The sequence below is a fragment of the Oscillibacter valericigenes genome (assembly GCF_016902445.1).
Lineage (GTDB): Bacteria > Bacillota > Clostridia > Oscillospirales > Oscillospiraceae > Oscillibacter > Oscillibacter avistercoris.
The window spans coordinates 56,495-151,247 of record NZ_JACSNX010000005.1 but is presented as its reverse complement, the minus strand read 5'-3'; the positions used below and the strand labels follow the sequence as shown (position 1 = coordinate 151,247).

General features: G+C 59.5%; 97 protein-coding genes and 1 tRNA gene (1 of these 98 only partly in view). 53 read left to right on the top strand and 45 right to left on the bottom strand.

Features of this window, described 5'->3' with window-relative positions; translation table 11 throughout:
• The first annotated feature begins 669 nt into the window (after nt 1-669).
• From H9X91_RS06135 to nrdR, 4 genes are all read left to right on the top strand, one after another.
• The gene (locus H9X91_RS06135) at nt 670-1,038 is read left to right on the top strand and encodes a type II toxin-antitoxin system PemK/MazF family toxin (RefSeq protein WP_204803574.1); all 369 of its coding nucleotides are present in this window, start codon (nt 670-672) and stop codon (nt 1,036-1,038) included.
• Nucleotides 1,039-1,213: 175 nt separating this feature from the next.
• A complete protein-coding gene (locus tag H9X91_RS06130) occupies nt 1,214-1,708 on the top strand; it encodes a hypothetical protein (RefSeq protein WP_204803571.1) in 495 nt (164 codons plus the stop codon).
• Nucleotides 1,709-1,780: 72 nt separating this feature from the next.
• Entirely contained in the window at nt 1,781-2,302 is a 522-nt protein-coding gene (locus H9X91_RS06125) for a hypothetical protein (protein WP_204803569.1), read from the top strand.
• Nucleotides 2,303-2,476: 174 nt separating this feature from the next.
• Entirely contained in the window at nt 2,477-2,935 is a 459-nt protein-coding gene (gene nrdR / locus H9X91_RS06120) for a transcriptional regulator NrdR (RefSeq protein WP_204803567.1), read from the top strand.
• A gap of 4 nt (nt 2,936-2,939) precedes the next feature.
• Here the strand turns inward: nrdR and H9X91_RS06115 are convergent, their stop codons facing one another.
• On the bottom strand, nt 2,940-3,320 hold the full coding sequence (locus H9X91_RS06115) for a DUF4363 family protein (protein ID WP_204803565.1): 381 nt from the start codon (nt 3,318-3,320) through the stop codon (nt 2,940-2,942).
• Nucleotides 3,317-4,000, bottom strand: coding sequence for a DUF421 domain-containing protein (locus H9X91_RS06110; protein WP_204803563.1), 684 nt, complete (start codon nt 3,998-4,000; stop codon nt 3,317-3,319). Before H9X91_RS06110 ends, H9X91_RS06115 begins: the two co-directional genes overlap by 4 nt.
• A 353-nt stretch (nt 4,001-4,353) precedes the next feature.
• Between H9X91_RS06110 and glmS the strand changes: the two genes are divergently transcribed.
• The 3 genes from glmS (at nt 4,354) to H9X91_RS06095 (ending at nt 7,968) form a co-directional block, all read left to right on the top strand.
• On the top strand, nt 4,354-6,192 hold the full coding sequence (gene glmS / locus H9X91_RS06105; protein ID WP_204803561.1) for a glutamine--fructose-6-phosphate transaminase (isomerizing): 1,839 nt from the start codon (nt 4,354-4,356) through the stop codon (nt 6,190-6,192).
• 113 nt (nt 6,193-6,305) lie between these two features.
• Nucleotides 6,306-6,653 (top strand): PadR family transcriptional regulator, encoded by a 348-nt coding sequence (locus H9X91_RS06100; protein WP_204803559.1) that lies wholly within the window; start codon nt 6,306-6,308, stop codon nt 6,651-6,653.
• Nucleotides 6,640-7,968 carry a permease prefix domain 1-containing protein gene (locus H9X91_RS06095; RefSeq protein WP_204803557.1) on the top strand — a complete coding sequence of 443 codons (1,329 nt, stop codon included), beginning with the start codon at nt 6,640-6,642 and terminating at the stop codon, nt 7,966-7,968. The genes H9X91_RS06100 and H9X91_RS06095 overlap by 14 nt, the downstream gene beginning before the upstream one ends.
• A 57-nt stretch (nt 7,969-8,025) precedes the next feature.
• On the opposite strand, the gene H9X91_RS06090 is transcribed toward H9X91_RS06095, so the two are convergent.
• Together H9X91_RS06090 and H9X91_RS06085 are read right to left on the bottom strand one after the other, a co-directional pair.
• On the bottom strand, nt 8,026-9,210 hold the full coding sequence (locus tag H9X91_RS06090; protein ID WP_204803556.1) for a hypothetical protein: 1,185 nt from the start codon (nt 9,208-9,210) through the stop codon (nt 8,026-8,028).
• Entirely contained in the window at nt 9,207-9,653 is a 447-nt protein-coding gene (locus H9X91_RS06085) for an RNA polymerase sigma factor (RefSeq protein WP_295690860.1), read from the bottom strand. The genes H9X91_RS06090 and H9X91_RS06085 overlap by 4 nt, the downstream gene beginning before the upstream one ends.
• 252 nt (nt 9,654-9,905) lie before the next feature.
• Here H9X91_RS06085 and H9X91_RS06080 point away from each other — a divergent pair, with 252 nt between their 5' ends.
• The 4 genes from H9X91_RS06080 (at nt 9,906) to rplT (ending at nt 13,153) form a co-directional block, all read left to right on the top strand.
• Nucleotides 9,906-11,537 carry an S-layer homology domain-containing protein gene (locus tag H9X91_RS06080; protein ID WP_204803555.1) on the top strand — a complete coding sequence of 544 codons (1,632 nt, stop codon included), beginning with the start codon at nt 9,906-9,908 and terminating at the stop codon, nt 11,535-11,537.
• A gap of 495 nt (nt 11,538-12,032) precedes the next feature.
• On the top strand, nt 12,033-12,539 hold the full coding sequence (infC, locus tag H9X91_RS06075) for a translation initiation factor IF-3 (protein ID WP_204803554.1): 507 nt from the start codon (nt 12,033-12,035) through the stop codon (nt 12,537-12,539).
• Nucleotides 12,540-12,572: 33 nt separating this feature from the next.
• Nucleotides 12,573-12,770 carry a 50S ribosomal protein L35 gene (gene rpmI, locus H9X91_RS06070; protein ID WP_204803553.1) on the top strand — a complete coding sequence of 66 codons (198 nt, stop codon included), beginning with the start codon at nt 12,573-12,575 and terminating at the stop codon, nt 12,768-12,770.
• Nucleotides 12,771-12,802: 32 nt separating this feature from the next.
• On the top strand, nt 12,803-13,153 hold the full coding sequence (gene rplT, locus H9X91_RS06065; RefSeq protein WP_204803552.1) for a 50S ribosomal protein L20: 351 nt from the start codon (nt 12,803-12,805) through the stop codon (nt 13,151-13,153).
• Between the two features lie 82 nt (nt 13,154-13,235).
• On the opposite strand, the gene H9X91_RS06060 is transcribed toward rplT, so the two are convergent.
• Both H9X91_RS06060 and H9X91_RS06055 read right to left on the bottom strand, forming a co-directional pair.
• Entirely contained in the window at nt 13,236-14,642 is a 1,407-nt protein-coding gene (locus tag H9X91_RS06060) for a DUF2812 domain-containing protein (protein ID WP_204803551.1), read from the bottom strand.
• Nucleotides 14,639-14,965: a helix-turn-helix transcriptional regulator gene (locus tag H9X91_RS06055; RefSeq protein ID WP_204803550.1), complete on the bottom strand. Its 327-nt coding sequence runs from the start codon at nt 14,963-14,965 to the stop codon at nt 14,639-14,641. The genes H9X91_RS06060 and H9X91_RS06055 overlap by 4 nt, the downstream gene beginning before the upstream one ends.
• Nucleotides 14,966-15,165: 200 nt before the next feature.
• Between H9X91_RS06055 and H9X91_RS06050 the strand changes: the two genes are divergently transcribed.
• The 6 genes from H9X91_RS06050 (at nt 15,166) to H9X91_RS06025 (ending at nt 18,975) form a co-directional block, all read left to right on the top strand.
• Nucleotides 15,166-15,426, top strand: a complete 261-nt coding sequence (locus H9X91_RS06050; protein WP_204803548.1) for a TIGR03905 family TSCPD domain-containing protein — start codon at nt 15,166-15,168, stop codon at nt 15,424-15,426.
• A gap of 187 nt (nt 15,427-15,613) precedes the next feature.
• On the top strand, nt 15,614-16,753 hold the full coding sequence (locus H9X91_RS06045; protein ID WP_204803546.1) for a glycosyltransferase: 1,140 nt from the start codon (nt 15,614-15,616) through the stop codon (nt 16,751-16,753).
• A gap of 130 nt (nt 16,754-16,883) precedes the next feature.
• Nucleotides 16,884-17,252, top strand: a complete 369-nt coding sequence (locus tag H9X91_RS06040; RefSeq protein ID WP_204803544.1) for a DUF4180 domain-containing protein — start codon at nt 16,884-16,886, stop codon at nt 17,250-17,252.
• 140 nt (nt 17,253-17,392) lie between these two features.
• On the top strand, nt 17,393-17,833 hold the full coding sequence (locus tag H9X91_RS06035; protein ID WP_204803542.1) for a cell wall hydrolase: 441 nt from the start codon (nt 17,393-17,395) through the stop codon (nt 17,831-17,833).
• Between the two features lie 12 nt (nt 17,834-17,845).
• Nucleotides 17,846-18,391, top strand: coding sequence for a hypothetical protein (locus H9X91_RS06030; protein WP_204803540.1), 546 nt, complete (start codon nt 17,846-17,848; stop codon nt 18,389-18,391).
• A 71-nt stretch (nt 18,392-18,462) separates the two neighbouring features.
• Nucleotides 18,463-18,975, top strand: a complete 513-nt coding sequence (locus H9X91_RS06025) for a nitroreductase family protein (protein WP_204803538.1) — start codon at nt 18,463-18,465, stop codon at nt 18,973-18,975.
• Between the two features lie 207 nt (nt 18,976-19,182).
• On the opposite strand, the gene H9X91_RS06020 is transcribed toward H9X91_RS06025, so the two are convergent.
• On the bottom strand, nt 19,183-20,562 hold the full coding sequence (locus H9X91_RS06020; RefSeq protein WP_204803536.1) for a D-alanyl-D-alanine carboxypeptidase family protein: 1,380 nt from the start codon (nt 20,560-20,562) through the stop codon (nt 19,183-19,185).
• A 130-nt stretch (nt 20,563-20,692) separates the two neighbouring features.
• On the opposite strand from H9X91_RS06020, the gene H9X91_RS06015 reads away from it, so the two are divergent.
• The 4 genes from H9X91_RS06015 to H9X91_RS06000 are packed head-to-tail and all read left to right on the top strand — an operon-like array spanning nt 20,693 to nt 24,074.
• Nucleotides 20,693-21,097, top strand: a complete 405-nt coding sequence (locus H9X91_RS06015) for a ComEA family DNA-binding protein (protein WP_325193789.1) — start codon at nt 20,693-20,695, stop codon at nt 21,095-21,097.
• A complete protein-coding gene (locus H9X91_RS06010; protein WP_204803532.1) occupies nt 21,075-21,752 on the top strand; it encodes a response regulator transcription factor in 678 nt (225 codons plus the stop codon). The genes H9X91_RS06015 and H9X91_RS06010 overlap by 23 nt, the downstream gene beginning before the upstream one ends.
• The gene (locus tag H9X91_RS06005; protein ID WP_243414445.1) at nt 21,730-23,166 is read left to right on the top strand and encodes a sensor histidine kinase; all 1,437 of its coding nucleotides are present in this window, start codon (nt 21,730-21,732) and stop codon (nt 23,164-23,166) included. Before H9X91_RS06010 ends, H9X91_RS06005 begins: the two co-directional genes overlap by 23 nt.
• Nucleotides 23,163-24,074, top strand: a complete 912-nt coding sequence (locus H9X91_RS06000; RefSeq protein ID WP_204803530.1) for a GerMN domain-containing protein — start codon at nt 23,163-23,165, stop codon at nt 24,072-24,074. Before H9X91_RS06005 ends, H9X91_RS06000 begins: the two co-directional genes overlap by 4 nt.
• A 33-nt stretch (nt 24,075-24,107) precedes the next feature.
• On the opposite strand, the gene H9X91_RS05995 is transcribed toward H9X91_RS06000, so the two are convergent.
• A complete protein-coding gene (locus tag H9X91_RS05995; RefSeq protein WP_204803528.1) occupies nt 24,108-24,629 on the bottom strand; it encodes a spore maturation protein in 522 nt (173 codons plus the stop codon).
• Nucleotides 24,626-25,204, bottom strand: coding sequence for a spore maturation protein A (locus tag H9X91_RS05990; RefSeq protein ID WP_243414454.1), 579 nt, complete (start codon nt 25,202-25,204; stop codon nt 24,626-24,628). Before H9X91_RS05990 ends, H9X91_RS05995 begins: the two co-directional genes overlap by 4 nt.
• 208 nt (nt 25,205-25,412) lie before the next feature.
• Between H9X91_RS05990 and H9X91_RS05985 the strand changes: the two genes are divergently transcribed.
• A complete protein-coding gene (locus tag H9X91_RS05985) occupies nt 25,413-25,655 on the top strand; it encodes an AbrB/MazE/SpoVT family DNA-binding domain-containing protein (RefSeq protein WP_204803526.1) in 243 nt (80 codons plus the stop codon).
• 67 nt (nt 25,656-25,722) lie between these two features.
• Here the strand turns inward: H9X91_RS05985 and rsmI are convergent, their stop codons facing one another.
• The 5 genes from rsmI to H9X91_RS05960 form a co-directional block, all read right to left on the bottom strand.
• Nucleotides 25,723-26,556: a 16S rRNA (cytidine(1402)-2'-O)-methyltransferase gene (gene rsmI / locus H9X91_RS05980; protein ID WP_204803525.1), complete on the bottom strand. Its 834-nt coding sequence runs from the start codon at nt 26,554-26,556 to the stop codon at nt 25,723-25,725.
• Nucleotides 26,553-27,287, bottom strand: a complete 735-nt coding sequence (locus H9X91_RS14590; protein ID WP_204803524.1) for a tRNA1(Val) (adenine(37)-N6)-methyltransferase — start codon at nt 27,285-27,287, stop codon at nt 26,553-26,555. Before H9X91_RS14590 ends, rsmI begins: the two co-directional genes overlap by 4 nt.
• 424 nt (nt 27,288-27,711) lie before the next feature.
• A complete protein-coding gene (locus H9X91_RS05970; RefSeq protein ID WP_204803523.1) occupies nt 27,712-28,491 on the bottom strand; it encodes a TraX family protein in 780 nt (259 codons plus the stop codon).
• Nucleotides 28,488-29,756, bottom strand: a complete 1,269-nt coding sequence (locus H9X91_RS05965) for a S41 family peptidase (protein WP_243414444.1) — start codon at nt 29,754-29,756, stop codon at nt 28,488-28,490. Before H9X91_RS05965 ends, H9X91_RS05970 begins: the two co-directional genes overlap by 4 nt.
• A gap of 197 nt (nt 29,757-29,953) precedes the next feature.
• On the bottom strand, nt 29,954-30,127 hold the full coding sequence (locus H9X91_RS05960; protein WP_022290311.1) for a DUF362 domain-containing protein: 174 nt from the start codon (nt 30,125-30,127) through the stop codon (nt 29,954-29,956).
• Nucleotides 30,128-30,429: 302 nt separating this feature from the next.
• Here H9X91_RS05960 and H9X91_RS05955 point away from each other — a divergent pair, with 302 nt between their 5' ends.
• From H9X91_RS05955 to H9X91_RS05940, 4 genes are all read left to right on the top strand, one after another.
• Entirely contained in the window at nt 30,430-30,867 is a 438-nt protein-coding gene (locus tag H9X91_RS05955; protein WP_207752558.1) for a CtsR family transcriptional regulator, read from the top strand.
• Between the two features lie 141 nt (nt 30,868-31,008).
• On the top strand, nt 31,009-31,476 hold the full coding sequence (locus H9X91_RS05950) for a UvrB/UvrC motif-containing protein (RefSeq protein ID WP_295690798.1): 468 nt from the start codon (nt 31,009-31,011) through the stop codon (nt 31,474-31,476).
• Between the two features lie 35 nt (nt 31,477-31,511).
• Nucleotides 31,512-33,974, top strand: a complete 2,463-nt coding sequence (locus tag H9X91_RS05945; protein ID WP_204803518.1) for an ATP-dependent Clp protease ATP-binding subunit — start codon at nt 31,512-31,514, stop codon at nt 33,972-33,974.
• Nucleotides 33,975-34,477: 503 nt separating this feature from the next.
• Nucleotides 34,478-34,553, top strand: a tRNA-Pro gene (locus tag H9X91_RS05940).
• A gap of 476 nt (nt 34,554-35,029) precedes the next feature.
• Here H9X91_RS05940 and H9X91_RS05935 read toward each other — a convergent pair.
• Nucleotides 35,030-35,383: a winged helix-turn-helix transcriptional regulator gene (locus tag H9X91_RS05935; protein ID WP_022190734.1), complete on the bottom strand. Its 354-nt coding sequence runs from the start codon at nt 35,381-35,383 to the stop codon at nt 35,030-35,032.
• A 150-nt stretch (nt 35,384-35,533) separates the two neighbouring features.
• On the opposite strand from H9X91_RS05935, the gene H9X91_RS05930 reads away from it, so the two are divergent.
• From H9X91_RS05930 to H9X91_RS05905, 6 genes are all read left to right on the top strand, one after another.
• Complete coding sequence (locus H9X91_RS05930; protein ID WP_204803517.1) at nt 35,534-36,037, top strand: flavin reductase family protein; 504 nt, start codon at nt 35,534-35,536, stop codon at nt 36,035-36,037.
• 28 nt (nt 36,038-36,065) lie between these two features.
• Complete coding sequence (locus H9X91_RS05925; protein ID WP_204803516.1) at nt 36,066-36,755, top strand: radical SAM mobile pair protein A; 690 nt, start codon at nt 36,066-36,068, stop codon at nt 36,753-36,755.
• Nucleotides 36,743-37,654 carry a radical SAM mobile pair protein B gene (locus H9X91_RS05920; protein WP_204803515.1) on the top strand — a complete coding sequence of 304 codons (912 nt, stop codon included), beginning with the start codon at nt 36,743-36,745 and terminating at the stop codon, nt 37,652-37,654. Before H9X91_RS05925 ends, H9X91_RS05920 begins: the two co-directional genes overlap by 13 nt.
• A gap of 457 nt (nt 37,655-38,111) precedes the next feature.
• Nucleotides 38,112-38,684, top strand: a complete 573-nt coding sequence (locus tag H9X91_RS05915; protein ID WP_204803514.1) for an SGNH/GDSL hydrolase family protein — start codon at nt 38,112-38,114, stop codon at nt 38,682-38,684.
• 1 nt (nt 38,685) lies between these two features.
• On the top strand, nt 38,686-39,246 hold the full coding sequence (locus H9X91_RS05910; RefSeq protein ID WP_195560467.1) for a TetR/AcrR family transcriptional regulator: 561 nt from the start codon (nt 38,686-38,688) through the stop codon (nt 39,244-39,246).
• A 149-nt stretch (nt 39,247-39,395) separates the two neighbouring features.
• Complete coding sequence (locus tag H9X91_RS05905; RefSeq protein ID WP_204803513.1) at nt 39,396-41,366, top strand: oleate hydratase; 1,971 nt, start codon at nt 39,396-39,398, stop codon at nt 41,364-41,366.
• A gap of 174 nt (nt 41,367-41,540) precedes the next feature.
• Here the strand turns inward: H9X91_RS05905 and H9X91_RS05900 are convergent, their stop codons facing one another.
• Nucleotides 41,541-41,684: a hypothetical protein gene (locus H9X91_RS05900; protein WP_172724577.1), complete on the bottom strand. Its 144-nt coding sequence runs from the start codon at nt 41,682-41,684 to the stop codon at nt 41,541-41,543.
• Between the two features lie 101 nt (nt 41,685-41,785).
• Between H9X91_RS05900 and H9X91_RS05895 the strand changes: the two genes are divergently transcribed.
• Complete coding sequence (locus H9X91_RS05895; RefSeq protein WP_204803512.1) at nt 41,786-43,087, top strand: ATP-binding protein; 1,302 nt, start codon at nt 41,786-41,788, stop codon at nt 43,085-43,087.
• A 66-nt stretch (nt 43,088-43,153) separates the two neighbouring features.
• On the opposite strand, the gene H9X91_RS05890 is transcribed toward H9X91_RS05895, so the two are convergent.
• From H9X91_RS05890 to H9X91_RS05845, 10 genes are all read right to left on the bottom strand, one after another.
• Nucleotides 43,154-44,734, bottom strand: a complete 1,581-nt coding sequence (locus tag H9X91_RS05890; protein WP_204803510.1) for a tyrosine-type recombinase/integrase — start codon at nt 44,732-44,734, stop codon at nt 43,154-43,156.
• Nucleotides 44,727-45,935, bottom strand: coding sequence for a tyrosine-type recombinase/integrase (locus tag H9X91_RS05885; RefSeq protein WP_204803508.1), 1,209 nt, complete (start codon nt 45,933-45,935; stop codon nt 44,727-44,729). The genes H9X91_RS05890 and H9X91_RS05885 overlap by 8 nt, the downstream gene beginning before the upstream one ends.
• 3 nt (nt 45,936-45,938) lie before the next feature.
• Complete coding sequence (locus H9X91_RS05880) at nt 45,939-46,241, bottom strand: DUF6809 family protein (RefSeq protein ID WP_009260453.1); 303 nt, start codon at nt 46,239-46,241, stop codon at nt 45,939-45,941.
• A gap of 216 nt (nt 46,242-46,457) precedes the next feature.
• On the bottom strand, nt 46,458-46,793 hold the full coding sequence (locus H9X91_RS05875; RefSeq protein ID WP_204803505.1) for a type II toxin-antitoxin system RelE/ParE family toxin: 336 nt from the start codon (nt 46,791-46,793) through the stop codon (nt 46,458-46,460).
• Complete coding sequence (locus H9X91_RS05870; protein ID WP_195560455.1) at nt 46,786-47,040, bottom strand: type II toxin-antitoxin system prevent-host-death family antitoxin; 255 nt, start codon at nt 47,038-47,040, stop codon at nt 46,786-46,788. The genes H9X91_RS05875 and H9X91_RS05870 overlap by 8 nt, the downstream gene beginning before the upstream one ends.
• A gap of 87 nt (nt 47,041-47,127) precedes the next feature.
• On the bottom strand, nt 47,128-48,933 hold the full coding sequence (gene mobP3 / locus H9X91_RS05865; RefSeq protein ID WP_204803502.1) for a MobP3 family relaxase: 1,806 nt from the start codon (nt 48,931-48,933) through the stop codon (nt 47,128-47,130).
• The gene (locus H9X91_RS05860; protein ID WP_204803500.1) at nt 48,933-49,340 is read right to left on the bottom strand and encodes a hypothetical protein; all 408 of its coding nucleotides are present in this window, start codon (nt 49,338-49,340) and stop codon (nt 48,933-48,935) included. Before H9X91_RS05860 ends, mobP3 begins: the two co-directional genes overlap by 1 nt.
• 350 nt (nt 49,341-49,690) lie before the next feature.
• Nucleotides 49,691-50,062, bottom strand: a complete 372-nt coding sequence (locus tag H9X91_RS05855) for a hypothetical protein (RefSeq protein ID WP_204803498.1) — start codon at nt 50,060-50,062, stop codon at nt 49,691-49,693.
• Entirely contained in the window at nt 50,056-50,496 is a 441-nt protein-coding gene (locus tag H9X91_RS05850) for a helix-turn-helix domain-containing protein (protein ID WP_204803495.1), read from the bottom strand. The genes H9X91_RS05855 and H9X91_RS05850 overlap by 7 nt, the downstream gene beginning before the upstream one ends.
• Nucleotides 50,493-50,702, bottom strand: coding sequence for a helix-turn-helix domain-containing protein (locus tag H9X91_RS05845; protein ID WP_204803493.1), 210 nt, complete (start codon nt 50,700-50,702; stop codon nt 50,493-50,495). Before H9X91_RS05845 ends, H9X91_RS05850 begins: the two co-directional genes overlap by 4 nt.
• 515 nt (nt 50,703-51,217) lie before the next feature.
• On the opposite strand from H9X91_RS05845, the gene H9X91_RS05840 reads away from it, so the two are divergent.
• Nucleotides 51,218-52,195 (top strand): DUF6076 domain-containing protein, encoded by a 978-nt coding sequence (locus tag H9X91_RS05840; RefSeq protein WP_204803490.1) that lies wholly within the window; start codon nt 51,218-51,220, stop codon nt 52,193-52,195.
• A gap of 118 nt (nt 52,196-52,313) precedes the next feature.
• Here H9X91_RS05840 and H9X91_RS05835 read toward each other — a convergent pair whose 3' ends face one another.
• From H9X91_RS05835 to H9X91_RS05800, 8 genes are all read right to left on the bottom strand, one after another.
• Nucleotides 52,314-52,691: a rhodanese-like domain-containing protein gene (locus H9X91_RS05835; RefSeq protein ID WP_204803487.1), complete on the bottom strand. Its 378-nt coding sequence runs from the start codon at nt 52,689-52,691 to the stop codon at nt 52,314-52,316.
• A 294-nt stretch (nt 52,692-52,985) separates the two neighbouring features.
• Entirely contained in the window at nt 52,986-54,692 is a 1,707-nt protein-coding gene (locus tag H9X91_RS05830) for a nuclease-related domain-containing DEAD/DEAH box helicase (RefSeq protein ID WP_204803485.1), read from the bottom strand.
• Nucleotides 54,693-54,694: 2 nt separating this feature from the next.
• Complete coding sequence (gene drmB / locus H9X91_RS05825) at nt 54,695-57,052, bottom strand: DUF1998 domain-containing protein (protein WP_204803482.1); 2,358 nt, start codon at nt 57,050-57,052, stop codon at nt 54,695-54,697.
• A gap of 4 nt (nt 57,053-57,056) precedes the next feature.
• Nucleotides 57,057-60,713, bottom strand: a complete 3,657-nt coding sequence (locus H9X91_RS05820) for a helicase-related protein (protein ID WP_204803480.1) — start codon at nt 60,711-60,713, stop codon at nt 57,057-57,059.
• Between the two features lie 15 nt (nt 60,714-60,728).
• Entirely contained in the window at nt 60,729-63,359 is a 2,631-nt protein-coding gene (locus H9X91_RS05815) for a DrmE family protein (RefSeq protein WP_204803478.1), read from the bottom strand.
• Nucleotides 63,360-63,376: 17 nt separating this feature from the next.
• Complete coding sequence (dcm, locus tag H9X91_RS05810; protein ID WP_204803475.1) at nt 63,377-64,795, bottom strand: DNA (cytosine-5-)-methyltransferase; 1,419 nt, start codon at nt 64,793-64,795, stop codon at nt 63,377-63,379.
• On the bottom strand, nt 64,795-65,211 hold the full coding sequence (locus tag H9X91_RS05805; protein ID WP_204803473.1) for a very short patch repair endonuclease: 417 nt from the start codon (nt 65,209-65,211) through the stop codon (nt 64,795-64,797). The genes dcm and H9X91_RS05805 overlap by 1 nt, the downstream gene beginning before the upstream one ends.
• 261 nt (nt 65,212-65,472) lie before the next feature.
• Nucleotides 65,473-65,625 (bottom strand): hypothetical protein, encoded by a 153-nt coding sequence (locus tag H9X91_RS05800; RefSeq protein ID WP_204803471.1) that lies wholly within the window; start codon nt 65,623-65,625, stop codon nt 65,473-65,475.
• A 178-nt stretch (nt 65,626-65,803) separates the two neighbouring features.
• Here H9X91_RS05800 and H9X91_RS05795 point away from each other — a divergent pair, with 178 nt between their 5' ends.
• The 3 genes from H9X91_RS05795 (at nt 65,804) to H9X91_RS05785 (ending at nt 68,628) form a co-directional block, all read left to right on the top strand.
• A complete protein-coding gene (locus H9X91_RS05795) occupies nt 65,804-66,478 on the top strand; it encodes an alpha/beta hydrolase-fold protein (RefSeq protein WP_204803469.1) in 675 nt (224 codons plus the stop codon).
• A gap of 644 nt (nt 66,479-67,122) precedes the next feature.
• Entirely contained in the window at nt 67,123-67,815 is a 693-nt protein-coding gene (locus H9X91_RS05790) for a DUF5714 domain-containing protein (RefSeq protein ID WP_207752450.1), read from the top strand.
• Nucleotides 67,816-67,992: 177 nt separating this feature from the next.
• Nucleotides 67,993-68,628, top strand: coding sequence for a hypothetical protein (locus H9X91_RS05785; protein ID WP_204803466.1), 636 nt, complete (start codon nt 67,993-67,995; stop codon nt 68,626-68,628).
• A gap of 390 nt (nt 68,629-69,018) precedes the next feature.
• Here H9X91_RS05785 and H9X91_RS14700 read toward each other — a convergent pair whose 3' ends face one another.
• The 3 genes from H9X91_RS14700 to H9X91_RS05770 form a co-directional block, all read right to left on the bottom strand.
• Nucleotides 69,019-69,366 carry a helix-turn-helix domain-containing protein gene (locus tag H9X91_RS14700; RefSeq protein ID WP_338111950.1) on the bottom strand — a complete coding sequence of 116 codons (348 nt, stop codon included), beginning with the start codon at nt 69,364-69,366 and terminating at the stop codon, nt 69,019-69,021.
• Nucleotides 69,367-69,465: 99 nt separating this feature from the next.
• On the bottom strand, nt 69,466-70,635 hold the full coding sequence (locus H9X91_RS05775; protein WP_204803461.1) for a sensor histidine kinase: 1,170 nt from the start codon (nt 70,633-70,635) through the stop codon (nt 69,466-69,468).
• Nucleotides 70,632-71,312, bottom strand: coding sequence for a response regulator transcription factor (locus H9X91_RS05770; RefSeq protein WP_204803459.1), 681 nt, complete (start codon nt 71,310-71,312; stop codon nt 70,632-70,634). The genes H9X91_RS05775 and H9X91_RS05770 overlap by 4 nt, the downstream gene beginning before the upstream one ends.
• A 142-nt stretch (nt 71,313-71,454) precedes the next feature.
• Between H9X91_RS05770 and H9X91_RS05765 the strand changes: the two genes are divergently transcribed.
• Genes H9X91_RS05765 through H9X91_RS05755 form a run of 4 tightly spaced genes read left to right on the top strand, consistent with a single transcriptional unit; the run spans nt 71,455 to nt 73,705 of the window.
• Nucleotides 71,455-72,165: a hypothetical protein gene (locus H9X91_RS05765; protein WP_204803456.1), complete on the top strand. Its 711-nt coding sequence runs from the start codon at nt 71,455-71,457 to the stop codon at nt 72,163-72,165.
• Between the two features lies 1 nt (nt 72,166).
• Nucleotides 72,167-72,298: a CD1871A family CXXC motif-containing protein gene (locus tag H9X91_RS14585; protein ID WP_275552513.1), complete on the top strand. Its 132-nt coding sequence runs from the start codon at nt 72,167-72,169 to the stop codon at nt 72,296-72,298.
• On the top strand, nt 72,291-73,157 hold the full coding sequence (locus H9X91_RS05760; RefSeq protein ID WP_243414443.1) for a 4Fe-4S binding protein: 867 nt from the start codon (nt 72,291-72,293) through the stop codon (nt 73,155-73,157). Before H9X91_RS14585 ends, H9X91_RS05760 begins: the two co-directional genes overlap by 8 nt.
• The gene (locus tag H9X91_RS05755) at nt 73,154-73,705 is read left to right on the top strand and encodes a TlpA family protein disulfide reductase (protein ID WP_204803454.1); all 552 of its coding nucleotides are present in this window, start codon (nt 73,154-73,156) and stop codon (nt 73,703-73,705) included. The genes H9X91_RS05760 and H9X91_RS05755 overlap by 4 nt, the downstream gene beginning before the upstream one ends.
• A 90-nt stretch (nt 73,706-73,795) precedes the next feature.
• Here the strand turns inward: H9X91_RS05755 and H9X91_RS05750 are convergent, their stop codons facing one another.
• Together H9X91_RS05750 and H9X91_RS05745 are read right to left on the bottom strand one after the other, a co-directional pair.
• Nucleotides 73,796-74,470 (bottom strand): dihydrofolate reductase family protein, encoded by a 675-nt coding sequence (locus tag H9X91_RS05750; protein ID WP_204803453.1) that lies wholly within the window; start codon nt 74,468-74,470, stop codon nt 73,796-73,798.
• A gap of 38 nt (nt 74,471-74,508) precedes the next feature.
• On the bottom strand, nt 74,509-75,501 hold the full coding sequence (locus H9X91_RS05745; protein ID WP_338111951.1) for an alpha/beta hydrolase: 993 nt from the start codon (nt 75,499-75,501) through the stop codon (nt 74,509-74,511).
• A gap of 142 nt (nt 75,502-75,643) precedes the next feature.
• On the opposite strand from H9X91_RS05745, the gene H9X91_RS05740 reads away from it, so the two are divergent.
• Both H9X91_RS05740 and H9X91_RS05735 read left to right on the top strand, forming a co-directional pair.
• Nucleotides 75,644-76,117 (top strand): MerR family transcriptional regulator, encoded by a 474-nt coding sequence (locus tag H9X91_RS05740; RefSeq protein ID WP_204803451.1) that lies wholly within the window; start codon nt 75,644-75,646, stop codon nt 76,115-76,117.
• A gap of 238 nt (nt 76,118-76,355) precedes the next feature.
• Nucleotides 76,356-78,041, top strand: coding sequence for a cyclic-di-AMP receptor (locus H9X91_RS05735; protein WP_204803450.1), 1,686 nt, complete (start codon nt 76,356-76,358; stop codon nt 78,039-78,041).
• 127 nt (nt 78,042-78,168) lie between these two features.
• On the opposite strand, the gene H9X91_RS05730 is transcribed toward H9X91_RS05735, so the two are convergent.
• Nucleotides 78,169-78,396 carry a Lar family restriction alleviation protein gene (locus H9X91_RS05730; protein ID WP_204803449.1) on the bottom strand — a complete coding sequence of 76 codons (228 nt, stop codon included), beginning with the start codon at nt 78,394-78,396 and terminating at the stop codon, nt 78,169-78,171.
• Nucleotides 78,397-78,610: 214 nt separating this feature from the next.
• Here H9X91_RS05730 and H9X91_RS05725 point away from each other — a divergent pair, with 214 nt between their 5' ends.
• From H9X91_RS05725 to H9X91_RS05710, 4 genes are all read left to right on the top strand, one after another.
• The gene (locus H9X91_RS05725) at nt 78,611-79,357 is read left to right on the top strand and encodes an EFR1 family ferrodoxin (RefSeq protein WP_204803447.1); all 747 of its coding nucleotides are present in this window, start codon (nt 78,611-78,613) and stop codon (nt 79,355-79,357) included.
• Between the two features lie 198 nt (nt 79,358-79,555).
• The gene (locus tag H9X91_RS05720) at nt 79,556-80,605 is read left to right on the top strand and encodes a Gfo/Idh/MocA family protein (RefSeq protein ID WP_204803445.1); all 1,050 of its coding nucleotides are present in this window, start codon (nt 79,556-79,558) and stop codon (nt 80,603-80,605) included.
• Between the two features lie 15 nt (nt 80,606-80,620).
• Nucleotides 80,621-81,616 (top strand): SIS domain-containing protein, encoded by a 996-nt coding sequence (locus tag H9X91_RS05715; protein ID WP_204803443.1) that lies wholly within the window; start codon nt 80,621-80,623, stop codon nt 81,614-81,616.
• Nucleotides 81,617-81,629: 13 nt separating this feature from the next.
• Nucleotides 81,630-82,484, top strand: a complete 855-nt coding sequence (locus H9X91_RS05710) for a PfkB family carbohydrate kinase (RefSeq protein WP_204803441.1) — start codon at nt 81,630-81,632, stop codon at nt 82,482-82,484.
• A gap of 90 nt (nt 82,485-82,574) precedes the next feature.
• Here the strand turns inward: H9X91_RS05710 and H9X91_RS05705 are convergent, their stop codons facing one another.
• Nucleotides 82,575-82,961: an ArsR/SmtB family transcription factor gene (locus tag H9X91_RS05705; RefSeq protein WP_204803439.1), complete on the bottom strand. Its 387-nt coding sequence runs from the start codon at nt 82,959-82,961 to the stop codon at nt 82,575-82,577.
• Nucleotides 82,962-83,129: 168 nt separating this feature from the next.
• Between H9X91_RS05705 and H9X91_RS05700 the strand changes: the two genes are divergently transcribed.
• The 3 genes from H9X91_RS05700 to H9X91_RS05690 all read left to right on the top strand — a co-directional run bounded on the left by H9X91_RS05700 (nt 83,130) and on the right by H9X91_RS05690 (nt 86,200).
• Nucleotides 83,130-83,543 carry a DUF3788 domain-containing protein gene (locus H9X91_RS05700; RefSeq protein ID WP_204803436.1) on the top strand — a complete coding sequence of 138 codons (414 nt, stop codon included), beginning with the start codon at nt 83,130-83,132 and terminating at the stop codon, nt 83,541-83,543.
• Nucleotides 83,544-83,882: 339 nt separating this feature from the next.
• Nucleotides 83,883-84,101: a cation transporter gene (locus H9X91_RS05695; RefSeq protein WP_204803434.1), complete on the top strand. Its 219-nt coding sequence runs from the start codon at nt 83,883-83,885 to the stop codon at nt 84,099-84,101.
• 98 nt (nt 84,102-84,199) lie between these two features.
• Complete coding sequence (locus H9X91_RS05690) at nt 84,200-86,200, top strand: heavy metal translocating P-type ATPase (protein ID WP_204803432.1); 2,001 nt, start codon at nt 84,200-84,202, stop codon at nt 86,198-86,200.
• Between the two features lie 50 nt (nt 86,201-86,250).
• Here H9X91_RS05690 and H9X91_RS05685 read toward each other — a convergent pair whose 3' ends face one another.
• A complete protein-coding gene (locus tag H9X91_RS05685; protein WP_204803430.1) occupies nt 86,251-86,787 on the bottom strand; it encodes a sporulation initiation factor Spo0A C-terminal domain-containing protein in 537 nt (178 codons plus the stop codon).
• 343 nt (nt 86,788-87,130) lie between these two features.
• On the opposite strand from H9X91_RS05685, the gene H9X91_RS05680 reads away from it, so the two are divergent.
• On the top strand, nt 87,131-89,629 hold the full coding sequence (locus H9X91_RS05680) for an excinuclease ABC subunit UvrA (protein ID WP_204803426.1): 2,499 nt from the start codon (nt 87,131-87,133) through the stop codon (nt 89,627-89,629).
• Nucleotides 89,630-89,708: 79 nt separating this feature from the next.
• Here the strand turns inward: H9X91_RS05680 and H9X91_RS05675 are convergent, their stop codons facing one another.
• The 3 genes from H9X91_RS05675 to H9X91_RS05665 form a co-directional block, all read right to left on the bottom strand.
• Nucleotides 89,709-91,067 (bottom strand): amidohydrolase, encoded by a 1,359-nt coding sequence (locus tag H9X91_RS05675; RefSeq protein ID WP_204803424.1) that lies wholly within the window; start codon nt 91,065-91,067, stop codon nt 89,709-89,711.
• Nucleotides 91,068-91,105: 38 nt separating this feature from the next.
• On the bottom strand, nt 91,106-91,225 hold the full coding sequence (locus H9X91_RS05670; protein ID WP_204803422.1) for an LPXTG cell wall anchor domain-containing protein: 120 nt from the start codon (nt 91,223-91,225) through the stop codon (nt 91,106-91,108).
• Nucleotides 91,226-91,397: 172 nt separating this feature from the next.
• Nucleotides 91,398-92,351 carry a LysR family transcriptional regulator gene (locus tag H9X91_RS05665; protein WP_204803419.1) on the bottom strand — a complete coding sequence of 318 codons (954 nt, stop codon included), beginning with the start codon at nt 92,349-92,351 and terminating at the stop codon, nt 91,398-91,400.
• Nucleotides 92,352-92,621: 270 nt separating this feature from the next.
• On the opposite strand from H9X91_RS05665, the gene H9X91_RS05660 reads away from it, so the two are divergent.
• Both H9X91_RS05660 and H9X91_RS05655 read left to right on the top strand, forming a co-directional pair.
• On the top strand, nt 92,622-94,169 hold the full coding sequence (locus H9X91_RS05660) for an ABC transporter substrate-binding protein (protein ID WP_204803417.1): 1,548 nt from the start codon (nt 92,622-92,624) through the stop codon (nt 94,167-94,169).
• 91 nt (nt 94,170-94,260) lie between these two features.
• Nucleotides 94,261-94,753 carry the 5' portion of an ABC transporter permease gene (locus tag H9X91_RS05655; protein WP_204803414.1) on the top strand. 434 nt of this gene lie beyond the right edge of the window, so only the first 493 of its 927 coding nucleotides appear in the window; the start codon lies at nt 94,261-94,263; the stop codon falls past the right edge of the window.

Sequence of the window (94,753 nt, the reverse complement as noted above, 5' to 3'; positions counted from 1 at the left end):
TTTGCCTGGCCGACCAAGATGAGATGCGGGGTCCCCGCCGCGCTGTGCGCGGTGGGGCCTGACCTGCGCGGTGAGCCGCCGGGTGCCGCGGGTCTATCTGGAGGACGGCAAGATCGTGGAGCGAAGTTTGCACCTGCTGTGAGCGCAGGGCAGCGAGCCGCCGCGGATGCGGCGTCCAAGCGTTTTGCCGCAGACGGCAAAACCTTGGGGAGGCCGGGCTTTGCCTGGTCGACCAAGATGAGATGCGGGGTCCCCGCCGCGCTGTGCGCGGTGGGGCCTGACCTGCGCGGTGAGCCGCCGGGTGCCGCGGGTCTATCTGGAAGATGGAAAGATCGTGGAGCGGAGCCTCTATTTGCTATAAGAGCGGAGAGTTGAGAGTGAGGAGTCGGATGCGGAATGCGCCTGCGGCACATGAAGCGTAGTCTCCCTTCACTCCGCTGCGGCGGACGGGCCCTGCCGACACTCTAGTATTGGCACTCCTCACCCTCCGCTCTTTACTCTTCACTCTTCACACCCTGCCCTGCCCCTGCATAGGATAGTGCGGGGCGTGGACGCCGGAATTTTGCGCCGTTGGCAAAGTATAAATTCCGTGCCTGCGTGGGAGAATGAAAGTGGCCTCACTGAAGGAGCTTCGGTGACGGGTACTTCTTTCGGCGGAGTGTGAACTTTGTGGATACAAGTGTCAAGCGCGGTGATATCTATTATGCCGATCTCTCCCCGGTGGTGGGCAGCGAGCAGGGCGGTGTCCGGCCGGTCCTGATCATTCAGAACGACACGGGCAACCGCTACAGCCCCACTGTGATCGCGGCGGCCATCACTTCCCAGACCGGGAAGGCCAAGCTGCCCACACATATCGATCTTCCGGTGGAGGAGAGCTGCGGCCTGAGCCGGGATTCCGTGGTCCTGCTGGAGCAGGTGCGCACCCTGGACAAAAAGCGCCTGCGGGAAAAGATGGGCCATGTGGAGGAGCGGGTGATGGAGAAGGTGGATCTGGCCATCGCGGTCAGCTTCGGCCTGCCCCATGACCAGCTGGTGTGAGAGATCGTCCTGCACAGACGGTACACAGGCTGAGACGGCCGCGGCGCCGGAGACCGGCGGTCCCCGGCGGCGTGTGATCTGAAACAAGAGGTCCCTCTGAAAAGGGCGGTCCGCCCTTTTCAGAGGCGCCATGTTCTCATACACGACAGATCAAGACACGGAGGTACATAAGAGCATGAAAAAGAACAGATGGTATCTGCGGCTGCTGGCACTGCTGGTGCTGTGCGGAGCACTGAACGTGACGATCACCGCCGCGGCGGAGGCCGGCTCCTCCGACGACCCGCTGGTGACCCTGAGCTACCTGAACGAGACGTTCATGGACTCCATCATGGAGCGGGTGGACCAGAAGATCGCCGCCCGGAACGCCCAGCTGGGCGTCTCCACCGGCAGCGGTGCCAATACAGCGGCCACCTTTACCGTGGTGACCCTCACCAGCGGACAGACCCTCACCGGGGACATCGGCTGCGAGGTGATGCTGCGGGTGGGGACAGCCGCCTGCGTCTCCCCCTCCAGTCCGGGCCTCATCGACGAGACTGCGGCCGCGACGCTGAACAACGGCGGCGCCTTGGTGCAGAACCACCTGTATATGATGACCATTGAGGGCCGGGGCGTCCGGGCCACAGCCGCCACCACCAAGCTGTTGGTCCGGGGCAGCTACACCATCGCCTGATCTGCGCATAAAGAGCTCCGCCTGGGCATAGGATCTCCCAGGCGGAGCTTTTTTCGGAGAGGGGGCTGGGCCATGGACAAGTTTCCGCTGATGCAGGATGGAAGGCCCGTGGGGGAGCTGATCACGGAGCGGGAGGCGCTCTACACCTGGTATGAGGCCCGCTGCCGCCTGCCGGGGGAGGGGCTCTGGTGTGCCTGGGCGGTGGGGGACCGGGGAGAGCTGCGGCTAGGCGTCCTGGAGCCCTGCGGGGACCGGGCCTCTATCCGGCGGCGGTTTTCCGCCCAACTGACGGCTCCGATGGGAAGACTGCTCCAGGGGGAGATCCGCCCCGTCCGGCCGGCCGAGCCCGTGGACTGGGCGCCGCTGGAGCGGCCGGAGGCGCTCTTCCGCTCCCGGTGGCTGCGGGAGCAGCTGTGGGGCCTCTCCGGCCTCCTGACCCGGAGCGGGGACGGCCGGCGGTACGTGGCGGCGCCCTATGATGCTGGCCGGCCCTTTCCGCTGCCGGCACTGTTCTGCTTTGCCCGGGTGGTCCGGATCGGCGGCCGGATGTATGCGGTCTTCGCCTTTGACAAGGGGGAGCAGCCGGTGTTTTGAAAGGCGGCGGCTGCCGGAATTTTTCCCAAAACCGTGCAAATTGTGGATACCATATTCCGGGAGCCTGTGTTATAATAACTCCAAGGCAGTCCCGCCGCTGCGGCGGACTGCCGGGGATTCCAATGGAAAGAGGAACGGCCCCCGGAGCCGGGGACCTGTTTGGGAGGGTCTGGTATGAAGTGCCCCTATTGCGGATACAGTGAGAGCAAGGTCATCGATTCCCGCCCGGCGGACGAAAACAGCAGCATCCGCCGCAGGCGGGAGTGTTTGTCCTGCGGCAAGCGGTTCACCACCTACGAGACGGTGGAGAGCCTGCCCATGGTGGTGGTGAAGAAGGACGGCAGCCGCCAGAGCTTTGACCGGCGGAAGGTCTTGGGCGGCATGATCCGGGCCTGCGAAAAGCGGCCGGTGCCTCTTGCGGAGCTGGAGAAGATCGCCGAGGAGATCGAGCAGGACCTGCAGAACTCCATGGAGCGGGAGATCAGCACCGAGGCCATCGGCGAAAAGGTGATGGAGCGGCTGCGGGATGTGGACCAGGTGGCCTATGTCCGCTTCGCCTCTGTGTACCGCCAGTTCAAGGACATCGACACCTTCATGGCGGAGCTGAATAAGCTGCTGGCCGACAACCGGTGAGGCGCTACAGGACGTTTTTGATGTCCAGCCGCTCCATCTCCGTCAGGAGCCGGAGCTGGTCCCGCAGGTCGGAGAGCTCCGCCCGGAACTCCGTGAGCTCCCGGGTGGCGGCAAAGGCCATGGCGCGGCGGTACATGGCCTCCGCGTCGTCCACGGAGTCGTGCTTCGCCACGATGTGGAGATAGGTCTGGCGCTCCGACCAGTCCTCATAGCTCTCCGCCAGCGCATCCAGGGCCTCTGTCCAGGCCTCCGCCTGGGCCAGGGCGTCCACCTGCTGCAGCTGGTCCCGCCAGCGGTCGGTGCTGTCGGCCATATGGGACCCGTTCCACAGGGCGAAGGCCAGGATCGCCGCCAGAATGGCGATGGGCGTCAGACAGGATCTCATGCTTCCCGCTCCTTCCGGACGCAGAATACCTGCCCTCGCTCATCCAGGGTCAGGAGGAACACCTCCCGGGGGGAGGAGATCTTCTCCCGGGACAGCTGCTTGCGCAGCCAGTTTTCGTCCCGGCCGCAGGCCGTCAGGTTGCGGCGGAGGAGCCGGCCGTCATTGATGAGCACCACCGGCAGCGTCACATCGTCCTCCAGGTCCAGGCCCAGCTGCTCCGCCGTGGGCGGCTGCTGGGCCGCCCAGGGAAAGACGGTCAGCTGGCCGGAGTTCTCCAGCACGGCGTACTTCACGTCCTCCACCCGGCTGATGCCCTGCTCCCGCAGCTCCTCCATCAGCTCGTCGAGGGTGTAGCGGTTGCGCCGCATGGCCGCCTGCTGCAGTACGCCGTTCCGGATCAGGACGGCAGGGGTGCCGCAGATGAGGGCCCGCAGCCGCAGGCTGCGGAGCGACAGCTGGCTTAAAAGCAGCGACAGGGCCAGCAGCGTCAGGATCGGCAGCAGCCCCGAGAGCAGGGGGATGCCGAAGTCCTGCATGGGCACGGCGGCCAGGTCGGAGATCATCATGGTCAGCACCAGCTCACTGGGCTCCAGCTCGGCGATCTGGCGCTTGCCCATCAGCCGCATGCCGGCCATGATGAAGAAGTAGAGTATGATCGTGCGGACAAAGGCGGTCATCATAGCGCATATCCCTCCGTCCCGGTAGTATCTGCCGGAACGGAGCTTTTATCCCGGATCGAACTCCCGCGGGGAGAGGATCATAGAATATTGAACAAATCGCAGATGTGAAAGGAGTTTATGGGCTATTGCCCATCAGAAGCGCCAGCGCCCGCCCATTGGGCGGGACGACGAGGGGAAGGGAGTATCGAGGCTTTCGGCGGATGCCCTTCCGTGCCCACGGGCGCGTACACAGCCGGCAAATATGCGGGCGACCGCAAAACAAAGGGGCTGTGACCGTGGTGAAAGCGGCAAATGACTGCGCATTTGTCCTTTTGAACAGTTCCATCGAGAAATTCAGGAGGATATAACAGAATATGTGCGGAATCATTGGATTTGTAGGAAAAGAACCCGCGGCCCCCATTTTGCTGGAGGGCCTGGAGCGGATGGAGTACCGGGGCTATGACTCCGCCGGCGTGGCGGTGCGGTCCGAGACGGCAGGGCTCCAGATCCGCAAGACCAAGGGACGGCTGAAGGTGCTGTCCGACTTGATCCACGGCGGCGCGGACCTGGAGGGAGAGCTGGGCATCGGCCACACCCGCTGGGCCACCCACGGGGAGCCCAACGACATCAACGCCCACCCCCACGTCAGTGAGAACGGCCGGATCGCCATCGTCCACAATGGCATCATCGAAAACTATCTGGAGCTGAAGGAGCACCTGATGCGCCAGGGCGTGCGGTTCACCTCCGACACGGACACGGAGGTGGTGGCCCAGCTGCTGGAGTTCCACTACAACGAGTGCCGCAACATGCTGGAGGCCGTGGGCCGCTGCCTGCGGCGGATCGAGGGCTCCTATGCCCTGGGCATCATCTGCGCCGACTATCCCAACGCCCTGATCGCCGCCCGGAAGGACAGTCCCCTCATCATCGGGTACGGTCAGAACGGCAACTTCATCGCCTCCGATGTGACGGCCATCATCAAGCACACCCGGGACGTGGTGTACATGGACGACGGGGAGATCGCCGTCCTCACCGCCGACAGCGTGGACGTGTTCGACGACGAGATGCTGCCGGTGGAAAAGACCCACAGCGTCATCGACTGGGATGTGTCCGCAGCGGAGAAGGGCGGCTATGCCCACTTCATGGCCAAGGAGATCATGGAGCAGCCGGAGGCGGTCCGCAAGACCATCTCCCCCCGCATCCGGGACGGCCGGGTGGTGCTGGACGATCTGCACCTGACGGCGGATTATGTCCGCGGTCTCTCCCGGATCTTCATCATCGCCTGCGGCTCCAGCTACCACGTGGGCGTGGTCAGCAAGTACAGCTGGGAGAAGCTGCTGCGCCGGCCGGTGGAGGTGATGCTGGCCTCGGAGTTCCGGTACTGCGACCCTCTGGTGGACGAAAAGACGCTGGTCATCGTCATCAGCCAGTCCGGAGAGACGCTGGACACCATGGCCGCCATGCGGGAGGCCAGGCGCCGTGGCGGCCGGACGCTGGCCATCGTCAATGTGGTGGGCTCTTCCATCGCCCGGGAGGCGGACGACGTGCTGTACACCTGGGCCGGGCCGGAGATCGCCGTGGCCACCACCAAGGCCTACACCACCCAGCTGGTGCTGATGGACCTGGTGGGCCTCTATCTGGCGGACCTGCTGGGCACCGTGGAAAAGCCTGCGTACGAAGCCATCCTCTCCGAGATGCAGCTGCTGCCGGAGAAGATGCAGGGCTTCCTGGCCCACACGGAGGACATCCAGTATTTTGCCTCCCGGTACTTCAACCACGACTCCATCTTCTTCATCGGCCGGAACCTGGACTACGCCATGGGCCTGGAGGGCTCCCTGAAGCTGAAGGAGATCAGCTACATCCACTCGGAGGCCTACGCCTCCGGCGAGCTGAAGCACGGCACCATCTCCCTGATCGAGCCGGGCACCCTGGTGGTGGCCCTGGGGACCTACGCCCCCCTCTTCGACAAGGCCATGAGCAACGTGGTGGAGGTGAAGGCCCGGGGCGCCGAGGTGCTGGCCCTGACCACCGAGCCCTTCCGGGAGAGGATGGAGAAGACCGCCGACGCCACCATCTCCGTGCCGGAGACCCACCCCATGCTCCAGCCCTCCCTGAGCGTGGTGCCCCTGCAGCTGTTCGCCTACTACGTGGCCCTCCAGCGGGGCTGCGACATCGACAAGCCCCGGAACCTGGCCAAGAGCGTCACCGTGGAATAAGAACTTCCGCCCGGACCAATGGCCCGGGCGGTTTTTTGCTTGACATATATCGAAAACCAATATATAATGACGGCATCGCAAATATATAGAATATCTATATAAGGAGGGAGCCTATGGAAGCGGACAAGAGCCTGGTCAGCGGCAGCATGGCCCTGCTGGTTTTGAAGCTGCTGGAGGACGGAGACAAGTACGGCTACCAGATGACCAGCGAGCTGAAAGCCCGGTCGGAGGATGTGTTCCACCTGAAGGCGGGGACCCTGTACCCTCTGCTGCACACGCTGGAGGAGAAGGGCCTGGTCACCGCCTATGAGCGGGAGGCCGCCGCCGGCAAGCCCCGGCGGTACTATCACCTGACCAAGGAGGGCCGGGCGGCCCTGCGGGAGAAGGAGGCGGCGTGGCACACCTACGCCGACGCCGTGGGCCGCGTGCTGAGGGGAGGTGCCTGCTGTGCCGGGGCCTGAGACCATCCGGGACTATCTGGACACAGTGGCCGCCCAGATCCGCTGGAAGCGGGCCCGGGCCGTGGCGGTCCGGGAGCTGGGGACCCACCTGGAGGACCAGCGGAACGAGTTCCAGGCGGAGGGTCACTCCCCGGAGGAGGCGGAGCGCCTGGCAGTGGAGGAGATGGGGGACCCGGTGGCCGTGGGCACGGACCTGGACCGCCTCCACCGGCCGAAATCCCAGTGGAAAATGCTGTGCCTGCTGGCGGCTGCCCTGGGGCTGTGGCTGGTCCTCCGGCTGGCGGAACGCTGGGGCGTCAGCTATTGGAGCGAGTATGTGGTGTCCTTCGGAGGGATCGTCCTGCTGGCCGCCGGCCTGGCGGCGGGGATCTATCTGCTGGACTACACCCTTCTGGCAAAGGCGGCGCTGCCGCTGGCGGTGCTCCTGACCGCCGCGGCCGCCCTGGGCGGAAGGCTCCAGTTTCAGATGGGATGCACCCACGATCTGGGCCAGTACATCATCCTGCTGCTGCCGGTGGCCATGGCGTTGGCGGTCTACGGCCTGCGGTCCCGGGGGACGGGAGGGCTCGCCCTCTGCTGCCTGTTGGGGCTGCTGCCGGCGGTGTGCTATCTGCCGGGGTCGCCGCTGCGATTCCTCTGGGCCCTCTGGGGCGCTCCGCCGGTCCTCTGGGTCAGCCTGTTCGGCGTCACCGGCGTCCTGGCGGCGGGGGTGAGGCTGGGGGCCTTCGGCGCCCAGCAGCGGAACTGGCTGCTGGTGGCGGCCTACGGCACGGCAGTGCTGGTCTGCCTGGCGGCCACCTTCCTGCGGCCCGGCCAGTGGCTGTATATGCCCCAGGAGGAGATGACCTGGGCGCAGGAGATCGTGAGCCACGCAAAGCTGGCCGGGATGGTGGAGCTGGACCCCGCTTTGATGAGAGACGTGCGCCTCGAGCTGGGCTTCCGCAGATATCACGGCTATATGCTGGCGGTCCTGGCCAACTACGGCTGGCTGGGGCTGGCGCTGATCCAGGCCCCGGCGGCAGCGATCCTGATCTTTGGCTGGCGGAAGCTCCGCCGCCAGGCGTCCCTGCTGGGCAGGCTGCTGGGCACGGCGGCGCTGGCGGTGCTGACCTGGCAGGCGGCGGCCGTTCTGGTCCAGGATCTGGCGGGGCTGCGGGGAATGCTCACCTGCTTCCCCTACCCCTTCCTGTCCGACGGCGGCACCGCCCTGGCGGTGGACTGCGCCCTGCTGGGCCTGCTGCTGTCCGTCCTCCGGGAGGAGTCCATCGCCCGGGACGCCCCGGTGCCCCAGACCCCGCAGAAAGAGACCGCTTGACTGGAAAACACAGCGGCGGAGAGGCTTTGCCTCTCCGCCGCTGCTTGCTGTCCACAGTCAGCCCATGGAGCCCGCCTGCTCCGCCAGCGCCGCGGCGCTGGGCTGTGTTTGAAGGATCTCCGTGTCGTCGGGGTTGGCGTGCCAGGTTGGGGACCGCGTGCCGTCCCAGAGGCCCGCCAGAGAGTCCGCCATCTCCTGGACGGCCGCCTCGTAATCCGCTTTCGACAGCGTACCCGCCGCTGCCTCCTGCTCCAGCCGCGCCGTCTCCCGTTCCATGAACGCCTCGTACTCGGCGGCGGCCTGGGCCTGCATGGTGGTGACAAGGCCGTGGCCCGGCACCTCGATCACCTCCACACTGCCGTAGGTCCCCGGGGCGGTGATCCGTGCATCCTCCTGAGCCGTCTCTTCCTCCCGGGCAGCCAGTTCCTCATCGGTGAAGAGCTCCCGGAACAGGCCGGTCTCCTGGAAAAAGGCATCCACCGCCTCCGGGTCCGCCTTGTTCACGTCCAGGGGTAGGGTGAACATGCAGCCCACCACATCCTCCCGCATGGCCAGCGTGCCGTCCTCCGCGGCGGAGAACATGCTGTAGCTGGGGACAAAGCCCTGGTACACCGCCAGGTATACGGTGTGGTCCGCGAACATCTCCACGCTCTGGGTATCCATCAGGTAGTAGGCTTGCCCGTCCTGGAGGAAGGAAGCGCAGCTTCCGTCCAGGGAGAAGATATTCACCGACTGGGGGGGATACCCGGCCACCAGCGGCGTGACGGTGAAGGTGCCGCTGGCGGAGATGTCGTAATTGTCTTCCGTCAGGGGCGTGCCGTCCGTCCGGGACACGGACACCACGGCGTAGGTGCGGGTCTCATCCGCGTCCTCGTACCAGCGGGAGAGGCCCGTTCCGCTGACCAGCCCGCCCAGGGTGACGGTGTAGTCCCCGGCGGTCTGGGTCTCGTTCAGCACAATGGCGTCCTTGCCCTCAAAGGCGGCGGCCAGGGCCGGGTTGTCCAGCTCCTCCGCCACCTGGGCGGGGGTCAGCCACACCACGGCGGCGGATACGGACACGGCCAGCAGGGCCACAGCCGCCGCAATCAGCAGGGCGGTCTTTTTCACTCGATTCATAGGCATGATGATCTGCTCCTTTTCAGATGCCTGCCGCAGGGCCGCCAGCTTCTGAAGGGTCCGCTCTTCAAAATCTGCGGAGAAGTCCACGGCGTCGAACGCGGCGCGGTAGTCCTGGCGATTCATTCCACATCCTCCTTCAAGATCTGGCGCAGCCGCTCCCGCCCCCGGGAGAGCCGGGTCCCCACGGTGGGGACAGGGAGCCGCAGCAGGTTGGCAATTTCTTTGATGGAATAGCCCTCATAGTAATAGAGGTGGATCACAGCGCTGTACTTCGCCGGCAGGGCCTGCACGGCGGAAAGGATGGGGGAGGGCTCCGGCAGCTCTCTGCCCGGCAGGACCTCCGCGTCCTCCAGGGGGAGCGTCCGCCGCTCCGCCATGCGGGCCATGTCACAGGCCCGGTGGAGGGTGGCCCGGATCAGCCACGCCTTCTCGTGCTCATCGTCCCGGAACTGTGGCCGGGCGGTCAGCAGCTTCAAAAAGACGTCCTGGACCACGTCCTCCGCGTCGGCGGGGGACGCCAGCCGGGTCATGGCGATCCGCAGCAGCATCCGGCTGTGGGATTCCACAGCGCGGCGGATGGTTTCGTCGGTACCAAACGAAGTCAGGGTCCTCAGCTCCTTTCACCCATAACACGGGTGTGCCTGCCAAAATTATTCACCGTCGGGAAAATTTTGTAAAGCCCTGGTTTTTGCTCCCCGGTCATTGACAGGAAGGGAATGGCTGTGTTAATATGTAAACCAATTATAGAGATCCCTCCGCGGTGCGGCGGGATTTTTTTGGGACGCGGCATGTCGAAAAAACAGGAAAGGAAGCGGATCATGGGAAAAAAACGGATGTTTGCGGCGCTGCTGGCGCTGCTGATGACGGTGGGCACCCTGGTACTGCCGGCCCAGGCGGCCTTTACCGACACGGCGGGGCACTGGGCGGAGACCGCCATTACAAAGTGGAGTGAGGAGTACAGCATCATCAACGGCTATGAGGACGGGACCTTCCGGCCGGACAACTCCATCACCCGGGGCGCCTTTGCGGGCATCCTGGACCGCTTCCTGAAATTCCAGAGCACCTCTCCTGCCGGGACCTTCTCCGACCTGAGCGGGAACTACTGGGAGGATGCCATCCTGAAGCTCCACGCCTCCGGCGTGTACCTGGGCAACAACGGAGCGGCCCTGGCCGGGGACACCATCACCCGCCAGCAGGCGGTGACCATGATTGCCCGGGCCTTCAACATCTCCGGAGAGAGCACGACGGTCTATTACCTGGATGCGGATCAGGTGGCGGAGTACGCCCGGCCCTACCTTGCGGAGATGTCCGCCCTGGGCTATATCACCGACTCCTCGGACGGCTACTTCCGGCCCACGGAGGCCATTACCCGGGCGGAGATCGTGACGATCCTGGACAACATGATCGAGGTGCTGATCCAGAGCAATGTGGTCTACTCCCAGGATGTGGAGGGCACCGTGATGATCAACGCGGCGGAAGGCGCCGCCCTTCAGGACATGACCATTGCCGGGGACCTGATCCTGGCTCCCGGCGTCACCGGCAGCGTGACACTGGAGAATGTGACCATCCAGGGCACGGTGCGGAACTTCGGCAGCGCCACGGTCACGGATCTCGCCCAGCAGCCGGAAGAGCCGGAGGCCATCCAGCCCAGCGACGTGTACACCCCCTCGGAGACCACGGGGGAGTATCTGACCTACAGCAACCAGCAGATCCCCATCTACACGGGCGTGGAGCGGAACCGCTTCTCCCAGGGGGATTTCGAATGGGACCCGGACCATCCGGACCGGCTGATCTATACGGGCGATGACTACCGGACCCGCTTCGGCATCGACGTGTCCGCCTATCAGAACCGGGCCAGCACCAACAACACCATCGACTGGGAGGCCGCCAAGGCCGACGGCGTGGAGTTCGCCATGGTGCGGATCGGCCTGCGGGGCTACGGCTCCGGCAGCATCATGGAGGATGCCTTCTACGCCCAGAACATCGACGGGGCCATGGCGGCCGGCATTGAAACCGGCGTCTACTTCTTCGCCCAGGCCATCACCGTGGAGGAGGCCATCGAGGAGGCGGACTTTGTCATTGAACTGCTGAAGGACCACGAGATCGACGGCCCCGTGGCCTACGACTGGGAGATGCACGACAGCACCTACCGGGTCTACGGCACCACGCCGGAGATGGCCACCGCCTGCGCCGTGGCCTTCTGCCAGCGCATCGAGGAGGCCGGCTACGACGCCATGGTCTACGCCGGACAGTATGTCAGCTACATCAAATACGATCAGGGGGCCCTGGAGCCCTATCTCTCCTGGTACCCGGAGTACAAGAGCACCAGCTCTGAACAGCTGTATCCCACGCTGTACTACCACAGAGACTACTGGCAGTATTCCAGCTCCTGCACGGTGGCCGGCATCGGCGGCAATGTGGATGTGAACCTGCAGTTCATCCCCCGCTGAGACGCCGCGGGAGCACATCGCAGAACAGAGAAATCCGGCGGGGCATCTGCCCCGCCGGATGGCGATTCCACGGAAGTTTACTTGCAGTTCTCCTTCTGGGCCTTCTTCTGCTGGCTGTTCTCGCGGTTTTCCTTCTGCTGGGTCTGGCCGGCATCGCGCTTGTTCTGGTTGTCGCGGTTGCTCATCAGGACACCTCCTTTCGCCTGCTTGAGTACATGGCATAGTCTCACCGCCGCCGCTGGGAATTATACACCGCCGCTGGAAAAAACCGCTTTCCCATCAAAAATGGGATTGACAAACACAGGAAGGGGTGCTATACTAATTCCGCAAAACAAAGAAGGCTGACTGCATCCGCCTCACCTCCAGCGTCTCAGCAAAGAGGTCAACACTGCTGTGATCAGACCACCGTCCGGTGGTTTGTTGTTGCGCGGATGCCTGCATGGTATCCGCGTTTTGTGATTTTGAGATGGAGGTGCTTCGACCATTAGTAAACTAGTGCATGAACTGAATGAGGAGATCAGCGACAAGGAGATCCGCCTGATCGGTTCCGAGGGCGAGCAGCTCGGCATCATGGCCCCTGCGGAGGCTCTGAAGATCGCCGATGAACAGGGCCTGGACCTGGTCAAGATCTCGCCGCAGGCCACTCCCCCCGTCTGCAAGCTGATGAACTACGGCAAGTTCCGGTTCGAGCAGAGCAAGCGGGAAAAAGAGGCCAGAAAGAACCAGCACGTGGTGGAGATCAAAGAGATCCGCATGTCTCCGGGCATTGACATTGGGGACTTCAACACGAAGCTCAAGAATGCACAGAAGTTCATCGCTGACGGCAACCGCGTCAAGGTCTCGGTCCGCTTCCGCGGCCGGGAGATGGCCCACACCGACATCGGCAGGGACCTGCTGGACCGTTTTGCCGCACAATGCGCCGAGACCGCCAATCTGGATAAGCCCGCCAAGCTGGAGGGCCGGATGATGTCCATCTTCCTCTCCCCCAAATCCGGCAAGTAATCTGATTTCAACGATACGGAAGGAGCAACCATTATGCCGAAGCTGAAGACCCACAGTGGTGCAAAGAAGAGATTCAACCTGACCAAGACCGGAAAGGTCAAGCGCGCCAAAGCGTTCAAGAGCCACATCCTGACCAAGAAGGATACCAAGCGCACTCGTCGTCTGCGTGCCGGCGGCTATGCGGATACCACCAATGTGGATGCGATCCGCAAGATGATCCCCTACAAGTAAGACACGAGACGTTCAAATAGGAGGTTTTTCAAATGGCTAGAGTTAAGGGCGCAATGATGACGCGCAAGAGAAGAAATAAGATCCTGAAGATGGCGAAGGGCTACTGGGGCTCCAAGTCCAAGCACTTCCGCGTGGCCAACCAGGCCGTGATGAAGTCCCTGAGCTATGCCTACACCGGCCGCCGGCTGAAGAAGCGTGATTTCCGCTCCCTGTGGATCACCCGTATCTCCGCCGCCTGCAAGCTGAACGGCATGAACTACTCCACCTTCATGCATGGTCTGAAGGTCGCCGGCATCGAGATCAACCGGAAGATGCTGGCGGAGATGGCCGTCAACGACGCCGCCGCCTTCACCCAGCTGACCGAGATCGCCAAGAAGGCGTAAGGCAAGCGGATCGAAGTATTGAACAGCGCCCTCCCGTATGGGAGGGCGCTGTTTTTGCGTATTCGCCGGAAGCGTGTGCCGGTCACGCCTCCCGGAGCGTTTCGCCGATGAGGGCCATCTGGCCAGCCGTTAGGTCCCAGTCCCAGGGGAGATCGACCTCTGCCATCCGGCCGGGCCAGCACAGCAGGAACTGGTTTACCGGTTCTCCGGAGCGGTATCGCTGCAGAACTTCCTCCGCGCCCCAGGGGGCGGGGTCCACGGGCTGGTAGACGTCCCAGTCTTCCTCGGGCAGCTGATCATTGTCCCGCTCCACCCACTGGATGAAGTCCCATTTGCACAGGTCATAGAGGAAGGAATTTTGGACCGTGACGATCTCATAGCGCAGCTCCGGCAGGTCCCCATCACCCAGACGGGCGTCCTGGCGGTACTCCCCGTGGGCAGCCAGGGGAGACCGGTCCACGTCCGCCTCCGTGGACCAGCGGTCGTAGTCCACCTCCACCAGATCCTCCACCCGCAGGGGGATGGGGTCGTGGTAGACGGACCAGGTCATGCCGTGATAGGTGTAGGTCTCCGCCGGCGGGCGGTCCTCCAGCCAGCCGGTGCCGGCATTGTGCATCACCAGGGCGAACAGCCCCGCCATGCCGCCCACGAACATGGCAACGCAGATCCCTGCCATCACCAGCACGTTGGCCCAGGGCGGGCACCGCAGGTGCTGGAGCGATTTCCGGGCAGTGTCGGCCAAGAAACAGGTCAGGGCCAGAAACAGCAGCATCCCCATGGTCAGCAGCACCATCCCGGCGGACCGGCTGAGGGAGGCGAACACCCCCACGATCAGCAGCACCGACCAGACGATCACCAGGACGCTGAGCCCCCGGGCGCTCCGCAGGTCCGGCAGGGGCAGTCCCGCCTCGGCGGCGGCGCTGGCCCTTCGGAGCCAGCGGCGGTAAGAGACCAGGCTCGCCAAGATCAGCACCAGCAGGGGCAGGTAGGCCGTGTATGACAGGAGACCGTTGGCGTTGGCCAGGGTGTCCACCGGGTCCCGCAGGAGCTGCCAGCACTGCTGCGCTACTTCCAGCAGGCAGATCAGCAGCAGTGCCAGATAGCTCCGGACCATCGGCTTTCCAACGCTCCGGCGGATGTTCTCCAGCTCCGCCGCCGGGTCTGTCTCGATGGGCACGGCGTCGGGGTCTTCGTTGTAAAACACCTGCACCTGGTCCAAGCTGGCCGCCGTGTGCCACCCGGCCTGGGCGCAGTAGTCCTGGAAGGTGTCCAGCCCCTCCGCCGGGGTGGGGGAGAACCGTCCGGCCCCGGCGAAGAAGGTGACGGCGAATCGGAGCCGCTTCGGCTCCGTCCGCCGGTATCGCCAGGACCAGCTGCTCAGATGGTCCAGCATCCAGCCCCCGGCGGCCATGTCCGACAGGTGGTCCGTCACCCGCTTCCGGTCCAGAAAGCCGTACAGGGGCATCCACTCCCGCTTCGTGTTCCTCATAGGGCGCCTCCTTCCGTCTCCGCCAGCCGTTCATAATCCGCCGCCAGCGTCCGCAGCCGCCGGACCTCTGCCTCCAATGCATCCTGCCCGGCGGAAGTGATGACATATCTCCGCTTCCGGCCCTCCACCTTCGTCTCCCGGATGTACCCGGCCTGCAGAAACTGCTCCAGCAGGTTGTAGAGGGTCCCCGGCCCCACCGCCACCCGCTGATGCGTGGTCTCGCTGATCCAGGCCATCACGTCCGCACCGCACCGTTCCTGCCGCAGGCATAGCAGGATGTAGAACATCTGCTCCGTCAGGGTCTGGAATTTCTCCCGGGCCACAGGGCGTCACCTCCTCATACTCGAATATCGATATTCTTCTGAGAACAGAGTATCATCGAATATCGATATTGTCAAGAGGAAAATGCACCGGCCTGAAACGGCAGGCTCCGGCGCCCGGCCGGGAGGGATCCCCCTTGTCATTTGCGGCGGGGTGTGGTATGCTAAGCCCGTAATCCCATGGAAAAAAGGAGAGAAAGACCATGACGTATACATTTCGGCCCCAGGGCGTCTGCTCCCGGGAGATGCGTGTAGAGCTGGATGACCAGGGCGTCATTCAGAAGATGGAGGCACTGGGCGGCTGCAGCGGCAACCTCCAGGGGATCTCTGCCCTGGTGGTTGGCATGACTGCGGAGGAGGCGGTCCACCGTCTGAAGGGCATCCGCTGCGGTGCCAAGAGCACCTCCTGCCCGGATCAGCTGGCCTGCGGGCTGGAGGCCTGGCTGAACCAGCAGAAGCAGTGAGAGTTTGTGCGCCGCACGGCAAATGCCGTGCGGCGCGGTTTCGTTTCGGAATCGTTCAGGAACGCGTCCGCCGCCGGCAGGGGGACAGAAAATCCCTGGACAAGCCGGAAAAAACATGGTACACTAATAAATCGCCGGCAGCCGGGGAAAGCTGCCGCCAAACCAAAGAAAGACGGTTCAGACGTTTATGAAGATCGTTTTGGTCATCGACCAGTTTGACGACGCCAACAACGGCACCACCATCAGCGCGCGGCGCTTTGCCCAGGCCCTGAAGGCCAGCGGCAACGAGGTGCGGGTCATCGCCACCGGCAAGCCCGCTGACTACAAATACGCCGTGCGGCAGATGAAGTTTTTCCCGGTGGTGGAGCATCTCATCACCAGCCAGGGCATGCGGCTGGCCATTCCCAACAAGCACGTCTTTGAAAAGGCGGCGGCCTGGGCGGACGTGGTGCACTTCATGATGCCCTCGCCCCTGGGCATCATGGGCCTGAAGCATGTGGAGAAGCTGGGCATCCCCCACACGGCGGCCTTCCACTGCCAGCCGGAGAACATCACCTTCACCCTGCACCTGGGCAACAGCAGGCGGGTCAACGACTTTGTGTACAACCGGTTCCGGGATACGTTCTTCAACCGCTTCACCCACATCCACTGCCCCAGCAACATGATCGCGGACCAGCTGCGCTCCCACGGGTACACCGCCCAGCTCCACGTGATCTCCAACGGCATCAGCCCGGAGTACACCTACGGCAAGCAGGAGAAGGAGCCCTGGATGCAGGGGTTCTTCAACGTGCTGATGGTGGGCCGCTATGCCGGGGAAAAACGCCAGGACGAGCTGATCGAGGCCTGCGCCAAGTCCCGCCACGCCCAGGAGATCCAGGTGATCCTGGCGGGGAAGGGGCCCCTGGAGAAGAAGTACCGGCGTCTGGCGGAGAAGCTCCCCAACCCCATCGTCATGAGCTTCTACGAGCCCGCCCGCCTGCTGGAGATCCTCCACATGGCGGACCTGTACGTCCATACCTCCGACGCGGAGATCGAGGCCATGAGCTGCATGGAGGCCTTCGCCTGCGGCCTGGTGCCGGTGATCGCCGATTCCCCCCGGTCCGCCACCCCCCAGTTCGCCCTGGACGGGCGGAGCCTGTTCCCCGCCGGGGATACGGACGCCCTGGCGGAGCGGATCGACTGGTGGATCGAGCACCCGGCGGAGCGGCAGGAGATGGAGCGCCGCTATGCCGAGCACGCCAAGCAGTACTCCCTGGCGGAGTCCATCCGCAGGACGGAGGAGATGTTCCGCCAGGCCATCGCCGAGCAGCGGGGGACCCGGGCGTAAACACAGAACACACAACGGGCGGCAGCGGCTTCGCTGCCGCCGTTTTGCGATGCGGACGCATCGCATGAAGGGCAACACCTCTGTCCGGAAGAGGTGCTGCCAAGATCTGATCAGAACAGGAGGTGATCCAATGCCCTATGAGATCGTGGAACGGGACGGGACGCGCATCGCCGTGATCTCCGGCGGCGCGGCGCAGATCCGGGACGCGTCCTCCGCCCTGGACCTGGCCATGTCCATCCGGTATGAGACGGGGATCTCCCGGCTGGCCATCGACAAAGAGGTACTGTGCGGGGATTTCTTTATCCTCAGCACCGGCGTTGCGGGGGAGATCCTGCAGAAGTTCATCAACTACCGGTTCAAAGCGGCCATCTACGGCGACTATACCGGATACACCAGCAAGCCGCTGCAGGACTTTATCCGGGAGTCCAACCGGGGCCGGGACTTCTTCTTCGTCTCCACGCAGGAGGCGGCCCTTCAAAAACTGCGGGACGCCGGGTGACGGACCGGCCGCCCGCGCCCACAGCGCCGTCACGCGCCGCCGCTGGCACCAGCGGCGGCGCTTTCGCATACCCTGATGGTGAAACGCCCTGACCGGCGTTTGGTACGTATGGCAGGCCCCGACCAAGGAGTGATCGAGCAATGGCATATTCCGACCGGGAGCTGCTGGCGCGCCTGATCCAGTGCGAGGCGGGCGGAGAGGGAGAGAACGGCATGAAAGCGGTGGCCGGCGTGGTGATGAACCGGGTCCACGCCAAAGGCGGGGAGTACGCCCGGGTCGGGCAGGGCAGCATCCGCAACATCATCTTCCAGCCCTATCAGTTCGTCTGCGCCAGCGAGACGGAGGGCGGCGCCTACAACCCCCAGAACATCTACAACATGAGACCGGAACAGATCCACTATGACATCGCCGACTGGGCCATCGCGGGCAACCGGCTGCCGGATGTGGCGGAATCCCTATGGTTTTACAACCCCTTCGGCCCCACCTGTCGGTCCTTCTTCCCCTCGGAGGTGGGATACTGGCAGACCCGGATCGGCGACCACTGTTTCTATAACCCAACCGATGCGTATTATCAGACTTGAGAGGTGTTGGATATGGCACACTATCAAAATTCGTACAATGGCCGGGCCATGACACCGCCTGCGGTCCCGGCCGCGCCCGGCCCCGTGGACTGGTCCGGTGAGATCGCCCCCCTGACGGGGGAATCTGCCGCTCTGCCGGCGCCCGGCCGCTCTGTCACCGGCGCCGGGCGGCCCATGGACCGGCTGACCACCGCGGAAGAGCGGGGGCCTCAGCAGCTGGGCTCCTTGGATCTGCGGAACGGCCTGCCCAGTGAAGTCGTCACAGACCCCATTTCCACGGAGGAGGCCTACCGGGGCTCTCTGAAGGCCATGCTGCAGAAATATGTGGGCAACTACGTGGTGGCCACCTTCCTGGTGGGCACCCAGAACACCACCTCCTGGGAGGGCATCCTGTACGACGTGGGCAATGACTACATGACCATCTACCAGGAGGGCCGGGACCGCTATATCGTCTCGGACATCTACTCCCTGAAATTCGTTGAGTTTTATGACACCCGCTGCCGGGACATCTGCGACGAGGTCCTCCGCAGCGGCTGGACGCCGGATCGGCGGACATGAGAAAACAGTTGCGGCGGCCGCGGGGATGTGCTAGAATCCAGATATCTCTACATCAGAAAGGAAGCATCCCCATGGATTTTGCAAAGCTCGCCGCGGAGCGGTACTCTCTGCGGAAATTCAGCGACCGCCCCGTGGAGGCGGAGAAGCTGTCCGCCGTGCTGGAGAGCGGCCGCAACGCCCCCACCGCCCACAACTTTCAGCCCCAGCGGATCCTCGTGCTCCAGAGTCCCGAGGCCCTGGAGAAGGTGGACGGCTGCACCGGCGCCCACTTCCACCCGCCTGTGATGCTGGTTGTGGCCTATGATCCCGCCGTTTCCTGGAAGCGGGAGACCGACGGAAAGGACCACGGCGAGATCGACGCTGCCATCGCCGCCACCCAGATGATGCTCCAGGCCGCGGACCTGGGACTTGGCACCACCTATGTGGGGATGTTTGAGCCGGAGAAGCTCCGCGCCGCCTTCCCGGAGCTGGAAGGCCTGGTGCCCATCGCCCTGCTGCCCCTGGGCTACCCGGCGGAGGGGGCCCATCCCTCCCGCCTGCACGCAGACCGCAAGCCCATGGAGGAGCTGGTGAAATACCTGTAAAAAGAGGAAACAGGGGCAAGCGCCCCTGTTCCCTCTTTTTACAGAGATAAAAGATATGAGATATGAGATAGGAGTTGTGGTGTCCGGCGGAGCCGGACGAATTGAAATCGTTCCGCCGGCGGCGGAACACCGCAGCTCCTATCTCCTCGTTCCAAACTCTTATCTGCAAACAAGGACCTGGGGCAGCGCCCCAGGTCCTTGCTTGCCTTATCTCCGTCTCCGGCCCCGATAGCCGCCTCCGCCGCTGCGGCGGGTGACGCTGCGGCCGTAACGGTAGCGCCGGCGGCCCACCGTCAGCTTCCAGAGCACCAGTGCCGCCGCCAGCACCAGCAGCACGATGCCGACCACCTTCACGGCGGTGGAGCTGAAGAAGTTCTGCACGTTCCGGCCGAACACCAGCAGGCCGGAGGCCTCCACGTCATGGGAGGCCAGCAGATCCACTGTGGCCACTACCTCGTCGTTCAGAGAGAGGGTGAGGGTGCCCAGCACCTGCCCCTCTGTGATCGGGGCGTCCAGGGGGCTCTCCAGGTCCAGCGTCCGCTTCAGAGAGGCGGGATCCGTGCCGTTGGGCAGCAGCACCTCCACATCCGATGCCGGGTGGACCGACACGTGATCCACCTTGGACAGCGCCACGCTGACCTCCTTCACCAGCTCCGTCTCCTCCAGCACCGTCTGATAGGAGAAGTTCTGGAAGGCCCATTTGAACATCTCGCGGGTATCGAAAAAGCTGTAGGTGCGGATCTCGCCGTCCGCCAGCGTCTCCCGGGGACCGCCCAGCGCCACGCTGATGAAGGACAGGCTGCCCTCGGTGGCGGAGGACACCAGACAATGGCCCGCCTCGTCGGTGGAGCCGGTCTTGATGCCGTGAGCATTGGAGTAGATATAGCCCAGGGAGCGCCATGTATCAATGAGATAGTTGGTGGTGTACAGGTTCCGCTCCTCGCTGAGGTTGGTTGCGGGGATGGTGGCCCGGGCGGTGTCGCAGATCCGCATGAAGTCCTCATGCTTCATGGCCTCCTTGGTGATGAGATACAGGTCCCAGGCGGTGGTATAGTGCTGGCTGTCATGGAGACCGGTGGCATTGACAAAGTGAGTGCCCTCACACCCCAGAGCTTCTGCCTTGGCATTCATGGCATCCACGAAGGCATCCACGCTGCCGCTGACCTGCTCCGCCAGGATATTGCACGCCTCGTTGGCGGAGACGATCAGCATGCACTGCAGCAGCTGCTCCACCGTCAGGATCTCCCCGGCCTGGATGCCGGCAGTGCTGCCGTCCGCCGCAAGCCCCTCCATGGCGCTCTCCGTGGCGGTGATCTGCTGGTCCAGGGACAGCTGCCCGCTGTCCACTGCCTCCAGCACCAGCAGGGCAGTCATGATCTTGGTAAGGCTGGCGGGGTACATCTGCTCATGCTCGTTTTTGCCGTACACCATCCGCCCGGTGTTGGCATCCACCAGCAGCATCGCCTCACAGTGCAGCTCCGGGGGCGTGACGCCGCTTTCCTCGTCCGCGGCGGACGCAGGGGTAAGGACCAGGCTGGCCATCAGGACCAGCAGGAAAAAAAGAGAGAAAAAGCGGCGTGTTTTCATATCAAACTCCTGTGATCTATGTTATAATAGAATGTATCGTGAAGCGTATCCGTTTCAAAGCGGCGGCAAAAAACGCCGCGATTCGACAGTTCAACTCTTAGTATACCAAAAAACAGGTGGGAGTTCAACAGTGAGTAGATGGGGAAAGCCGACGAAAAGTGAGATCATTCTGCTGGGCCTGACGGCGGCATTTTTGTGCACGCTGGCGGTTTTGTCCGCCCAGGACCGGCAGGAGCGGATCCCCGGCGCCGTCATCGAGACGGAGGTGGAGGTCCCCCGGGAGGAGATCGCCCCGGACTTCCCGCCGGTGGATCTCAACACTGCCACGGCGGAGGAGCTGGACACGCTGCCCGGCATCGGAGAGAGCCTGGCCGGGCGGATCATCGCGTACCGGGAGGCCAACGGCCCCTTCCGGACCATTGAACAGATCATGGAGGTGAGCGGCATCGGCGAGGCGAAGTTCGCAGAGCTGAAGGACCGCATCACCGTGGACAACGAAGGAGACATGACAAATGAGGATTCTGGTGGTCGATGACGAAAAGCTGCTGGTCAAGGGCGTGAAATTCAATCTGGAGAACGAGGGATACGAGGTGGAGTGCGCCTATGACGGGGCCACCGCCGTGGAGATGGCCCGGAACGGCCGCTACGACCTGATCATTCTGGATGTGATGATGCCGGAGCTGGACGGGCAGGAGGCCTGCCTGCGGATCCGGGAGTTCTCCAACGTGCCCATCATCATGCTCACTGCCAAAAGCGAGGACGCGGACAAGCTGATGGGCTTTGAGTGCGGAGCGGATGACTATGTCACCAAGCCCTTCAACATCCTGGAGCTGAAGGCCAGGGTCCGGGCGCTGCTGCGGCGGGCCGCCGGGGCCCAGCGGAGCCGGGGGACCGTCCTGACGGCGGGGGACCTGTCCCTGAACACGGAGGAGCGGGTGGCTGTCCGGGACGGGAAGGTAGTGGATCTGACCGCCAAGGAATACGACCTGATCGAGCTGCTGATGCGCAACCCCCGCCGGGTGTACAGCCGGGAGAACCTGATGAACGTGGTGTGGGGCTATACCTACGCTGGGGATTACCGGACGGTGGACGTCCACATCCGCCGCCTGCGGGAAAAGCTGGAAAAAAACCCGGCGGAGCCGGAGTATATCATGACCAAGTGGGGAGTTGGGTACTATTTCAAAGGATAAGGGCAGGCTCTGGAGCAGCCTGCAGGTCAAATTCAGCCTGAGCTACATCCTGATCATGGCGGCGGTGCTGGTCCTGCTGAACACGTATCCCATCCTGGTGTCCGAAGACCTGGTGTTCCGGGCCAAGGAGACGTCCCTGCAGAACAGCGTGTCCGTCATGGTCTACTCCCTCTCCGGCCTGGACCGGCTCAATGAGGAGAACGTGGCCCAGGCCATGGCGGTGGTGGAGGAGACAGGCCTCAGCCGCATCCTGGTGACGGACAGCGCCGGCAAGGTCCTCTACGACACCCGGGAGACCAATGACGCTCTGGGGGAGTACAGCTTTTACACGGAGATCGTCCAGGCCCTGCTGGGGAACGACATGTTCTCCAGCAGCTATCAGAGCGGCGCGTTCCGCAGCCGGGCAGCCTCGCCGGTGCTGTACCAGAACCAGATCATCGGCGCCGTCTACGCCTATGAGTACGATACGGAGCAGGCCGCCCTGCTGGAGGGGCTGCAGAGCAATCTGCTGCGGCTCTCCGCCGGCATCGCCGTGGTGATGCTGGGTCTCAGCGGCCTGCTGTCCCGGGCCATGACCCGGAAGATCGGCCGGCTGCTCACCGCCATCCGCCAGGTGCGGGAGGGCGCCTACAGCCACCGGGCGGAGGTCCGGGGCCATGACGAGATCGCCCAGCTGGCCCAGGAGTTCAACAGCCTGACCGACCGTCTCCAGACCACGGAGAACGCCCGGCGGCGCTTCGTGTCGGACGCCTCCCACGAGCTGAAGACGCCTCTGGCGGCCATCCGCCTTCTGACGGACTCCATTCTGCAGACGGACAACATCGACCCGGAGACCACACGGGAATTCGTCACGGACATCGGGCAGGAGGCGGAGCGCCTCTCCCGCATCACCGAGGACCTGCTGCGGCTGACCCGGCTGGACAGCGGCGTGCTGGACCCGCCGGCGGTGGTGGATGTGCTGCCGGTGCTGGAGCAGGTGATGCGGATGATGAGCCTGGTGGCCCAGGAGAAGGGAACGGAGCTGACCTACCGGTCCGAGGGGACCTGCACCGTGCTCTCCAGCCGGGACGAGATCCACCAGATCATCTACAATCTGACGGACAACGCCGTGAAATACAGCCCGTCCGGCAGCACGGTCCAGGTCTCTCTGTTCCGGGAGGCAGGCCAGGTGGTGCTGACGGTGGAAGACAATGGCGCCGGGATCCCGGAGGAGGATCTGCCCCGGCTGTTTGAGCGGTTCTACCGTGTGGACAAGGCCCGCTCCCGTGCCGCCGGCGGCACGGGCCTGGGACTTGCCATCGTCAGCGATACAGTGGAGCGGCGGGGCGGAACGGTAACGGCGGCCAACCGGCCGTCCGGCGGCGCGGTCTTTACCGTCCGCTGGCCCTGGCGGGAAGGGGGGACCCAGCCATGAAAAAGCGCCTGATCGCAGTGCTGCTGTGTGCGGCTTTTCTGGCGGCCCTCAGCTGGGGCAGCCCATACGGCGCGGACCGGGGCGAGACCTATGATCTGTATTTCCGGGAAGCGGACTTGTCCGCGGCCCCCGGCGGGGATGCGCTGCGGGCTGAAGAGCTGCATCTGGAGGCGGAGGAGACGCAGAGCGCCCTGTCCGTGGCGGAACGGCTGATGGACGCGCTGCTGGCGGGACCGGAGGACCCAACCCTGGTCCGCGTGATCCCGGAAGATACCACGCTGTTGTCTCTGGAGCTGGACGGCGGCAGGGCCAAGGTGGACCTGTCCTCCCGTTACCGGAATCTCTCCGGCGTGTCGCTGGCTCTGGCGGATTACTCCATCACCCTGACACTGACCCAGCTGCCGGAGGTCTCCGCCGTCAGCATCACCGTCCATGGACAGCAGCTGTCCTACCGGGACCGGCAGATCTTTGCCGCGAGGGACGTGCTGTTTTCCAGCAACGAGGACGTGGTCGGCCCCCTGCCGGCCACCCTGTATCTGCTGGATGAGAGCGGACGGCTGGTCCCGCAGGAGATGACGCTGGATCTGTATGAGGGAGATACCCAGGTGGGCGCCGTGGTCAAGGCGCTGCTGAACAGCACAGAGGACCAGGAGCTCCGCTCCGCCCTGCCGGAGGGGTTCCAGGTGACCTCGGTCCGGCAGGAGGAGAACACCTGCTATGTGGACCTGCCCACTGCGGCACTGCCGGGGATGTCGGAGGACGCAGATCTGGGCCTGGCGCTCCGGGCACTGGCGGAATCTCTGCTGTCCCTGCGCTCCGTGGCAGAGGTGCGCTATCTGGTAGACGGCGAATACGCGGCTGTCTATGGCGGCGTTTCCGTGATGGAACCCTACACGGCCTCGAACTGAATCAGAGCGGGACGGACCGCCGTCCCGCTCCTTTTATGCCCCGAAGAACAGCCGCACCGCAAGGGCCGAGGCCAGAAATCCCGTCAGATCCGCAGCCAGGGCCGCCGGGACCGTGTGGCGGGTGCGGATGATCCCGGCGGAGCCGAAGTACACGGCGATGGTGTAGAACGTGGTCTCGGTGCTGCCCAGCATTACAGCGGCCACCCGGCCGATGTAGCTGTCGGGGCCGTAGGTGGTGATGAGGTCGGTGCCCACAGCCAGGGCTCCGCTGCCGGAGACGGGGCGCACCAGCATCAGCGGCGTGGCCTCCGGCGGGATGCCCAGGAATTCCAGCACCGGGGCGCACAGGCCCGTGAACCACTCCAGGGCGCCGGAGGCCCGAAACATGGCCACAGCGGTCAGCAGGCCCACCAGGGCGGGCAGGACCTTCAGCAGCACTGTGAGCCCCTCTTCCGCGCCGTGGGTCAGGGCGCCGTAGACGTCCACCCGCCGCCCCATACCGTAGACGGCCACCCCTGCCAGCAGCACCGGGATCACCAGAGAGCTGAGATTCATCGCCGGCACCTCCCGGCGGCGGCCAGCAGCTTGGCGGCCGTGACACCCACAAGGACCGACAGGGCAGAGGCCAGCCACACCGCAGGCAGGATGTCAAAGGGCGTTTCGCACCCGCTGGCACTGCGGACGGAGGCGATGGTGGCCGGCAGCAGCTGAATGGAGGCAGTGTTCAGCACCACCAGCAGACACAGCTCGTCGCTGGCAACGCCGCCGCAGCCCCGGGCCATCCGCCGGGCTGCCTGGATGCCCAGGGGCGTGGCGGCGTTGCCAAGGCCCAGCAGGTTTGCGGACACGTTGGCGGAGATAGCCGCCAGCGTTTTCTCATCCCGGCTGGCCCGGGGCATCAGCCGCCGCAGGATGGGACGGAAGGTCCGGGCCAGTCCGGCGGACAGGCCGCAGACGTTCATGATCTCCATGACGCCGCTCCACAGACACAGCACGCCGGCCATGGAGACGCTGAGCTCCACGGCAGAGGCGGCGCCGTCCATGGCGGCATCCGCCACTGCGTCCAGGCGGCCGGTCAGAAGGCCAAAGACCAGGGACAGCACCACCATCCCGGTCCAGATCCAAGTCATTGCCACGGTCATTCCTCCTGCCTGCAGCGTTCCTGCCGGCGCGGGCGCAGGTGCGCCCAGCCGGGCCGGAAACAGATTGGGACTTGAGACACAATACGGTAAATTGTAAAATTATTTTTATTTCCAGTTTTGAATTGACAAAATATGACGGGCTGTGTTATGTTCATATAAATGGACCAAAGGCCAACGCTGAAAAAGGAGTTAAATTGTGAAATCAACAGGAATCGTCAGAAAGGTGGATGAACTGGGTCGAATTGTGCTTCCGATCGAAATGCGCCGGACCTTGGATATCGAAGAGAAGGACGCATTGGAAATTTATGTGGAGGGCTCGTCCGTCATTCTGAAAAAGTACAAGCCCAGCTGCATTTTCTGTGACACGACCAAGGACATTGTGGTATTCAAGGGAAAGAACATCTGCCCCAAGTGCCTGAAAGAACTGAAGGAACTCTGAGAGCCCCTGCTCCAGCGAAAAAACGCCCTGCGGAATTTTCCGCAAGGCGTCTTTTGATTCTCCGGCCTCACCGCCGGTCCAGGGCGGCGGCGTACAGCTCATTTTTGGAAAGGCCCGTGTGCTCCGCCACCTCCCGGGCGGCATCTTTCAGCCGGGCTCCCTGGTCCACCAGCCGCAGGACCTGCTCCACGGCCTCCTCCGCCGTGAGGGCGGCAGTCTCCCGGGGCGGGCAGCCCGCCACCACCAGCACGTACTCCCCCTTGGGGTCGTGGTCCCGGTAGTAGTCCGCCGCCTCCCCCAGGGTGGTGCGGCGGGTCTCCTCATGGAGCTTCGTCAGCTCCCGGCACAGGGCGACCTTCCGGTCCGGGCCGAAGGTGTCCCGCAGGTCCCCCAGGGTGGCCCGCAGCTTGTGGGGCGCCTCGTGAAAGACCATGGTCCGCTCCTCGTTCTTCAGGGACTCCAGCCGCTCCCGGCGGCTTTTTTTGTTGACCGTCAGAAATCCCTCAAAGGTGAACCGCCCCGTGGGCAGGCCGCTGACCGCCAGGGCGTTCACCGCCGCGCAGCAGCCGGGGATGGAGAGGACCTCCACGCCGTTTTCTGCGCACAGCCGCACCAGGTCCTCTCCCGGGTCGGAGATGGCCGGGGTGCCGGCGTCCGTCACCAGGGCGCAGGACTCCCCCGCCAGCAGCCGCTGGAGGATGGCCTGCCCGGCGGTGACGTGGTTGTGCTCGTGATAGCTCACCAGGGGCTTTTTGATCTGGAAGTGGTTCAGCAGCTTCACGGAGACCCGGGTGTCCTCCGCGGCGATGAAGTCCACGGTCTCCAAGGTCTCCACCGCCCGGGGGGAGAAGTCCCCCAGGTTGCCGATGGGGGTGGCCACCAGATACAGCGTTCCGCTCATGGGTCAGTCTCCTTTGTTCGGAAATAGATGGCGTCCAGCTCCGCCGTGGGGCGGCCCGCGCCGTCCTCCAGGCAGAGGGGGGCGGCGATGTCCAGCCCCGGCCGCCCGCCCCGGCGGGTCTCCAACAGCAGCAGGGAGGGGGCGTCCCCCGCCCGGCGGCAGACGAGGCGCAGCCGCTTGGGCTCCAGCCCCCGGGCCCGGAGGGCGCAGCACAGGTCCGCCAGCCGCTCCGGCTTGTGGACCAGGCAGAAGCTGCCGCCCCACCGCAGCAGATACGCGGCGGCGGCGCAGACGTCCTCCAGCGTGCAGCCGGTCTCGGACCGGGCGGCGCGGAGGGCCTCCGCCTCCGGCAGCCGGCCGGACCCGGCGGGGTAGTAGGGGGGATTGCACACCGCCAGGCCGAAGCTCCCGGCGGGCAGCAGCGCCCGGATGTCCCGCAGGTCCCCCTGGCAAAAGGTCAGCCGGTCCGTCAATCCGTTCCGGGCGGCGGCCTGCTCCGCCAGTTGGACGGCCTCAGGCAGCAGCTCCACGCCGGTGACGGACAGCTCCCGCTGGCGCTGGAGCAGCAGAAGGCCCAGCAGGCCGGTGCCGCTGCCCAGGTCACAGACCCGGAGGCCCGGCCGCAGCCGGGGGAAGCCGCCCAGCAGGAAGGAGTCGGTGCCGGGGCGGAACAGGCGGTCGTCGCAGACGAAGGACAGCCCGCCCGGGCAGAGGGGTTCCCAGTGGTGCAAGTTGATCCCTCCATGGATGATATCCATACTATTATAATGGAAGAACGGCGTTCTTGCAATGGGGGGATGGGGGTGCGTCCCATTGGACGCGGGAATGACAGCCATGGGGATGGCTGGGCAGATGCGCCCCCCATTCTCTTTTTGTTCTTGACAAAAAGAGAATGCGCCGCGCCCGGTGGAAGAGAAAAAGGCGCCTGGCGCGCTTCGGTGCAGTGGCCCTCCGCGCGCGACGGGGGTCGGCGTATTGGTGCCTGCTCCGATTTTGCCTGGCCTTCGGGCACGCTATGGCCTTCTGCGAGGTCGATACTGCCGTCCCGTGGCGGATGGTGCGGAGGGCGTCGGGGTGCAAGGACGCATTTGAGCTGCTTTTCTTTCCGCGCGTTCCGCTTCGCTACGCGCTGGCCTGGCGATCGTGGGGCGCTGCTTACAGCACGACTTGGAGCCAGCCCAGGACCAGCAGGTGGAGGGGGTAGAACCCATAAAAGAACCATTTGGAGAAGCCGCCCTGGGTGCCGTGCCGGCCTGTGTAGCGGGAGAGGAGCAGCAGCGGCAGGAATGCCCCTACGGACTCGATGGAATAGGCGTAGAGCTCCCAGCCGATGGCAAAGACGTGGTCGTAGAACAGGCCGAAGAAGGGGGCGGTCAGCAGGGAGAGGACCCCCATGTCTAGCAGGACCACCAGGCTGTAGGCGAAGGCCTGATTCCGCCAGCTGCCGTGATAGTAGTCGAAGGTCAGGATGATGACCACCCCCGTGCAGCCCCAGTCGGCCGGAACCGCCAGGATGAGCAGCGGCAGGATCAGCAGGACCTTCCACACAGCGCCAAGGCGCCGGCTCCTGCGGACGCGGATTGCCAGGACCCCCAGGAGGATGGTGAAGATCACGTTGGGCCGCATCAGCTGGATGGCCGACAGGTCCCCGCCGGCGCGGAAGTACAGGAAGGGGAACCAGCTGACCAGGGCGAACGCCGCCAGCCGCAGCAGATACCGGTCCAGATTGCGGGTATGGTGATAGCCCTCCACGGCGGCGAAGAACATGGTGGGGCCGGTGATCCTGCCCACGGTGTGCAGCAGGATCGCGGGCAGCGTCCCGTCGGGGACGAAGGCATAGGCGATGTGGTCCAGCACCATGGCCGCCACCGCCGCGGCCTTCAGCTGGTTGAGGGACAGCCCGCCCAGGGGGCGTTTCAGACAGAGACCGGTCATGTCTCCCCCTCCATGGCCCGCAGGGCCGTCACCAGAGCCGGCTCCCCGGCGGGAGAGAGGATGTCCGGCGTGGTGCCCGCCTCCTCACTGCTGGAGCCGTCGGAATTCAGGCCGAACATCATGGTGAACTGCACCAGGATGCCGCTGTTGGGCAGCTGCAGAAACACCGGGTCCAGCGCCCCAATGCCGTCGCCGCCGGTGGGGCTGCCCACCAGGGTGGCAAAGCCCGTCTCCTGACAGAACACGGCGAAGGACTCACTGGCGGAGTACACCGCCGGCCCCACCAGCACCCAGATGCGGCCATGGAAGGGGGCCCGCTCCGCCGCCGGCTCCACAGAGAGGGTGCTCTCCACAAAGTGGGTGGCGGCCTGGATGCCGTCCCGCTCCAGCTCCGGCAGGTCCGGCAGCTGGGCGATGGGGTGCAGCTCCTCCGGGGAGAACGCATCCTCGATGTAGGGGTGGTTGTTGGCGCTGTCCGCCAGCAGGGTGTAGTGGGTGCAGGAGAGGGGGCGGTCCGTCAGGGGCGCCGCCAGCAGCTGCTGCCAGTAGACCTCGCTGCCGCCGGAGTTGTCCGTCAGGTCGATGATGAGGTCCGTGCAGTCCGCCGCCTGCTGGTAAAACGCCCACAGCGCCGCCCGGTCCGCCTCGTATGCATCCTCGTGCTCCGCCGGGAAGCGGTCGATCTTCACATACCCCACGTCCCCGCCAGGCAGGATCAGGGTGTGGAGATTGGCGGCGGGTTCCCCTGAATCGTCCGGAGCGGCGCTGGAGTCCGTAGCCCCCATGGTGTCCAGCAGGGCCTGGAGCTTCTCATAGCCCTGAACGGTCCCCGGGTCCGTCAGCACCTCCCGCCAGTGGGCCCGATCGGCCGGACTGTCGTCCTCGTAAGCCTGGCGGCAGGACCGGTACGCGTCCGGCTCCACGATCTGCAGGTGGCCGTAGGTCCCCAGCCGGAACAGAGCGCTGTACACGGCGGAGTAGAACATCTCGTCGCTGTCGCTCTCCTGGATCAGCTCCCGGTACTCCTGAAAGATGTCCGTCGACAGGTCGCCGGTGTTGTCCCGGTCCCGGACGCCCATGCAGAGGTAGCTGTCTGCCAGGGTCCGCACCAGGTAGTCGTAGTCCTCCAGCCGCTGTTCCTGGGTCAGGCCCAGCAGGCGGTCCGCGGAGCTGCCGGACTCCGCCGGCGTCTCCGGGGCGCCGCACCCCGCCAGCAGGCAGGGCAGCAGGGCGGCGGAGAGCAGATGTTTCCAAAGCTGTTTCATCGTGTGTCTCCTTTCAAGTCGGCTGTCCCCCATAGAACGGGAGGGAAGGGCGCTTTTCTTTACCCCCGGGGGAACACAGCCAGGATAACACGGAACTCTTACAGCTTTGCGGATAAATTCCTTACAGATCTCTTACAGTTTCCGGGAAACAAAAAGGTCCGCGAGCTTTGGCTCGCGGACCTTTTATGTATCCTCGATTATTCCTCGGGGACGATGGCGCCGTTGGGGCAGGTGTCGCTGCAGGAACCGCAGTCCAGGCAAGCGGCAGCATCGATGACATACTGGTCATCGCCCTGGCTGATAGCACCGGCGGGGCAAACGTCCGCGCAGGAGCCGCAGCTCACGCAGGCAGAAGTGATTTTGTAAGCCATGGGAAGCACCTCCATCAGAATTGTATCCCTATTGTAGCATACAAATGAAAAAATGCAAGTGCCTGCCGTTAAAATCGTGACGTTAAATTTTCAAAAAATACGGAAAAAATTCCAAAAGTGTAGTTTGTCAACGCTAACTGTTCACAAAATGTTTTCCAAATAGTCAAAGAAAGTCAAAAAATACCCATTGACATTCTGACGGTTCGTGGTATACTAAGTCCAGAACAAAAGGTTAAAGAAAGTCAAAGTCAAACGATGGCGGCTTTTCAGAAAGGACGGGACAACAAGTGGGGATTTCCGATTTGATCGCAAGCTTCCTGCAGGAGAGTCTGGAGGAGGCGGATGACGGCGTGCTGGAGGTCCAGCGCAGCGATCTGGCCCAGCGGTTCAACTGCGTGCCCAGCCAGATCAACTACGTCATGTCCACCCGCTTTTCCCCGGAGCGAGGCTATATCGTGGAGAGCAGGCGGGGCGGCAACGGCTACATCCGGATCACCCGGGTGCGGGTGGACCGCCAGACGCTGCTGATGCAGGTCATCAACACCCTGGGCAGCCAGGTGGACCTGGCCTCCGCCCGGGCCATCCTGAGCAATCTGGTCCAGGCCGGCGCGCTGGAGCAGAACGCGGGCCGGAGCCTGCTGGCCGCCGTCAGCGACAAGGCCCTGGCCGCAGTCCCGCGGGAGACCCGGGACACCGTCCGGGCGGACATCATGAAGCAGGTGCTGATCCTGCAGGTGTAGCGCCGGATGACATCACGCCCCGCCGAATGGGGCAGAATCAGACAGAACACACCGGCTGACCCCAGCCGGACACACATTCCATTGGATTGGAGGAATTGATTTATGAAATGTGAAAATTGTGGTAAGAATGAGGTTACCTTTGTGTATCGCAGCAATGTGAACGGCCATGTGGAGGAAAAGCACCTGTGCAGCGACTGCGCGGAGAAGCTGGGCTACACCCAGCGGATCAACGCCGGCAGCCGGATGATGCAGAACTTCTTCGGAAACAGCCTGTTCGGCAACAGCTTCTTCGATGATTTCTTCTCTCCCATGCCCAGCCTGTTCGGCAGGATGAACCGGATGCTGGACGATCCCTTCGACGACTTCTTCGCAGAGATGCCGGCCCTGAGCGCGGCCCCCGCCCAGCAGCAGGAGCCCCAGCAGGAGAAGAAGGACGATCTGGTGGGCCAGGAGGACCAGAGCCGGTTCTCCTACATGCGCCAGATGAACGCCCTGCGGATGGAGCTGAAAAAGGCCGTCCACCAGGAGAACTTCGAGCGGGCGGCGGAGCTGCGGGACCAGATCAGGTCCCTGGAGGCTGCCCACAAGGAACAGAAGAACAACAAGTGACCGGGACTTTCCCACAGAAAGGAAGGCAGAAGCATATGAATGAAAACAAATTCTCGCCCAGGGCGGAAGAGGCCCTGCGGCTCTCTCAGGAGGCAGCCGGTGAGCTGGGCCACGGCTACGTGGGCACGGAGCACCTGCTGCTGGGCCTGATCCGGGAAGAGGAAGGCGTGGCCCACACCGTTCTGACGGAGGCGGGCCTCACTGACGACATGATCGTGGAGATCATCAAGCGCAGCGTAGGCGCGGGGCTCCCCGGCGGCAATCCAGCCCAGGGCCTCACGCCCCGTGCCAAGCGGGTGGTGGAGCTGGCCATGGAGGACTCCATGCGGGGCGGCTACAATTACGTGGGCACGGAACATCTGCTGGCAGGCATCCTGCGGGAGGGCAACAACATGGCCGTCCGCATTCTGCGCACTGCCGGCGTGGACGCCCGGCAGCTGTACACGGCCCTGATGCGGAAACTCAATGAGACGCCCCGGAGCCAGGCCGCCGGCGGCCGGTCCGGCGCTGCCTCCGCCAAGGAGGACAACAGCGGCAGAAACAAGACCCTGAAGGAGTTCACCCGGGACCTGACCGCCGATGCCCGGGCCGGCAGGCTGGACCCGGTCATCGGCCGGGACGAGGAGATCCAGCGGGTCATCCAGATCCTGTCCCGCCGCACCAAGAACAACCCCTGCCTGATCGGCGAGCCCGGCGTGGGCAAGACCGCCATCGCCGAGGGGCTGGCCCGGAAGATCGTCCTGGGCGATGTGCCGGAGGATCTGCTGGACAAGCGCCTGCTGTCCCTGGACCTCTCCGGCATGGTGGCCGGCACCAAGTACCGGGGCGAGTTCGAGGAGCGGATCAAGAAGCTGATGGAGGAGATCAAGAAGTCCGGCGACGTGATCCTGTTCATCGATGAGCTCCACACCATCGTGGGCGCCGGCAGCGCCGAGGGCGCCGTGGACGCCGCCAACATCATCAAGCCGGCCCTGGGCCGGGGCGAGATCCAGGTGATCGGCGCCACCACGCTGAACGAGTATCGGAAGTATATCGAGAAGGACGCCGCCCTGGAGCGCCGGTTCCAGCCGGTGCAGGTGGGTGAGCCCAGCCAGGAGGCGTCCCTGGAGATCCTGAAGGGCCTGCGGGAGAAGTACGAGAAGCACCACAACCTGCAGATCACCGACGAGGCCCTGGAGGCCGCCGTGAAGCTGTCCGCCCGGTATATCAACGACCGCTTCCTGCCGGACAAGGCCATCGACCTGATGGACGAGGCCGCCAGCCGGGTGCGGATGGAGACGGAGGAGATCTCGCCCGAGCTGAAGAGCCTGGAGGAGAAGATCGCCGCTCTGGCCAAGGACAAGGAGGCCGCCATCGAGAAGCAGGACTATGAGACTGCCGCCAAGCTCCGGGACATCGAGAAGGACTATCAGGAGCAGGTGGACATGGAGCGGGAGAAGCGCCGCAGGAACAACACCCAGCACCGCCCGGTGACGGCCGACGACATCGCCGCCGTGGTGGCCGGCTGGACCGGCATCCCCGTCACCCGTCTGACGGAGGACGAGGGCACCCGACTGCTGCACATGGAGGACACCCTGCATGAGCGGGTGGTGGGCCAGGACGAGGCCGTGAAGGCCGTGGCCCGGGCCATCCGCCGGGGCCGTGTGGGATTGAAGGACCCCAAGCGCCCCATCGGCTCCTTCCTGTTCCTGGGCCCCACGGGCGTGGGCAAGACAGAGCTGTGCAAGTCCCTGGCCGAGGCCATGTTCGGCGATGAGAACGCCATGATCCGCATCGATATGTCCGAGTACATGGAGCGGCACACGGTGTCCCGCCTGATCGGCTCCCCGCCGGGCTATGTAGGCCACGATGAGGGCGGCCAGCTGACGGAGAAGGTGCGGCGCAAGCCCTACTCCGTGGTGCTGTTCGACGAGATCGAGAAGGCCCACGAGGACGTGTGGAACATCCTGCTACAGATCCTGGACGACGGCCGGATCACCGACTCCCAGGGCCGGACGGTGGACTTCAAGAACACCGTCATCGTCATGACCAGCAACATCGGCGCCCGGAGCCTGACGGCCATGGGCGGCAAGCTGGGCTTCTCCGCCGAGGAGCGGGAGTCCGACCCGGACGCCGAGAAGAAGTTCCAGTCCGCCCGGGAGCAGGTGATGGCAGAGCTGCGCCAGACCTTCCGCCCCGAGTTCCTGAACCGGATCGACGACATCATCGTGTTCCGCCCGCTCAGCGAGGAGGACATCCGCGAGGTGGCCCGCCGGATGCTGAAGACGGTGTCCGCCCGGATGGAGACCATGGGCATCCACCTGGACGCCAGCGACGAGGCGCTGGCGGAGCTGGCCAAGGAGGGTTTTGACCCCAAGTACGGCGCCCGTCCTCTGCGCCGGGCCATCCAGAGCAAGGTGGAGGACGCCGTGGCGGAGAAGATGCTGGACGGCACCCTGAAGGCCGGCGACACCGCCAGGCTGACGGTGGAGGATGACCACCTCTGCGTCACGAAATGACCCGATACCGAACCGGCCGGAGGCCCCGCCTCCGGCCGGTTTTTTCCAAAGGGGCAAAGAAAGCCGCAGGAATAGACTTGACTTTGCGCGGGAAACCGGTAAAATAGAACAAGACACTTCCGCCAGTCGGCAGAGAGCAGGGGAGACCTCGCCCAGCAGTACCCGGCCCGTTTGGGAGCGCGCGGTTCTCATCCATGATGTGAAAAACGCAACCCCTCAACCCGCTGGGACACTATCAGAAGCAGGATACTTCTCATTAGAAAAAGAGGTCAAAAACCGGCGCTGACCCCATATTTGACCACAATCAGAAAACTTTATAACCGGGTGTAGCGCAGTTGGTAGCGCGCTTGCTTTGGGAGCGTGAGGCCGGAGTTCGAGCCACACTTCTCCAAAATCCCGGAAAGCTCTGGGACGCTAAGGCCGACGGAGTTTTACCCCTCGCCGGGAACTGGTCAAAAACCGGCGCTGACCCCATATTTGACCACAGTTGGAAAATTTCATAACCGGGTGTAGCGCAGTTGGTAGCGCGCTTGCTTTGGGAGCAAGATGCCGGGAGTTCGAGTCTCCCCACTCGGACCAAAAGTTCGTTATTCAAACCCTGCCCAAAAAAATTTGAGTAGGATTTGAGTAACTTGTCGATAAAATCAGCGTCTGTTTCGGCAGACGCTGATTTTATGTTCTGATTGATCAAATCTCTCTCAATAGGGCCGACGATATTCTTATAGATATCCGTAAATTCTGTGGTTACTGTTCCATCCTCGTGTATCCAGATTCTATTAAATATAGCCTGGCACATGAGCTTTTTAATGTTGTCGTTCGCCTTGCGATAAGTCCTTCCACAGTCCTCGAGGAGATCGAATGCAAGAGATAAGTTCTTGAGAATACGGAGAGTCCCTCACGGAGTTTGATGACCGGCTTTGGCTCACGGTCATCGACATTGTCACCGTCCACCGGGATGGGCGGCTTACATTCAAATTCCAGACGGGGCATGAGATGCTTGAATAAGAATCAATTTTATTAAAAAAGGGGGCGGAAGGTTTCCGTCCCCTTTACTATTATGGAATGTATTTCATCCCCCACTGTGAAATAGCATAAAACACTGGCAATAAGTCCTGCCCTTTCTCTGTGAGGGAATACTCCACCCGCAGCGGCATCTCATTATATTGAATGCGCTGCACCAGTTCATCCTTTTCCAATTCTTTGAGCGCATTGGTTAGCGCCGTATTGGTGATGGGCTTGAGCAGCTTTTTGAGTTCGCCAAACCGCATGGGAGACTTGATGCACAGCTCATAGAGGATCTGGAGCTTCCACTTACCCTGCAGCATCTGCACCACCGGCATAACAGGGCAATTGCCACTCTCCGTAAGAATGACGTCGCTTACCTTTTCTTTGAATTCCTCGTAAGTCATTGTTGATTCCCCACTTTAGACAGGTATTGTTTTTGATACCAGGTACAAACAATTTGCGTACTTGATTTATTATGACAATCAAGTATAATAATTGTACCAGTAGAAGCTGGATATGTCAATCTCCAAATCACTCTGAAAGGATGAAACACGATGAGAGAACTGAACATTATGGAGGCCACTGTCTATTCTTCCCCCAATCCGCTGACTTTGATCTGTTCTTTGAATGAAGATGGCACCACCAACCTGGCCCCCATCTGCTTTGTCTCCTATCTCTCTTTCAACCCGCCGATGGTGGGATTCGCCGCCGGAAAGCAGTCCCACACCGGCAAGCGTGTGCGGGAGACTGGAAAAGTCATCGTCACGGTCCCCGGTGAAAGTCTGGCTGGCGCAGTGATGGCCTGCGGCACCTCCACCGGCGCCAAGTTAAACAAGGTGGCCGAAAATCACATCGAAATGAAGTCGGTGGACGGCAGCGACATTCAGATTCCAGCGGACACCCGGCTGGCTATGGCGGCGACCCTGCAGCAGTCCGTGGAGGTGGGCGACCACATCCTGCACATCTGCCAGGTGGACAAGTTCCTGGGCGATGAGGACAAGAAGGGCCTGTATGCCTGGAACGGCTTTGGAAAGGTTGCGCCTGCGACAGAAGGCTGAATCTTAAAGCAGGAAGGAGGCGTCTGCGGTGGCCGTCTGCATCAAGGACTGTATTCAGAACATGAATTTGGTGATTGGCTGTCCCATTGGCTGCAGCTACTGCTACGCCAGAAACAATGTCCGTCGGTTCCACATGATCGATGACTTTGAAAAACCGGAGTTCTTCCCAGGTAAGTTGCGGCTGATGGAGAAGAAGCGTCCTCAAAATTTCCTGCTCACCGGCATGAGCGATTTTGCCCACTGGCAGACAGAGTGGCGGGATCAGGTATTTTCCAAAATGGCTGAAAACCCACAGCACCAGTATCTGTTCTTGACCAAGAGGCCGGAGGACATCGTCTTTTCCACCCTATTAGACAATGCCTGGTTTGGCGTGACGGTCACCTCCAGCAGGGAGAAAGGCCGCATCCAGACTTTGCGGGAGCACATCAGCGGTGGACGTTACCATGTAACCTTTGAACCCATGTTTGATGATATTGGCATGGTGGATCTCGCCGGGATTGATTGGATCGTCATCGGTACCGAGACCGGACACAGGAAAGGCAAAGCCGTATCAAAGCCGGAATGGGTGTGGAACCTGACCCACCAGGCCCATGCACTGGGTATCCCCGTATTCATGAAAGAGGATCTGCTTTCCATCATAGGCGAGGAACAGATGGTACAGGAGCTGCCCCCGGCCTTCTGCCGGGTATTGGAGGAACAGAAAACATGGCAGAAGTGAACAACAGCGGCATCTTGATCCGAGATGTGGAGACGAAAAACATCATGACCAAATCCACCCTGCCGGTAGGCGGGTACTCGATGAACCCCTATGTAGGCTGCACCCACGGCTGTAAGTACTGCTACGCCTCGTTTATGAAGCGATTTACCGGGCATACCGAACCATGGGGCACCTTTCTGGATGTGAAACACTGGCCTGCCATTAAAAATCCCCGGAAGTATGCCGGGCAGCGTGTGGTCATCGGCTCGGTGACAGACGGATACCTGCCTCAGGAGGAGCAGTTCGGCAATACCCGCAGGCTGTTGGAGCAACTGAAAGGAAGCGGCGCGGAGATTCTGATCTGTACCAAATCCGACCTGGTGGTGCGGGACATCGACTTGCTGAAAGAGATGGGAAAGGTCACCGTCTCCTGGTCGATCAACACACTGGATGAGGGTTTCAAAAACGATATGGACAATGCCGTCAGCATTAAGCGGCGGTTGAACGCCATGAAACAGGTCTATGACGCAGGCATCCGCACCGTCTGCTTTATCGCTCCGGTTTTTCCTGGCATCACGGATTTTGAGGCCATCTTCCACCGGGTGAAAGACCAGTGCGACTTGGTTTGGCTGGAAAATCTGAACCTGCGGGGCGGCTTCAAAAAAGACATCTTGGACTATATTCAGGAGAAATACCCTGACCTCATGCCGCTGTACGACGCCATCTACAACAAGGGAGACAGAATCTACTTCCGTGGCCTGGAAGAGCAGGCGGAGCGCCTCGCGAGAGAATATGGTTGTCCCTTTGTGGACAACGAACTGCCCTACGGCCGGGCGGAGCCGGGGCATCCGGTCATTGTGGATTATTTTTATCACGAGGAAGTGCGCGGCTCGGAGAACACCGGCCTCAGGAATCGGTGAACCCCCTTGGCGCAAAGTGAACCCCCTGACGCCCAAAGGGGGTTCATTTGTATCACAATTAGGGTCATTTGCCAAAAACCGCCTCAAAACATCGGTTTTGAGGCGGTTTTTATAACTTTTCAGGCAATAATTTATCTGGCGTTTTATATAAATAGAGTCTCAAATGTGGGCAAAGCACTTCTGCTGATTTGTTTTGCATTTTCTCCGTAAAGGAATTTTTGGGCCATCAATCACCATTATTTATTCAAAAAAGAGGCAAAGGAAAACTGCACACTTTTTGAAATATGGGGTCATGACCACCTATTCACGATCAGTTCACGCGGCCGTAGTCTTATCTTTGTTTCTTGCGTCGCAAAATCTGATGGGCCAGTCTGCGCCTCCCAGCCTTGTTCCTCTCAGCGGAGCCGTGTATAATGGCAGTGGAAAACAGTGAAAAAAACGAGTAAGGAGCAGTGCCATGCGAATCCTCATGCTGGGCAACAGCTTTATCTCCACCAATCATATGCCTCAGATGCTGGCCAACCTGACCGGAGCGGAGGTGGTCCACCACACCCGGGGCGGGGCGCGGCTGTCGGAACAGCTGAACCCCAGCACCAAGCTGGGCAGTCAGACCCAGGCGGCGCTCCAAAAGGAGAAGTGGGACTATGTGGTGCTCCAGGAGATGAGCCACGGCCCTATCACCGCCCCGAGGAGCTTCTTCTCCAGCGTGGAGCGGCTTTGCCGGCAGATCCGGGCAAACGGAGCGGTCCCCATTTTGTTTGCTACATGGGCCTATCAGAGGGGCGGAGCCAAGCTGACGGGCAAGGGCTGGGATTACGACGAGATGGCCCAGAAGCTGTCCGAGGCTTACCACAGGGCGGCACAGGAAAATAACGCCCTGATCGCCGATGTGGGCCGGCGGTTTTATGAGTTGTCCGACACCCAGAATCTCTACGCCACTGACGGCGTCCACCCCAGTGAGCTGGGCTCTCATATTGCGGCGGAGACCATTGCGGCAGTGATCCGGCAGCACGAAAAGGAGGCGCAGTAATATGCCAAACACCACAAAGCAGGCTCTGGAGGAATCCCTGAAGCATATGCTGCTGAAAAAGCCCCTGGACAAGATTACCATCCGGGACATCACCGAGGACTGCGGCATCAGCCGCATGGCCTTCTACTACCACTTCCAGGACATCTACGACCTGGTGGAGTGGGCCTGCATCGAGGACGCGTCCAAGGCCCTCCAGGGGAAGAAGACCTACGAGACCTGGCAGGAGGGGCTTTTGCAGATCTTTGAGGCGGTGCTGGAAAACAAGCCCTTCATCCTCAACGCCTACCGCTGTATCAGCCGGGAGCAGATGGAGCGGTTCCTCTACCAGCTGACCTATGGCCTGATCCGGGGCGTGGTGGAAGAGCAGAGCCGGGGGACGGCCATCTCTGAGGAGGATAAGTCCTTTATTGCGGAATTTTACAAGTACAGTTTTGTAGGGGTTATGCTGGACTGGATTCGCCAAGGAATGACCGACGATCCCCAGGTGTTGACGGGAAAGATCAGCGCCGCCATGCGGGGCAGTATCGCCAACGCCATCCGAAATTTTTCGGAAACAGAATAAGAGCCGCTTTACAATCCGGGCCCGATGATTAGTTTTTGATCATCGGGCCCGGATTGTAAATAGAAGAAATGCTTTGCAGGGAGTAAAATCAAGCCATCAAAATGAATCCGGCCCGCAGAAGCGGCAGGATCGGAAAGGCGGTATCTGACATGGATAAGAAATTGGGAGCACTGACTGCAGCGGCGGCTGTAGCTGGAGCGGGCGCGGCGGTAGTCCTGGCAAAGAAGGGGGCGGGCGGCCAAAAGGCGGTGGAGAAGTCCGGGCCTGAAACCTGCGCTTCGGCCTCCTATCGGAATACGGAGCTGGGGAAACATGAGAAAAACCGCAAGGGCATCTATTATACCAACGGCAACTATGAGGCCTTTGCCCGGCCGGAGAAGCCGGAGGGCGTGGAGAACAAGAGCGCCTACATTGTGGGCAGCGGCCTGGCGGCCCTGGCGGCGGCCTGCTTCCTGGTGCGGGACGGGCAGATGCCCGGGGACCACATCCACATCCTGGAGGCCATGGACGTGGCCGGCGGTGCCTGCGACGGCATCTTCGACCCCAGCCGGGGCTATGTGATGCGGGGCGGCCGGGAGATGGAGGACCACTTCGAGTGCCTGTGGGACCTGTTCCGCTCCATCCCCTCTTTGGAGAAGCCGGGGGCCTCGGTGTTGGATGAGTTCTACTGGCTCAACAAGCACGACCCCAACTACTCCCTGTGCCGGGCAACGGTGGACCGGGGCCGGGACGCCCGCACCGACGGGAAGTTCAACCTGAGCCAGAAGGGCTGCATGGAGATCATGAAGCTCTTCATGACCCCGGACGAGGACCTGTACGACAAGACCATCGAGGACGTCTTTGACGACGAGGTGTTCTCCTCCACCTTCTGGCTGTACTGGCGGACCATGTTCGCCTTTGAGAACTGGCACAGCGCCCTGGAGATGAAGCTCTACTTCCAGCGCTTCATTCACCACATCGCAGGGCTCCCCGACTTCAGCGCCCTGAAGTTCACCCGATACAACCAGTACGAGTCCCTGATCCTGCCCATGCAGAAGTACCTGGAGGAGGCCGGGGTGGACTTCCGTTTCGGCACCGAGGTCACCAACGTGATCTTCGACATCCGGGACGGCAGAAAGACGGCCACCGCCATCGAGTGCCGGGTCAACGGCGCGGAGCAGGGCATTGTCCTCACGGAGAACGACCTGGTGTTTGTCACCAACGGCTCCTGCACCGAGGGGACCATCTACGGCGACCAGGACCACGCCCCCAACGGGGACGCGGAGGTGCGCACCAGCGGCTGCTGGAGCTTGTGGAAGAACATCGCCAAGCAGGATTCCGCCTTTGGACGGCCGGAGAAGTTCTGCTCCGACATCTCCAAGACCAACTGGGAGTCGGCCACCATCACCACTTTGGACGACAAGATCCTCCCCTATATCACCAACATCTGCAAGCGGGACCCCCGCACCGGGAAGGTGGTCACCGGCGGTATCGTCAGCTGTCAGGACTCCAAGTGGCTGCTGAGCTGGACCATCAACCGCCAGGGGCAGTTCAAGGAGCAGGAGCCGGAGAAGGTGTGCGTCTGGGTGTACGGCCTCTTTACCGACGTACCCGGCGACTATGTGAAAAAGCCCATGAAGGAGTGTACCGGAAAGGAGATCACCCAGGAGTGGCTCTACCACATCGGCGTGCCGGTGGAGCAGATCCCGGACCTGGCTGCCCACAGCGCCGTGTGCGTGCCCACCATGATGCCCTACATCACCGCCTTTTTCATGCCCCGGACCAGGGGAGACCGGCCCGATGTGATCCCCGACGGCTGCGTGAACTTCGCCTTCCTGGGCCAGTTCGCCGACACCCCCCGGGACACCGTGTTCACCACCGAGTACTCCGTGCGCACCGCCATGGAGGCCGTCTACGGCCTGCTGGGGGTGGACCGGGGGGTGCCCGAGGTGTGGGGCAGCGTGTACGACATCCGGGAGCTGCTGCACAGCACCGTCTGCCTGATGGACGGCAGGTCCCCGCTGGAGGTCTCGTTGCCCGGTCCTCTGGAGCTGCTGAAAAAGCCCCTGCTGAAGGCGGTCCGGGGGACCGTCATCGAAAAGGTCCTGCGGGATCAGGACGTGCTTCGGGACGGCATGTGACCGTTGGGTTCTGCCATTCTGCGTCCTGAAAACCGAGGAGACGACCGTTACCCAGAATACTTTCATCCCTAACCGGGGCCTCCTTCTCAAAGATTATCGCCCGTCATGAGATTGAAAACATTGATATAATGACAAATGAAAGAGGATCGTATCGAGTTATGATACGATCCTCCTCTATTTCAGATTCCCCACCCCCAGTATCCCCCGCATCATCTCATACCACTTGGCCGCTGTGTGCCTTGTCACCCCGGCGCCTCGGGCGATGGCCCGGAAGCTGGTCACGTCGGGGTGGAACTTCATGTACGTCCCAAATTGCAAACCTCCGCACAAATCACTTGCCACAGCGCGCAAGCAGTTGTATAATTTTCATTGAAAAGTAGTATGATAAATCTGTAAAGTTTTCAGTGAGGTGTGGCGCTATGGAGATCAAACGGGACCGCTATCTGAACAAGCTCATATCCTTCATGTGGGATGGACAAGTGAAGGTCATCACCGGCATCCGCCGCTGCGGAAAGTCCTACCTCCTCCGCAATCTGTTCCGCACTTATCTGCTGGGGGAGGGCGTTCCGGCAGATCACATTCTCTCCTTTGAGTTGGATCTGACCCGTGATATCCGGTATCGGAACCCGCTGGAGCTTGCAAATCGTGTCCGGGAGATCGTTGAAAATCAGAGGGAGCAATTCTATCTTTTCGTAGACGAGATCCAGATGTCGGACGAAGTGCCGAATCCCTATAACCCGGACGGGAAGAAGATCACCTTCTACGATACGCTCAACGATTTGAAGTCCCTGTCCAATCTGGACATCTATGTGACCGGAAGCAACTCCTGGATGCTCTCCTCAGATATCCTCACCGAGTTCCGGGGGCGCAGCGACGAGATCCGGGTGCATCCGCTCAGCTTTGCGGAGTATTACTCCGCTGTGGGCGGGGACAAGGAGGACGCATTTGAAAATTACGCCTTCTACGGCGGAATGCCGCTGATCTTGTCCCGCCCCACTGACGCGGCGAAAATGCAGTACCTGAGTTCGCTGTTCTCCGAAGTTTATTTGAAGGACATTGTGGAGCGCAAGAAGGTCAAACGGGAGGATGTGCTCTCGGATATTCTGGACCTGCTCTGCTCCTCAGTGGGATCACTGACCAACCCCACCAGGGTGACGGACACCATCAACTCCAAGCAGAAGCGGAGCGGCGAGAATACGGTTTCCCTCAACACTGTGAAAGCGTATATGGATCATTTGGCAGACGCATTCCTTTTTACTGAGTGCAAGCGCTGGGATGTCAAGGGGAAAAGCTATTTCGATTACCCCAACAAATATTACTGTGAGGACATCGGCCTGCGGAATACCCGCATCGGCTTCCGCCAGCAGGAGATGACCCACATCATGGAGAACATCCTTTTCAATGAGCTGATGGTGCGGGAGTGCGCAGTGGACATTGGGATCGTGTACAGCAATGAGCGAAACGCCAAAGGAAAACTGACCCCGGTAGCACGGGAGATCGACTTCATTGCTGCTTCCGGCGGAAAAAAGACTTATATCCAGTCCGCCTACGCTCTTGGGACGGAGGAACAGTCTGTCACGGAAAACAAACCGCTCTCCCTGACGGGGGACTCTTTTCCGAAGATCATCGTCCGGCACGACATCCGGAAACGTTGGTACGATGACAACGGCGTTCTGAATATTGGAGTCTTGGACTTCCTGCTGGACGATACATTGGTCTGAGCAGCGGATCATCTGGATCACAGGAAGAGGCTGGTATCAAAGTGTGATGCCAGCCTCTTCCACATTTTACGCCGCCCGCCCCAGCATCCCCCGCATCATCTCATACCATTTCGCCGCCGTGTGTCGGGTCACTCCGGCGCCTCTGGCGATGGCTCGGAAGCTGGTCACCTCCGGGTGGAATTTCATGTACGTCCAGATTTTCTTCTGGATCTTGGTGAGCTTATCCGGCGGAGTGATGCCCCGTGCTTGGTCCCGCAGGGCCTGCCGCTCTTTGTTCATCTGCTGGATCAGCACCCTTAGCTTTGCCTCGCACTCCTCCCGGGTGTGGGCGTAGACGCATTTGGAGTGCTTGGTGCCGTCCGGCCAGGTGGGGGAGTAGCGGCCCTCAAACAGGTGGTCGTTGATCTGTGTGATGCACCCGGTTCCGGGCTTCCGGGTCTTTCTCAGCACCGGCTGGAAGTCTGCGGCCGGGTTTTGCTCTGCCTGAACGGATTCCTCCCGCACCTCGTTGCCCAGCCCCCGGTCGATCTTGGCCGCCGCCTCGGTCTGCATATCCCCGGTGACGTGGGTGTAGATGTCCAGGGTAGTGGCCGCAGACACATGGCCCAGCATGGCGGAGAGGGTCTTCACATCCATGCCGTTTTCCAGGGATAATGTGGCAAAAGTATGCCGTAAATCATGAAATCTGATTCTCTTACACCCGGCCCGCTCCAGAATGATCTGGAGCCGCCGGCGCACCGCTCCCGGTGTCATGGGCATGTCCTCTTTGACCGGCGAGGGAAACATCCACCGGGAGTCCACCGTCTCCCGATACGCCCGCAGCACCTCCACCACGCCGGACGGCAGGACCAGCCTGCGGATGGAGGCGCGGGTCTTTGGAACGCTCACCTGGAGCCGCCCCTTCACCTCGTAGACCTGCTTGTTCACGGTCAGGGTCCCGGTCTTGAAGTCCAGGTCGTCCCACTGGAGGGCCAGCAGTTCGCCCCGCCGCAGGCCGGTACATAAGTCCAGAAGAAACAGTTCGAAATAACCGTCTGCCTGGGCCTGGATGAGGAACCGCTGGAGCTCCTCCCGGCCCAGCACCTGCATCTCCCGGCCCCGCTTGGGCGGCAGCTTGCAGCCCACCGCCGGGTTGGTGCGGATCAGATCCTCCTGCACGGCCTTCTCCAGAGCGGACCGGCAGGCGGCGTGGAGGCCGCGCACCATGGAGTCGGAGAGGCCCTTGCCGAACTGCTCTGTGCGGATGAGCCGCCCGCCCGTTTTCATCCGGGCATAGAACTGCTGGAGGTCCTTCTGGGCCAGCTGGTTCAGGGGGATCTTCCCCAGCTCCGGGATGATGTGCTGATAGATCTTCGCCTCGTAGTTAGCCTGGGTGGTGGGGCGGATCTGGGGCTTCACATAGTTCTGGTACCAGAAGTCCAGCCACTCTCCAAAGGGCATCTCCGACCGGACCTTCTCCGTCTTGGAGCCGGTCACCGTCTCCCGGAGCTGCTTCAGCTTCTCCTGGCACTCCCGTTTCGTCTTAGCCAGGACGTTCTTTGTTCTGGGCAGGCCCTTCTCGTCGTAGCCGATGACCACCCGGCCCTCCCAGCGGCCATCTTTCCGCTGGCGGACGGAGCCCTCGCCCTTTTTCCGCCGCTTAGCCATGGCGTGCACCTCCCTCCGGCCTGCCTCTCTGCCACGGTTTCAGGTCTTCCCCCAGGAGATCTTCCAGAAAGCCGCCCACGATGTGGCTGGCCTCCTGCTGCATGTCCGGCGTCACATGGGTGTAGGTGTCCAGGGTGAAGCTGGCGTTGGTGTGGCCCAGAATGCCGGACAGGGTCTTGGCGTCCACGCCGCTGGTGAGGGCATGGGTGGCAAAGGTATGCCTTAAATCGTGGAACCTGATCGCAGGCAGCCCCGCCTCTCTCAAAATTCGTTTCATCCAGTAGTAGGCGGCGCTGGGGCGCACCGGTTTCTCCGGAGCCAGAGGTTCCGGGAAGATCCACTGGCTGACGGTGTGCTGTTTCCGCTCCCGCAGACGCTGGACGGTGCTGGGCGGCAGGCGGATGGTCCGCCGGCCCTGGCTGGTCTTTGTCTCACCGATCTCCAGCTCTCCGGCCTTGGGGACATTCACGGACCGAAGAATCTTCAGCGTCCCGGCCTTCTCATCGAAGTCCTGCCACATGAGGCCGCAGATCTCGCCCCGGCGCAGGCCGGTGGTCAGCTCCGTGTAGAAGAAATCCCGCCAGATCTCGTTGCGCTCCACTGCAGCCAGAAATGTCTCCATCTGCTCCTTCGTGAGGATCTGCTTGGGACGATGGTTGGCCTTGGGCACCGCAGCTCCATCGGTGGGGTTCCGGGCGATCACATGGGCCGCCTCCGCGTCCTTCAGGCACCGGTGGAGCATGGCGTGGATGCGGAGCACCATGGTGTCCGACAGCTCATGCCCGTGTTCCGGGTGCTCGCGGACACGGCCCTCGTGTTTCAGTTTTCGGTACAGCTTCTGGATGTCCATGCGGGTCACCCGGGAGACGATTTTATCCCCCAGATAGGGCTTGATGTAGCACCGGATGAACTGCTCGTAGCTGCGCAGGGTGTTGGGCCGCAGGGTGGCCGCGCCGTAGTCCTCCATCCACCGGTCCAGCCACTCCCCCAGGGTCATGCGGCTGTCCTCGGTGAGCTCCACGTCCTGAAAGGCCTCCAGGTCCCGGTGGAGCTTGTCCAGCAGTTCCTTCTGGGTTTTGGCCAGGACATACCGGAAGATGGGCTCGCCGTTTTGCTTGTGGCCCACCACGATGCGGCCCTCCCAGCGGCCGTCCTCCCGCTTCCGTACCATGCCGTCGCCGGACGGCCTGCGTTTTGCCATAGGCTATCCCTCCTTGTTTGGGTCGAGCAGACTGCCGTCATCCTCGTCCAGGGCCTCCAGGATCATGCGCACTCCCAGCCGGAAACCCAGGATGAAGTTCTCCAGGGCCATGGTGCTGCCGATCTCATTCTCTGCGTTGATGAGCCGGAGCAGCAGCGCTTTTTCTTTGTCCTCCAGCAGGGCGGTGAGTTTCTCCTCGCACTCTGCTGACTGTTCCATAGCCTTTTTCAGGGCAGTCCCCGATTTGACGATCTGATCGTTGGGGGTGATATTTCCAAAGTATAGATTTTCCAGTGTGTCTCGCATGTGTGCCGCCTCCTTTGCCAGCAACACACAATACCCGAACTTTCTCCAAATAGCCACCCCCAACCGCAACTATTTTCAGAAAGTTATCATCTGCGGGCAGGATTTTATCTTTGTATTGCGGTCCAGATTTTGATATGCCTGCCATAGAAAAAACCGCCTGCATCTCTGCAGACGGTTCCGGTGACAAATCGTTTCTCCCTATGGAGAAGATTGTCTCTATTCGTTTGTTTCGTCGTCCTGCACATCTCCAAAGAGGATGCGAAGATAATCCCGGCGGCCGTAGAGCACACGATCCACATAGACATCGTTGTCAAGAACTCGGTAAAAAGTGAGGTAACTGCCGGTCACCAGGAAACGATAGTCACTCTCGACATCGGCAATCGAGGACAGGGACGCGCCAATCAGACTGTGCTCCCGCAATCTGCGGATGTCCTTTGTGATGTTCCGTACCGTGGAGATCGCTACGCTGGGATTTTCCAAATTCTTTGCGATATAGGACTTGATCCCGGCCAAATCAGCCTGCGCCTCGTCGGATAAATGCAGGTTATTCATCTGCGATTCCGAGATGTTCCTCTACGGCCTCCAGCGTCAACCAGCCCTTCTCTTCCCCGGACTTGCGGCCCTTGGCCAGCTCGTTCATCAGCCGGAGGGTGGCCTGTGTCCGCTCATAGTCCTGCATGTCCACGATGGCGTAGCGGCCCCGGCCATTCTTCGTCAGAAAAACCGGTGCGCCCACTGCCACGTCACGCAGGACCTCCGTGTAATTACGCAGATCGGAGATGGGTTTGATGTTCGGCATGGTATTCAGCCCCTTTCTTGCCCTTAGTATACCTCGATCTGCTGTAAAATTCAACGGCATTTTTTACTGCGGTTTCGTTGGTGATTGCTACCACCCCATGGTCATGCCGCCCATATCCTGCCGGGGAGCTTCCTCATGGTCATCCGGCTTGTGACCCATGGCGATCTTCTTTTTCTGGATTTTCCGCCGCAGCTTTCGGTCCACCCGCTGTCCCACCGGGGCGGCGGGCGGCACCGAGTTGTCACGAAAGATCTGACTCAGATGGTGGAGCAGCCGGGTGGCCGCCAGGAACACATTGGGCCTGCCCGCCTGGTCGAAGTGTTCCAGAAAGAAGTCGGCGTACTCATTTCCCTGTTCCGCCGATTCATAGAAATACGCCCAGGCCCGCTCCCGGTCCTGTTTGACATCCTGTCCGGTGAGGTACAGCTTTCCCAGAGCGTACTGGGCGTACTGGTTGCCCTGTTCGGCGGAGAACGTCAGGTAGTCTACCGCTTTGGGCACGTCTTTCGGGACATCTTTTCCTTCCAGATACAGTTTTCCCAGGCGGTAGGCGGCGCAGGAGTTCCCCTGCGCCGCCGCTTTTCCATACCAGGATACCGCCTCATCCGTTCTCTTTTGGCTTTGCAGGAACTTTCCCAGTGCGTACTGAGCAAAGTCATATCCCGCGTCCGCCGCCCGCCGGAACCACAGTTCCGCCTGCTCATCATCGGGGAGAACGCCCCGCCCGTCCCGCCAGCACTTGCCCAGCTGATAGGCGGCCAGGGTGAAACCTCTCTGCCAGAGCTGCTCCAGCACCCGCACCTGCTCCGCTTTTTCCTCCTCTGGATTTTCGTACTCCTCCAGCACTTCCTTGGCACTCTGGTAGATTTCGGCCATCTGCCAGTCGGAGTCCCAGGCGAAGTACACCGCATCCTGGTCCTCATCCACTTCGTCTCTCATGCGGGCATCCTCAAAGGTAAACGTACCCAGCCGGAGCCGCTCCGCCTCCCGGATGACCATGTTCTTGATGGCTTTGAACTCCTTCTGTTGGGAGAGGGGCAGGTGCTCTCTGGGGGAGTCTTTATAGTAACGCTCCAGTTCGTCCCGGAGCCGGTTCCACTGTTCGTAGCACTCTGCCACCTCCGGGACCTTGGCCAGTTCATCCACGATGGCGTCCACCTGCGCCTTTGCCGGTTTTTTCAGGTAGCCGTAGACCTTTTTGCCCTTGTGGTCCTCCAGCATCCCGGCCAGCGTCTCCATCTGCTCCATGATGATAGGGCTGTGACACAGACCTGTCTCCATCTCCCGGATGAGCCGCCCCATGGCCTCCGTTGCCGCGTCCCGCACTTGGCTGTAGGATAGATCTTTCTTCTGGTAGAGAGACAGCAGCTCGTCCCGGAAGATCTCATTGGACAGCTGGGAGCGCATCTTTTCGATGCCCTTTTCTGTGAGATACCCCTGCTTGGGGTCTGCCGACCAGACCATCATGTGGATGTGTGGGTGGTGTTTTTCATCGTGGAAGGCGGCACACCAACGAAAACTGCTTGGCGGAATTCTCATCGCTGTCGCCAATTCTGTTTGATGAGCCAGCAATAATCTGCGCCAACTCTCACTGTTCTCGTAGCCCAGCCTGTGGGCATCCTCCCGCTTCAAAGAGTAGACGAAGGTCCACACCGGCCCGGTATGCCCGTTGATCTCCTCCATGGTTTTCTCCAGATCGGCGGGACCGTCAGCGGAGAACAGGCCGTGGGAGCGAGGGCGCTGGGCCATATACTCCAGGTAGCCGCCGCCGTCGTGGGAGGGGGATGGAGCCTCGATCAGCTCCACACCCTCCCGGGTGGCGATGTACTCGGCATAGTGTCCGCCGCCGTTTCCCGGCTTGATGTAGCCTGACTTCTGGATCAGTCCCGGCATTACTCAGCCCCCTTTTGGTAACGAACCGTGTCTTCGAAGCTGATCTCACCGTTGGTCTCCTTGACCTCTTTGACACAGCGGACGCGAGCTTTCCGCAGCTCATCCGGGTCGATCTCTATGTCGGCAGCCAGGATATTCCCCATGAGGTTTTGATCTACCGACAGCTTGAACAGCAGGTGTCCCATCCGGTTTCCCAGGGCCCCCAGCTTGCCCTCCAGCACATCGGCCAGGACCCGGGGCAGGTAAGCATCGGCAGATTCCGTATCCAGGTAGCCGGAGTAGAACCGAATGGCCTTTGCGATAAATTCGTTTCTTTTCGCACAGTTGTCCTTCTGGTAGTGTGACTCCACCTGATCCCACACATCGTCATCTATCCAAACGGTGTGTCTGTGTCTATTTTCATCCATTGTCAAATCCCTCCAAACTCTATCGTAGCGTCAGCGAGTATCCCTCAACGGCGGGGATATTCGCCGGTTTTTCCGAAAATAGCGTCAATCGCAGTTTTGGCGACCCGGAAAAGCGTCAGCCCCCGTCCCCGGAAACCGCCCGCACTGCGGGCGGAAGTGACTGCCCAGGCGCCATAAAAGCGCCAAGGCTTTCTCCTGCTTTTCCTTTCGTCCTCCGTAAATCAGTTACGGGGCGGCAAATTCCCCGGATAGGCCCCCTCCACAGCGGTGGAACAACGGGCCAAATCCGCCCCGAAACCGCCGGGAGGGGCAGGGTCTCTGTCCCTCCCGAAATCGAGGCACACAGCGGCTCACAGGCCGTTACACGGGGAGAGCTGCTTGCTGCAGGGAACGGCGTACTGCGGCAGAAAAATCCGGCAGTATTCCTCCGGTCCGGACACCAGATGCCGGCGCATCATCTCGCCGCACTGAAACATCTGGAACACCGTATTTCGATAGCAGGCCGTTATCTCTTCACGGCACTCCTTCGCAAATATTCTTTGTTCATCTGTCAGGTTTCCACGGCTCTCATCGCAGAGGAACAGGGCTACCGCATCTTCGTCGGTAGACTCCTCATGCGTACTGTTCCACCGGTTGACGATGTACCGCCGCATGTCTATGGTGCGCCGTGCTGACAGAGACGGGTTCTGCTCAATCACGCAGTCGATCATCTGCATCAGCATCCGGATGCACACTCCTTTCTCTTCAGCGCCGCCATGCGCTGTTCCGCTCTCTGCCGTTCCAGTGCCAGGTCAGCCGCGTGGAGCTGCCGCTCATAGAACTGTTCGATGGACATCTGGATGGGCAGGATGTAGTAACGCAGACAGCCGTTGAGGGTGCGGCCGTCCCGGGTGGTGACGGTGGTGCGCTCCGTCCGGACCAGGCCACGATCCTCCAGCTCGGCCACATACTTGCGTACTGTGTTGACGCTCATCCCCACCGCCTCTCCGATGGTCCGGTAGCTGGCCACGCACTGGTAGGTCTTTCGGTCCTCCCGATGGAGGAGAAATCCGTAGACTGCGATCGCCCCGGCAGACAGTCCCAGGGAGAAGATCTCGTTGGGGAGGGGGAAGTAGTTCTTGATAGGGTCCCGCTTGGGCCAGTGCTGTTTTCTCATTTCGCACCTCCCGACTGTCCCTCCGCCCACCGGATGAACCTCTCTTTCGGGACCACTATGCGGCTCCCCACACGCAGCGTGGGGAAGCCGGGTTCGTTGAGCAGCTCGTAGGCGGTGGAGATGGACACGCCCAGTACCTGCGCTACCATCTTGGCGTTGAGGAACAGGGGCAGGTCGTCGTAGGATTTGTAGACAGACAGTTTCAATGCTCAGTACCTCCGGTGTTTCAAATTCAGAGAAAAAATTCTTGCGTTTCGGAGGTCTCTCTGTTAAACTGGGACACAGATCAGGCTGTGTTTTCCGAAACGCGGCAGGCCGCTGAACTGTTGCAGCAGTTCAGCGGTTTTTTTACAGGGTCTGTCTTTTTCTTTTCTGGGTTTCAGGGTTTGGCCATGCACCATACCGGTTCCTGCCCTGCGGCCTTGTTTGACCAACACAGCGTTTTCTTCCCCTTGGTACGCTCAATTGTCGGTGCTCTGCGACAATGTCCTGGCGCTGCTTCCCCGGAGAGTATCGTCTCTGGTGATGGGTATTCATTTTTCAAGGTGCCGTTCCGAATGTTGGGGACCAATTCCCCGTTGACAATCGGATTTGCGGGTGTTAGACTATTGTAAGATTATTTTGACAGTTCCCCGTGAGAGTATTGTAGCATGTGAACCTACCCCCTTGTCAAGACTATTTTATAAATTTTTTACGATTGTCTATTTTGGAGGGCGCCGACATGTGGTATGCCAAGATGTACTTCTCTGAGAAAAAAGAGGTTTTCCAATTCGATAGCCACGGGATCCAGGGCGTACCCTCGACCTATCGGGAGCTCCCGTTCCTGGAGAGCCTGCTGTCTTTTCTGGAGACCGACTGTAAGGAGATGGAGCCCCTGCTGCGGCGGGCTTATGAGGACTGGTCCCTTCTGATCGACCGGGATGATAAAGAGGCTGGGGTCCGTACCTTGATGGACCTGGGTGACCTTGGGAGCCGGCACATCTACCTGAATCTTCTGTATGTGCGCTGGTTTGAGCGGTTTGGACGCATGGGGATCACCCAGGACCGGGGGAGCAGGGAGGATCAGCAGATGCTGGAGGAGCTGCAGGGCATCCCGGAACAGCTCCCGCTTTATCAGCAGCAGGTACAGCGTTTCTTTGATCTCGTTCTGGATGTGGACAAGGCGGGGCGGGATCCCCAGCAGCAGGCATCGGCACACTATCTCTACGATGCCCCCAAGGACCCGTCTCTGTTCTCCTTCCGGCCCATCCCCCTCAGCTTTGAGCCGGTGGAACCGGGCCGGTGCTCGCCGGTCCTGTATCCCCTCCACATTCCGGACATGATCGACTACTCCCTGCGCAGCTGCGTGGAGCGCGGGATCACTGTCCGGCGGTGCAAGAACTGCGGACGGTGGTTCCCCCAGACCGGCCGGGTCAGCGCGGAGTACTGCGAGCGCCCGGTGGCCTCCGGCCAGCAGACCTGCCGGGAGGCCGGGGCCTTCCAGCAGTGGACCAAGAAACAGTCTGACGATCCGGTGTTCAAGGCCTACCGCAAGGAGTACAAGAAACGCTTTGCCTGGATCAAGGCCGGCCGTATCACCGACGAGCAGTTCTACGCCTGGAGCGAACAGGCCAGAGAGATGAAAAAGAAATGCGACCGGGAGGTCATCACCCTGGAGGAGTTCCAGGATTGGCTGAAGAACGCAAAGGTGCCGCTCTGATAGCGGCCTGTTTCAAAACGGAGAAAGGGACTGGCCGGAGGCCAGTCCCTTGTATTCTTTGACTCGGCGATGCAGTTTTTGATGGGGTCATATGTGCTTAGACTCTCTATTTCCGAGTCTATGACTCCGTCTCATAGGGCCAGGTGCTGATGCCGCCGAATTCGTAGATGTTGGTGTAGCCCAGTTCTGCCAGAGCAGAGGATGCCGTCTTGCTGCGGTTCCCACTGCGGCAGTAGACCAGAACGGTGGAATCCTTTTCGGGGATCACCTCGGTGGCGGTGTCTTCGTCGATGCTTCCCACTGGCAACAACACTGCGCCGGGGATGTGGCCGCTGTCGTACTCGTCCTGCTCCCGCACATCCAGGATGATGACTTCCTGGGTGTCCATCATCTCTTTGGCCTCCTCCTGGGTGATCTGCTGGTAGCCATCCGCAGAGTTTCCACTGCACCCAGTCAACAGCAGAAGAGATAAGAGTATAGGCAGGATTCGTTTCATCTGAGTTTCTCCAGAAGTCCGGCGGCAAAGGTTCTGTGCCCCTGCTCTGTGAAGTGTACGCCATCATAGGCCAGGGGGGATGTCCCATTTTGCAATCTCTTCCAGCAATATAGCAACAACTATGCATCTGACAAGAGCCCCTGCGTACACATCAACCAACGGCCCTTTGCAGAGGTATTCGGAATTATGTCCAAGTCTTTTCATCAAGGAAACCTCTTGTTGATTGTTCTTTCCAGGCATCAGGCAGTCCCGAACTCTTTATGATGTAGCTCCTGTTACCCCTGTGATGAAGAATTAACCGTTGAGACTTCCTATCGCATTGAGCGCACTTGCAAGATCCTTTTTTGCGCGGCGAATTTTCCCGCTATAATGAAGTGATTCGCTAAGAATTGCACGACAATCATCATCACTCATTGCGGCCATTATTTCCAGACGAATACGCGCACGAGATGTGCCGACATAATATAGCAAGACATTCTGAGCATCAAATGTTTCCTTTTCAACATCGATTAAAATGACAACATCGGCCTCTAATCCTTTAAACTTCCTGCAGGTTGTAAACTGGTATTTATTTCTGTACTTGCCGTTCTTAATATAGTTGCTCAAAATACTGGATGTCTCTGTTTTCCATGTCAGTATGACAATATCTTTAAATCCGTCATTACTCAGCTCATTAATCGTAGAATCAATTTTACCCTTTTCGTCTTCCTGACTTTCGCAAAAATGAATTCGTGCAGGAGTCCCTTTAACGGCTCCGTCAAAAAGTTTTGGCTTTCGTTCTGTAATTGGTCTTAGGGAAGTTAGAGCAATGTTCTCAGTATTCCTGCAATTCCGATAGAGGGTAAGGCGGCAGTCCAAATTTTCAATAAATTTCGGCATTGATCGAGCTTGAACCAACTGAAGCCTATCATAAAATACATAAAATGTGCCGCCCGTATCGTTGTCTACAATTATGTCATGAATCAAAGAAATAATGTCTGTCTCTTCAATAATGTCAGCACCAAAATCTTGGCCTTCATCAATAATCACATGTTTGAAAGGAAAATTTCCGGAAATATAATAATCTTCCAGTTTACTTTTAGCCTTATCAAAATCAGGCGTAACAGAATTGCAAAGTCTGCATACGAACCCTGCAATAGTATAATAAGCTACCAGCTTATTAGGATAATTTTCTTCTAAGTAGTCTTTAAGTTTGCTGTTGAAGCACAAAAACAAGACGGTTTCTCCTTCAGCAGCATGACGACTTGCTTTTTCAACCGCAATCATTGTTTTACCGGTTCCTGCTGCTCCGTTCACGGCAGCCGTTAACTGTTCATCAAGAAAATCCAGTATCCCTGCTTGTTCACGCAACAGCCTGTGAAAGACAATTTTTTTTAAATCGGCATCAAAAGAAGCAGACGGAAATACATTAAACTGTGGACAGAAAATTTCCCGAATCAGCCGTTTACTCTCAAGTTCACTGAGCGATGTTTCCACCCTGCTTGACAGTTCCAGCGCAAAAATTCTGTTCAAGTACACCTCGGGATTTTGCAGTGCTTCTTTCGTCAATACCAATTCTTTTGCTGCCTCAGGCGGCAAAGTCATCGATCTCAGTTTATCATCACTGATTGACGGGAACCAGACTCCATGAAAAAATTTACACTTTTCCAGGATATTTGACAAGTTGCTGTCTGAAATGTACCGCATCAATCTATACTTGTTTGAGCTGGCTTGATTGAAGGGTCCTCCGTTATGCATTGGTATCCCGCTGCCGTATAACCAAATCCCGTTCTCATAGCGAACCTGGCCAGCTTTTGCCTCCAAGCAAATGACGCCTTTATTCCGATTAAAAATCACAAAGTCAGTTTCATTTTCGGAAAATCTGTTATTTCTGACATCAGCAATCCTGAAAGAATGAAATACATAGTATTCATCCGGGAGCAATTCAAGTGCCTCAAACATTAGTCCTTCTTGACTTGCAGGATCGAAGGTGCGTGGGCGTTCTGGAATCATTACTGCCATCTTTATTTCTCCTTGAGGACAGCTAAAAGCGCATCGGCAGAGGCATCATTATCCAGTGTGAAAAAGCACTTAATATTTGTACCCTTTGCCACAACATAGCACTCTTCATTGTCAATTGTGAAAAAAGCAACTCCCGAATCTTTCCAATACAGATCACATTTATACTGCTCTTGATTCCCTTCCAGCAGGAAAACACAGTCTTGATACGGTTTTTCTTTAGCAGAAAACTCGTCAGCCCTTTTTTCAAGTTCGGACAATAATCCGAGTTCTGTTTCGTCATCTGACCAAACCTTAATACTTTTCCAAATGTCCGAATAGGGTACATCTCTTAAATCAACGCCAGCATCAACAAAATATATTTTTCTCTTTTTATCGCTTGAAGTATTTTGGACCGGTTTCTCTGATTCGTTATTGTTCCAAGACGTACCGTTATATAGTTGAGCCGAATAAAAACCCATTTCGCGGTTCTCATAGGTACCTACAATTGTTCCGCGATCAAGAAAAACATTGAACTCTTCACAACTCGTCTCTGGTATCAGCGAGCAGGAGTAGCACGAGGACAGATTAAGAGAATCTCGTCCTTGTCCCAAACTTAAACTGCAAACAGGATCATTTGAGCAAGTCATTGCAGACTCAACTGCCTTTTTAAAAATCCCCGGGAAAATATCAGAACGGCCTTGTCTGACTAATCCGCCCATCGTTCCTTCTGCATCGCCGCTGGCTGTGTAAATAAGAATTCCTGCCATCTGTTTTCCGTCTTTTTCTTCACTACAGTATAGCCGTTCCTTCAATGAAGCAATGCTGTAGCCGCATTCAAAGCTCAATTGTTTAATCAACAAGTGGGAAATAGTATGGAGTAACAAAAATTTCGCAGTAATCCGTCTCGGTCTGGAAGAACCAATAAAAGATTTTTGGTAATTTTCATTGAGGACTTCTACTCTGCTATTGATATCAGGGAACCGGTCAACCCAAGCCTCAATGTCGCCGTTCGAAAATTCGACAAAGATGCCCTCTCCCCGAACTTCATATGCAGGGTACCAGTTTGTTTCTTTCTCTTTTACCGAAACAATGTGTTCAGATTCGTCACTGCTGCTGTCTGCCTCAACTGGCTTAAGACGGGAAAAGCCGGTCAATGCCTGAACTTCGCGTACTTTATGTATTAACGAAATGCTTCTAACATGTGGGATTGCGTAATCATCGATATTTGTACCTTCACGCAAAAAATCCCCATAGTCATCAGCAGGTAAAGATACTTCACCGCTGAGTGCCTCATATTCCTCAGCACGGTATTTTACGCTGAATGTAGAATAGTCCTCTTCATTTTCAGAATCTATCCATCTGCGTTCCAATATCGGCCTGACCTTATCTGCGGCTATGCCAATTTCCAATGCTATTTCATTCAAATATTGTTCGATGCGCTCCTTTACCATGGCTGGCAAATACTCTTTCGGAATAACTTTGCTCTTTTTGCAGTCTGAAATTGCGTCTTTGCATTTCGAGAACGCAATGCTGTTCTCTACTTTCTTTGTAATCATGCTGGAATACGGAGGAATAACCAGAGAACTTGCCGTAATCGGGAAATAGACGGACGAGCTGCCTCGCTGTAATACTCTCGGATACTTGCCGCATTTTTCCCGAACATGCTTCCAGGGATGACGACCAGTGCATCTAAAATTATACTTCCCCTGATATTTAGCGTCCAACTCCTGCAAAATATCTTTATCAAATGCGCCTTTCAGTGTCGCTCTTGCATGACAAGCCTCACATGATACCGTCAAGCCTTCAAGACCTTCTGTAGACGATGCACTTGTTTTGAAGGTAAGAGAAGGATGCGGACATACTTCTTTCGGTCCACCGATCATATTTCTGCAGTGGACCCACTGAACCCACGGGAAATCATCAATGTGTCCGCACTCACAGGCTACCACGATACGGGTAACGACAAGATCTTGTCTGCAGGTGGGGCATTGTAAAAACTTTACCATATCGGGGTCAGAATTTAATTGCTTTTGCTTTGCCCGCCTCTTATATTCTTTAACCCAATCTGTTATAGGTTGAAATTTTCTGCATTTGGGGCAAAAGTACCACTCTGGGAATCTGGCATATGAAATGCCGTCTCTGCCGTTAGGATCATCCTGTCCTGCTGGCAATCCCAAATAATCCACATGAAGCACCTTTTCCAGCCGCTCATCATGAATTTGGATTACCTGCTCCTTCCAATATTCTGGTGCGGCAGTCATCAATGTTTGGTTCGGAAAGTCCACCATTGCACCGACTCCGTATTGAAGGACCGCCTGAGAAGCGCGCACGGAATGCGTGTACCTGTTTAAAAGTACTTTTTTGGCGACATCCAGTTCCATTCTGCTACTCCTCCTTCCAGATCAACACATTTCCAGCGACTGTTGAATCGACATTTCTCATAGATGTCATGGTGTCAAAGGCTGGATCTTTTCGACTCGTGTTGAAAGGTTTAAGTAATCTGCCTTCTCCGTCATCCAGAGACCTCATCAGGAACTTTTCCCCATAAAAGAAATGGTCCTCGTCATAATTTTCTGCCAACTTTTCCCATGCTTCAAAGATGAAATCTATCTCAAGGGCCATTGCATCTGCTTCATCCTGCATATCGGGATTCAATCTGAAGGAAATGTCTTTTGCTCGGTCAATAATATAGGCTTTCAATTCGGAGACTCTGTTTTTAAATTTATCTCGTGTAAACTTTGCGGCACCTTTGTCTGCGCTCAAATCAATTTCCAAATTCCTCATCATGGATATCAGAACAGCATGCAACGCCCTGTCTCTGGCAGGTTTTGAAAAAGGTGTAGCACCGGTCGGTTCAACATATCTGTAAAAGGAATCATGGTACGCCTTAAATTGCTCATAATGGGAACGATCACGGCTTTTTGAACCGTCATACGTGGCAAAAGCAATCCCTGGATAAGATCGACCTACACGGCTTGATGCCTGAATGTATTCACTCGTGAGTTTTGGTTGTCCTACCAACAGCATTACATTTAATCGTGCAACATCAATCCCCACCGATATCATGTTGGTCGCAAGCAGTACATTAGAAGCGTAACGTTTATTCTCGATGTTTTCCTTGGAATAACACACTTTTTCCAGCTTGTCCAGTGTTTCATTCAACTGGGTCGTATTAACACGACTTGTGAGTTCATCGGCTCTGGCAATTTTGCGGGCATCTTTAGCGGTACCCAACCGATAAGCCGTTCTCTTAATAAAGTCTTTGACATCATCGTCTACGAGCGTAGAACACTTACCCAGATCTTTTAGGCTGTTAAAGTATACAGTAAGCGTCCAAAACTTGTCCCTCACTTCATCCGGTAAATCCATGGTATTAATCTTTTGCATAAGAGCAGCAATGGACCTTACCTCCATCATCGCCTTTGTTTTTCCTGACGGCATTAATCCAATATACTTACGGCCATAAATATTTTGGCCGTAATCTATAACAGATTCCCGTGCGAAAAACGAATCTTCCGCATCGAGTCCTGGATGCGGGAACTGGTTTACCTCCCGATCATAAAGAGCAGAGCACTGTTCCTTAGCCCTCCTGATTGTTGCTGTTGACGCTACGATTTTAGGCCTGGTCCCGTTTTTTCTGCACAAAGCATCAATAGCAGATTCATATAAGCCAACCATGGTGCCAAGCGGCCCCGAAATCAGGTGTAATTCATCTTGAATAATCAACTCTGGCGCTCGATTTTCTGTACCTGTTGCAAAAAAAGCTCCGATGTCCTTCTTCCAGGGCATCATGGCAAACTTATCTACGGTCCCGAAGAGAAGAGTAGGCGGATTGGCGTACAGTTCTTCATCAACTATCTGCACTGGTAATTTGCCTTGCTGATTAAAAAAGCAACTTTCTTGGGGGCAGAAAAGCTCAAAGTGGCGGTTATTACGCATACGGTATCCAAACATCCCGATGGTTCTTGCGCCGATTCTGTCCTTGACAAGCTTAGTACCACACCAAGGGCATTTTAATACCTGAAATTTATTATGTTGTTCTTTGGCATATTGGATACTTTGAGGCTGAGCTTCTTGCAATTTTTCTAAATGCTTTTTGGCATCTGAATCGGTATTGGGGGTATGCTCTCGACCAATCCAGAGTCCAATGTTTATTTCTGAAGTGCCAAGCGGATACCGTCCGTATCGAGGGCGCTTGGAAGTGGCGTCATTCCGAATATATTCGCAAGCGCATATCAATGTTGCTGCTCTGGTAAACTGCTGTGCTGCCAAAAGCCTGAGTGTGTATCGCATTATCACGGTTGTTCCGTCGGATTGTGACAGATGCGCAAGTCTCCTGTAAAAAATCGTAAATGCAGTCAATCCCAGATATGCCTCTGTTTTACCGCCGCCTGTAGGGAACCAAATAAGATCAACGATATCTCTTTGCGGATTTTGGTCATCTACGATTGAAGGAATGCTCAAAAGTAAAAAGGCAATCTGAAACAATCTCCAGTTGTGTTTATTCCTCCCGGTAAACTGACCGTCGGCATCGGAATAATTCAAAGCATCCAATATTTGTGAAAGATCTTCATCGCCTGGATACCGGTCAATATTTGAGGTTTTACTTTGAATATCCAAATGGATCCTCTGCATAAGCATAGCTCTATTGGCCAGCGAAAAAGCATCCCATGCCACACTGTTCTCTTTTAGTATTCTTAAGCCCTCTTCCATCCTCGCTTTGGCAGAAAGGCACCCGTTGATATTCATTTCTGCAGGAGCGTGGTACCGTGTTTCGAGCAAGTTCATGCGAGTCTTTAATGATTCTATCCAGTTACCATAGGCACGGATGACGGTAGAAAGGCTGTCAATCTTAGTTTTTTTCTCAGTTTTATCAAGATCGGATAGGAAGTACATTGATAATGCGCTTATATCAATCTCTGAATCTTTCGGGATCCCGAAATCCATTGACGGGACTTCAACTTCGGGGAAGAAATCATTGAATATGATTCCTCTTCCGTTCTCGTCTATTTCCCAATTTACCGAAGTTCCCAGGCCAGTTCCATACACTTTTTTATTTCTGTACTGAAGTTCCAGAGACTGCTCTTCACTATCCAGCATATCAAAATCTGCCATTTGAGCGTATTCGCAAAAGTTAAAATCGTTGTCTTCCGTACAAATTCTGATAACCGGCTGAAACAGGCAACGAGTCCCGTTAGACTTTTCGTCATCGTCATTTACGAGCATTACAGTGATTGAATACAGGTTGTCTTTGATTTTTCGTTTTAATGCGGTTATCTTTGCGCATGTTTCATCGAGCCTCTTATTATTATCGACATAGTCTCCATCTGAAAAATCTACCGTCACAGTCATGGCATGAGGAATACGAACATATCCGCCTTTCAACTGATCACACAGTTTATACATGGCTGAAAAAATACCGTATTCTTCCCCGTCAATAAAATCTTTTTCACGTAACTGTGAAACGGCTTTCCTGTTTAATCCAGTCAAAAGTTTTAGAGTGCCTTCTTCCTTGTCATAAAATATATATGATGACAATTGGCTCGGCACGCAATATGTTTCTGGAGAATCCGGAGAAAAAGGAATTCTGCAATCTGGCAACTTGGCCTGTCTATAGGTTGCAAACTCAATTTGGCAGGTAAGTCTCAGAACATCCCGGGAAACCAGGAAAGTATATCCCATAGATGACGGCATGTTCTGAGCCGCCAAACTGATTTCTTCATCCAGGTTATCTTCTTCAGCAGGTAATGTCGGATCCGTGTCTTTTGTATGCTCCTCACGGTCCCCATCCGAATGCAAATCGGGCTCAAGTTCTTCTTCATCCGAAGACGGCTCGACTTTTGCCGAATCATCATTATCGGCATTCAGCTTATTGTTCCTGGGAAACAGAATGCCGATTGAATACCTGACATCAGGAGAGTTCGTTACCAGTTCATGTTCTTTATCAGGTATAGAAATCTCAGAGCCAGGGCCGAGCAGTTCACTCTTTATCAAAGATATGTAATTTTCCCTTGCCTCCAAATATTCATGGATCGTACTCATCTGGTATTCTCCTTCTCAGTCAACACTAATCGGCCGATTTATTGTATTCAAAGGAACAGTATCATTCACAAAAGTTATAGTCTCAATTTGGAGAACTACGGCTGCATTCCCAACCCGCTCAGAGACCGCACGCATAATCGGATCAGAATTATCATTTTCTCCCGTGATTTCTCCTAAAATAGCTTGGCCTATTGCTTTGAGTATTTTCCGACGTACTTTGTATATTACTCCGCCAGCTGCATAGCAGCTTTCTGCATTGTCAAACAAGTCTTCATCTCCGGCAATCAAAGCAATTTGCTGTATTGAATCCAGCTTTCGCGGTCGAACAGTGTGTGCGTCGTCATCGAGCCAGGTGCGAATAGTTGCTTCCTGTACAGATACACCATTTTCTATCATAGTATCTGCCAAAGTCTTTGCACTGCATCCCGCATGCTTAAGATACTTGGTAAGGACAGATTTCCACCATCCTGCTTTATAATAAGCATCTTCCACCTCGGCAGAAACAAGTTTATTCTTCATCATGTCACTCAGCAGATTTTCAACTATATCGCGGGTTGTTGAGTTGCTTCTTGTAAATACAATAATGTCTCCATCCGACAGATTTGTAACATCAACTTCTTTGACAGAACGCTCGGCATCATCCAGGACATATGCCTTATAATTTTTTGTGAAAAAGGCGACTTCGTCCGTATCAAATTTCGCCACTGCCACAATGTCTGCAACGCTTTTATGCGCACCCGGAGAATAACTGTTATTATGAACTGTATTGAGGTATGTCGCTCCGATATAATTCGTAAGGTCAGCATCAATTGCCTCTACCTCATCAACCTCGCTTTCTTCTGGGTCAAGCAACTGCTCCTCATATTCATCTTCTATGTAAATTGTGGAACGCTGATTAAAAAGATGCTCTGTTTGCACCGACTTACGAATCCGACTTTTGAATTGATACTTCTCAAAGTCATAAAGCAAAGCGAAAACACATTGTGCAGACTGACACCGCAACGCATCGAATCTTGCACCGGTTACATTTCCCGAAACAATTATTATATCATATAAGGAATCCCCGTTGAACCTGTTTGCTGTTACAAGAGTAATATCACAGGAGTTTTCTCGGGCAATATCATCCATTGAAGATTTAACAACGGTAGCATAATAGGCTTTAGGAAGCACAATCGCAATCGATTTCCCGAAATTCTGAGATATAATTTCTCGCATTGTGTCTTCTTTTGCAGAATGATCCACCAAAAGTAAGTATGCTGTTTCCAGAGTCTCTATTACAGTCATTGCAGCCTCGTGTAGGTATTCCGGAAAACTGTTTGCACAATCTTCTATTTTTGCGAGTCGTGCCTCTGGTTTTTCCACAGTGTCAATTTCTCTTGAATCTATAAAGCTTTCCAAGGTTTTCATCGAAAATAATGCCGTCTTAAAGAGATTCATGAGAGAAAACGCCTGCATGACAAAACTGTCCTTAGAATCGGATTCATAATCGGATTCTTTTATAAAAAACATTGCACGTTTGAATTTTCGGTATTCCTCCCAGCTTAAATAGCTCGGAAGTTCTTTTGTAATAACCTCGTGATCTATAATTGCATTAACCTGTGCACTTAGTTGATTCGTATAGTCGTTCTTGACTTTCACATCCAGGCTGTTGGAGAGGAGAAAATCTTTTGTGCATGCAAACAGCGATGCATTCTCATAAGAAGACACCAGTTTCTCAGAAAAATCAGAATTAATATGCATGCAAAGGTAAACATATTGAATTGATTGCCGTTCAACAAGTTCGGGAATTTCCGAATTTCCGAGTCTGATTATACTGTCTCCAGATACAATTAACCCAACATTCTTATTGCCGCCGCGCTTTAATAGCAATTCACGTGCCTTAGAAACTTTGCCGGTAATTTTCAAAACAGGTTCTGATTTGGCTGGATTCCCGCCATAAGGGTATTCTTCGTTTTCCGTAAAATAGGACACCGGAACAAGCTCCGTTAACCGGACCTCCTCGTTACCGAAGCGAAAAGACAGTCCGTTAACCAAAGTATTGGCAGTATCTCTTGCCATAATGACTACCGTTGATGTATCAGAGATTCTGATTATTTCTTCTTCGCCTAAGCCAAGGACAGACTTCAAAAATCTGTATCTGTTGCCGCTGTCACGACGAAGGCCTCTCCCGTCCATTGACGATGCATTTCCCCAGTACGGAACAATGCGATTCCAGCAAGCACTTGGAAGAAGCAATCTGCCGCTATTCCCTTGTGTCAGCCAAACATATGTACCTGTTTCGTTTCGGGGAGGTTCGTCCGGCGAATCAACGAACCCTTTGAATGTATACCGCTGGGCCTTTGAATTGCTTTTATTGCTGTTATAATATAAAACAACATCACCAGGGATAAGTTGTGAGATGATATCGTTTGCATTTGTTTGGTTATACAAAAGATTCGATACTGCGGCACACGCCAGTATAATGGCATCAAAGCAGACTGACCCCGTGTGTAGTACAATGCTCACATTGTGCTTCTCTTTTTCTATCGTTGACAAAATAAAATCAGAGAAAGTCGCAAGTAGCAACTCCTGTGAAATAACATTACCATCGATGCAAACATCACAGGATTTTATAATTTTGTTCATTGCCTCACGGATCGGCTCCACTTCTTTGTGCACCCCTTTCAGTGACTGAAAGACAGCAAATCTCTAAAGAAATATGTGCCGTTTACATTGTGGCGGATACAATCGATGCAGGCCAATTGGGAAATAATCTGTGAAGCCCTGGCAGGAGTAACTTCCAAATACCGAGCCAACTCTTTCACCCTGAACTCCCTCTGCCCGAAATGATACACAATATCAAAATAAGTATTTATCGTTTTATCTCTGAGTGATGATGACAGCTTCTCATAAATGGCACTGCAAAGAAGAAATTCATTCCCATACATACTGAAAATTCTCTTCTCAGTCCTGGAAAAATCATCGTACATTAAATTACAGCATTCCTGAATATATCTGGCAAACTCTTCGACAACCGGAATGGTTACGGAATTCCCAAGTTGCTTAAAGCGTTGTACATTTGGTACCTCATCAGGAAAAGAGAATCTATCCGTACCGTCCTCATTCAAAAAAGCATAGCCGACAAAGCCCTGCAGTCTTCCCCACTCAGATGGTGTCATTGTCCGTATTGACTTCTCATTTATGGGAGAATACTTTCCCTGGACCATAGTTCCGGCGTATTTTTTCCCGTTCTCCGGATCAAAAATCAAGTTACGCTCACGTCCAGATCCGCCGGTTGCAAGTAACGTGTTTGCAATCGGATGTTCAATTTCGGGAGAATTTATAATGCGATAGCCGAAACCATATCCCTTCTTCTTTTGCCTTTCAATATGATTTTCAAGCGTTTGTAAATAACCTTTTGAAAGAAAAAATCTCGGACTGATTTCTCCTTTGTCTAAAATATCATTGAGGTCATGAAATATCGGCCCTTTACTTCTGCGAACAGGTGTTTCAAGTGGGATTTTTTCGAGATGGCGACCAAAATAAGCTCGGCTGAAAGCAACAATATACACCCTTGGCCTGTTTTGAGGTATTCCGAAGTCTTTTGAATTTCGAATGAAGGACGATCTCTTATAGATCGGCTTACCATCGCTGTCATGAAATACCCCAACAACATGGTAATCAAGTTGACGGTCAAGAGTATCAACTATTGTTTTAAACGTAGCCTGATTATCATGAGAAAGAAGATTCTGGACATTCTCTAAAAAAACAACTTTCGGGCGTGTCATTTTTACAATCTTAGCGATGTCAAAGAAGATAGTTCCCTTCGTTTTGTCTTCAAAACCTTGTTGCAATCCGACACTGCTAAAAGCCTGACAAGGGAATCCCGCTAAGAGCACATCGTATCGCAGAGTCTGCAAATAATGCTTATAATCGTCACTTGTAATATCATGACGGGGAGATTCTCCAAACAAATGCTCATATGTTTTGCATGCCATTTCATCTATTTCTGCTGAAGCAACATTTGTATAATCTCCCGCTAATTCAAACCCGCGCCGTATTCCTCCTATCCCGGCACATAAATCTATTGTTTTTAACTTCATCAGTTTCTCTCCTTGAGAGCAGCAACGATTAAGTCCGCACAGGCCTTCACATCTTTTTTAATTTGTTGTCCCCAAAAGCGGAGTACGATCCATCCGTCAGCCGCTAATGCATCATTAACCTCTTTGTCTCTTGCGATATTTTTTTCTATTTTAGGTATCCAAAAATCACGGTTACTTTTGATGTCTGATTTCTTGTGTTCCCAATCAAAACCGTGCCAAAACTCACTATCACAAAATACAGCTACCTTTTTCTTGATAAAGGCGATATCAGGTTTCCCTATAATGCTTTTCACATTTTTTCTGTATCTGATACCCCTTGACCACAGTTCTTTTCGCAGTAAAAGTTCAATAGCTGTATCTTTTGACTTGACTGCCTGCATATTCTTATGGCGTTGCTCTGCTGTATGCGTATCCATATAGCCCACATCACCTTAAATACATAAATATTACACCTGACTTATTGTATCGATTTTACACCATAATGAGGAAAATATCAATCCGCGTCCAGTTTATCAAGCACCCAATAACCACAATATGGTTCAAGAGTGAGTGAGGGTCGCATTGTCTGAACCAGCCCAGTCCCTTGTTGTCGGCAAACATCAGTTCTGCCATCCAGTCCCCCAAAATCAGGCCACCGCTCTTAGAACTGTTCCAGACGATCCTTTGCTTCTGGTAATTCATGTATCATCACTAAAGTTTTGTGCAGGGCGCTCTGCCTCATCTTGAACAATTTTTTCCGATATTGCTCCGACAAGACCAAGCCCTAACAAATCCTCACTAAAGGCTGTGCTCTTCATCCCCATAAACGCCAAAAAGTTTTCCCATATCATTTGCCTTCCAAATAGTATAGTGGTTGTGAAGATATGATATTTTATCATACATACGGTCCGATAAACGGGGCTATTCTGCATAACCTGGTTGTCTTGCCACAGCCGTTTTGTTTCGGTACAATAGGAGCAGGGCAACATAGAGCGGCAATTTTTCCAAATAGGAGGCTTGGATGACTCTGTGCGTACAGTTTCAATAGACGGCAAAGCGGTATCTGTCTTTCTTGGCAACAAGCCTGGCATTCCAGCGATCTACCTAAACACATACTCAGACGAGGGGCAGAAGATATATGAGGCGGCGCAGGCGGTTGGCTGCCCGCCGTTCAATTTGGTGACCGTCAGCGACTTGGCTTGGAGCCACGACATGGCTCCCTGGGACAGCCCAGCGGCGTTTAAGAACGGGGAGTCCTTCACCGGCGGGGCGAATGATTACCTGCGGCTGCTGGTGAAGGAAATCATACCCAGGGCAGAAAAAGAGTTGGCCGGTCCTCCGGCATGGCGGGGGATCGCTGGATACTCGCTGGCCGGGCTATTCGCCCTGTACGCCATCTACCGGACGGATGTGTTCTCGCGGGTGGGGTGTATGTCTGGATCCCTGTGGTTTCCTGGTTTCAAAGAGTACATCTTCTCCCACGAGCCGAAGCGCCGGCCGGACTGCATCTATTTCTCCCTGGGGGACAGGGAGGCCAAGACACGCAATCCAGTCCTGAAAACAGTTCAGGAAAATACAGAGGAGATTCAGACTTTTTACCAGAACAAAGGCATCGACACGGTTTTCCAATTGAATCCCGGAAATCACTTCGTCCAGGGGATTGAACGGACAGCGGCAGGCATCCAGTGGCTGCTGAACAGATAGACCGCAGGCCTTTTATTCTTTGAATAGGCGTGTGAAAAACTGATATGCTTACTGTTGAGAAAAGACTTGCTTAACCGCTGCGGCAGAGGTACAATACCCAAAACCCAGAGTCGCGAAAAAACGCTTCCAAGCCGGGACTGGCAGGCATCTGCCGCCCCTGGTCAGGAAGCGTTTTTGACCCCATATTTGACCACAGTCAGGACCGGAACACGTGGAAACAGCGGATTTAAGAGCGTCAAAAAATATTTGATACCGAGCGGAAAATGCCGGAAAGCACTACAAATCGCCACAAAAAATTTGATTCAAGCGTTTGGGAACAAGACGCCAAAAGTTCGATCCTTCCCAGCCTTATCTGAAATCACGAATCATAGATAGGGAGGACCCTACCACATATGGCGCGGCAAATCCTGATGCGGCTAGTACCAGAGTTCTTGCTGTTTTTCCTGAAAGATGTATAATAAAAGCGTGACAAAAGAGCGACGAAGATCGCTTGCGGCCGATGCATGGACCTGCGCTTCAGAAGTGCCAATCCGCGGCAAAGGTCGTACACCTTCCGTTATGGCGATCAGCTTGCTGGGATGGGAAAATATTGATTTTATGCCGCTGCGCATTGCCTGCGCTGCGGACGGGGAGGAGCGATCGATTTGCATACAGAAGAATGCCTGATCTGCAAGGCACCGCTGGAATACCTGGTCCAGGACGAGCTTATGGAGTGCGCCATCTGCCACAAAAAGGAGCCCAGCAAGACCCGGTGCGTGGGCGGCCACTATGTGTGCAGTGACTGCCACACCCAGGGCATGGACACCATCTTCGGCCTGTGCCTGGCTGAGACCTCCGCCGACCCCGCCGCCATCCTCCGGCGGATGATGGACCTGCCCTTCTGTCATATGCACGGCCCGGAGCACCATGTGCTGGTGGGGGCGGCGCTGCTCACCGCCTACCAAAACGCCGGGGGCCGGCTGGACCTGGAGAGCGCCCTCCGGGAGATGTACAGCCGGGGCAAGGCCGTCCCCGGCGGGGCCTGCGGCTTCTGGGGCGCCTGCGGGGCGGGGATCAGCGCGGGGCAGTTCCTGGCCATCGCCACGGCGTCCACGCCCCTGGCGGAGGAGCCCTGGGGGCTGAGCAACCAGATGACCGCCCTGGCCCTGGACCGCATCGGCAAAGTGGGCGGCCCCCGGTGCTGCAAGCGGGACGCCTGGCTGGCGGTCCTGGCCGCCGTGGACTTCGTCCGGGAGCACCTGGGGGTGGAGATGGAGCGGAGCGTGCCTGTCTGCACCTACAGCGCCCGGAACGGCCAGTGCATCGGCAGGCGCTGCCCCTTCTCAGCGGCAACGTGAAAGGGCCTCAAAACGAACACCGCCCGGAGCTTCTGGAACACCAGAGACTCCGGGCGGTGCTTTTCTCGCAGGATCTGCTCCATGGATCTTCCCTTCATTCAACCACCGGTTCAATGACAGCGCCTCCGTTCAGGTTTATGATGGACACAAGATCAAACCGGACAAGGAGGACATGAGATGAACCTGAAAGAGGCTTTTCGCTTCCAGAACAGACTGCAGTCCCTGATGGAAGAGGCCCAGTCCATTCTGGGCTGTGACGCCAACATCACCCGGGTGCAGAACACCTATCTGCGAAAAAAGGTCATGAAGAACTTTGAGAACGAGACCACGGTGGAGGCGCCCCGCACCGAGTACAGTGAGCAGATCACCACTGTGGCGGAGTTCCTGCTGTACCTGCTGAGGGAACGGGAGAAGCTGACCGTGGCCATCTGCCGGGCCAAAGCGGGGCTGGACCTGCCGGCCGGGCTGGACGGCGAGGTGAGCCTGAACGCCCGGCGGCAGGAGATCGCCAGGCTGCTGCGCCACATGGCGGGGCTGCGCAGCTCTGAGGTGGTGCTGCCCAATGGCGGCACCGGCTACTGCTTCAACAACGAGGGCAACCAGGTGTCCTACCGCTGCGACGTGAAGCGGGTCACCACCATCCACTTTGACCGGAACAAGATCCGCAGAATGTGCGCGGAGCTGAGCCGGAAGGCGGACGCCGTGTCGTCGGCGCTGGATACCGTCCTGATCACCACCCGGGTGGACTACGCCCCGCCGTTTGACGTGAATGACACCTTTGCAGAGGCCTTCGGCGCCTTCTCCGGCGATTGACCCGACGTTCGGAGACTGCCCATCCGGCGGCTGTGGATGCGGCAGGGAAGGGGGAGACGCAGCGGCCGGTTCAGGTGCAGACGAACGATGGTGCTGCACATTTGACGACTGCGCAGCCTGCGCACTGTATGGAGGATCCAACCGGTCATGAAAACCGGCCCGGTCTTGAAATACCGGGAGAGACCCCTCATCGACTTCCTCAGCGCTCCTCGCGGCGGCGACCTGCGCCATGACGCCGATCCGACCACCCACCCTGTCACACGCACATCTCCATGATCGGCCCGCCCGAACGGACGGGCGAACGACAGAAGCTGCCCTCTGGGGCAGAGCCCGCGACGCAGAACGGCAGCCGCCCCTTCGGGGCGCGCCGGAGGCGGAGCGGAAAATGGCCTATGCGGTCTTTCGTTTCTGCCGCATCCACGGCCGCCGGATGAACGAGCCTCTGAAAAGCGATGAGCAGCAGGCATCTGCCTGCTGCTCACAAACGATCATATGCAGTTTCGGCCTTGCTGAAACCAAGATCTCATCCATGGGGACCTCCAGCAGCGCTCCCAGGGCGTACAGGTTGTCCACGGAGGGCAGGCTTTTTCCCTTCTGCCACTTGTAGATGGCCTGGGGTTCCTCAAACCCGAAGTAGGCCTGAAGATCCCGGACCGACAGGCCCCGCTGGATGCGCAGGCGGACGATGTTCGCTCCTGTGGCCACAGGGTCGATCACCGGAAATGCCTTCTGATACATGAAGATCGCCTCCATCAGTCAAATTTCCCGACCGGGGATCTCAGAATAGCGGAATGGGGACAAAAAGGCAAGGGTTCCGGGGAAATTGTAATGGAACTGTCATAATTTGGGCCGGTCGGGCGCCGTGCAGACCGCCGGCTTCAGCGCACAGGGCAGCTCCAGGATGAACCGGCTGCCGCCTGCGGCGCGCTCCTCCATGCGGACCGTGCCGCCGTGCGCCTCTGCGATCGCCTGCACCAGCGCAAGCCCCATGCCGGCACCGCCCTGCTGGCGGGTGCGGGCATCGTCCACACGGAAGAAGGGCTCAAAGATCCGGCGGCGGAGGTCCGGCGGAATGCCGGGGCCCTGGTCGGAGACGTCCAGCCGGAAGCGGCCGTCTGCCAGATGGCCGGAGACGCGGACCGTGCCGGCGGCGGGGCTGTACTTCACAGCGTTCTCCAGCAGATTGAACACGGCCCGGTGGAGCAGCCGTTCGTTTCCCGGCAGGACGCAGGGAGAGATGTCGGTCTGGATGGAGACGTCCCGGGCGGCGGCCGACAGTGCGGCCTCGCCTGCGGCGTCCCGGATCAGCGCATCCATGGAGACTTGTGCGGCGCGCTCCGCAGCCTCCGGGTTGGTCAGCTCCAACAGGCTTTCCACCAGGGCGGAGAGGCGGTCGACCTCGCCCTCCATGATCTGGAGAAAGTCCCGCGTGGCTTCCGGACCAAAGTCCCGCTTTTTTTGGAACAGCCCGATCCGCGTCTTCAGGATCGCCAGCGGGGTACGGAACTCATGGGCTGCGTTGTGGGAGAAATTCTTCTGCATCACAAAGACCTGATTCAGCCGCCGGGACATCTGGTTGAACGCGCGGGCCAGCTCGGCCACCTCGTCCCCGCTGTCCGGGACGGCCAGGGGCCGGCCCAGATCCTCCGCTGCGCGCCCGCGGATCTGGCGGGCCAGCTCGTCCAGCGGGTCCAGCGCCTTTCCCACCAGCCGGTAGATGAGGAACAGGCCGGCGGCCAGGACTGCGGCCATGGCCAGCAGACTCTGGAGATGGAAAATCCCTCTGGCCTGTCGGACGGTCTCGCTGGCCTCCAGTTCCATCATGGGCAGACTGGCAGTTGCGCCTGCCGCCGCATCCTGGGCCGGGAGGACGGGCACGGCCTGCATGGCGTCGGCCATCTGGATGGCCGACAGATTATTGGTCAGGGTCAGCAGGAGGCAGCAGAGCGTGAGCAGGGCCGCACAGAGCAGGGTGAGCCGCAGGCGCAGGGACATGGGCTTTTTCATACATGTTCCTCCCCGGCCAGGCGGTAGCCCTGGCCTATCTTGGTCTGGATCGGATCATAGCCCAGCCGCTCCCGCAGCTTTTTCCGCAGGGAGGAGATGTGCATCCGCACCGCGTTGCTGAAGGGGTTGGCGTCCGCCTCCCAAATGTGCTCCATCAGCGCCTCCTGGCTGAGCCACCGCCCCTGGCAGAGCATCAGCTGCTCCAGAATGGCAAACTCCCGGGGCGTCAGGGGGAGGGGCTCCCCGCGGACGGAGATCTCCCGGGCCACGGTGTCCAGGGCCAGCGGTCCCGCCTGCACCAGGGGCGCCCGGGGGACGAACTCCCGGCGCAGCAGGGTGCGCACCCGGGCTTCCAATTCTTCCAGGGCGAAGGGCTTCGTCAGGTAGTCATCCGCCCCCAGGTCCAGCCCGGCCACCTTGTCCGAGAGCTGTGCCCGGGCGGAGAGGATCAGCACCCGCAGCTTCGGCTGCTCTGACCGGATGCGCCGCAGCAGCTCCAGTCCGTCCATGCCCGGCAGGTTCAGGTCCAGGATCACCAGGTCATAGGGCTCCACGAACAGCCGCTCATGGGCGTCCGCACCGTCATAGCAGCGGTCCACCGTGTATTTTTCCAGCTCCAGATCCTCCGCGATCCCGTCGCACAGGAGGCGCTCGTCCTCCACCACCAAAATCCGCATCTGTTCCACCGCCTTTTCCAAGTGGAACTATGATAGCATATTCCGATAAATTTTTCATCAAGGCGGTCTTGACAGAAACTTTATATTCCCGGTGCTACAATGCCTCCTGTTCCAATTCTGCCGCAGAGGCGGCAAGGAGGTCATGACGATGCACAATGAGATCAGACAGCGGCTGGCAGCCCTTGGACTGGCTGCGGCCATGGGGGTGTCCCTGTCCGCCTGCGGGGGATCGCAGCCCGGACTGGAAGAGGTGGAACAGGCCATCGAGGCCGGCACCCTCACCATCGAGGACGCCCTGGACAAGGGCTGGATCGACCAGGCGTGGGTGGATGCCTACCAGGAGGAGAACAGTGTGCCCGCCGCCAGCAAAATGGAGACCAACATGGTGGGCGACTTTACCACCACGACCCTGTCCGGTGAGGAGTTCACCCAGGAGCAGCTGGGGAACGTGGTCTTTTTCGCATTTCTGGACCCCAACGCGGAGGGAACGCAGACCTTTTATGATGCGCTGGCGGAGGGCTATGACGGCGTGGTGGAAAACGGCGCCGACATCGTGGTGTGCACCAAGAGCGAGAGCGGAAACGAGCTCTTCGCTGAGGCACCCTTCCCGGTGATCCTCTACAACGACTCTCTGAAAGCGGCCATCGGCGGAAACAGCGGCATGGTGGAGGACGAGGAAACGCCCAACACCGCCTCCTGGTATGTGAACGGATCCTTCCTCTCCGCCTGGTATTCCAGCGTGGATGCCGAAGAGCTGCCCGCGTCCGCCGCTGCCTTTGTGGAGATGAGCCGGGAGCCGGCCTTTGAGGGCGGAGACGGCAGTGGAGCCGCCGCCATGGTGCCCATGGGCTGATATGAGAAAGGCGACGATCTGCTGCCTGGCGGCCGCGCTGCTGCTGATCGGCCTGGGCCTGTGGCGGGGAGAGGCAGACGTGGTGCTGCACAAGGGCATCAACTTATGTTTGGAGTGTGTGGGCATTGGGTAACAACAGACACCGCTGGAAGATCCAGCTGGGGGCGACCCTGGCCTCCAACCCTTTTCTGATGAATTTCCTCCACGGAAAGATTTTCCGGGGCGGGCTGAAGGCCGCCTGCGTTCCGGGGCTGAACTGCTACTCCTGCCCGGCGGCGGCCGCATCCTGCCCCATCGGGGCCCTGCAGGCGGTGATCGGCTCCTCCAGGTTCCAGGCCGCCTACTATGTGGCGGGCTTCCTCATTCTGGCAGGCGTGCTGCTGGGCCGGGCGGTGTGCGGCTTTCTGTGCCCCTTCGGGTGGTTCCAGGAACTGCTCCACAAGCTCCCCACCAGGAAGTTCAGCACCCGGCGGCTTCATATCCTGACCTGGCTGAAATACGGGGTCCTGGCGCTCTTCGTCATCGTCCTGCCCATGACGATAGTCAACGAGGTGGGGATGGGGGACCCGTTCTTCTGTAAGTACCTCTGTCCCGCCGGCATTCTGGAGGGCGGTATTCCCCTGGCCTTCGCCGATGCCAGCATCCGGGCCAGCCTGGGCGGACTGTTCACCTGGAAGAGCTGCATCCTGCTGGGGGTGGTCACGCTGGCGGTTTTTTGCTACCGCCCCTTCTGCAAGTGGATCTGCCCCCTGGGGGCGCTCTACGGCCTGTTCAACCGGGTCTCCGTCTGCCGTTTGGAGATCGACGCCGTCAAATGCACTGCCTGCGGGGCATGCAGCCAGGCGTGCAGAATGGATGTGGAGGTGTTCCGCACCCCCAATCACAGCGAGTGCATCCGGTGCGGGGACTGTGCGGCAGCCTGCCCCCATGGGGCCATCACCAGGACATTTTCCCTGAAAACTGCGCAGAAAACAAAGGAGACGATCACATGAAACGAGTTTTGGCTTTATTGGTATCCGCGGCGCTGATGGCCGCTGCCCTGACCGGCTGCGGCTCCGGCGGAGAGGACGCGCTGGTGTCCAGGACCGCTTTCCCGGAGTTTGATGAGGTGGACATGGAGGGAACTGCAGTCACCAGCGAGATCTTCGCCGATTACGATGCCACTATCGTCAATTTCTGGAGCAACGGCTGCGGCAGCTGCATCGCCGAGATGCCGGAGCTGGAGGAGCTGTACCAGGAGCTTCAGGAGCGGAACATCAACCTCATCGGCGTGGGCACCGACTCCGGCGAGAGCCGGGAACAGTTGGACACCGCACGGGAGATCCTGCGGGAGAAGGGGGTGACCTACATCAACATTTCACCGGATCCGGAGGGCGCCTTTTACCAGGACTTTGTCGCGGAGCTTTCCACGTATCCAACCACCTGCATCGTGGACCGGGCGGGAAATATCGTGGGGGCGGACATCGTCGGCAATGTGAAAAAGCAGCTGGATACTGTGGAGGCACGGCTGGACCTGATCCTGGCGGAGCAGGACACGTGAATCAGGCAGGCGGCGGGAGGACCCCGCCGCCTGTTGGCGTTTTGAGAGACCGCCGGGTGCTGGGCCGGAAGATCCGGCCTGCGGGGCCGCTCAGACAGCGTAGCGCAGCCAGACGGCGCCGCTGTCGAATTTCCGGACGTCAGTCAGGTGCAGCAGGGTCACCGGATGGTCCATGGCCCTGCCGTCGAACACCGCCGGCATGCCGCCCCTGCCGTCGATGCCGGCGCCGATCAGGATGCTGACCTCATCCAGCAGCCCGGCATCCAGGAATGCGGTGTTGATGGCGGAGCCGCCCACAATGGCCATGCGCTCTACGCCGAACTCCGCCGCCAGGATCTCTGCGGCCCGGGCCAGATCGATCCGCTCCTCGCCCACGGCGATCCAGGAGATGCTCCGGCTGTCCAGATCGGCCAGGTACTCCCTGGGCACCTGCTGGCTGGTGAGGATCAGCAGGGGCTTTTCCGCCTCTCCGGCGTCCGGCCACAGGAGCCTGCCGTGGGTATCCACAACGATTTCGTAGCCGGGGGCGCCGGCCTTTTTGGAAAAGGCCTCCCTGCCTACCGGCGTGGGATCCTTGGCCTGAAAGGTGCCGGGCAGGGCCATCTCCAGCTGCGCGGTCACCCGGCCGGTGACGGTGGTGGGGACGCTCAGCGCCTCCAGGGTCTGGTAGTAGTCGTCCACACCGGGCAGATGCTCCGTCATGGCGCAGTCGATGCGGCCATCCAGGGAGATCATCATGTGGCAGATGATATACGGTTTCTTCATGCCTGTTTTTCCTCCTTGTCAGTTTGCGCTTTACGGGGTCACTTCAGGTAGGTCCGGAAAAAATTCTGGATCTTGTCAAAGGGGATGATGTCCAGGTCGTCATACAGGTCCGTGTGCACGGCGCCGGGGATGATCATCAGCTCCTTGTTCTCCGGGCTCGGGTTCCCCTTCATCATGTGGGCATAGGCATCCCGGCCCATGTAGCAGGAGTGGGCCTTCTCCCCGTGGATGATGAGGACAGCGGAGCGGATCTCATTGGTATATTGGAGGATGGGCTGATTCAGGAAGGACAGGGTGCCGATGGTGTTCCAGCCCTCGTTGGAGTTCAGGGAGCGGGGATGGTAGGCCCGGCCCTTGTAGTATTCGCTGTAGTCCTTCACATAGAAGGGGACGTCCTCCGGCACGGGCAGGGGCAGGCAGCCGCCGGCGCGGCCGTAGTCGCCGCTGCGGCAGATGGCAGTCCGGGCGGCGCTGCAGCTCTCACGAACCTGATGGCGGGCCTCCTCGCTGTCGGCGGCGTCGAAATAGCCCTTGGCGGCGATGCGGCTCATATCGTACATGGTGGAGACCACGGTGGCCTTGATCCGGGTGTCGATGGCTGCGGTATTCAGCGCCAGTCCGCCCCAGCCGCAGATGCCCAGGATGCCGATGCGGTCCGGATCCACGTTGCCCTGGACGGAGAGAAAGTCTACCGCCGCCTGGAAGTCCTCGGTGTTGATGTCCGGGGAGGCGGTGTACCGGGGCTCGCCGCCGCTCTCACCGGTGAAGGAGGGGTCGAAGGCGACGGTGAGGAAGCCCCGCTCCGCCAGGGTCTGGGCGTAGAGGCCGGAGCACTGCTCCTTCACCGCCCCAAAGGGGCCGCAGACAGCCACAGCAGGCAGCCTGCCTTGGGCGCCCTTCGGCGTGTACTGGTCCGCCGCCAGGGTGAGGCCGTAGCGGTTGAGGAAGGTGACCTTTCTGTGGTCCACACGGTCGCTCTGGGGGAAGGTCTTGTCCCACTCCTGGGACAGATGAAGTTCGGCGGGTTTCAGCATGGATGAGATTCCTCCTGACAAATGAATGGGATGGGTTTGGCTGCCGGTTCGAGTTGACAGACAGTGTCATCTCTGGTATGATCCCATCATAAAACCTAAACCTGACTTTAGGTCAAGTGCTTTTTGGGAGGTTTTCAACATGTTTACGATTGGTCAGGTATCGGAGATGTTCCGCATCCCCATCTCCACCCTCCGCTACTATGACAAGGAGGGACTGTTCCCCAACATGGAACGTGCCTCCGGCATCCGCCGGTTCGGTGAGACGGAGCTGGAGGCCCTCCGGGTCATTGAGTGCCTGAAGCAGTCCGGCCTGGAGATCCGGGACATCAGGCGGTTCATGCAGTGGTGCTGTGAGGGCAGCGGGACCTATCCCCAGCGGAAGGCCCTGTTCGAGCATCAGCGCCGGGTGGTGGAGGGACAGATCCGCCGGCTGGAGAGGACGCTGGCCATGATCGACTTCAAATGCTGGTACTATGGACAGGCCATCCGGGACGGCAGCGAAGACCGGATCCGCGCCATGATGCCGGACCATCTTCCGCCGGAGATCCAGAAGCTCTATGACGACGCCCGGGATCCCGGACAGGTGACGGGCTCGCCGGAAGAGACCGCATGATCTGCGCGGCCTGCCCCGCGCCCTCCCGCAAAAGCGGGAGGGCGCGGGAGATCTGCGTTCCGGCCTTCTATGCAGGATGCCCCACTGAACGGGCGGATCTCCGGCGGATTTCATCTAAAACACCGCCTTGACTTTGCCTGTCGCTGCCGCTATAATTTTGCCGCAAGTCCCGCCCGGCCGCCCCGCGGCAAGCGGCAGGACAAGATGAGATCCTTTTCGACAGGAGTTCCAAACTGCTATGAGAGCCGGTTCTTCATACAGCCTTTTTGACGCGGAGAGCATCTGGTCCATCCTGATGCGGATCGCGCCGCCGGTGATGCTCGCCCAGCTGATCCAGGCCATGTACAATATCGTGGACAGCTACTTTGTGGGCCAGTTTTCCAATGACGGCCTGACGGCGCTCTCCATCGTCTATCCGGTCCAGCTGATCGTCACGGCCATCGCGGTGGGCACCGGCGTCGGTGTCAACACGCTGATGTCCCGTTATGACGGGCAGGGCAACCACCATTTGGCTGACCGGACTGCCGGGACCGGCACGGTCCTGGCCCTTGTCAGCTGGCTGGTGTTTGCCGCCGCCAGCGGACTGCTGATGAGGCCGTTTGCCGCCGCCTCCACGGAATCCGCCGCGGTGGCCGAGTATGCCGTCACCTACGGCCTGATCGTCTGCGTCGGCAGCCTGGGAGTGTTTCTGGAGAGCACCTGGAGCAAGGTCCATCAGGCCAGGGGGAATATGCGCCTGCCGATGTTGGCCCAGATCGCCGGCGCCGCCACGAATATCGTGCTGGACCCGATCCTGATCTTCGGCCTGGGGCCGGTGCCGGCGCTGGGCGTGGCCGGCGCGGCCTATGCCACGGTGGCGGGGCAGGTGCTGGCGGCGGTCATCGTCTCCTCCGGCCTTCGGCGTCCGCCTGCCGCACGGGTGTTCTTGTCCTACGCGGCCAGGATCTACCGGCTGGGGTATCCCTCTATCTTCATGCAGATGCTGTTCACCGTGTACATCATGGCCCTGAACATGATCCTGGCCGGGTTCTCCGACGCCGCTGTGACGGTGCTTGGCCTGTACTACAAGGTGCAGTCCTTCTTCTTCATCCCGCTGTCCGGCCTGCAGACCTGCATCGTGCCCCTGCTGAGCTATACCTATGCCAAGGGCGCCTATCCCCGCTGCCGCCAGGTGGTGAAGAACTCCGTCCTGCTGGCCATGTCCTTCATGCTGGTGGGCATCGCCTGCTTTGAGCTGATCCCGGCCCAGCTGCTGGGGATCTTCACGGCCGACCCCCTGGTGCTGGAGATCGGCGTGCCTGCCTTCCATATCATCGGCGTCAGCTTCCTGCCTGCTGTGATCTCCCTGATCCTGCCGGTATTTTTCCAGGCCATCGGAGCGGCGCTGCCCAGCGTCCTCCTCTCCCTGACCCGGCAGATCTTCTGCCTGATCCCTGTTTTCTGGGCATTTTCCAAGGTCGGCCTGGACTATACCTGGCTGGCGTTTCCCATTGCGGAGACTGTTACCGGCACGCTGGGCCTGTTCTTTTACATCCACCGCATCCGCATCTGGGACCGCTACAAGGGCGCTGTCCTCAAACCTGAACGCAAAGGAGCCGCTGCTATGAAAATGATCACCGCCATCATCAACAAACGGGATACCGGCGAGGTGTGCGCAGCCCTGACGGAGGCCGGGTACTACTTCACCCGCATGGCCTCCACCGGCGGATTCCTCACCGGAGGAAACACCACGCTGCTGATCGGCACGGAGGAGGACCGGGTGTCCCAGGTCGTCGCCATCATCCGCCAGCACTGCTCCCGCCGGACGGAGAAGATCTCCTCCAATGTGCAGCTGGCGACTCCGTCCGCAGCCTATCCCACAGAGGTCACCGTGGGCGGCGCCACGCTGTTCGTCTCCGATGTGACGCAGTTCGAAAAGATCTGACCGTGACAAAGATCCCGCCCCGGCCGGGGCGGGATCTTTGTCATTGCGGAGGGACAGGGCCTCCGGATGGGGGAGCTTTCGGGCATGCGGCGCCTGCAGCGGGGCAGACCGCAGGCAGGGAGACCGCTCAGTCCCCGACGGCGCCGGAATGGATCACTTTGCCCATGTTCCAGAGGCTGGCCACCTGTTTGGCGGCGGCCAGGCGCTCTTCCGGGGAGGAGAAGGGCAGCTCGGCGGTCCGGCAGCCGCAGTCCAGACAGGCCACATACAGGCACCAGCCCTCTTCTTCCTCGATCAGGCCGGGGCCATGGCACAGAGGGCAGTCCTGCAGGTCGATATCATGATAGAGTTCCACGGTTCAGTCTCCTTTTTTTGATGTCAGCTCAGTATATCACATTTCCGCCCCGCAGGCAACCCGCCGGACCGCAGCGCGGCCGGAGCCGGGAAAATTTTCCCCTTCTTGTAAAAAGGGGCGGGGCTTTGGTATAATCCTGACTGTGAGTCCCGGTGGGCCGCTCCGGGACGCGTTCCCTCCGGGAGAACGACTCTGTTAGGAACAGGAGAATGTTATGATCGTCTATTTTACCGGCACCGGCAACAGCCGGTACTGCGCCGCATTTCTGGGAGAACAGCTGGGGGACTCCTGTCTGGATGTGCTGCCCCTTCTGCAGAGCGGAGCGGCGGCGGACCTGCGCAGTGAGCGTCCGTGGGTATTCGTGACGCCGACCTATGCCTGGCGTCTGCCGCGGCTGGTGCGGGACCTGATCCGCGGCGGACGCTTTTCCGGCAGCAGGGACGCCTATTTCGTCATGACCTGCGGCGAGGATATCGGAAATGCTGCCGCATGGAATCGCAGGCTCTGTGAGGAGGCGGGCCTGCGGTACAGGGGGACGCTGCCGGTGGTGATGCCGGAGAACTATATCGCCCTGTTCACCGCGCCGGGGGCGGAGGAGGCAAAGGCCATCCTCGCAGAGGCCCGCCCGGTCCTGCGGCAGGCGGCGGACTGGATCCGGGCGGGTGCGGACTTCTCGGCAGGGAACACGGGCGGCCTGGACCGGCTGAAGTCAGGGCCGGTAAACAGCCTGTTTTACAGATTTTATGTGCGGACCGGGCCCTTTACGGTCTCCGACGCCTGCGTGTCCTGCGGGAAATGCCAGCGGCTCTGCCCGCTGGGAAACATCCGCATCCAGGAGGGGCGGCCGGTCTGGGGGGACCGCTGCACCCACTGCATGGCCTGTATCTGCGGCTGCCCGGCCGGGGCCATCGAATACGGCCGGATCAGCCGCGGCAAGCCCCGGTATCAGTGCCCGGAATGACCGTTTCTGCACCGGCAGGCCCTGCTTTTCCACGGAAAAGCAGGGCTTTCTCTCAGCGGTGGAGCGGGCTGCGGGGAACATCTGCCGGGGCGGAGACCTGCAAGATTTTCTCAAGAATTGCACAGGATATTCCATTTACTTCCGAGCCGGCCCTGTGATACCATGACCCTGACATTTTGGAAAAACAAGGAGGCTCCTATGGACCGGGAGATCGGCATTGGGATTGTGGGCTGCGGCAGCATTGCCCGATGGAAATACGCGGAAAATCTGGCAGTCCTGCCCGGCGCATCTCTCCGGGCCTTTTTCGGCGGCCGGGCGGAGGAGCTGCGGAAGGCATGGGGGGCTCCGGGCGCCGTGACCTGCGGGTCCCTGGAAGAGCTGCTGGGGCGGAGCGACGTGGACGCCGTGTGCATCTGCACGCCCAATGACAGCCACGCTGCCATCACACTGGCGGCGCTCCGGGCGGGAAAGCACGTGCTGTGCGAGAAACCCATGGCCGTGGATGCCGCCTCCGCCGAAGAGATGGTGCGGACGGCAGAGGAGTCCGGCGTTTTCCTGACGGTGGGGCATCAGGCCCGCTTTTACCCTTCGGCCCAGGCGCTGCATGGGGAACTGCGGGCCGGGCGGTTCGGGGCGCTGTACTTCGCCAGAGCCAGTATGGTGCGGCGGATGGGGATCCCCACCTGGGGACGTTTTTTCGACCCCGTGGTGCAGGGGGGCGGCTGCCTGATGGACCTGGGGACCCATGCTCTGGACCTGGCCATGTGGCTGCTGGACGACTTTGAGCCGGCTTACTGCAGCGCAGGGACCTTCCGCGGACCGGGAGACATGCCGACGGCGGCCAACCGCTGGGGACCGTGGGATCCGGCGGCACTGAAGGTGGAGACCTCTGCCTTCGGCCAGGTGGTGATGAAGAGCGGCGCGGTGCTGAGCATCGACACCAGCTGGGCGCTTCACGTGCCGGAGGACCGGGAGGACGCCATCACCCTGTGCGGCACGGCAGCGGGGGCGGAGTGGGCCCCCGGCGGCTATACCGTCAGCGAAGCACTGCCGGACCGCCTGGTCACCACCAGCTGCCGGCTGCCGGAGGAGGAGCAGACCGCCAACCGGGCCCAGCTGGCGGACTTCCTCGACGCTGTCCGGCAGGGGAGGGCGCCTCTGGTGACGGCCCGGCAGTCTCTGGCCGTCGTCCGCGTTCTGGAAGGGCTGTACCGCTCCGCGCGGGAGCGGAGGCCCGTGGAATTTTAAGGAGGTTTGATGATTATGCACGAGGAGAAGATCGCACTTGTCAGACAGCAGATCGCCGCGGTCCGGGCCGCGGCGGAGAAGCGGAAGATCCGGGACATCTATGTGGCGGCCTGCGGCGGGTCCCTGGCCACCCTGTACCCGGTGAAGTACATCCTGGAGCGGGAGACGGACGCGGTCACTGTGTCCGCCGTCAACGCGGCGGAGTTTTACAACGATCCGCCCCGCCGGCTGGGGGAGCACGCCCTGGTGATCTTGAACTCTCAGAGCGGCACCACGGCGGAGACCGTGGCCGCCGCCCGGCTGGCCCGGGAGCGAGGCGCCCTCACAGCCGCCTTTACCACGGCCCCCGGCTCCGTCATGGAGCAGACCGTGGACTGCCCCATCTACTACTATGACGACCCGGTGAATCCCTATCCGCTGCTCCTGTCCATCTTCCCGGAGGTCTATCAGCTGACGTATGCTCTGCTGGACCTGCTGAATGGAACGGACCGCCTGCCGGTCATGGAGACGGCCATGGAGGAGCTGGAGACGGTCTGCAAGCGGGCGGTGGCCCAGTTCGCGCCCCAGGCACGGGAATTTGCCCAGAAGCACCGGACGGAGCCGGGGATCTACACCGTCTCCGCCGGGCTGGACCGGTGCATCGCCTACATCCTCACCAACTGCTCCTTTATGGAGTCCGTGTGGCGCCACTCCTCCCCCCTCAACGCCGGAGAGCTGTTCCACGGTGCCTGCGAGGCCGTCGGCCGGGAGACGCCGGTGGTGGCCTTCCTGGGCCTGGGCGCTTACCGGCCTGTGGAGGAGCGTGCGGTGAAGTTCCTCCAGCGGATCACCGACAAGCTGACGGTGCTGGACGCCGCGGCACTGGATCTTACCGGCATCCCGGAGGAGCTGCGCGATGTGACAGCGCCCCTGGTGCTCCATGCGGTGGCGTCGGACTTCTGCCTGCAGCTGTCCTATCTCACCGGACATCCCATGAGCTCCCGCCGCTATATGGGCGTGATGAAATACTGAGCGGGGCGGAGCGATGAAACTGCTGAGTCTGGGCGACAATGTGTTTGACGCCTATCTGTTCCGAAAGGAGCTGTATCCGGGCGGCAATGCGGCCAATGTGTCCGTGCTGGCCCGCCGGGCCGGGGCGGAGGCCACCGGCTATCTGGGCGTGGCGGCGGATGATCCGGCGGGATGCCATTTCCGCTCCGCGCTGGAGGCGGAGCAGGTGGATCTCAGCCGCCTTCGGGTGGGGGCGGGGAGGACCGCCTGTAATTTCATCACCCTGGATGAGAACGGGGACCGGACCTTCTCCGGCAACAACGGGAGGGAGACGGTCCAGAATCTGTTCGCGCTGCAGCTTACGCCTGCGGACTTTCAGTATGCCGCCGGATTTGATGTGATCCACACCAGCATCCACAGCGGCACGGCCTGCGCCGTGCTGGGAGGGCTGGCCCGGCGGACGGACCTGTCCATGGATTTTTCCAACGACGGGTTCACCCATGTGAACGTGGCGGAGCTGGCGCCCATTCTGCAATTCGCATTCTTCTCCGCCGGCGGCCGCTCTCTGGAAGAGGTGCGGGCCTTTGCGGAGTATGCCGCCGGCTGCGGCATCCCTCAGGTGGTCTTCACCATGGGCATCCGGGGCGCCTGCGGCGTCTCCGGCGGGAGCTTCTGGCAGGCGCCGGCCTATCCGGTCCAGGCGGTGGACGCCCTGGGGGCGGGGGACGCCTTCATCGCGGCCTTCCTGACGGACTTCTATGAAAACGGGGGCAGCGCCCCCGCGGCGGCGGACCGGGCGGCCCATTTTGCAGCGGACTGCTGTCTCCACTACGGGGCCTTCGGCCATCCGCTGCCGCTGGAACAGGGCGGCGCCCTGCTGGAGGTCTGAACCATTGCCGGGATGCAGAAAGCCCCTCCCCCTTCTCGCTGGAAGGGGGAGGGGCTTTCAGACCGTACCGGTGACCCGGGTGCCTACGGCTCAGCGCGCAGGCACCTGTCCGCCGGCGGACGAGGGGCAGGCGATCTCCACCATGGCCTCGATCATGTGGTGGAGCAGCTGGGCCTGCTCCGTTTCCGCCGCTTTGTAGTAGACTTCCTTGCCCTCCCGGCGGCTGACGATCAGCCGGGCGGCCTTCAGCTGCTTCAGGTGGTGGGACACCGCCGGGGAGCTCATGTCCACCATGGAGGACAGGTTAATGACACACTCTTCACAGTGGCACAGCAGCCAGAAGATGCGGATGCGGCTGCCGTCCCCCAGCTGCTTGAAGATATCCGCCGCAGTCTGGAAGTCCTCCGCACTGGGCATATGGTCCAGCTCCCGCTCCATGGACTGGCCATGGTCGTGGGGCAGTTTTCTCTCGTCCATCGGGCGTCGCCTCCTTCTGGAGAAGTATTCTACCACACCCGGCGCCGTTGGGGAAGAGTCAAAATTCCGCAGGGCCTTGCCGGGGCATGGGAGATATGGTAGGATGGAGGCAGCAGGCGCCCCGGAGGAGGGTAAAAGCGGCAAACCGAACGTTTGGGAGGAGATACCATGCTGGAAAAGATCCCATCCCCGGCGGCCATGACGGAACTGCTGGGGGCGTCCCTGTTTGAAGTCTGGCAGCAGCTCTGCGCGGCCATCGATGAAAAATACGACATGGAGCAGACGTGGAATCCCGGCGGAAAGAATTGGATTTACGAGTATAAGTACCGGAGGGGCGGTAAGACCCTCTGCTGCCTATACGCCAAGCAGAATTGCGTTGGGCTTCTGGTGATCTTCGGGAAAGAGGAACGGGCGAAATTCGAGGCCATCCGAGAGACTCTTTCTGGTCCGGTCTGCCAGCAGTATGACGCAGCCAAAACCTACCACGACGGGAAATGGGTCATGCTGGAGCCGACGAGTTCTGCTGTGTTTGAGGATTATATGAAGCTGCTGGCCATCAAGCGGCGGCCGAATCGGAAATAAGATAAAAAGGAGCGGGAGACGCAGGGGCCGACCTGTGCGTCCGCCCGTCCACCATCCCCATGCCGTTTCCCCCGGGCGGCAGATCGCCGCCCCTGCGGCGGGGAATGGGGCTGTTCCGTCATCGATAAACGGGCTGACATACAGGTCGGCCCCTGCGCCGCATTCCGCAGAAATCCCGAATTCCTCATTCCCAATTCCTAACTCCTAATTCCGCTCCACACGTTCCAAAAATTCTCCCCTTTCCCTCTTGACATCCTCCCCGCCCGGGTGTATGCTGTGCTTACAATTAAATAATTACTTAATTATTTTTCTGAGTATCATTTGAAAGGAGTCCTCCCCATGAAAAAGACCTATAAGATCGACGTGGACTGCGCAAACTGTGCCAACAAGATGGAAGAGGCCGCCCGGAAGACCCCCGGCGTGACCGCTGCCACTGTAAACTTCATGGCCCTGAAAATGATCGTGGAGTTCGAGGAGGGCCAGGACCCCAAGGCCGTTATGGAGCAGGTGCGGAAGAACTGCAAAAAGGTGGAGGACGACTGCGAGATCTTCCTGTGAGCTGCCTCGTCTCCAAAAGCCGCCCCAAGAGCTGCCGCTTGCGGGGCGATTTTTCCCGACAATGATTAAACGATTATTGAATCGAAAGGACGATCTCCATGCAAGAGGTGTTTGAAAGCGGTCTTTTGATCGTGGTGGCGGGCCTGGCCGCTGTTCTCCAGCTCATCGGCACCCGGCCCGGCAGCGGCATGACGAAGAAGCAGAAGACCATGCTGTGGCGCATCCTGGCCGCCGCCCTGTTGCTGCTGGCGCTCCAAGCCGCGGGCCCGGCGCTGTTTGACGGCCTGGGCCCCGCCGGCCGGTGGGTGCGGCTGGCCTGCTATCTGGCGGACTACGCCGTCATCGGCCACGACATCCTGAAAAAGGCGGTCAAGGGCATCCGCAACGGCCAGGTCTTTGACGAGAACTTCCTGATGGCCGTGGCCACCCTGGGGGCCCTGGCCCTGGCGGTGTACGAGAACGGGGATTACCTGGAGGCCATCGCCGTCATGCTGTTTTACCAGGTGGGCGAGTGGTTCCAGAGCTACGCCGTGGGCAGGAGCCGCCGAAACATCAGCGACCTCATGGACATCCGGCCGGACTACGCCAACATCGAACAGGACGGGAAGCTGGAGCAGGTGGACCCGGACGAGGTGGCCATCGGCACCGTCATCGTGGTCCAGCCCGGCGAGAAGGTGCCCATCGACGGCACCGTGGTGGAGGGCGCCTCCACCCTGAACACCGCCGCCCTCACCGGTGAGTCCCTGCCCCGGGAGGTGAAGGCCGGGGACGAGATCATCAGCGGCTGCATCAACATGACCGGCCTGCTGAAGATCCAGACCACCAAGGAGTTCGGGGAGTCCACCGTGTCCAAGATCCTGGACCTGGTGGAGAACGCCTCCTCCCGCAAGTCCCGGTCCGAGGACTTCATCTCCCGATTCGCCAGGATCTATACCCCCGCCGTCTGCTATGCCGCCCTGGCCCTGGCCATCCTGCCGCCCCTGGTGCGGATATTCGGCCTGGGGCTGGACGCCGGGTGGGAGACCTGGGTCTACCGGGCCCTGACCTTCCTGGTGGCCAGCTGTCCCTGCGCCCTGGTCATCTCCATCCCCCTGAGCTTTTTCGCCGGCATCGGCGGCGCCAGCAACGTCGGCGTGCTGGTGAAGGGCTCCAATTACCTGGAGACGCTGTCCCAGGCCAAGATCGTGGTGTTCGACAAGACCGGCACCCTGACCCAGGGCGTGTTCGAGGTCAACGGCATCCACCACAGTCAGCTGGAGAATGAAAAGCTGGTGGAGTACGCCGCCCTGGCGGAGTCCGCCTCCAGCCACCCCATCAGCAAGAGCCTCCAGCGGGCCTACGGCAGGGAGATCGACCGCAGCCGGGTGTCTGACATCCAGGAGATCAGCGGCAACGGCGTCACCGCCGTGGTGGACGGCCACGCCGTGGCCGCCGGCAACGACAAGCTGATGGACCGGCTGGGCATCCCGTATATCCCCTGCCGCAGTGTGGGCACCATCATCCACATGGCCATCGACGGCCGGTATGCCGGGCATATCGTCATCTCCGACGTGGTGAAGCCCAACGCCAGGGCAGCTATCCAGGCGCTGAAGGCTGCCGGCGTCCGCAGGACCGTCATGCTCACCGGTGATGCCTCCAGGGTGGCGGATCATGTGGCGGCGGAGCTGGGCATCGACCAGGTGTGCAGCCAGCTGCTCCCCGCCGGCAAGGTGGAGAAGGTGGAGGAGCTGCTGCGGAGCAAGGGGCAGAAAGAAAAGCTGGCCTTCGTGGGGGACGGCATCAACGACGCACCGGTGCTCTCCCGGGCGGACATCGGCATCGCCATGGGGGCCATGGGCTCCGACGCCGCCATTGAGGCCGCCGACGTGGTGCTGATGGACGACGATCCGATGAAGATCGCCAAGGCCATCAAAATCTCCCGGAAGTGCCTGGGCATCGTGTACCAGAACATTGTGTTCGCCATCGGCATCAAGCTGGCCTGCCTGCTGCTGGTGGCCCTGGGCCTGGCCAATATGTGGCTGGCGGTGTTCGCCGACGTGGGGGTCATGATCCTGGCGGTGCTGAACGCCATCCGGGCCCTGTTCGTGAAAAATCTGTGACTTCTGTGACTGGGGAGGGGGCACGGCAGATGCTGCCGTGCCCTCTCCAATCATGAAAAAAGCTCCTGGAAGCCGCTGTTCAGAAACAGGGCCTGAAAGCTTTCCAGCGGGGCGTGCACACCGTTCAAAAAGTCGATGAATGTCTCCAGCTGCAGCTGCTCCGCCCGAAAGGGCGCCACGGTCAGCCACTGGCCGGTCACGGGATCCACGGCGGCAATGCAGTATTTGCCGCTGTCCTCCTCTTTCCACATTTGATAGGTCACCGGCTTGTGCAGATAGTTGGCCAGCTGCCAGATCAGCTCCCGGGGCATGGGCTTCTGCTCCTTTGCAAGCCGGTGCTCAAATACCTCCTCCAGGAAGTTCCGGTCACCGGACTCCCAGATCTCGATCCCGGCACGGGACAGCGCCTTGGGGACGGCGGTCGGACCGCTGCCCGTGCGGTCCATGACGGCTGAGACGAGCTTGTGCATGGGCAGACGCCTGGGCAGGTTCTCATAGGCCACATCCACTGCTTGCCGCAGGACTTCGTAACAGCCCTCGCAGTCCGCGCCGCTTACTTTTTTGATCAGTTCTTCAGATCGTGACATGGGAATACCTCCCTTCACCTGATTTGTGCTCCGGGGCGTCCGTTTTGAGTGGCTGCGGGCCAGCCGTCTGACCGCAGCACTGTGGGACGAGCTGTGCAGGCCGCTCTGCTGCCCGCACCTGACCGCCCATGCCTCTTCAGGACCATCATAGTCCATTTTTCAACATTTGTCTGCGGTTTTGACATATTATGACCGTTTCCTGACTGATTTTGACAGAGGGGCGCCGATGTCCCGCAGCGGGAGAAAAAATGCGGACGCAGCGGTCCCCTGGGGGAGATCATGTGGTATAATGGGATAAAACACACGTCCGGCGCATGCCGGGCGAAAAAGCTGAGGTGCTGATATGGGAGAAAAGGCTGGCGCGCCCCGGGAGATCCAGGTCCGGGGGGCACGGGTGCATAATTTAAAAAATGTGACGGTCAGCGTGCCGCTGAACCGGATCGTGGGCATTGCGGGAGTCTCCGGCTCCGGAAAATCATCGCTGGCGCTGGGGGTCCTGTATGCAGAGGGCTCCCGGCGGTATCTGGAGGCGCTGTCCACCTATACGAGAAGGCGCATGACCCAGGCCGCCAGGGCAGATGTGGACGAGGTGCTGTACGTCCCGGCGGCGCTGGCCCTCCACCAGCGGCCCGGCGTGCCCGGCATCCGCAGCACGTTCGGCACTGGGACGGAGCTGCTCAACAGCCTGCGGCTGATGTTCTCCCGCCTGGCCAGCCACCGTTGCCCCAACGGGCATTCTGCGCCGCCCTCTCTGGCGGTGGCGGCGGGGCAGGAGCTGGTGTGCCCGGTGTGCGGGGCCCGCTTTTACGCCCCCGGCGCCGAGGAGCTGGCCTTCAACAGCCAGGGGGCCTGCCGCACCTGCGGCGGCACCGGCGTGGTGCGGGCAGTGGACCGGTCCACCCTGGTGCCGGATGACTCCCTGACCATCGATCAGGGGGCGGTGGCGCCCTGGAACAGCCTCATGTGGGCGCTGATGACCGATGTGTGCCGGGCCATGGGCGTCCGGACGGACGTGCCCTTCCGGGACCTGACGGATCGGGAGAAGGAGATCGTCTACGACGGCCCGGCTGTGAAGAAGCACATCCTGTACCACGCAAAGAACTCCAACGATGTGGCGGAGCTGGACTTCACCTATTACAGCGCCGTCCGCACGGTGGAAAACGCCCTTGCCAAGGTGAAGGACGAGAAGGGCATGAAGCGGGTGGAGAAATTCCTGAAGGAGGACATCTGCCCGGACTGCGGCGGCACCCGCCTGTCCGAGGCCGCCCGGGCGCCCCGGCTGCGGGGGATCGGCCTGGACGAGGCCTGCCGGATGACGCTGGCGGAGCTGACGAAGTGGGTGGACGGCGTGCCGGCATCCCTGCCGGAGGAGATGCGGCCCATGGCGGCCAGCATCTGTCAGTCCTTCCAGGCCGTGGCCCGCCGGCTGATGGACCTGGGACTGGGATACCTGACTCTGGACCGGTCCGCCGCCACCCTCTCCACCGGGGAGCGGCAGCGGATGCAGCTGGCCCGGGCGGTGCGGAATCGCACCACCGGCGTGCTGTACGTGCTGGACGAGCCCTCCATCGGTCTGCACCCATCCAACATCACGGGCCTGACGGCGGTGATGGATGACCTGGTGGCGGACGGAAACTCTGTGCTGCTGGTGGACCACGACACCCAGATCCTGTCCCATGCGGACTGGATCATCGAGATGGGGCCGGAGGCCGGCGCCCGGGGCGGCCAGGTGGTGGCCCAGGGCACGGTGCGGCAGCTGGAGGAGGACCCCGCCTCCCGGATCGGGCCCTTCCTGTCCGCCAGAGCCAGGCCGCAGACTCGCCGGCAGCTCCCGCCGGAGGAGCTTTTCGCCGAGGGGCGCATTCGTTTGGCGACGGATGCCATCCACACGGTGAAGCCTTTGGAGGTGGACCTGCCCAAGGGGCGGCTGACGGTGGTGACCGGGGTCTCCGGCTCCGGCAAGACCACCCTGATCCTGGAGAGCCTGGTGCCGGGGCTGGAGGCCCTCACCGCCGGAAGGCCCATGCCGCCCCACGTCCGCCAGGTGACGGCCGACGGCATCGAGCGGGTGAAGCTCATCGACGCCACACCCATCGGCATCAACATCCGGTCCACTGTGGCCACTTACGCGGGCGTCCACGATGAGCTGCGGAAGATCTACGCGCGGAGCCCGGAGGCCAGGGCCCTGGGGTATAAGGCGGGGGACTTCTCCTACAACACGGGGAAGCTCCGCTGCCCCACCTGCGACGGCACGGGGGCCATCAGCCTGGACGTGCAGTTCCTGCCGGATGTGGACATCCCCTGCCCGGACTGCAGGGGGTCCCGGTACAGCAAGGACGCCGGGCGGGCGCGGGTGGTGACCCGGTCCGGGGCGGCCTTCACCCTGCCGGAGCTGATGGCCATGGATATCCACACGGCCCTGGACGCCTGCGCCGACTGGAAGGTGGTCCGCCAGCGGCTCCAGATATTGGAGGACCTGGGACTGGGCTACCTGACCCTGGGGGAGGACACCCCAAGCCTCTCCGGCGGGGAGGCCCAGCGGCTGAAGCTGGCCAGTGAGATGGGCCGGGGGCAGGGGGACACCGTGTTCGTCTTTGACGAGCCCACCATCGGCCTTCACCCGCTGGATGTACAGACGCTGCTGGGGGTGTTCCGGACGCTTATCGACAGCGGCGCCACTGTGGTGGTGATCGAGCACGATCTGGACGTGATCCGCAGCGCCGACTTTCTCCTCGACATGGGTCCCGGCGGCGGGGAAGAGGGGGGCAGGATCGTGGCGCTGGGCACACCGGAGCAGGTGGCCCAAAATCCCGACAGCGTCACGGGGCGATATCTGCGGTAGCGGCGGCCTCCGGCCGGTGATATGGGACAAAAAACAGCCAGCGCCGTTTGGGTGCTGGCTGTTTGTATTTCCTGTGCGGTCAGACCACAGAGGTGACAGGGGGGAGGGGCGGGAGCGGATCCTGCTCCAGGTGCTCGGTGGTCAACATGCTTTCCATCAGATCCAGATACTGGTCCCGGGTCAGCACGGCCTCAAAGCTGTCGATGATGGCCTGTGCCCGGTCCGCAGTGCCCTTCAGCAGCTTGTAGGCGATCAGGGCGAAGATCTTGGCGGGCACCACATAGGCGTCGTAAGGGTCGTCCTCTTCCACATCTGCGCTGTGGAGGTGTCCCCGGAACCCGCCGGTGTTGAACTGCAGCAGGGGCATCAGGCAGCTGACGTCGCCGTAGTCCCCGGAACTGGTGGAGTGGAACTCCGGACCGGTCCAGGTCACCGGTGTGTCGCCGCAGACCAGCTCCAGCGCCTCCTGCACCACGGTGGCATCCTTCACCGGCACGATGGGAAGGTTGCCGGGCAGGGTGGTGATGGTCAGGCCGCAGCCGGTGGCCACGGCGCCGGCCCGCATGGACCGGTCCACCTTCCGGGCGGCATCCAGATAGGCGGCGATGGTCCTGCCCCGAACGGAGTACTCCAGCCGCACGTCGTCGGCGATGATGTTGGCTGCGCCGCCGCCCTTGGTCAGGCAGCCGTGGACCCGGATCGTATCCCGGTCCCGGAAGCTCTCCCGCTGGACATCCACGGCGTGCATGGCGATATTGGCGGCGCTCATGGCGTCGATGCCGTCCTGAGGTGCTCCGGCGGCGTGGGCGGAGCGGCCCTCGAACCGGACCAGCTTGGTGACGAAGCCGTTGCAGGAGCGGTTGGCCACCAGATACTTCTTTTCACAGCTGGAGTGGTGGCCCACCACGATGTCCACATCGTCCAGGGCCCCGATCCGCAGCAGCTCGCACTTGCCGCAGCCGTAGCGGATCAGGCCCTGCTCCCGCATCTCGTTGCGTTTTTCGATCTCCACATATTCTTCCGCCGGCACGCCGAAGAACACCACATTGCCGTGGAGGGCGGCGGCAATCTCCGGATCAGCCAGGGCCAGGGCGGCGCCCATCACACCGGCGGTCTGGGCGTGATGGCCGCAGCAGTGGGCGGCGCCGGTCTCCGGATTGGCGTAGGCGTGGTTGGGGATGGGCAGTCCGTCGAACTCCCCCATCAGGCAGATGGTGGGGCCGTGGCTGTCCGCTTTCAGATAGCTCTTCACGCCGGTGACGGCAAGTCCCTCCTCTGTCCGCAGGCCCAGGCGCTTCATCGCCTCCGCGAATTTTCCGGCGGTGCGATGCTCCTGAAAGCCCAGCTCGGCGTGGGTCCAGAGGTCCTGCGCAAAGGCGATGATCTCATCCTTGTGCGCATCGATCCGCGCACAGATCTTCTGTTCGATTTGGTCCATTTTGGATCTGGACTCCTTTCTGCGGCAGGAGCCGCCCTTTATTTTTTCCGGCGGAAGGCCAGCCAGAAATACAGCGCGATCAGCCCGATCAGCAGCAGCCAGAGGCCCCAGTCCATCAGACTGTTCCGGCCGGTCAGGGGGATGGAAATGCCGTCCATGGGCAGGTTCACTCCTTCCGGACCGCCCGTGCCCGGGAGCCGGCGTCGGCCGGCGGACACGGGGGGATCTTGAAAATTTTGCAAGTTTAAAAAATTTTCCTGCAAAAGAGGAGAAATTTTTTTTGCGTCAAAAGAAAAATCTGTCAAATTCCATTACATGAAAAACAGATTACTATTGATCGGTTGGAACGATATCCAGGACCAGGTAATCCCGCAGGCGCCGGACGAATTCCCGGGCCTCCGGAGAGAGGACCTGGCTCTCCCGGGTCAGCCAGCCGATCTCAGAGCGGATGGCGCAGTCCCGCAGGGGGATGAACCGCCACTCACGATTCCGGGTATCCACCCGGGAGCGGCCGTTGAAGGGGAATTTCCGGGAGTTGAGGACATACCCGGGCGTGGAATCCAGCAGCTCGTACATGGCGGCCCGGGAATCCGTCACGTACCGAACACCGCCTGCGGGCAGATGCAGTTTGGAGAGGATGTCCGCATAGGGGCCGAAATCCAGGCTTTCGTGCATGATCTGGGGATAACCCGCCAGCTCTTCCGGAGAGATGTCCTCTCCTGCCGACTCATACAGAGGGCTGCGCCGGCTGACGTCCACGCCCACCTGCAGCTCGGCCACCGGATGATAGATGAGCTTGGCTCCGGCAAAGGACTCCAGATTCCGCTCCCGATAGCAGTTCCAAAGCCGCACCACGCCCAGATCCGCCATGCCGTTGGCGATCACGTCCGACACATTGCCGCCGTAGTCCTCCTGCAGGGAGATCCGCAGGCCGCTGGCCTGATGGCTCTGCCCTATGGCCGCAACGATGTCGCTGATATAGTAGAACCCGTTGCTGATGATGCTCAGAGAGGGTGTGTTGCCGCCGGCGGAGGAGCTGCGCATGGCATACAGCTGGGTCAGCTGCTGGTGGATCGGCGTGATATAGGCGATGAACAGCTTGCCGAAGGCCGTCAGCGTCATCCCGTGGGAGCTGCGGTTGAAGATCTTCCGGCCGAACTCCTGCTCCACGCTCATGATGGCGTTGGAGAGGGCGGACTGGGAGATGAACAGATTCCGCGCGGCCTGATTCACAGAGCCGGTCTGCGCAACCTCAATCATATACTTGATCTGATTGTTTGTCATGGGCTGACCTCCCAAAATACGATATATAAATCAGATAGCAGCAATCCAAAATGTATATTATCATATCATCGGAAAAAATGCTACTATTATTCTAAATATTTTTCCTGCCCGGGACGGGCCCGAAAAATCAGGGGGAGACGATGGGCGTTCCACAGTTTTGCATCGCCCTGCGCTCCCCGATTCATTTTTATCGTGCGCAGGGTTTTCGCCGGGGCGGATGATACCGGCGGAGGCCAGCCATAAAAACTGAAGTAAAGAGAGGTCCTGAGAATGAAGAAGTTTTTGTCCCTCAAGCGTGCTGCGGCCCTGTGCCTGGCCGTGTGCATGATCGCCGGGCTGCTGGCTGGCTGCGGCGGCGGCAGCAGTGACACCTCTGACGGCGGCGCGGCTGCAGAAGTGGACACCAGCACCCTGACGGTCGCCCTCACCAGCGAACCGGATTACCTGTCCACCTGCGACCACGACTCCCTGATGGGCGTGCAGATGAACCTGCTGACCTACAACGGCCTGATGCGGATCGACATGGAGACCCTGGAGCCCGTGTGCGACCTGGCGGAGAGCTACACCCAGGACAGCGACACCGAGTGGACCTTCACCCTGAAGCAGGGCGTCAAGTTCCACAACGGCGATGACTTCACCGCCGACGATGTGGTGGCCAGCATCGAATACGCGCAGACCTTCCCCGCCAGCACCACCTACACCGGCGCCATCGCCTCTGTGGAGGCGGTGGATCCCTACACGGTGAAGATCACCACCGCGTCTCCCACTCCCAATCTGCTGTACGATCTGGCCTATCACTACAACTTCATCCTGCCCAAGAGCCTGATCGAATCCGGCAACGACTTCAGCGCCAACCCTGTGGGCACCGGCCCTTACAAGCTGGCGGAGTGGAACAAGGGCAACACCATCACCTTCGAGGCCTTCGATGAGTACTTTGATGAGGCCCGCAAGGCTTCCATCCCCACTCTGGAGTTTGCCATTATCCCCGAGGGCTCTACCCGCACCATGTCCCTGGAGTCCGGCGAGGTGGACTTCGTCTACTCCGTGGCCTCCTCCGACATCGAGCGGCTGCAGAGCACCGAGAGCATCTCCGTCACCGACGTGGTGAGCGTGGAGAACTTCTTCCTGTATCTCAACTGCGTGACCACGGACTTTGCCGATGAGAACCTGCGCAAGGCCATCGCCTACGGCATCAACCGGGAGGACATCGTGGCAGGCGCCCTGAACGGCTTCGGCACCCCCAGCTACTCCTGCGTCTCCATGGGCTATGCCGAATCCACGGATGAGAACGCCTACACCTATGATCCCGAGCTGGCCCAGCAGTATCTGGACGCCTGGGGCGGCGATCCCTCCACGGTCTCCCTGGACATCATCTGCAGCAATGACACCAAGACCGCCATCGCCACCATCATCCAGGCGGAGCTGGCAGAGCTGGGCATCACGGTCAACATCGAGGAGACCGACGACGCCACCTATCAGGCGGCCATGCGGACCACGGACCTGACCTCCGCCATCGTCTCCTGGTCTCCCGCCAACGCCATGACCTATGTCCAGCGGTTCCACTCCGACCGGCGCAACCAGACCCCCGCCTGCCTGACGGATGAGACCATGGACGCCATGGTGGAGGAGATGAACGTCACCATGGACGACGCGGCCCGTTCCGAGATGATCACGGACATCATTGCCTATGCCAATGAGATCTGCCCCTTCGTGCCCATCTATCAGGTGAACTACTACCGCGCCTATAACAGTGCCCTGCAGAACGTGGTGTGCAGCGCCACCGGCTATGTGGACTTCTGCACCATGTCCTGGAGCTGAGCCCCGGATTCTGGAATTTCTGAAAGTCCCGGCCCCTCTGCGGGGCCGGGGCTGTTCGTAGTCACCTCTCCAAGAAAGGAGCGTACCCCCTATGGCGCGATACATCGCAAAGCGCATCCTCTACATGATCCCGGTGCTTCTGGGCGTGACGCTGCTGGTGTTTTTCATCATGCATCTGGCACCCGGCAATGTGGCCGGCATGATCCTGGGCGAAAACGCCACCCCGGAGCAGATCGCCGCCCTGGAGCACGAGATGGGGCTGGACAGGCCCTTGCTGGTCCAGTACTTCGACTATCTGGTGGGCTTGCTCCACGGTGATCTGGGCACGTCCTACACCACCGGCGACTCTGTCACCAACGAGATCATGGCCCGGTTCCCCTATACTGTCCAGCTGACGCTGGTGGCCGCTGTGGTGTCCATCCTGCTGGCCCTGCCCCTGGGCATCCTGGCCGCGGTGAAGCAGAACACCTGGGTGGACAACGTCAGCATGGTGGTCTCTCTGATCGGCGTGTCCATGCCCATCTTCTGGCTGGCTGTAATGCTGATTCTGCTCTTTTCCCTGAAGCTGAATCTGTTCCCCGTAT

Bases quoted from the DNA above. Each gene is read 5' to 3' on its own strand.
- H9X91_RS06130 (WP_204803571.1), top strand. From the start codon at position 1,214: ATGAAAAAGAACAGATGGTATCTGCGGCTGCTGGCACTGCTGGTGCTG.
- H9X91_RS06125 (WP_204803569.1), top strand. From the start codon at position 1,781: ATGGACAAGTTTCCGCTGATGCAGGATGGAAGGCCCGTGGGGGAGCTG.
- nrdR (WP_204803567.1), top strand. From the start codon at position 2,477: ATGAAGTGCCCCTATTGCGGATACAGTGAGAGCAAGGTCATCGATTCC.
- H9X91_RS06115 (WP_204803565.1), bottom strand. From the start codon at position 3,320: ATGAGATCCTGTCTGACGCCCATCGCCATTCTGGCGGCGATCCTGGCC.
- H9X91_RS06110 (WP_204803563.1), bottom strand. From the start codon at position 4,000: ATGATGACCGCCTTTGTCCGCACGATCATACTCTACTTCTTCATCATG.
- glmS (WP_204803561.1), top strand. From the start codon at position 4,354: ATGTGCGGAATCATTGGATTTGTAGGAAAAGAACCCGCGGCCCCCATT.
- H9X91_RS06100 (WP_204803559.1), top strand. From the start codon at position 6,306: ATGGAAGCGGACAAGAGCCTGGTCAGCGGCAGCATGGCCCTGCTGGTT.
- H9X91_RS06090 (WP_204803556.1), bottom strand. From the start codon at position 9,210: ATGAATCGCCAGGACTACCGCGCCGCGTTCGACGCCGTGGACTTCTCC.
- H9X91_RS06080 (WP_204803555.1), top strand. From the start codon at position 9,906: ATGGGAAAAAAACGGATGTTTGCGGCGCTGCTGGCGCTGCTGATGACG.
- rpmI (WP_204803553.1), top strand. From the start codon at position 12,573: ATGCCGAAGCTGAAGACCCACAGTGGTGCAAAGAAGAGATTCAACCTG.
- rplT (WP_204803552.1), top strand. From the start codon at position 12,803: ATGGCTAGAGTTAAGGGCGCAATGATGACGCGCAAGAGAAGAAATAAG.
- H9X91_RS06060 (WP_204803551.1), bottom strand. From the start codon at position 14,642: ATGAGGAACACGAAGCGGGAGTGGATGCCCCTGTACGGCTTTCTGGAC.
- H9X91_RS06050 (WP_204803548.1), top strand. From the start codon at position 15,166: ATGACGTATACATTTCGGCCCCAGGGCGTCTGCTCCCGGGAGATGCGT.
- H9X91_RS06045 (WP_204803546.1), top strand. From the start codon at position 15,614: ATGAAGATCGTTTTGGTCATCGACCAGTTTGACGACGCCAACAACGGC.
- H9X91_RS06040 (WP_204803544.1), top strand. From the start codon at position 16,884: ATGCCCTATGAGATCGTGGAACGGGACGGGACGCGCATCGCCGTGATC.
- H9X91_RS06035 (WP_204803542.1), top strand. From the start codon at position 17,393: ATGGCATATTCCGACCGGGAGCTGCTGGCGCGCCTGATCCAGTGCGAG.
- H9X91_RS06030 (WP_204803540.1), top strand. From the start codon at position 17,846: ATGGCACACTATCAAAATTCGTACAATGGCCGGGCCATGACACCGCCT.
- H9X91_RS06025 (WP_204803538.1), top strand. From the start codon at position 18,463: ATGGATTTTGCAAAGCTCGCCGCGGAGCGGTACTCTCTGCGGAAATTC.
- H9X91_RS06020 (WP_204803536.1), bottom strand. From the start codon at position 20,562: ATGAAAACACGCCGCTTTTTCTCTCTTTTTTTCCTGCTGGTCCTGATG.
- H9X91_RS06010 (WP_204803532.1), top strand. From the start codon at position 21,075: ATGAGGATTCTGGTGGTCGATGACGAAAAGCTGCTGGTCAAGGGCGTG.
- H9X91_RS06000 (WP_204803530.1), top strand. From the start codon at position 23,163: ATGAAAAAGCGCCTGATCGCAGTGCTGCTGTGTGCGGCTTTTCTGGCG.
- H9X91_RS05995 (WP_204803528.1), bottom strand. From the start codon at position 24,629: ATGAATCTCAGCTCTCTGGTGATCCCGGTGCTGCTGGCAGGGGTGGCC.
- H9X91_RS05990 (WP_243414454.1), bottom strand. From the start codon at position 25,204: ATGACTTGGATCTGGACCGGGATGGTGGTGCTGTCCCTGGTCTTTGGC.
- rsmI (WP_204803525.1), bottom strand. From the start codon at position 26,556: ATGAGCGGAACGCTGTATCTGGTGGCCACCCCCATCGGCAACCTGGGG.
- H9X91_RS05970 (WP_204803523.1), bottom strand. From the start codon at position 28,491: ATGACCGGTCTCTGTCTGAAACGCCCCCTGGGCGGGCTGTCCCTCAAC.
- H9X91_RS05965 (WP_243414444.1), bottom strand. From the start codon at position 29,756: ATGAAACAGCTTTGGAAACATCTGCTCTCCGCCGCCCTGCTGCCCTGC.
- H9X91_RS05960 (WP_022290311.1), bottom strand. From the start codon at position 30,127: ATGGCTTACAAAATCACTTCTGCCTGCGTGAGCTGCGGCTCCTGCGCG.
- H9X91_RS05945 (WP_204803518.1), top strand. From the start codon at position 31,512: ATGAATGAAAACAAATTCTCGCCCAGGGCGGAAGAGGCCCTGCGGCTC.
- H9X91_RS05935 (WP_022190734.1), bottom strand. From the start codon at position 35,383: ATGACTTACGAGGAATTCAAAGAAAAGGTAAGCGACGTCATTCTTACG.
- H9X91_RS05930 (WP_204803517.1), top strand. From the start codon at position 35,534: ATGAGAGAACTGAACATTATGGAGGCCACTGTCTATTCTTCCCCCAAT.
- H9X91_RS05920 (WP_204803515.1), top strand. From the start codon at position 36,743: ATGGCAGAAGTGAACAACAGCGGCATCTTGATCCGAGATGTGGAGACG.
- H9X91_RS05915 (WP_204803514.1), top strand. From the start codon at position 38,112: ATGCGAATCCTCATGCTGGGCAACAGCTTTATCTCCACCAATCATATG.
- H9X91_RS05910 (WP_195560467.1), top strand. From the start codon at position 38,686: ATGCCAAACACCACAAAGCAGGCTCTGGAGGAATCCCTGAAGCATATG.
- H9X91_RS05905 (WP_204803513.1), top strand. From the start codon at position 39,396: ATGGATAAGAAATTGGGAGCACTGACTGCAGCGGCGGCTGTAGCTGGA.
- H9X91_RS05895 (WP_204803512.1), top strand. From the start codon at position 41,786: ATGGAGATCAAACGGGACCGCTATCTGAACAAGCTCATATCCTTCATG.
- H9X91_RS05890 (WP_204803510.1), bottom strand. From the start codon at position 44,734: ATGGCTAAGCGGCGGAAAAAGGGCGAGGGCTCCGTCCGCCAGCGGAAA.
- H9X91_RS05885 (WP_204803508.1), bottom strand. From the start codon at position 45,935: ATGGCAAAACGCAGGCCGTCCGGCGACGGCATGGTACGGAAGCGGGAG.
- H9X91_RS05880 (WP_009260453.1), bottom strand. From the start codon at position 46,241: ATGCGAGACACACTGGAAAATCTATACTTTGGAAATATCACCCCCAAC.
- H9X91_RS05875 (WP_204803505.1), bottom strand. From the start codon at position 46,793: ATGAATAACCTGCATTTATCCGACGAGGCGCAGGCTGATTTGGCCGGG.
- H9X91_RS05870 (WP_195560455.1), bottom strand. From the start codon at position 47,040: ATGCCGAACATCAAACCCATCTCCGATCTGCGTAATTACACGGAGGTC.
- mobP3 (WP_204803502.1), bottom strand. From the start codon at position 48,933: ATGCCGGGACTGATCCAGAAGTCAGGCTACATCAAGCCGGGAAACGGC.
- H9X91_RS05860 (WP_204803500.1), bottom strand. From the start codon at position 49,340: ATGGATGAAAATAGACACAGACACACCGTTTGGATAGATGACGATGTG.
- H9X91_RS05855 (WP_204803498.1), bottom strand. From the start codon at position 50,062: ATGCTGATGCAGATGATCGACTGCGTGATTGAGCAGAACCCGTCTCTG.
- H9X91_RS05850 (WP_204803495.1), bottom strand. From the start codon at position 50,496: ATGAGAAAACAGCACTGGCCCAAGCGGGACCCTATCAAGAACTACTTC.
- H9X91_RS05840 (WP_204803490.1), top strand. From the start codon at position 51,218: ATGTGGTATGCCAAGATGTACTTCTCTGAGAAAAAAGAGGTTTTCCAA.
- H9X91_RS05835 (WP_204803487.1), bottom strand. From the start codon at position 52,691: ATGAAACGAATCCTGCCTATACTCTTATCTCTTCTGCTGTTGACTGGG.
- H9X91_RS05830 (WP_204803485.1), bottom strand. From the start codon at position 54,692: ATGGCAGTAATGATTCCAGAACGCCCACGCACCTTCGATCCTGCAAGT.
- drmB (WP_204803482.1), bottom strand. From the start codon at position 57,052: ATGGAACTGGATGTCGCCAAAAAAGTACTTTTAAACAGGTACACGCAT.
- H9X91_RS05820 (WP_204803480.1), bottom strand. From the start codon at position 60,713: ATGAGTACGATCCATGAATATTTGGAGGCAAGGGAAAATTACATATCT.
- dcm (WP_204803475.1), bottom strand. From the start codon at position 64,795: ATGAAGTTAAAAACAATAGATTTATGTGCCGGGATAGGAGGAATACGG.
- H9X91_RS05805 (WP_204803473.1), bottom strand. From the start codon at position 65,211: ATGGATACGCATACAGCAGAGCAACGCCATAAGAATATGCAGGCAGTC.
- H9X91_RS05800 (WP_204803471.1), bottom strand. From the start codon at position 65,625: ATGATATGGGAAAACTTTTTGGCGTTTATGGGGATGAAGAGCACAGCC.
- H9X91_RS05785 (WP_204803466.1), top strand. From the start codon at position 67,993: ATGAACCTGAAAGAGGCTTTTCGCTTCCAGAACAGACTGCAGTCCCTG.
- H9X91_RS14700 (WP_338111950.1), bottom strand. From the start codon at position 69,366: ATGTATCAGAAGGCATTTCCGGTGATCGACCCTGTGGCCACAGGAGCG.
- H9X91_RS05775 (WP_204803461.1), bottom strand. From the start codon at position 70,635: ATGAAAAAGCCCATGTCCCTGCGCCTGCGGCTCACCCTGCTCTGTGCG.
- H9X91_RS05770 (WP_204803459.1), bottom strand. From the start codon at position 71,312: ATGCGGATTTTGGTGGTGGAGGACGAGCGCCTCCTGTGCGACGGGATC.
- H9X91_RS05765 (WP_204803456.1), top strand. From the start codon at position 71,455: ATGACGATGCACAATGAGATCAGACAGCGGCTGGCAGCCCTTGGACTG.
- H9X91_RS14585 (WP_275552513.1), top strand. From the start codon at position 72,167: ATGAGAAAGGCGACGATCTGCTGCCTGGCGGCCGCGCTGCTGCTGATC.
- H9X91_RS05755 (WP_204803454.1), top strand. From the start codon at position 73,154: ATGAAACGAGTTTTGGCTTTATTGGTATCCGCGGCGCTGATGGCCGCT.
- H9X91_RS05750 (WP_204803453.1), bottom strand. From the start codon at position 74,470: ATGAAGAAACCGTATATCATCTGCCACATGATGATCTCCCTGGATGGC.
- H9X91_RS05740 (WP_204803451.1), top strand. From the start codon at position 75,644: ATGTTTACGATTGGTCAGGTATCGGAGATGTTCCGCATCCCCATCTCC.
- H9X91_RS05735 (WP_204803450.1), top strand. From the start codon at position 76,356: ATGAGAGCCGGTTCTTCATACAGCCTTTTTGACGCGGAGAGCATCTGG.
- H9X91_RS05725 (WP_204803447.1), top strand. From the start codon at position 78,611: ATGATCGTCTATTTTACCGGCACCGGCAACAGCCGGTACTGCGCCGCA.
- H9X91_RS05720 (WP_204803445.1), top strand. From the start codon at position 79,556: ATGGACCGGGAGATCGGCATTGGGATTGTGGGCTGCGGCAGCATTGCC.
- H9X91_RS05715 (WP_204803443.1), top strand. From the start codon at position 80,621: ATGCACGAGGAGAAGATCGCACTTGTCAGACAGCAGATCGCCGCGGTC.
- H9X91_RS05710 (WP_204803441.1), top strand. From the start codon at position 81,630: ATGAAACTGCTGAGTCTGGGCGACAATGTGTTTGACGCCTATCTGTTC.
- H9X91_RS05705 (WP_204803439.1), bottom strand. From the start codon at position 82,961: ATGGACGAGAGAAAACTGCCCCACGACCATGGCCAGTCCATGGAGCGG.
- H9X91_RS05700 (WP_204803436.1), top strand. From the start codon at position 83,130: ATGCTGGAAAAGATCCCATCCCCGGCGGCCATGACGGAACTGCTGGGG.
- H9X91_RS05695 (WP_204803434.1), top strand. From the start codon at position 83,883: ATGAAAAAGACCTATAAGATCGACGTGGACTGCGCAAACTGTGCCAAC.
- H9X91_RS05690 (WP_204803432.1), top strand. From the start codon at position 84,200: ATGCAAGAGGTGTTTGAAAGCGGTCTTTTGATCGTGGTGGCGGGCCTG.
- H9X91_RS05685 (WP_204803430.1), bottom strand. From the start codon at position 86,787: ATGTCACGATCTGAAGAACTGATCAAAAAAGTAAGCGGCGCGGACTGC.
- H9X91_RS05680 (WP_204803426.1), top strand. From the start codon at position 87,131: ATGGGAGAAAAGGCTGGCGCGCCCCGGGAGATCCAGGTCCGGGGGGCA.
- H9X91_RS05675 (WP_204803424.1), bottom strand. From the start codon at position 91,067: ATGGACCAAATCGAACAGAAGATCTGTGCGCGGATCGATGCGCACAAG.
- H9X91_RS05670 (WP_204803422.1), bottom strand. From the start codon at position 91,225: ATGGACGGCATTTCCATCCCCCTGACCGGCCGGAACAGTCTGATGGAC.
- H9X91_RS05665 (WP_204803419.1), bottom strand. From the start codon at position 92,351: ATGACAAACAATCAGATCAAGTATATGATTGAGGTTGCGCAGACCGGC.
- H9X91_RS05660 (WP_204803417.1), top strand. From the start codon at position 92,622: ATGAAGAAGTTTTTGTCCCTCAAGCGTGCTGCGGCCCTGTGCCTGGCC.